A 115,343-nucleotide genomic window follows, 5' to 3' on the forward strand; every position below is an offset into this window, starting at 1 on the left:
ACACCGATCGAACAGCTTCAAGCTATGAAAAGCTTCTTAAAACAAACAGGAAGCAGTTTAGGAAAGCCGGCAGAGCAAATTCGTTCTGAAATGGCCGAAGCTGCCAAGCAATTGCCGGCGCTTCCGGGTGATGTTCAAGTGAAGAGAGTAACGATCCGGCAGTTCGCTGCTGAATGGGTCATCGCTCCTTGCATTGAAACGGAAGGAAGAAAACGAGCAATCCTATATTTTCACGGAGGAGGGTTTATCTCCGGGAACTGTGAGATCTATCGTGATCTGGCAGCAAGATTATCTGCAGCCTGCAGTGTTCCTGTACTTACAGTGGAATATCGGCTTGCCCCGGAGCATCGTTATCCGGCCGCAAATGAAGATTGCCTCAATGCATACCGCTGGATGCTGGCGGAGGGATATTCGCCGGATGACATTATCCTTGGCGGCGATTCGGTAGGGGCCACTCTGGCTTTGATGACAATGATCAGTGTGCGGGATGCAGGGGAGAAGCTGCCTGCAGGGGCGTTTCTGCTCTCGCCGCATAGTGATCTCGTACATTTGGACGGATATTCTTATGATAGTTTGGCTGATTCAGATCCTACGGGGAGCCGGGAGGGCAATCAGAGAATTCTGGAGGATTACTTAGGAGGTTCTTCCGGGGAGAAGCCAGCGATACTCTCTCCGTTACGGCTCAATCTGCACGGTTTGCCCCATCTGTACATTCAGGTTGGCGATCAAGAAGTGCTGCTCAGTGATGCGGAACGTTTGGCCGATCGCGCACGTGCTGATGGAGTAGAGGTTACACTGGAAGTATGGAAGAACATGTGGAGTGTATTTCAATTCATGGCCGCCCTGCTGCCCGAAGCGCAGCAGGCGATCATGAACATCGGCAGCCATACAGGGAGAATCTGGGGAAAAAACAGCTAACTTGCCTGATAACAGCAATCACGAGGAGTTACAGTAACAAGCGCAGAAGCATGAGTGAGAGAACCCCGGTAAGCACGGTTCCCAGCAAACTGCGCGTCTTTATGGCCACCCAGAAGGTGGGCAAGGCGGCGATCAGTTCCACATTCGATGACAGTGAAGTGAATTTGCCTTCCTTAATGAACAGCTCCTGGGCGACGAGCGCTGACATAATCGCAATGGGTACATAACTCAACCAGCGCATCCCCCATTCGGGAATGGTGATCCGGCTTAGCAGCATCATCGGAAGTACCCGCGGAATGAACGTAACCAATGCGGCTCCGAAGATAATCAAGAAGATATCCAGTCTTATTTCCATTTTTGCATTACCAACCCTATCGTAGGTGCAATTAGAGCTGCAGCGATCACACCGAAATTAGGCGACCACAGGATGGAGACACCGACCGTAACCACTACGGCAATAGCTCCTACAATAAGATCCAGTGCATATTTGTTTCTACTAAGTATGGTCAGTACCAGTAGTCCGATGAACATAGCCGGAAGCGCGAAATCCAGTCCCCACTGCTCCGGGCTTGAGATCCACTGTCCCAGAACAGCACCTGCGAGGTTCGCGAACAACCAATTCAGGTAGGCGGTGACATTAAGTCCATGCATCCATTTCTCGCTGATGTGTTTTTTTCTCGCACTCTCCTGAATGGCGACACCAAAGGTTTCATCGGTTAAGAGTGCGCCTATCAGCAGGTTTCTCATGGGTGTGAGGTGGCGGAAATAAGGGGACAACGCAGCACTTAACAGCAGGTGGCGCAGATTCACAAGCAGGATCGTAATGATGATGCTGGCCCCCGTGCTTCCTGCGGCTATCATTCCCGCCGCGATGAATTGGGCGGAACCGGCGTAGAGAATGATGGAAATCATAGCTATTTCAGCGATGGAAAGACCGGCCGTTTTCTCGACAACCCCGGCGGCAAAGCCGATACTTAAATATCCGAGCAAAGTGGGGATACAATCCTTAACTCCCTGCAGGAAGCTTTCCTCCTTGCCCTGTACGTCAATAGTTTCTGACGCCTGTACAGGCTCCAGTTTCATGGTTGCTCCTCCTTTTTATCAATGGAATCATCAAGATGAAATAAAAACAGATTATATTAATATCTAACAATTAACGGTGGTTTGCAAGGGTATTATTTCTGTAATACCTGATAATGAATCGGCTTGAGGCATGCATGAGGCATTGGGGAACAAGAAAGTCAGCGAAGAAGTGATTGATGGAGAGATCATCTGTTTGCTTCAAGTAATGTAATCTGTGCACTAACTTCACGAAAAAGTCCCGCTGCAAAACTATCTGCAGCGGGACTTTCTACTTGAATTAATCCTCTTATTTGAGCACCAGCACACCGAACCCTTCCATACTGTAGGTTCCCGAAATGTTTTCTCCTGTTAGTAAATCTGTTCTCTGTTCTTTGAGTGAGATCACTGCAGGCTCTTCGCTGTAGTTCAGCAGGAAGGTGAGGCTGGCGGATTCGCCTTGACGGATTTGCAGCTCGACCTCACTTGGCAGCTCCAGCCAATGTTCAGCCGGTGAACGTAGATTTAGAGCACCAATGATTCTTGTCGCAGCTTCTTCATTGAATACAGCTCCGTAATACCACACCTCACCTTTACCGCGGAGATTTCGGGTAACGGCCGGTTTTCCTTTATAATAATCGGAAGCGTACGTCGCCATGACTTCCACGCTGTCTTCTTCCACGTGAAGGATATCGTTAAAAGCGTCGGCTCCCGTCAGTGCTTCAGGTTCTTCAGTCCAACTGATAAAGGTGGGACGCCGTGTACCTTTAACAACAGTGAATTCTTCCACTGTTACCCCGCAGAGCTGTCTTGCCGCCCCGGGAAAAGGCCGCATATAGCAATGTCCGCGCTTATCCTTGTATCCGGTCCGGCAACCGAAGATCAGTTTCCCGCCTTGCTGCACATATTCATCCAACAATGCCGCTGTTTCATCTGTCATGATGGCCGGATGCGGGTAGACCAGCACTTGATAACGGGCTAGTTCCTCTACGGTTGTAGTGCGGCCCAAGTAGATTATATCACTGGGAATATGCTGCCGCTGCAGAGCTTTGAACCATTCCTTGTTGCTCTGCCACATGAAAGGACCGTGCCAGACATCATATTCACCGTCCCATTCATTGTCATAATCCCGCAGAATGGCTACTGTGGCCTCAGCATGTGTCCCGATGATCTCTTTGCCGGATGCCGCCAGCTCCTGGCCGATGCGCGCCGCTTCCCGGACTCTCCGGTTGGGCTGATTATGGTAATCATTGAGGCCATGCCAATAGATCTCATTGCCCATGGTTGCCGTTCTCCAGCGGAAGTACAGCACCATATCTGCGCCATGGGCGATGGATTGGTATGTCCAAAGCCGCATCTGCCCCGGTTTAGGTGAGGGCATGTCCATGCGGTTCACCCAGCCGCCTGGACCGGATTGTTGTTCCATGATGCAGAAGTTGGGGCTGATGGAACGCACAACACTGAGGGACAGGCTCCAGCTCCGGTCACCCAGAGGATTTCGTTCAGCAGGATCAGTATGAATGCTGGAGAACTGAGGGTATGAATCATAGCTAAAAAAGTCCAGCAGCTCATTACTCATTTGATGACTGTCCAAATGGCCGAATAACCCGTTCGTCGTAACCCATTGATCCGGCGCAGCTGCACGGATAATGTCGGCCTGATTCTTGGCAAACGAAATCGTATTATCAGAGATAAACCGCTTCTCGTCCAGCGCCTGATGCGGATTAGGCTGTCTTGGGACCGGGGTAGGGCGTGGTAAAAAGACCTGAGACCAGTTAGTGTAGCTCTGATTCCAGAAGACTGAACCCCATGCCTCATTCAGTTTTTCCAAGGAGCCATATTTATCTTGCAGCCACTTCCGGAAAGACTTGTGATCACTTTCGGAATAGAATTCACTGATCTCGCAGTTCAGCTCGTTGTCGATCTGCCAGCCGGTTACTCCAGGGTGATTGCCATAATGTGCTGCAAGCTGAGCTACAATCCGGGCGCATAACTCGCGGTATTTGGGGCTGCTGTAATTGTAATGCCGGCGCATGCCATGCTGGAGCGTAACACCTTCATAAGTCACATTAAGTACTTCCGGGTATCGTTCGGTAAGCCAGGCAGGAGGCGTAGCCGTCGGTGTACCCAATACCACCTTGAGTCCATGGCGGTAAGCCAGATCAATGGCGCGGTCGAACAGTTCAAACTGATACACGCCTTCTTCCGGTTCAAAAATGGACCAGGCGAATTCACCCATACGGACAATCGTGAAGCCTGTTTCCACCATCCGGCGGTAATCATCTTCCCACATCTCTTCCGGCCAATGCTCGGGGTAATAACATACGCCCAGCTCGAACCGATCTGCTGCTACTGGTTTCTTCATAGGTTCCTCCAAGTGTAAAATTATGCTTTGAATATTCTACAAATCCATTGTATTATCAGGTACATGAAAACTGATATAACATAATATTGCTATTATATGACTATATTGCGTGTTTGCTTTCCAAGTATAGAATAGAGGGGGGACGAAATGAAAAAGCAATGGGTCTTGCCCGCCCCGGCTTACGCCCACTATGTATGCTATCCGGAATTTCTCGGGCATTACAATCATTTTCCGCAGCATGCGGAACGGAGAAGCGAGGGAGTACTGAACAGCTACAATCTCCATCTGGTATTTGAAGGGACGGGTTATGTTTTTCAGGAGGGAGAACGGATTCCCATGGGAAGGGGAAGCGGCTTTCTGTTCCCTAGAGGGGCATATCAGCAATATGGCTCTGATCCCCGCAGACCCTGGGAAGTGCGCTGGGTTCACTTCAATACAGCCATTTCCTTGCCGCTACTGGAGGAAGCAGATCAGTCGCGGGGTTATTTCTTTACATTCGATCCAGATGCCGGGCTGGAGTCTATTTTTGATGAGCTGTTCGAGCTTAGCGCAGTCCATGAAACCCGGAGTGAACCTCGTTTCTCGGCTTTACTTTATGAAATTCTGGTTACACTGTTGCAAAATTCCGAGCCGCTTCATGGATCGGTGCCCCTGGAGATCCGACATTCCATTAGGCGTACAGCCGACATGATTCATAAGGATTGCCAGCGTCCCTGGACACTGGAGAGCATGTCTAGGCTTGCGGGTTACAGCAGCTATCACTTTTTGCGGCTCTTCCGGTCCATCATGGGTAAGACACCGAACCGTTATTTGAGTGACTGCCGTCTGGCCAGGGCTAAGCTTCTGCTGGTGTCTTCCGATTTGTCTGTTGCGCAGATTGCAGATCAGACCGGATTTCATCAATCCAGCTACTTCATCAAAATGTTCAAGCTGGCAGAAGGTATGCCTCCGAGCCAGTACCGCCGGACTTTCGGCTCTTAGTGACGCAAACGATTAGGGTATATTAACGGTCACCGTTCTGAAAACAGCGCATGTTGCGCTGTTTTTTTGCAACATTGGCACAAAAAGGTTACAAATTCGCATCATAGAGTTACAACTTGGTTACATTTACCTTCCAGCCAACAACTATAATAATTCTAGTTAATAGACTTGGGAGGGGAAAGAAAGTGAGAAAGCATAAAAATACATACGTTGCTCTGCTCTTAAGCACCATCGTTCTCGGTCAAGTGGCCGGAGGGATAGCGGCTCCTTCTTCGGAAGCAGCAGGCACAACACCAGCAGCAGCAACAACAGCAACCGTCAAAGTCAATCCGATTCAATTAGGCCAAGGAGTCACTGCCGCATTGGAGGATGTTAATATTTGGCCGCAAACCGGTGGCAATATTCTGGCCTATACGCTTAAGCTCTCTAACAACGGCAGTTCTAGTGCCAATATGACGCATTATTTTCCGCGTGTAGTCACTCCGGGAGGTTCAGCCATTCCCGCTAATCCAGTAACTGCTGATGCGCTTAAGAAAAAGGTCGGAGCCAAGGACAGCCTGCGCGTGACCTACTATGTCAATGTCGGTCAAACGACTTCGCTGCAGGGAATGAAGATTGCCATGTACGTATGGGACGCCAAAGCCAAGGGGTATCTAAAGAATGCGGGTTCTCTGGCGATTCCGGCGGGCTATTCCACAGCCGCTGAACGCGGCAAGATCCTGAGCACCACTATGAATGACATTCCAGTTACAGCAAGTGCGGATTCCCTGCAGCTCTATAAATTTAGCGGAAAAGTGTACGCCAAGGTAGGACTGAGCATTACCAATAAGGGCAGTAAGGTTCTGAATGAAGCCGGATACACGCCATATCTCCAAACGGCAAGCGGCACCTCTTTCGAGCTGACAGTGAACAGCGCACAGGCAGGTTACAAGATTCAGCCGCAGGAGAAAAAGAGCATTTACTATTTGGCGGAAATTCCCGCAGCCCTGAATACCAACAACATGAAGCTGCAGTTTACACAAAAGGATGAGACCCTGAAGCTTGAGCTTCCCAAAATGTCTTTCAAGCTTCCAGTTGCGTCTACTCCTAATTTTGTTGTGAATCCAAGTGCTGTCAAAAAAGTCGGTATTAACAGCAATACCGTGGAAATGCAGCTGGTGAATGCTTCGGTTTATTCAGAAGACGCCCACGGAGTATGGTCCTTTCAGTTACGTCTGAAGAACGCCGGCAACAAGGCGGTGACCCTGCCGAGTTACGAGCTTGCCGTGAAGTCGACCAAAGGTACAGCATTTCCGGTGAACGCCAAGGCACTCAGCGGGCTCACGCTAAAACCGTTGGAAACAAAGGTTGTTCCGCTTACGGTGCAGGTCCCCCTTGAGGTCGAACAAGCCGGGCTGCAGCTGCAGATGATTGAAGCTGTCAGTGCCACAGAAACGGCCGGCCCAACCACCGGCCCAACCACTGGCGAACCCGCTGGTACACCTGGGACGGTAGCGGCGGCGTCTCCCAAACTAATTTTTCCGGTAGCCTACTTTACCATTCCTTATGCGCTTCGTGCTGATGTACAAAAGGGGGAGGTCTATAATCGCACGAATCAATTTGGCTCCTTCTCTTACAACCTGACGTCTTTACAACGTTATCCTTGGAAGGATGATGATATCGTCATGGCCAAGCTGAACATCACCAACACCCAGTCCGTAACCCTTACGCTTCCCGAACTTACGGGAGCGATTAAGCTGGGTACTAACGATTTAGCGGCGACCACGGATCTGCTGATCGATAAAGAGGCGGCAACACTGGCTCCGGGCAAGTCCGCTGAGATTGTAGTCTTGTCCAAGGTTCCGTATACAGAGGAATTCGAAAATGTACGAATCAATTTATTCAGTACCGTCAATACCGAGAAGGTGCCGTTCCTGGACCTCAGCATGAGTAATTCACTGAATGCAATAGATAATATTGACCGCGGAGGCACCTACAAAATCAGCGGCAAAGGTAAAAATGCCAATGTTCAGGAGAGCCGTACGACGGTTTACGAGGGGACCAACTCCAAAATTGTGTACACGGAACTGCTCATAAGCAGCCAGGAGAAAAGACAAAGCAAGATGGCCCGTCTGCAGGCGTATTACAGAACGAAGGACGGGCAGTTCTTTGATGCGAAACCTAATCAACCCGACAATGCTGCAACACCTGGGGGTATGCAGCTGGTTTCATTCTGGGCGAAGCTGCCGAAGGCGGTAAGTGCCGAGGACATCTCACTGGTATTAGGCTCCGGGGTGACAGGAAACAAATTAAGTGAGAGCGGACAAGAGGCTACCGGCTTTATTAATGCAAGCGCCCTGCTGCTCACACCTAAAACCACTGCGCCGGCAAGCAATTTAACGAAGATCACTTTCTTCCCCTATAATTTATCGGTCATCAACTCAGAAGGCAGACTTTTGGAACTAAACGACACCATCAACATCACAATGACCTATGATCTAACCCGGGATAACAGCATCGACAGTGGCGATTTAGGACATAAGCTTGTGCTTAGAATGACGGATCCCTTTGGCGTAACACAGGATAAAGTGCTGACTATAGGTACAGATCTGACAGAAGGAAAGAGCAATACCTTCTCGATGTCCTTCAGCAAAAGTCTGTACATGAAGCTCAAGGGCGGCACTTACAAATTAACTTTATTTGATGAATTCCAAGGCGAGCGGCAGGAGCTTGGGGGCCAGGTGTTCAACCTGTTCATCGACCGCCAGCTGATAACTGAGAAAGATACCAACGCTAAATGACAATGGAAGAAGGAGCAGCTTCTATGTTGCGAGTAGAAAATATCAAGCACTCTTTTAAGACCGGCAACGAATGGACCGCCGTGCTTCACGATATCAGCTTCAATGTAAAGCAGGGTGAAATGGTTGCCCTGCTGGGCAGTTCCGGTTCCGGGAAATCTACAATGCTGAACCTGATGGCCGGTCTTATGAAACCGACTGAAGGCCATATCTTCATTGCGGATCATGATATTGTTAAGATGGGAGAAAACAAGCTTTCCGTGTTTCGCCGCAAGCATATCGGATTTATCTTTCAAGCCTATGAGCTCATTACCAGTCTTACCGTGCGCGAGAATGTGGAGTTGCCGCTTGTGTTCCAGTCCGTCTCGCCATCAATCCGTAAGCAAAAGGCGCTTGCGCTGCTGGAGCAGGTCGGCATACCGGACAAAGCTGATTTATTTCCTTCCCAGCTGTCCGGTGGCCAGCAGCAGCGGGTAAGTATTGCCCGCTCGCTGATTACGGAGCCATCGGTTATCTTCGCGGATGAGCCGACAGGGAATCTGGACTCCAAGACTGAGGAAGAAATCATCGACATCCTGCTCAAGCTCAACCGGACGATGAACACTACTTTTATTGTTGTCACGCATGAACATGAGGTAGCAGAGCAAATGCAGCGCATCTTTTCCCTGCGGGACGGTTATTTAATTACCGAAGAGCAAAAGGCAGCAGAAGCGGAACCTCAAGAGGAGGAGACGCAGTGAAGATCAGAGATATAACCCGTATGGCCTGGGATCAGGTCAAACGGCGCAAGGTGGTTACCGGGCTGTGTATGACCGGACTTTCCATCGGTTGTGCAGCAATCATTGTTGCGCTTAGTGTTGGACAATCCGCACAGAACTATATGACCGAGGAGGTCAATCGCAGTTTTAAAATGGATGAAATTATGGTCTCTCCAGGCGGCGGTATCCCCTCGCATGGCGGCGGAGACAGCAGTAAGGCTCCTGCCGAAACAAACGAGAACCTGAATCCAGGTAAGCTGACGGAGCAGAAGCTTGAGATTATCCGCGGTCTGGATCATGTAGTCGCAGCCGCACCGTTTCAAGATGTCGGCTACATGCAGATTGTCACGGTCGACAACAAAATAGGCGATGCCAGAGTCATTGCAACAGACTTAGAGATGCTGAATAAGTACGGCCATACCTTCAAACAGGGAGGAGGCTCAAATCTCCCGGGTATGACTGTGCTGAATTATGGGGCAACACTTGGCCTGATTGACAATGAAACCCGTATGAAGCTCTATGAGCGTCTTTCGGCAGATCCTTTTAACCAGGAATTAAATGCTCAATACACCAGTATGAGCCTGCTCCCTTCAGAAATGTATAGGCAGCAGCTTCAGATACAGGCGCAGGACTATAGCAGCGCTTCAGGAGCCATCAAGCTCAGCTCACCGCTGCAAGTAGGGGGGATCCTGGCTAAACCGACGGGAACTAGTGATGAACGTGCTTCTTATGACAAGATTATGTATATCTCTCAGGATACTGCGGTTCAACTCGGGAAAGAGCTTGCTTTTGACAATATGTCGGTCATTAATGTGCCTGAGGAAGGTAATTACACCTCAGTGACGGTTAAGGTGGACGACGTTGACAACATTAAGCAGGTAGAACAGATGATTCAGAAGCTGTCTTTAACCACCAGCAACAATCTATATCAGATGGATCAGCTTAAAGAGCAATTTGATACAATCAAAATGGCAGCGCTTGGAATAGGTGTTTTTATTCTAGTCATTGCTTCCATTTCCATTATTGTTGCCATGACCATGTCCACCCATCAGCGTAGACGGCAGATTGGGATTATGAAGGTGCTGGGCGCGAATATGGGGCAGATCCGCAATATGTTTATCACGGAAGCTGCACTGCTCGGGCTTTTGGGCGGACTATTGGGTGTCCTCTTTTCTTACTTGATCGTATACGGTCTCAACAGGCTTGTGGGTACAGCTGGTGATGGTATACATTTCATTATTCCGGAAACGAACCTTCCTATCGGACTTGTATTTGCTATTATGACAGGTGTGCTGTCGGGGATCTATCCGGCGATCAGCGCTTCAAGAACAGATGCGCTTACTGCTATTAAGCGGGACTAGCTATTTTTAAATTGAAAGGACGCCGAACAATGAAGAGGATAATTAAAAAGACTCTGAAATGGGTCATTATTGCGGCCATCGTGGGTGTAGGGGGATATTTACTGTTCACCAAAGTGATCAAAAAAGAAGAACCTCAGATGGTTATGGAGCCTACGCAAGCGATCAGCTTTCCGGTTACTCAGGAGACCATAACGAGTACTGTTCAGGTGAAGGGGAAATCACAGTATCAAGAGGAGACTCTGGTCTACGCTCCTTACGCTTCAAAGGTTACAGCGTGGAAGGTGGAGAACGCCGGCCAGGTGAAAAAGGGAGATGTGCTATTCACTCTGGACCAAAGCACATTGCAAAACGAAATTGCCACCACAGAGGCTGCCATTCGCAAAGCGCAGCTGGAGGGGGAACTGAATTCATTCGTCAGCCAACAGGACGCGGAAACTGCAGCTCCAATCGGAACTGAAGCAGAGCGGCTCAAAGCGCTGGCAGCCCAGGAAACGGCCCGAATGAATGAGGAATTGAATAAGGTCAACGCAGGCATTCAAGAGCGGGAGCTGGCGGACAAAAGGAATAAGCTCAAATCGGCGGTCTATCATGCGCCTGCAACTGGCATTTTCCTGTATGACAGCAGTAAAGAACGGCCGCAGATGGTGACGGACAATCAGTACATCGGCAAGATTGTTGATCTCAGCAAGCTTGAATTTATTGCACAGGTCGGGGAACAGGACATCTTCCGCATCAAGAAGGGCATGAAGGTTAAAGTCAAGATGACTGCAATGAAGAATCTTACGCTTAAAGGTGAAGTGACAGAGGTATCGAAATTCGCCACTACAACCAGCGGGCAGAACTCAGCAGCAAGCCAGTTGCCGCAATTTGAGGTGGTTATTTCTCTCCAGCCGGATGAACATTTAATCGGCGGCCTCAGCCTTAGCGGCGAAATTGAGACGTTGCGTAAAGAGAAAGCCACGGTAGTCTCCAGCATCGCTGTTATGCATGAAGGAGATCTGGCATATGTAATGCTGGATAAAGGAAACGAACAGTATGTACGGCAGGAAATCAAGGTCGGATTGGAAACTACGGACAAGACGGAAGTTATTTCTGGTCTAAAGCCCGGGGATAAAGTAGTTATTCAGTAGTACAAATAACGGGCAGTCTGTTGATATAACAACAGGCTGCCCGTTTAGCTTGTTGAAGGCTGTTGAGAGTGTCTCAACAGCCTTTTTGTTACTTGTTAAGCGAACTTCGCCAGCTTGTGATATTCTGGTTGAGCTTCATCAGATCGGGTACGGCTGTCCGCTGGTCGGTCAGACGGTATTTATCCTTCAGTGCAAGAATGCGGTAGACACTCTCATCAATTCGTGACTCCTCGAGGATGCCGCTTTTAACACTGTCCAGCAGCGCTTTCCGAACCGCTTGCTCATTCCCGTATTCATGGGCGACAAGAAGGATATCACTGCCCGCCTGTACGGTATCGACAGCTGCGGCAGCCAGCGTGTAGTGCCCGGTGATGGCGCCCATGGTGAGGTCATCGGTAATAACCACTCCCTGAAAGCCCATCTCTTCACGCAGCAAGTCTCCGATAATGGCCCTGGACAAAGAAGCAGGCTTATCAGCATCAAGCTCTGGAAAAAGAATGTGCGCAACCATTACCGCATCCGCATTCTCCTGAATGGCTGCCTCGAACGGCTGCCATTCCAGTTTGGCCAGCTCCGCAGCAGTTTTGTTCACGACCGGCAGTTCCAGATGGGAGTCGACGGATGTGTCGCCATGCCCGGGGAAATGTTTAACAACCGGCACAACGCCTTCACTGGCGATTCCTTTCATCTCAGCAATTCCTAATCTGCTGACGAGGTCCGCAGTGTTTCCGAAGGAACGGTCGCCGATTACAGGATTATCGGGATTGCTGTTTATATCCAGCACAGGGGCAAAATCCATATTAAACCCGGCTGACAGCAGCTCTCTGGCGAGCAGCTTGCCCATCGTTCCGGCAGCACTGGAATTGTTGGCTGCGCCAACGCTCCCGTTTGACGGAATTGCGGCATATTCATCAGGCATGCGGCTGACCTTGCCGCCCTCCTGATCTACGCTCATGAACAGCGGAACCGGATTCTCCGCGTTGCTCTTCTTCAGGTCATTGATCAGGCTGACCATGCCCTTCAGGTTACTGATGTTGTCTTTATACAGGATAATTCCGCCGACCTTGTCTTCGGCAATCATCCTTTTTGCCTGGGTATCTAGCTCGGTGCCGTCAATGCCGACCAGGAGCATTTGCCCGATTTTCTCCTCCAGTGTCATATTTGCCAATTTGCCATCAATTGTATCGCTGCCGCTGGCCGCTGATTGCATTGGTGTCGCTGTTGCTGTTGCTGTTGCAGCCGCTGTTGCGGAAGGTGCTGCGGTTATGTAGTCCGTGGGAGAAATATTTCCTGTCTGCATATTGGCGCTTCCTGCGCATCCGCTGATGGCAAGCAAGACGGTAAGTACGGCAGTCACAGGAAAGAGTCTGCTCCAGTCTCGCGGGGTGAAGTGCCGGTATTTCAGCCAAATCATTTTCATTCGCAATTAATCTTCCTTTCGTTTGCCGATTCACTGGCATGGATGATAAGATGGAGGAGAATTTACATAAAGCTTGTTTCAAGCAAATTACTCTAAAGGACGAGGTGAGGGACCCATGAAGGAAGAATTAATGAATACATTGAATGAGCAGATGAATTTTGAATTTTATTCTGCTCACGTTTACCTGGCGATGGCTGCTTATTGTTCAGGTGAAAGTCTGGACGGTTTCGCCAACTTTTTTCTGGTACAGGCCGAAGAAGAGCGGTTTCATGCCATGAAAATTTACAAATTCCTTAATGACCGCGACTATCGCGCTACGCTAGCTGCCTTACCGGAGCCGAAGAACGAATATACATCCATGCTGGATGCCTTTGAGCATGCCTATGCCCATGAACAGCAGAATACACGGAAATTCTACCATCTGGCCGACCTGGCACTGGATGCACGTGAGCACGCGACCATCTACTTCCTCAAGTGGTTCATTGATGAGCAGGTGGAGGAAGAGGCGTTGTTCAGCAATATTATCGCCAAGCTAAAACGGATTGAATCCGATAGTAACGCTTTCTACATGCTGGACGCCGAGTTTGCGGCGCGTTCATTTACTCCGCCGGCAGAATAAATGCTTATTGTAAGAGTAGCAGCTCTACCATAGTTTAGCAGAAAAGGGATCTGTCTTATAGGACAGGTCCTTTTTTGTGTTTACCCTGTGAGGTGTGAGAGCCCGCAAAGCCTTTCTGTATAAGAGAATAAATCCGCTTCCCGACACCAATCACTGTCAGATGTTGAACTAGGGCAAACAATGTTGCGCATTGCAAAACACTTCCTGCTTCCCAACTATATTTGGCAGGGTTAACTAATGCGCCGCCCGGCAACACTGTTTCTCTAGACCCACCCGGATGTCAGCGTGTAGTATAGAACAATACTATTGTTTGGAGGTTCTTTTTTTTGGAAAACTACAGCGACATTAAACAAAGTGAAAAAGGGGCCTGGCTCAGTTTATTTGCCTACATTCTTTTATCCGCCGTCAAATTGTTCATCGCAAGTGTCTCGGGTTCCCAAGCTCTGCTTGCAGACGGATTGAACAATAGTACGGACATCATTGCGTCACTCGCCATCCTGACAGGTCTTAAGATTTCCCGGAGACCTCCTGATTCCAATCACAGCTACGGGCATTTCAGAGCGGAGACGGTAGCCGCATTGATTGCTTCATTCATTATGATTGCTGTAGGGTTGCAGGTTCTGTATCAGGGTGTTAACAAATTTGTCCAACCGGTGCTGGAAACGCCAGATCTTATCGCTGCCTGGACGGCTGCGGGTTGTGCGTTGGTGATGCTGGCCGTTTACGCGTACAATATCAAGCTTGCCCGTGAACTCAAAAGCAATGCCATGCAAGCGGTAGCTCAGGATAACCGTTCGGATGCGCTCGTAAGCATAGGCGCTTTTATAGGGATTATCGGTTCTCAGTTTGGAATTCCCTGGCTGGATCCGCTGACTGCGACGATTGTCGGGCTTCTGATCTGCAAGACAGCCTGGGATATTTTCCGCAAGGCTAGCCATGATTTAACGGACGGCTTTGACGCAAGCGAACTGGAGCTGATGAAGCAAACCGTTGCCCAAATCGATGGCGTAGAGTCTATAAAAGATATTAAAGCACGTATTCATGGCAACAATGTGCTGGTGGATACAACAGTGTTGGTGAACTCGAAGCTGAACGTGGTGCAGAGTCATGATATTACGGAAGAAATTGAAGACCAATTGAAGGACCGCCACCAGGTTTCCAATGTGCTTGTACATATAGAGCCGCTGTAAATATAGAATGGATACCAAAGTCTGATATGCCCGGCGAAAGCCTGTGCAGTCAGGCTTTTTTTGCAATATAGCCTACGGGCAGGATCCTCATTCTAGCGTATTGCAATTTTCTGCATCAACTCTCTAATGCTTGACTAATACGTCTTGTATATGTATATAATAACATTATGATATTAACAAAAAGATAATAATTAAATCCGCAGCTGCAAAGGAGTTTGGCGATGTCAAAACAACCGGTCACTGACCGCAACGGTATAACCGAGGAACAATTCCTAAAAACATATGATGCCGGAATGTATGAACGTCCATCCGTGACGGTCGACATGCTGATTTTTACCGTGATGGAACGGGAACAGGATAATTACCGGAAGCTTTCTGAGAAATCACTGCAGCTGCTGCTGATTCAACGGGGCGAACATCCTTATTTGGGAAAATGGGCGTTGCCTGGCGGTTTTGTCGGTATAGATGAAAGCCTGGATGAAGCAGCACGCCGGGAATTGTTCACAGAAACGAATATAGACAATATCTATATGGAACAGCTGTATACCTGGGGCGAGGTGCAGCGCGATCCGCGGATGCGGGTCATCAGCTGTTCCTATATGGCTTTGGTTGATCGGACTGCGCTGAATGTGCAGGCGGGGGATGATGCGGCGGATGCTGCCTGGTTCGAGCTAGCACATGAGATCCTCCAAGTCAGCCGGAGAGAGCTGGAACAAGGATATGAGCTGGACCAATTTATCAAGATCACTCTGCAAAGTGATAAGGCGACTTTATCAGGAGTGGTCAAAATTACCGAATCCGTTCAAGGCCATGTCAGCAAAATCCAACGTGAGATCGTGGAGAGTGAAGGCTTAGCTTTTGACCATTTGATGATGGTTCAATATGCGATCGAACGCCTGCGCGGCAAGGTTGAATATACGGATATTATTTTTAATCTGATGCCGCCCCTGTTCACTTTGTCGGAGCTTCAGCGTGTCTATGAGATCATTCTGGGCAAAGAGCTGCTGGCCGCCGCCTTCCGCCGGAAGATTGCTGACCGTGTGATGGAAACTGAGGATTTCACCAGAGATGCCGGACACCGGCCCTCTAAGCTGTACCGATATAACATGAACCGGGGTTCCAATCAATGAGATGAGGAGAGAGCAAGATGGAGAAATTCACCTATTTTTACCGCAGCGGCTCACCATTCTCACAATGGTATCCCTGCCGTTTCACGGTGGGAGAGCTTCACTTTAATAGCACTGAGCAGTACATGATGTACAGTAAGGCACAATTATTTAAGGATGAAGAGCTGGGATTGAGAATCTTGCGGGCCACAACTCCCCGAGAGCAGAAGGCATTGGGGCGTCAGGTGAGAGGTTTCGACAAAACCATTTGGGAACAACACTGCAAAGAGATTGTCTATCAAGGAAACTGGGAGAAGTTTATTCAGAACGAGGACCTGCTGCAAGCGCTGCTGGATACTAAAGGAACCACGCTGGTAGAGGCCAGTCCGACGGACCGGATCTGGGGTGTGGGTTTAACGGAAGAGGATCCGAGGATACGAAGAAGAACTACCTGGCGCGGCACCAACTGGCTGGGGGAAATCCTGACGAATCTTCGCGAGGAGTTTACCCGTTCTACTATGTAATCGTTAAATAGATTACCAGTACAAGCAGACCAAAAGTTGCCATCCAGGACAGCGGGTGATTGGGATTTAACCCCCAGCCGAGCCCTGATGATTTCGGAACAAATTTACCTGTAAATGCTGAGATAAGTATTGATCATATGTTGAGAAATTGCAATAACTTCTGTGCGGCATTTTGGCAATGAGAGCAGTTGATGTCAGGAGGCAGACCCTCTCATTTATTACAATGCTCCGGCACAGTTTATACTCGGCTAATACTTTATGATATGATTTGAGTTAGAACGTATAGATATGAGCTGTACGCTAAAGGAGTGGTTGAATGAAAATACTGCGCATGCTGTTTTCCGGAGCTGGAGTGCTGCTAGTATTGGGATTGGTTAATTTCTACATCGGTCTTCATCTCTGGGTTCTGCTGGAGAATTGGCTGCCGGGTATTCCAGCAGGTGCCTACTGGACGGTGTTTATGGTTATTGCTTTTGCCTATATGATCGGAATGGTGCCATGGCCAAAGGCTGTGAAACCGGCAGCCAGATTCTTCAAAGTGATCGGGTCCTATTATTTGGCCTGCATGGAGTTTGCAGTAATTGTGCTGCCGTTGACAGATCTGCTCTACTGGGTGCTGGGACTGATGGGGGTTAACCGTTCGGCATTTACTTATGAAGCAGGAGCGACGCTGGTTCTGTTGCTGGCCATCTTCCTCATCTGGGGTTCACGGAATGCCTGGAGCACTATTGTACGCACTCATCCGATCAAAATTGAAAAATCCATTGGAACAAGTACACCCCTTACGGTAGCCGTTGCTTCGGATTTGCATCTGGGGAATATTGTAGGCAACCGTCATTTGCGCAAAATGGTCTCCGAGATCAACAACATGAAGCCGGATATCATTCTGCTGGCTGGAGATGTGCTGGATGACAGTATCGAGCCGTTTATCCGCAATGGAATGAGTGAACAGTTAAAGCTGCTTAAAGCCCGTCATGGCGTATATGCCGTATTGGGAAATCATGAATATTACGGCGGCTCGATCAAAGAGTATACTGAGCTGATGGATAGCATAGGTATCAAAGTTCTGCAGGACGAAGTCGTGGAAACTGCGGGCGTCTATATTGTCGGCCGGAAAGATAAAACCGCGGAAGCTATGGAGGCTGGCGGCAGACTTAGTGTCTCTTCGTTGCTGGAAGGTCTGGATCTCTCCCGTCCTGTAATCATGATGGACCATCAGCCTACCGGTTTTGATCTTGCTGCAAAGGCAGGGGTGGATATCCTCTTATCCGGACATACACACCGCGGACAGATTGCGCCTAATCACTGGATTACCAAACGCCTCTTTGAGCTGGATTGGGGCTATCTGCTTAAGGAGAAAATGCATGTAATCGTCTCCTCCGGCTATGGCACCTGGGGGCCGCCGATCCGTCTGGCCAGCCGCTCCGAGCTGATCAAGCTGGAAGTTTTACTGGAGGGCAGCAAACAGTACAGTGAGGAACCGCTGTCTTCACAGACAGTGCTCATTTAAGCTGTACATGATTTTAATGCGGGACGGTAAAGCTAAAGCTCAACATATATAGAATAACCCCTGTGGCTTCAATGGATTAGCTGCGGGGGTTAATCATATCCAAGGAGTGTTAGTCTTGAAATACATAGAATTTGGAATCGGCAACCGGTGGATAGTCAGAACGGAAACAGAATTTGAGGATGGAACGGAGACGGAGCAGCAGGGGATTATCCGGCCGATCCATTTCCATTCGCTGTACCTGAGGATATGGATAGGGAAGACTGTATTCGTTGCCGATCTTAAAGAAGGCTGCAAAAAAGCAAGGAAGAGCAGAAGCAAAATCAAAATAGTTATCGGAATCAGCAGCTATTAGAACTGTTATAGGATTGACAGATGCGGTAAATTCACGTAGATTGAAGTAGTTAAGTTATTAACTATATGGAGCTGAGCGGAATTTATGGACGATCTACAAAGATATGTAATAGAGCAGCCGCTATATACGGAGGCATTCTTCACATTGGTTGAAGTAACTTCAAATGTCGTAGCGGTATCCGAGAAATACTGGCAGAATCAGGGTTTGAACGGAGCGCGTATCCGTGTTCTGGTGGAAATCGCCAAGCATGGCGGAATTATACTGCCTTCGGTGCTTGCCGAGAAAATCGGCGTGACCAAAGCCAATATCAGCCTGCTGCTTTTGCCGCTGGAGAAGGACGGATTGATCAGCCGGGCAAGCCATGCTACGGACGGCCGGAAATCGGTCATTTCTATCACAGGTAGCGGACGTGCACTGCTGAAGGAGCATCTTCCGGAGAACCGTCAGGCGGTTGCCGAAGTCATGAAGCGGCTGGATGAAGAGGAACTGCTGGAGTTGATGTCATTGCTGCACAAACTGAACCGCTCTATATAAATTTGGAGGTATAAAGCACCGGTGAAACTCTCATCTTAACATTCAATCCGATAGGAGAAGTAAGTAACAGCTTTTTTTGCTTATATAGTTAATAGCTTAACCAAATTCCATGAACCATAGAGAGGGTGCAAACCGATGAAGACTATGATAACGGGAGCAACTGGCCAATTAGGACGCCTGATTATTGAAAATCTGCTGCAACGAATGCCACGGGAGCTGATTGTTGCAGGTGGCCGCCATCCGGACAAAGTTATAGAAATACAACGTCAAGGAATAGAAATACGTTATGCCGATTATGATGTCCCTGAAGGGCTGGAAGCTGCATTCCATGATATATCCCAACTGCTGCTAATTTCAAGCTCACACACGGATGACGGCATTCGCCTTGCCCAGCACAAACGGGTTATTGAAGCAGCAGTCAAAGCAGGAGTTTCGCATATCCTCTATACCGGCTTTGCCTTCCCGCAGCAACGGGGTAATGTTGCTTCCGGCAATGTCCATACGCTTACAGAGCGGGTGATTCTGGATTCCGGGCTAGAGTACACCTTTCTCCGCAATGCATTATATATTGATTTCGTGAATGTGCTTGGTTTAAAAGAAGCTATCCGCAGCGGTGAGCTGATTACACATCCGGGGGACTTTCGGTTCAACTCCGTTTCACGCGATGATTTGGCCCTGGCTACAGCCGCTGTTCTTGCCGGCTCCGGGCACAGCAATCGGATTTATGAGCTGGCTGCACCACATACGTGGAGCTTCAATGATCTCGCAGCAACGCTGACATCGCTGGCAGGCAAGCCGGTAACACATCGGGAGGATGCCAGCGTTCAGCACTGGATTTATTCTTTTCTGAAGAAGATTGATACTGTCTCGACCTCGAATGACCTGGAGCAATTAATGGGGCGGAGCATCACTTCGCTGGAGGACAGTCTAGTGCCTTTTGTTTAGTCTATATTATTTTTCCAATGGATATATCTCATAATGCTTCCCGTCACTGGGAGCCATGGCTCCTGGAACTCCCCATACACTCTGGTGGATATTGTCTGCATCTACTACGGAATAGATATATATCCAGTCTTTTTCGTTGCTGAAGCGAACCTCCAGGTGATAAGGGTTGTATTGTCTTCCTGCTTGCCGGCTAATTTCCCACACTTCACTAGGGTATTTCACCTCTAAATATTGGTTAAGTTGTTCTGTTTTTTTTGATACCTGATAATCAAGCCAATAGGGACGAACTGCAAAAAACACAAGCAATAGTACAGTTATCGAACCTGCAGTAATTAAACTGATCTTCCTAATCTTATCTGGTAAAAGCAATGCTATAACAAATATAACAATGACAAAAATAATTGAGGCTGTGATTTCCATTGCTGTTATTGGATGCAAGAAAAGCCCTCCTCTTATGATCAAGCTAAATATTCATGTAGCCCCTAAAGTTTTAATAGTGCCTTAATATTAACATGCGGTGTGACGATTTTCAGTAATTTAGAACATAATGAAAGCCAGCTTGCCGGACTCCCGGTTGTCTTAACGGAGCAATGTTGCTACTATGGTGACAGCTAAGAAGGGATATGGGAGAGGTGTTCAGATGAAAAAAATATTGGTTGCCGATGATGATCTAAATATCCGTACACTGCTGCGGCATGTATTGACCCGGGAAGGGTATCTGGTCGTTGAAGCAGGCGATGGCCGGGAAGCAGTAGGGCTGATGAAGGAGAGCACGGTGGATCTTGCCGTCGTGGATGTAATGATGCCGCAGATGGACGGGCTGGAGCTGTGCCAATACATACGCGAAACGTACGACATTCCGATTATTCTCCTGACGGCGCGGCAGCAGCTCAGCGATAAGGAGCAGGGCTATTTGCGGGGGACAGATGATTATGTGACCAAGCCGTTTGAGCCAGAGGAGCTGCTATTCCGCATCAAAGCGCTGTTCCGCCGCTATTCGATAGCCTCCGATGACAAGATCCGCCTCAACTCGCTCGTGATCGACCGCAAAAATTATGAAATCAGTAGCGGGAACGATGTGCTGCTGCTGCCAGTGAAGGAATTTGAGCTGCTGGCGCAGCTAGCGCAGTATCCGGGGCGTCTGTTCTCGCGCAGCGAGCTGATTGAGCTGGTATGGGGAGCGGATTACGAGGGCGACGAACGGACAGTGGATGTGCATATCAAACGTCTGCGCCAGCGGTTTGCTGACTATCAAGAGGATTTTGTGATCCGCACGGTGCGCGGAATCGGTTATAAAGTGGAGATGGTGAACGCATGAAGTCGCTTTATGTACGGATGAGTGTGCTGTTTTGCTCAATTATATTGATAAGCAGTTTTATGGGGTTTTTCGCATCCAACTTCTATTATCAGGTCAAGATCAAACCACAGAACGATGCCAAACTCACGAAAATGGCGATAGGTTTGCAGCAGTTTGTCCAGGACCATCCCGATGCGGTCGGAGAATATCTGCTAAGTACGGCATCCCTGGGGTATAAATTATACTTGTCCAATGGTCAGGGCGACGAGAGGTTTTATGGCTTGCCTTTCCGCAAAAATGATCTAGGCGAGGATGTGCTGCAAAACGTGCTTGCCGGAGAGGTCTACCATGGAGTGGCGGAGTTTCCGAGCCAGGCGTTTGTAACCGGTTTTTTTGATAATCAGCTCAGCAACTCGATAGGATTGCCGGTGCATATCAACGGCCAGACCTATGCCCTGTTTATGCGTCCGGATGCCGAGGTGCAGTTTGGGGAGCTGCGGATCTTTTTTGCCGTGTTGCTTGGGGTTAGTATTCTGTTCAGCCTGTGGTTTGTCCTCGTTACCGTGCTGCATGTGGTTAAACCGATTACGAGGCTGACTGCCGCAACGAAAAGGATTTCCAAAGGGAGGTACGACATCCGGCTCAATACCCGGCGGCGGGATGAAATCGGCCAGCTGGCCTCCCATTTTATGATCATGAGCCAGGAGCTGGAGCGGACGAACCGGGCGCGTCAGGAGTTTGTCGCCAATGTCTCGCATGAGATCGAATCGCCGCTGACCTCCATTCAGGGCTTTGCCCATGCGCTTAAAGATTCTGCATTGCCGGAGAACCAGCGACTGGAGTACCTCTCCATTATTGACGGGGAGAGCCGCCGCCTCTCGATGCTCAGCAAACAGCTGCTCACCCTGTCTTCTCTGGATTATGACGAGAATGCACTGCAGAAGAAGAGCTTCGATCTTCGTGCGCAGCTGCGCCAGGTCGTGCAGATTATGGAGTGGAGACTTACGGAGAAGGAGCTGGCGGTTCGTCTGCATTTGGAGGATATAACACTTCAGGGGGATACGAATCTGCTCTATCAGGTGTGGATGAACCTGCTGTCCAACGCGATCAAATATACACCCTCAGGTGGAACCATCACCCTATCCGCGGAAGCCACCGGGGGCAGCTGTAAAGTTACAGTGGCGGATACCGGGGAAGGAATATCAGCCGCAGAGCTGCCGATGATCTTCGACCGTTTCTACAAAGTGGACAAGGCGCGTACCCGTGACAGCAACAGCAGCGGGCTTGGACTGTCTATCGCGAAGAAAATCATCGAAACGCACGGCGGCACGATTGAAGCATCAAGCACGGTCGGTACAGGCACTGCCTTCACCGTGAAACTGCCGCTTCTGTAATTGTTTATTCATACTCCGTTCATTTTCATCCTCTACACTGTGTTTATACAGAGCAGAGGGAGTGGTTTTATGTTTTTAGCTTTAAGGGAAATGAGGCATTCCAAAGCACGTTACAGCCTTATCATGGTCATCATGCTGCTGGTCTCCTTTCTTGTCCTGTTCGTTACCGGGCTGGCCAGAGGACTTGCCTATGCCAATATTTCAGCAGTGGAGAATATGCCGGCTAACTATTTTGTCGTCCAGGGCGACGCCGATCATGCCTTCAGACGTTCTCAATTAAGTGATGCCGAGCTAATTGCGGCACGTTCAGTTGTGGGCGAAGATAAAGCAACACCGCTTGCGGTCCAGACGAGCACGGTTACATCGGACAATGGGGAAGCGAAGGCGGACATTACTTTTTTTGCCGTAGATATGAATGGTATGCTTGCTCCTAAGGTGGTGCAGGGAACCGGGATATCGAATGAAGCCGGGGGCAGCGCAGTTGTGGACTCCCAGCTTGCACAGTCGGGAATTACCCTAGGAAGCACCATCGTTGATCAGGCTTCAGGGATGTCCTGGAAAGTATCCGGAATTGTGGACGATAGTTCGTACAGTCATACCCCGGTTGTCTATATCAATAATCTGGACTGGCAGGAAATGAAGCAAGGGGCACGGCAGGAGAAGGCTGATTCACAGTCTATGCCTTACAATGTGGTAGCACTCAGCGCATCTTCTGCACAAGCTGATGAAATTACTGCCAAACTGGACAATGTGGAGGTCATCACGCAAAAACAGGCGATCTCTAGCGTACCCGGATATTCGGCAGAGCAGAATTCTCTCATGATGATGATTGTATTCCTGTTTGTCATCGCAGGCGTTGTACTTGCCGTGTTCTTCTATGTGATCACGATTCAGAAGACTAGCCAGTTCGGTATCCTGAAGGCCATGGGCACCAAAATGTCCTATCTTGCCTGGAGTGTGGTAGGGCAGGTAATGATACTGTCCGTGGCCAGTCTGGTAATAAGCCTGCTGCTGACCTTTGGTATAAATAAGGGGCTGCCGGACTCGATGCCGTTTCAGTTGGAGAGCTCGACGATTATTTTAACCAGCGTGTTGTTTATCGGCATGTCTCTGCTGGGATCACTTATTTCTGTAGCAAGAGTTGCTAAGGTAGATGCATTGGAAGCGATAGGGAGGGCTGGAGCATGAGTGCCAAATTAATCATGAAGCAAGTGACCAAAACGTATGGGGACGGAGACAGCACGATGTCGGTCTTGAAGAATCTTGATCTGACGGTCAATGATGGTGAATTTGTAGCGGTTCTGGGTCCTTCGGGCTCCGGAAAAAGCACCTTTCTCTCGGCGGCCGGTGCATTGCTGACACCAACAAGCGGGGAAATCCTTATCGACGGGGAGCCCCTGGGCAATAAGGGCAAGAGCGAACTAACCGAGCTGCGGCTGCAAAAAATCGGCTTTATGTTTCAAAGCGCACAGCTGTTGCCTTATTTAAAGGTTGAGGAACAGCTGCTCTATGTAGCCAAGTTGGCAAAGCTCAGCACCAAAGAGGCCAAAGTGCGGGCTGCGTATTTACTCAAACGGTTAGGCATTTGGGAGCGCCGCAACCACTATCCCGAGCAGCTGTCCGGCGGAGAGAAGCAGCGGGTGGCGATTGCCAGGGCCTGGATGAACAAGCCGGCGATTCTGTTCGCAGATGAGCCTACTGCAAGCCTTGATTATGAGCGCGGCAAGGAAGTGGTGCGGATGATTGCTGATGAAGTGAAGAGTGAGGGGAAAGCGGCAGTCATGGTAACCCACGATGAACGGATGCTGGAATGGTGTGACCGCGTGCTGCATCTGGAGGATGGAGTACTGGTTGAGTCTTAAGTTTCTATGAGAATTAGACTGGCGGTTTACGGTCTGGATTAACCGGTGCAAGCAGCTTCTCGATAAAGACGGTTATGGCCATGGTAGCAGCGTTTTCTTTGCGGCTGATGATTGAGAAATTTCTCTCCAGCAGCTGATGCCTGATCCGCAGCTCGCTGATTTCGCCCCGGGCGAGCTCTTTGCGCACAATCCATCTCGAGAGCATGGCGATTCCTAATCCAGCAGAAACGGCTTCCTTAATCCCCTGGCTGCTGTTGAATATATAAGACCGCTTATGGGAGATTTGGGCATGCTGCAGAAAATGATCGCTGAAGGCACGGGTGCCGGAGCCAGGCTCCCGCAGCACCCATACCTGATTCTGGAGCATGTCTTTATCTACGGCATTTGCGGCCGAGAGGGGATGGCTACATGGAGCTACAATGATCATTTCATCCTTCATATAGGGAATCACGGACAGCTCATGGTCCGACGTTTCGCCTTCAATGAACCCGATATCAAGGATGTTCGATTTAATGGCGGCAATAATCTCCTCGGTATTGTGAATCGTGACCTGCAGATTCACCTGCGGGTATTGATTGGCGAACCCGGCAATTCTGCCAGGCAGGATGTACTCTCCAATCGTAAAGCTGGCCCCGATATGAATACTCCCCGTGACTTCATCGCGCAGCAGTTGGATTTCCCTGCCTGCTTCTTCATAATGCGAGAGGATCTGCTTCACATGTTTATAGAGAATAGCTCCTGCTTCTGTCAGCCGGACTTCCTTCGGGGAACGGTGAAGCAGCTTGGTTCCCAGTTCATTTTCCAGGTTGCGGATATGCAGACTCACACCGGGCTGGGAGAGGTTCAACAGCTCCCCTGCACGGGAGAAATGGCGCTGCTCAGCTACGGTTGCAAATACACGCAATGCATCTACGATCATAATTATACCTCATTATTAGCCTTGGAATTCTTTGCGTATGGCCGTTTGTTATCCATTTTAACATATTTATTATCATCAATCATAAGTTTTTGTAATGATAGAAATAGCAAAGACGTATTTCACTTCCCTGCTGGCTGCCCTTATAGTGAGATTACAAGGTAGCAACGTAATTGAACACAAACAGGGAGTGGTTTGAGATGAATCATGCACATCAGCTTCAGCGCTTGAACGATAAATACAGCGGATTTTTTCTAGGAATCCTGCTTACAGGACTACTGGCCATAGCGGCCAGATATTTGGCGCTGCTGCCTTACCTGGGCATCATGGGCCAGCTGGTAATTGCCATTCTGTTAGGAGTTCTGCTTCGTACAGCAGGATGGGTACCGCAGCAGGCGGTGCCGGGCATCAGCTTTTCCAGCAAGAGATTGCTCAGAGCAGGGATCATCCTGCTCGGGATGAGATTGAACCTGTTTCAACTTGTGCAGGCCGGTCCCAAGGTGTTGGCGATTGCCGTGATTAACATTGTATTTACTTTATTCACCGTTTATGGACTCTGCAAATGGATGAAAATTGATAGGACACTTGGACTGCTGACCGCTTGCGGAACTGCCATATGCGGAGCGGCAGCCGTTGCGGCAATCTCTCCTGAGCTTAAGGCCTCGGACAATGAGACCGCAATAAGTGCGGCAATTGTAGCTGTGCTGGGGACGATATTTACGCTGGTGTATACGTTGATTTACCCGGTGTTGTCCCTTAGTCCAGAAGGATATGGGATATTTGCCGGAGCCACTCTTCATGAAGTAGCGCATGTGATCGCCGCTGCCGCTCCCATCGGTGAAAAGGCAGCAGACCTTGCGGTGATCGTGAAGCTGACCCGGGTAGCGATGCTTGTTCCGGTTGCACTGGCTATCGGAGTCTGGGAAGCCTATAGACAGCGTAAAACAGAGAGGGAATTTAGGGGGCAAATGGCGGCTGTACAGCCTGCACATTCCAAAATTCAGTGGAGGAAACTTCCGGTTCCCTGGTTTATCGGCGGTTTTTTGCTGATGAGCGGCGTAAATACGCTGGGAATCATCCCTGAGCAATGGGCGGCTGATCTGATTATCCTGGCTTATATGCTGTTGGCCATGGCGATGGCGGGACTCGGGCTTGGTGTGGATATCAAGACCTTTGCCCTAATGGGTCAAAAGCCGCTGCTGGCTGGCTTAATCGGCTCGTTACTGCTCTCGGGACTTGGATTTCTGCTGGTTCATGTCCTTGGACTCGCATAGTCCGGTTCTCCCCTCTACCTAGTGCTGTTCCGGTAAGCAGAGGGAGATACTCCGGTAGATTTCTTGAAATATTTCGAGAAATGGGCCAGCTCCATACCCACCTGCGCAGCGATATCGGAAATGCTGGAAGTGGAGTAAGAAAGCTGTCGTTTGGCCAGCTCCATCCGCTTGAGCTGCACATAATGCATGGGCGGAACCCCCATGTATTTCTTGAAATAGGGGATGAAATAGTTCGGATGCAGATGAACCAGCTCGGCCAGCTCCTCTACCTCCATAGGCTGCGTTAGGCGCTGTTCAATGTATTGCAGGACGTTCGCTAGCTGTCTTTGACCATTGGTATGAGCCAGCTCACCCATGAAATCGGAATATCCGCCGTCCTCCAGGCAGAGTGCCAGCAGATGAAGTAGTGCGGCTTGATTCCGCATGGTGGAGAGCAGGTTCTCTTCCGGAAACCGTGTTATCATCTCTGTGAAAATCTCTCGAATGGCATCCGGCTCCGCAACATCGCATATGTACAGCTTGTTGCCTGTATGAAACAAGGGCCATTCTCCGATATGGGCATCAAAATGACAAAAATACCGCTTATAGGGATTGTCAGGGGAGGTTTCTGTAGTTTGCGTCGAGCCTGCCGGCATGATCATCAATTGGCCGGGGCGCGGATAATGGGCTTGCCCGTTCAGGATCACCTTACCCTCGCCGCCATCAATGAAATAAAGCCTGTTAAAGGATGGCGTCTCATTCAAGCGGTTCCATCCGGGGTATCTGCTGCTTAAGTGGGCATGGGTAACGGTGACGGTCAGATTCTGCAGTAACGCTCCTGTAAGGTTGCCGGATTGATTCATCATATAACTCCTTTAATGTGTAATAAATCCAGTATACCGCTTTCATTTAACTAAAACATCTTAATTATGTACAAAAAAACCTTAATTCCGGTCATGTTCACTGTCTGGAAATAGGGTTATTCTCATATCATAACTCACATAGGAGTGATTCATAGGATGAAGAAGGTTCGTTATGGAATTATTGGAGTTGGAAATATGGGCCGGGCCCATGCGCTCGATCTGATTCATCAAGTAAAAGGAGCTGAGCTGGCGGCTGTCTGTGATACAAGCCCCGAACGCCTGGAGTGGGCAGCAGAGCACTTGCCTGATACGGTGCTCAGGTTCAGCACACCTGCTCAATTATTTGCCTCCAAAAGTATTGATGCCATATTAATCTCCACTCCGCATTATGATCATCCGCCGCTTGCGATCGAGGCGCTGAAGCACGGCTATCATGTATTAATTGAAAAACCCGCCGGTGTATATACGAAAGCCGTGCAGGAGATGAACGAAGCCGCTGTGCAAAGTGACCGCAAATTCGGCATTATGTACAACCAGCGGACCAACCCGCTCTATCAAAAGCTGAGAGAGCTGATTCAGTCCGGTGAGCTGGGTGAGATTCGCCGCACCAACTGGATCATTACTGACTGGTATCGTTCGCAGAGCTATTACAACTCCGGGGGCTGGCGGGCTACATGGGCTGGAGAAGGCGGCGGTGTGCTGCTGAACCAGGACCCGCATCAGCTGGATCTTTGGCAATGGACAACCGGAATGATGCCGAAGCGTGTGCGTGCATTCTGCCAGTTTGGCAAGTACCGCAATATTGAGGTAGAAGATGATGTAACCGCTTATGTCGAGTATGAGAACGGAGCAACAGGCCTGTTCATCACCACTACCGGGGAGGCGCCGGGAACCAACCGCTTTGAAATCAATGGGGATAACGGAAAAATCGTCGTGGAGAACGGCAAGTTGACCTTCTGGCGTCTGCGCATCCCAGAACCGAAGTTTAATGCCGAATTTGCCGAAGGCTTCGGAAGACCCGAATGCTGGAAATGTGAGATTCCGGTTCCAGAGGGCGGAGGAGAACAGCACAAGGGAATCTTGCGCAACTTCACCAATGCCATTCTGCATGACGAACCGCTGCTTGCTCCCGGGGAAGAGGGGATTCACGGCCTGACACTTTCGAATGCAATGTACTTGTCCGCTTGGACTGACAATTGGGTCGATCTTCCAATTGATAGTGATTTGTTTCATGAGAAGGTCATGGAACGGGTGGAGAGCTCTACCTTCCGGAAGGAAGCCGCAGAGCAGCGGGCGTTTGACGTAAAAGGCACTCATTAATGTAATTATAGGATAGACAAACTTAATAAGGGGTGAATTGCTCACATGCAACGTTCAACAATAGCCGCACAAATGTACACGCTACGTGATTTTACCAAGACCGCAGAGGATTTAAGGGCAGCTTTCCAGAAGCTGAAAGTGATGGGTTATCAAGCTGTGCAGATTTCCGGAATTGGTCCGATTGATCCGCAGCTGGTCAAACAATACGCGGATGAAGCTGGGCTGACCATCTGCGCGACCCATGTGCCGTGGAACCGGCTGGTGAATGACCTGGACGCATTGGCTGCAGAACATAAGCTGTGGAATTGCAAATACATCGGCCTTGGCGGACTGCCGGGAGAATATCAGAGCAGCCAGGAGGGCTATCGGACATTTGCCAAACTTGCCTCCGGGATTGCGCGGACCCTGAAGGAGGAGCATGGCCTGCAATTCGTTTATCATAATCATGATTTTGAGTTCGAACGGGTTGACGGGGTTACGGGTATGGAAGTGCTGCTGCAGGAATCCGATCCCGAGGTGTTCGGCTTTGAACTGGATATGTATTGGGTTCAGGCCGGGGGAGCCAATCCTGTGGACTGGGTTCACAAGGTAAAGGGCCGGATGCAGGTCATGCATCTAAAGGATATGGCTATCATCTCCAGGGGACAGGTTTTTGCTGAGATCGGTGAAGGAAACATGAATTATGAAGCTATTATTGAGGCCGGCCGTGAAACAGGTGTGGAATGGTTTGTTGTTGAGCAGGATGTCTGCCGCCGCGATCCTTTCGAGAGTCTGGAAATCAGCCTCAAATACCTGATTTCGAAGCTGTGACCGGGAGGGTTGAAGATGAGCAGAAAAGATGGAATGATGTATGCACCTACTCATGAAGCTAGACCGGTTGTAATACCGGGTGAATTTATGATCGCTGCGATGGCGCTGGATCACGGTCATATCTATGGGATGTGTAATGGTCTGGTCGAAGCAGGCGCCCGGTTGAAATGGGTCTTTGATCCCGATCCGGAGAAGGTAAAAACCTTTGTCAGCACTTATCCTGGTGTTCAAGCCGCACGCACCGCCGAAGAAATTCTTGAGGATCCCGAGGTCCGGCTCATTGCAGCGGCCGCGGTTCCTTCCGAGAGAGGGGCGCTCGGACTCAAGGTGATGGCACACGGGAAGGATTATTTCACTGACAAAACGCCATTTACCGCAATGGAACAGCTGGAAGCAGCACGGACTCAGACTGCATTCACGCGGCAGAAGTATATGACTTATTTCAGCGAAAGATTGCATGTGGAGAGTGCGGTGTATGCCGGACAGCTGATTCGGCAGGGAGTGATCGGCCGTGTGCTTCAGATCATCGGAATGGGCCCTCACCGCTTGAGCGCATCAAGCCGTCCGGATTGGTTCTTCCAGCGGGACAAATATGGCGGTATCCTCTGCGACATCGGCAGTCACCAGATTGAACAATTCCTGTATTATGCGGATTGCCGCGATGCCAAGGTACTGCACAGCAAGGTTGCCAACTACAACAATTCTGCTTACCCTGAGCTGGAGGATTTCGGCGATGCAACACTTGTCGGCGACAACGGAGCGACGCAATATTTCCGTGTCGACTGGTTCACACCGGACGGACTGGGCACCTGGGGTGACGGCCGAACGATCATTATGGGAACGGAAGGGTATATCGAGCTGCGCAAATACAGCGATATTGCCCGCTCCAACACAACGGATCATGTCTATTGGGCAGACCGTCAAGGAGAGCATTATGAGCATGTTGCCGGCAAAATCGGCTTTCCGTTCTTTGGTGAGCTGATACTGGATTGCTTGCAACGGACGGAATTCGCTATGACCCAGCAGCATGTCTTCAAAGCGGCGGAGCTATGCCTGGAAGCTCAGGCCCAAGCGGTAAATCTTACGCCCGAGACACTCATAAAGGCTTGATAGGAACGGAAATAAAATTGGAAGGTGCACAAGATGACAATACTTGGAGCAGCCATAATCGGCTGCGGGGCAATAGCTCCCTTGCACGCCAAGGCGATCGCGGCACAATCAGGGGGACAACTGCTGGCGGCCGTAGATATTGATGGGGCCAAAGCGGCAGCATTTGGAGAAGAATATGGCTGCGGTGCGCTAACGGATTATAATGAGCTTTTGAACAGATCTGATATTGATATCGTCCACCTGTGTACACCGCATGATCTGCATGCGCAGATGGCGGTCGATCTGCTGCAGGCAGGCAAACATGTCTTAACGGAAAAACCGATGGCGGTTGACCTGCCTTCTGCCCAGCGCATGCTGAAAGCTGCGGAGCACAGCAAAGGCCAACTCGGCATCGTATTTCAGAACCGCTACAATGAACCCTCTATCAAAATTAAAGAGACCATTGAATCCGGTGTGCTTGGGCCGCTTGTATGTCTGAAGGGGATTGTCACCTGGCATAGGTCACCTGAGTACTACAAGGAGAGCAACTGGAGGGGGAAATGGACCTCAGAGGGCGGTGGGGTGCTGATCAATCAGACGATCCACACGCTGGATCTGCTGCAATGGTTCGGCGGTGAGATCACATCCGTGCAGGGAAGTGTAAGCACAGATGTCTTGGACGGAGTTATTGAAGTGGAGGATACGGCACATGCATGCATAACCTTCAGGAATAAGGTCAGAGGACTTTTTTACGGCAGCAATGCCTACCTGGTTAACTCACCTGTCGAGCTGGAAATAGTGTTCGAACAAGGGACGATGCTGCTGCGGAGGGATTGCCTGTATCTGTGGAAGGACGGCCGGGAAACGCTGCTCAGTGAGCCGGGGGTGTCAGGTATTCAAGGCAAGTCGTATTGGGGAACGGGGCATCAAAGACTGATTCATGACTTTTATGACCATGTCCGCGAAGGGAGACAATTCTGGATTGACGGATCAGAAGGACTCAAAACACTGGAACTGATCGCAGGCATATACAGCTCCTCCGGGAATGAAAAAAAGACTCATCCTTGGCAGACCGCTCCCTCAAATTGACTTTAGACAGATTTAGCCTTATCTTCTTAACATACGTTATAGTATGTAGAGATTTATAGATAGGGAGAGGGATTACAGGTATGGAACAGGCAATGTTTGCTGGAGGCTGCTTCTGGTGCATGGTTACACCCTTTGAGGAATTGCCCGGTATACACGGAATTGTATCAGGCTACGCCGGGGGTTCAGTCGAGAATCCAAGCTATGAACAGGTCAAGACAGGCACTACAGGACACTATGAGGTAGTGCAGATCAGTTTTGATCCGGCACTTTTCCCGTACGAGAAGCTGCTTGAGTTGTTCTGGCCGCAGATTGACCCGACTGATGACGGAGGACAATTCCAGGACCGGGGAACGCAGTACCGGACTGCGGTATTTTATTATAATGAAGAGCAAAGACTGGCAGCTTTGGCTTCCAAAGAGCAGGTAGCGGCCAGCGGGCGTTTCGAGGGACCTGTCGTTACGGAGATCCTGCCCGCACCGGTCTTTTACCCGGCAGAAGACTATCATCAGGATTATCACAAGAAGAACCCGAAGCATTATAAGGAAGACCGGGAACAGTCCGGCCGGGATACTTTTATCGCGAAGCACTGGTAAGTACAGAAGAAGACTGATCAGGATCAGCTGGACGGAGCACTTTCCGTTCAGCTTTTTTAATTATAAGAACTTATATGCTTCACGCTATAAATTATCCTTCTAATTCTCGCTGAAACGGATACCGTCCTTTTGAGGACGGCGAATCCGTTTCCACTTGCATTCACTTTCAGGCTGCTCCAATTCCTACTTAATACTCATTCTTAAATTGTTGGAATTCCACATTCTTTCTACACATTTGATGGGTAAACTTCTAAGTATCCGTGATAGCTATGAATGGAGGGATACACATGAAGAAAATCATACAATTAAGCGCTGTGACCTTGCTGCTTGGTACGGTGCTGACCGCCTGTCAATCGGATAAGGAATCAGCAGCTCCGCAAAGTGAACAGAATTCTTCTGCTGCAATTTCTATGCCCTGGATTGCGACCAAAAACACGACCCGGATCAATACCTCGGACCCGGTTCAGGCAGCAGTACTGGTGTCCCGGTCTTTATGGACGGCAGAAACCAAGGCCAACCGTCCTGCAAGCGTAGTCCTAACCAATGCGGATAACTGGCAAATTGCTGCAGTGAGTACTGACTTAATCCACCATCCGAGCAACGGACCGGTCTTGTTCTTGAGTAAAGACGGCATTCCGGAGGTTACCTTAGAAGAGCTTAAGAGGCTGAATCCGCTGGGTGCCGAGAGCAATGCGGGCATCCAGGTCGTTCTGGTAGGATCCGTCGCGGACGGTGTGGAAGAGCAGCTTAAGGCACTGGATTTAAAGGTGGACAAGATAGAAGGCGAAGATCCTGCTGCTGTAGCTCAGGCGATTGATGCTTATTATGCCAAAGTATCCGGCGAACTGCCGCAGAGTGTAATTATCGGCTCAATGAACAGCCCCGAATATACGCTGCCTGCAGTCAACTGGATTGCGCATATGCCTGAGCCTTTGTTATACGTAGCGAAGGATGATATCCCGGCCTCCACGGCAGAGGCGCTCAAAAAGCGCGGAGGCAATGCTGCCATTTACCTTCTAGGCCCAGCTTCTGTTGTCTCGGGAAAAGTAGAGGAGCAGCTGGGAGCATATGGTACGGTAACCCGCATCTCTGGTGATGATCCTTATGCGAATGCGATTGCTTTTGCCAAATTCAAGGATGAGGTAAGCGGCTTCGGCTGGGGTATCACGACTCCGGGCCATAACCTATCCTTATTGACGAAGGATTCCACCATGCTGGCCATCTCCGCTGCGCCATTCTCCCATTTGGGAAAACATGCACCGTTAATCTTTACGGAACAAGACGGACTACCGGATTCGGTCATGAATTATATGATGGAGCTTCAGCCCAAGTTCAAGGATTCACCGGCAGAAGGTCCCTATAATCATGCCTGGCTAACCGGCGATACCGGCACAATAACCAGCAGTACACAGAGCGAAATAGATGACATGCTCGAAATAACCTCCGCCTCTGGAGACAATCCCCATTCGGGGCATTAAAGCAAGCTGGCTGGCTGCGGGACATCCGTGGTCGGCTTGTTCTTTGTTTTTAGGTATAATTGAAAAAAGAATAAAGAAACTTGGCCACGAAAAGGGTGAACAGCTTGTCCAAAGCACAGGTTCTCATCGTTGACGATGAATGGAACATGCGTAATTTGCTGCGCATTTATTTGCTGCAGGAGGGTTTTTCTACTAAGGAAGCCTCCACCGGGCACGAAGCCCTGACCATGATAGAGAAACATAACTTCGACCTGATCCTGCTGGATGTAATGATGCCTGACATGGATGGCTGGCAGGTCTGCCAGGCGGTAAGGGAGAGCAGTCAGACGCCCATTCTGATGCTTACCGCACGGTCTGAAACGAAAGATAAAGTACATGGCCTGGGCATCGGTGCGGATGACTATTTAACCAAACCGTTTGAACCGGAAGAATTGCTTGCGCGAATCCATTCTCTCCTGCGGCGTTCGAATATGTTCCGGGTTTCCGCGTCACAGGAGCAGGCGCTGGAGCACCCGGAGTTAAGGATTTATCCGCAGGCACGAGAAGTACAGGTTCAAGGTGAGAGAATCCTCTTTACCCAGAAGGAATTTGATCTGCTGTATTTGCTGGCGCGCAGCGGGCAACGCGTGTTTACCCGGGAAGAATTGGTGGAACAGCTCTGGGGCAATGACTACGGCGGCGAGACGCGGGTTATTGATACGCATGTTAAGAATATCCGCGAGAAGCTGCTGAAGGCAGGTCTTTCCTATGTTCCGGTGCAAACCGTCTGGGGGCTCGGCTATAAATTCCAGATTCCCGGTAATGTCGAATGAAAAACAACATCATCGGCTTTAAGCTGGGTGTCGTGATTATGTCGGTGTTTCTGATTGTTCTGCTCTCACTCGGGATAGTGATAGACCGGATGTTTACAAGCTTTTATTACCAGGAAATGCAGACGGAAGCTGAGGAACTGGCCTCCCATTTCACAGCGATGGCCGAATCCAAAGATACCACGAACGGTCAAATGATGATGTCCTTTGCAGAGTTTTCCAATGTCAGTATCTTTAACATCTCTTTGGATGGCAACGTAATGCTGCACTCCGGTTTTCACGATTCTACAGATCGCTCCTTTATCCGGGCTCAGGATATGCAAGCTATTTTCACCGGACAAAGGGTAAGTTTCTTGTACAAAGACCCGTCCGGCTACCGTTATTTTGTTACTGGACAACCCATCTCAAGCGTTGACATTATTACCTCGGCACTTTATGTGATGTCTTCCACGGAGAATATGGAACATTCCCTGTCTACGGTGAGAGATATACTGCTGCTGTCTGGTCTGGGCGCCTTTGTGCTTGCTTTAGCCATCACTTGGTTTATCGCCCGCATATTATCGCGACCGCTTGTCCAAATGCAGAAGGCTACGCGCAAGATTGCGGCTGGTGAACTGGAAACGCGGCTCACGATCAGCAGCAACGATGAGATTGGCTTTCTTGCTGTTGCCATCAACGATTTGGCTATGGATCTGCAGCACTACAGGGATACACGTCAGGAGTTTCTCGCTAATATTTCCCATGAGCTGCGGACGCCGATCACCTATCTGCAGGGGTATGCCAAGGTGGTCAAGGGAGGGCTGTATGAGACGGAAGAAGAAAAAACACTCTACTTGGACATCATCGACCAAGAGGCGCACCGGATTCAACATCTGGTAGACGATTTGTTCGAATTGGCCAAAATGGAAGAAGGGAAAATACCGCTGAATCTGGAGGAGGTCGATTTGGCGCTGCTCGTCGATCAGGCGGTCCGCAAAGTCGAATTGACTGCTAAAGAAAAAGGGTTGCAGCTAAATTCCAGCTGTACCGGTGAATCGTTCGGTTTGCAAGGGGATGGCAAACGGATGGAGCAAATCGTAATGAATCTGCTGGAAAACGCTATCCGTTATACCGATGCAGGAGAGGTCAGCGTCCAGCTGGATTTTCGCGTAGACTCAGCTATATTTATCGTCGAGGACACTGGGATTGGCATTCCTGAGGAGGAGCTTCCGTATATCTTTGACCGGTTCTACAGAGTAGAGAAATCACGTTCACGGCAGTACGGAGGCACCGGTCTGGGGTTGTCCATTGTGAACAAATTGGTGGAATTGCTCGGGGGCGAGATTGAGATTACCAGCAGGGCCGAAGCCGGAACACGGTGTAGGGTTGTTTTTTATAAATAGCCGGATTTCATGGCCGTCTCATTATATGGTCACGGACCCGAACCCGGTCCATAAACAAGACCGGGTCCGGGCACGTGAGCATAATGTGAATTATTGAGGGGATGGTGACTGTAGTTGTGTCAGCAAGCTGCGGATCGTCTGAATGACGAGATCAGGTTCGTCGTGAATAATCATATGTCCGCTATGGGTTGCGACAGTCTGCTTGCTGTCTGTGGAAAGGTCCAACATTTTGCGCTGACCTTTTTGCCAGATATCTTCCAGCTTTTTACCGGCAGCTTCGGAGAAGCCAAAGCCTGCATAATCCTGAGGAATTCCTCGTGACAGGATTCTTACCGGAAGAGACCCGAGGTTCTGGCCCCGAATAGCGTCCTCTGTGGTATGTGCCAGATTTCCTTCTTGTTCTTTAGCTTTGAAGTAACTAGGCTTTGAAATGACATTTATGAACTGCCCTCTATCTTCTTTTGCAACCAGGCCATCCAGTAACACATCCTGGAATATACGCATAGCGCCTGATAATTTCAAGACTTGCAAGACTGATGCCGGGGGATTGCCTGCGAATTTTTCCGCAGTCAGAATAGGTTTGGTCTCGCGCTCGTCATCTTCCGGTCTGGCATCAATCAGTACCATTCCAGCAACCTCATCCCGGTAAGTATCAGCAAATAGCCGGGCATACATCCCACCCAAAGAATGCCCAACTAGCAGGTAAGGCCCGTCGATTCCCTCCCGTTCTAATGCCGTATGCAGCTCACGAACGATATTTTCTCCCGTGCGTGCTGTAGGTGCCTTCTCACTCCAAGCATATCCGGCTCGGTCGTAGCTCACAACAGTTGCGAATTCGGACAGCTTCTCAGGAATATCCCTCCAGGACAAACTGGTTTCACCGCTTCCGGATTCAAGAATAATGGTTGGGGAGCCCTGTCCTAATTTGTTAATGTGCAGCTTGTATCCGCCTGCATCAACCAGCTTGCCGGGAGGCTGGTATTTCTGTTCTGCATTTTTGGATGCCAGCCATTCATAAGCAAATCCCGACCCGAGCAGTAAAATTATGCAGGTGAGCAGGGTGAAAGTTACTTTTCTCCAGATCTTTTTTTTGGATCGTTTCTCCGGTTGTTGTGGTTGAATAGTCATAAAATAATGCTCCTCTTTCGATGTTTTATTTAATACAAACGTATTATATAAAACATTATAGCACATTGTATTATAAAAAGATAAGCAGGTATAATAGAGATATGCCAAAAAAAGTTGATCATGAGAAACAAAGAAAACGGCTTGCCGACGCCGCTCTGAGAATTATACATAACTCGGGTCTTGAACAAGCCACTGTCCGTAATATCGCAAAGGAATCCGGTTTATCGGTAGGGTCGATGCGTCATTATTTCTCTACCCAAGCGGAATTGTTCGCATTTTGCATGAATCTTTTTCTTGCGAGAATTGAACAGCGGGTGGAGGGATTCCAGCCGGAGGGCAACTTGCTGCAGGATATGAAACGTCTGCTGCTGCAACTGATTCCGCTGGATGAAGAGAGAATTATGGAAAGCGAGGTTTGGTTTTCTTTTAATGCCAAGGTGTTGATCTATCCGGAGTTATCGAAACTGAACGACCGGATGCAGGAAGAGGTGTACAAGGTTTCCAGGTTTGTCATTACAACATTAGTGGAACAGAAGGCGGCGAAGCCGGAGCTCGATATTGATCTGGAAGCGGAGAAATTGTATGCGCTGATTGACGGGTTGGCCATGCATCAGCTGATGCAGCCCGGGCGGTTGTCCGATGAGCGCCTTGAGCAAATGCTTGAGCAGCACTTACTTATACTGTGTGATCTTAAATAGGGGCCAATCCAATATCGGAGAGGCCCCTTCGAAGATTGATTAATGATTCATCCCGGCCATGCTGCCCATAATTTCCGGGTTGATCATGCCAAAGATCATGGCGATATGCGCCACCACCAGGAAGCCGCTGATCAGCATGAAATGCAGCTTCAGCTTGCTCTCTTCCGGATATTTGCGTCCTATCAGGCCGAGGTCAAGCAAGGCCAGCGGCAGCAGGAAGAACACGCCGCTCAGATAGAAGCCTACCGCTACTACGTCCACCCAAGTATGCCACTCGCCATTTACGGTGAGCGGGACAAACGCGGTAGGGAATAAATAGAGAAAAACGCCGGTAAAATAAAGTCCGGCAAGAATGCTGCAGATCCGGTTAAACGCTCTGAGCGGTCCGTTCAGCTTCTTGGTAAACAGGATGATAAATTCTGTAACGGTGATCGTCTCTGCAAAAATGACCGGAATCGCCATGAAAAGAATTAAGTTCCAAGGCTGGTTGTCCGCAAGCAGGGACATGTAATGCGTCATATTCATGTTAAGTCCTCCAGGAATTAAAATCACTTCACCTGTAATGTTAAAAGATAAGTATGTGGAAAGTATGGGGAAAGGCAGGTATGATTGAAAAAGCTGCAACGGATGAGGGGAATGAGTCTGCAGAAATTGAATTTGGAGGGAGCAAGGCGTACGTCAATGGGAGAACTGAAGAGTATTTTATTTGATTTGGACGGTACGTTAACCGACCCCAAAGAGGGGATTACCAAAAGCGTGGAGTACGCGCTGAACAAGTTCGAAATAGAGGTAGAGCATCTCGATTTGCTTATTCCTTATATAGGGCCGCCGTTATATGATTCTTTTATCCAGATCCAGGGTTTTACCGCGGATAATGCCTTAAAGGCTGTTGAATTTTACCGGGAGCGTTACCGTACATTGGGGATGTTTGAAAACAGTGTGATTTCCGGTATTCCGCAATTGCTGGAAGAGCTCCGGCTGAAAGGATACAAGCTTTATGTAGCCACCTCCAAACCAACAGTATTTGCTGAGGAAATCCTCCGGCATTACGGCTTGGATGGCTACTTTATGCACACTGTTGGCAGCAATTTGGATGGCACACGTTCCAAGAAGCAGGAGGTAATCCGGTATGTGCTGGATCAAAGCGAGATTGCCGCGGACCAGGCACTGATGATTGGAGACCGGGAGCATGATATTATTGGGGCAAAAGGCTGCGGTGTGGCCTCGCTTGGGGTAACCTTTGGCTATGGTTCGGAGGAGGAGCTTGTGAACGCAGGGGCCGATTATATCGCACATCAAGTAAAAGAGGTTGGTGAGATTATCTCACGTCTCTAGCTCAATACAAGGGGCAGCAGACGTTAATCTGTCGCTCAAAGCGTCTTTTACCCGTTTGGTTAGCTTACAAGGACAAAAAAACTATTTTTCACCTGTGTATTGACTTTTCCGTGTTTGATTGAGTAATATGTAACCAGCAACACCATAAACACCATAAACACCATAAACACCATAACCAAGGCAATGACCAAAGACATGAGTTCCTTCACGGACTGACCAGAGAGAGAAGTGCAAGGTGAGAGCTTCTTACAGAACCGGCCGGAATTTACCCCTTTGCAGCCGTGGCACTGAACCCCTCCTGCTGTTAGGAAGGCTGTAAATGTCACCGTCTTATCCCCGATATCGGATACCAATAAGGATCTTGCCGCTTTACTTCCGCCGAACAGCAGGGGGTTGCTATCGCGCAGATCAAATTAGGGTGGAACCACGAGCTAAACGCACTCGTCCCTTTCTGGGATGAGATGCGTTTTTTTGCGTTCAAACATACAAAAAAACTTGAAGAAATGGAGGCTGAATCATGGAGATCAAAGCAACACTGCCGGATGGAACAATTAGGAGGTATTCGCGTAACACCACGATTGCACAAGTCGCAGAATCCATAAGTCCTACACTGAAGAAAAATGCAGTAGCCGGTAAACTTGACGGCAGACTTGTTGACTTTCATCAACCGATTATACAGGACAGCCTCGTTGAAATCGTAGTGCTGGACAGTGAAGATGGCCTGATGATCCACAGACATAGCACAGCGCATCTGTTGGCTCAAGCCATTAAACGTATATACGGTGATAAGAACGTCAAGCTGGGCATTGGCCCGGTCATCGAAGACGGATTCTATTATGATGTGGACATCGAGAAGCCTTTGTCTATAGACGATCTGGCTGCGATAGAGGCGGAAATGGGCAACATTATCAAAGAGAACCTGCCCATAGTCCGCCGGGAGATCAGCCGCAGCGAGGCGCTGAAGACTTTTGAGGCGTTTGAAGAGCCGCTGAAGCTGGAACTGATCCGGGATCTGCCGGAGGAGGCAGTAATCAGCATTTATGATCAAGGCGAATTTTCGGATCTGTGCCGGGGGCCGCATCTGGCCTCGACAGGTGCGATCAAAGCCTTCAAGCTGCTGAGTGTAGCAGGTGCATATTGGCGGGGAGATTCCAGTAATAAGATGCTGCAGCGGATTTACGGGACTTCTTTCCCGAAGAAAGCGCAGCTGGAAGAGCATCTGTATATGCTGGAGGAAGCGAAGAAACGCGATCACCGCAAGCTGGGCAAGGAACTGGAGCTGTTTATGTTCTCCGAGGAAGCGCCGGGAATGCCATTCTATCTGCCGAAGGGCATGATCGTCCGTACTACATTGGAGGAATTCTCCCGGGGGCTTCAGCGGGAAAGGGAGTACAGTGAAGTCCGTACACCGCTGATGATGAACAACCGGCTGTGGGAGCAATCCGGACATTATGATCATTTCAAAGATGAAATGTACTTTACAGATGTAGATGAGAACAAGTTCGCGCTTAAGCCGATGAACTGCCCGGGTCATATGCTGATTTATAAAAACAGCCTGCATTCCTACCGGGAGCTGCCGATCCGCATTGCGGAATACGGCCAGGTTCACCGCCATGAATTCTCCGGCGCGCTGAACGGAATGATGAGGGTCCGTACCTTTTGTCAGGATGATGCCCACTTGTTCGTTCTGCCAGAACAAATTGAGGAAGAGATCGGCCGGGTACTCGCCTTGATTGACCATATCTATAAAGTATTCGGCTTTGAGTACAAGGTAGAGCTGTCCACACGGCCGGCAGATTATATGGGAGCCGAGTCACTGTGGGATCAGGCCGAGTCGGCGCTGCAAAAGGTGCTGGAGAAACGCGGCATCCCTTATCGGGTGAATGCGGGAGACGGAGCTTTTTACGGGCCGAAGATCGACTTTCACATTCTGGACGCGCTCAAGAGAAGCTGGCAATGCGGAACTATCCAGCTGGATTTCCAGATGCCGGAGAAGTTCGACCTGTCTTATATCGGAGAAGATGGCCAGAAGCACCGGCCTGTCGTTATTCACCGTGCGGTCTACGGCTCCATTGACCGGTTCATGGGTATTCTCATTGAGCATTACAGCGGGGCATTTCCGGTATGGCTGGCCCCTGTGCAGGCCAAACTGCTGCCCGTCTCCGAGCATTTTGCCGATTACGCTTATGAGGTGAAGCAAGCGCTGGAAGCGGCAGGAATCCGGGTCGAGCTTGATCAACGCAAGGAAAAGCTGGGCCTGAAGATCCGCGAAGCTCAGCTGGAAAAGGTGCCATACATGCTCGTCCTTGGAGAAAATGAGCAGAATTCCGCTACTGTCTCCGTAAGACAACGCGCAGTAGGCGATCTCGGCACTGTAAGTGTTCAGGAGATTATTCAGCGTATCCTTAGCGAGATTGCCGCCCGGCAATAGGTGTTTCTACATTATAATGTAACTCCAGTGACTGCTCCGTTTTCATAGACGGGGCAGTCATTTTACGTAAATAGGCAGACAAGGATGTTTCGGGTATTTTATAATAATCTCGGGCTTGATGAATAGACAATACTGGAGGCGTCCTTTGTGATTACAAACAACATCAAACAACTAAACGGCAAGTTTATCAAGCTTATTCCTATGGAAGCCGATCATAGGGCGGAGCTGCTCAAGCTCCTGCACAATCCGCAAATCTGGGAATACACCTGGCGGAAAATAACAACAATCGAACAAGTGCGACAACTAATAGAAACTGCGCTGCGCAATAAGGAGAATGGGGCCGACCTTCCTTATGTCATGATTGAACAAGCTTCTGGAAAAGTCGTCGGCACCTCGCGGATTATGTATTTGGACCGGATTCACCGTAATGCGGAGATTGGCTGTACGTGGATTTCACCGGAGTATTGGAGAACGCCAGTCAATACCGAATCCAAGTCACTTTTGCTGCATTACTGCTTCGAAGAACTGGGGCTGATCCGGGTCAATTTTACGATAGTCGGATACAATCTGAGATCACAGAAAGCCATTGAACGTATTGGCGCTGTAAAAGAAGGCGTTCTGCGCAAGCACAGAATTACGTCGGAGGGCACCGTTCTTGATAACGTACTCTATAGCATTATTGACGAGGAATGGCCTGCGGTCAAAGAGAATCTGCATTACCTGCTGAATGTTAAATATTCGTAGAACTATCCTCAATTCATTGGTATAATAGAAACATATATTCCCCAATAAACGTAAGTTATCAGTGGTACCCAGCCCATATTTCTCCCTTCATGGGGCAGATATGGGTTTATGTTATTTTGTGAGGGCTATGCAAAAATGCTCCTAAACTACGAAGTGATGGCGAGGTTGGCGCAAGGATGAACTGGTCTGATTTTGGTGAACGGAACAAACGCCTTAACCCCCTGTGGACGCTGGGGGCGGGCATGAATCTTGGAGAGCTGCAGCCTTATAAGGAAATGATTGCGCTGAGTGTGTTGCTGCAGGTCTATTATCTCGAGCTGGAATCCAATGAAAGAAGAGCCAAAGAGGATATTATTGAGCTGGCCTGGAGCTCATTGGAGCGGTTTAATATTGCCAGGTTTGGCACCATCGAATCTGTGGAACGGCTGGTAGACGGGCTGTTGTGGAGCGGGGGCGGCGGGGATTTCGAAGCCTATTATTATGAAGATTCAACCCGGCAGATGACTCTGCAAAAGTACAAATACTTTACGGTAGACGAGGATGCGACCCGCACCAGTTGGGAAGAGAGCGGCAAGACAGTTTACCGCCTTTCCGAATATGCGATGGAGCTTATCTTCATGAGCCATGAGATTATAGAAGAGTTCCAGATTAGCATTAAACTGCTGGAGATCCAAATGCATATTAAGCATGGACGCGTCACCCGGGCGATGCAGGATGTGGGTGAACTGATCTCGCGGGTTCGGAAGATGACCCAGCAACAGCAGGAATACCGCAATGCGCTGCGGCGCAACCCGAAGCATATGTTCAGCGAATACGGGGTTATGCGGCATCAGCGGCTGGAGGAAATTCACCAGCAGTTTGATGAAGAACGCAAGCATTTTGATAATATCCACCGTTCCCTGGCCCGGTTGGCGAATGACGAGAAGGATGTTATCGACTTTAACGAGCTGCGCCTGTTATCCGAACGGGTGGAGCTGTCAAGAAAAGTACATGACGAGCTCGCGGAGGTTGTGCTTAGCATTTTTGAAGCCGAAACCAATTTAAGACTGAACTTTCCAGAGCTGTTCTGGGGAGCAGCCGGTTTTAATTTCCGCACGAATGTATGGGAGGAATGGGTGAAAGCCGAAGGCCTGCCGAGCGGGGACAGTCTGGAAACCTTGATTAGCGGACTGTTCACACCGAGCCAGGACTTTATCTACCCCCTCGCCTGGGCTTGGGAAGAACAGGATGTCGGTTTTCTGCCCGAAGAATATCTGGATGAGCCCGATGAAGAAGGGGAGGAGCAGCTTGCAGCTTATACGCCTAAGTCTATACCTTGGACTGAGGTTGCGGAGCTGTGGAAACCGATTTTTACCGAGCTTGCCGGCAAAGGACGTTTTACGTTCAAAGCGGATGCTTTCTCTCCTGAGGAACAGTCCCGATGGGCGCGGCTCCCGGATGCCATTGACCTGTGGGTACAATTCTTTCATACAGAGGTCATCATACAGGAGTATAACGAAGACAACCCGGGCGGAAGTGACGAGTGCCAGAAGCTGATTCAGCGGCTGCTTACGGATTGTCCCGAGCTGGAAATGCTGCGGGGTAAAGTGCTGCGGACAACCATACTTGAACCGGATCAGGGGACAAGCGTGAGTTGGCCCGGTCTGGAAATGAGCCCTTATACCATTACTATAGTAGAGAGGTGAGAGAATACAGCATGAGCTATTCATTGGAACAATTGCAGCAGGCTTCGCGGCTGTTTTTTGATCTGCTTCGGCGGAAGGTCATATCCCTGGATGATCCGGCCGCAGTGGAATGCCTGCAGGATACGGGGGCCTATGACGCCTTGCAGTATATGGCCAAAGAGGGAGGCTGCCGGATTATGAATTCCGGTCACCGCCTTCACCTGCTGGTCAATCCGCTGGGATCGGGGTTTGCGTCTAACTTCACACAGCTGCGGAATAAATACTCACGGATTGAACGTAAAACCCATTTACATATTATCAACGTCATTATCCTGGTTTTTCTGGCGGAAATGGATCAGGATGAGCAGCACTTTAAGCCCGGTCAGGACAGCATGTCCTATATCCAAATCTCCGATCAGGTGTCCTCGCTTCTACAAGCATGGATCGAGCTGGATGAGGAAGGCAGCTTCAGCAAGCAGTGGCGTCTGGATATTCAGGCAATGCATAAAGTATGGGCAAGCCTTTATATGCAGACCAAAAGCCAGGAGGAAGGCGATTCTCTGTCGAGAGGCTCCGGTTCACGGATTGGACTGATTCATGAAGGGATGAAGCTGCTGGAGGAGGAACATCTGGTGTTTATTTCCGAGAACGAGAAGCGGATTTTCCCCCGGGAAGAGTTATATGAAAGAATGCGGTATCTGTACCACGATGTAGACCGTTACAAGGACTTGAAAGCTCTGATCGGCCGGACCTTGACGGAGAAGGAGGGGGAAGGTTATGCCGCGCATTGAACGAATCCGTATCGCCGGACTGAAATACGAGAAGATGCTTAAGAAGTATGATGATATGATTCTTGATCTTTGCAATGAGGAAGGCCCGGCCAATACCCTGATTACCCTAATGAACGGCGGCGGGAAAGGAGTGCTGCTGCAGTCCATCTTCCAACTGCTCCTGCCTAAGGCGGCTTGGGGGAAAGACAACGAGAACCAGGTCGAGGCTTTTTTCCATAATCATAAAAAACAGCTCAAGCCCTATACCTTCCACGTAGCGATTGAGTGGCGGCTGGACAACAGTGAGCGTAACGAATATATGACGACCGGAATTGCCATGACTGCCCACAGCTCGATAGATCAGCTGGAGATTAAGGTTGACTATCTGCTCTACGCGCTGATGGATTATGAAGAGCAGGCTGAGCTGACCCTTTCAACGCTGCCGCTGTATGATCATGCGGAAGGCGGTCCTGTAAGTTTTGAGACGATTCAGCAATTTGTACGGGAACGGCGGAATGAAATTGTTGCCTTCGGCAGCCACAGCTCCGATCTGAAGAAGTACTACAGCTTCCTTGCTGAACGCGATATTCATATCGGTGAATGGCGTAACATGAAACGGATCAATGGTGAAGAGGGCGGGATCAAGGGCTATTTTCAAAAAAATGAGGCCTTTACCAACCACAATCTGTTCGAGAAGCTGATTATTCCGGAGATTGGCTCCAGTCTGAACGAGGGTGTCAAAGAAGAGGATGGGTCGCTTCAGCGGATGTTTATCGATACCGCAACCATTGCCCAGAGACTTCCGATGCTGGAGCAGAGGGAAAAGGCTTTTGCCGAATTCACTACGCTGGCTGCACCGCTGTATGAGCTGGTCGAACAGGGAACGGAAGCCGAGCGGAGCTTCAGAGAGACTGAACTGCTGGGCCGGCAGATGTCCACGGTCATTCACGAGGAGCTTAAGAACGCAGAGGCGGAACGCAGCAAAACTGCCGATGCATTGGTTCAGCATCACCAGGAGGCGCGCCAGCTGCGTTTTGAGGGCGATAATCTGAAATATCTGCGCAGCAAAGAAGAACAGGATCTTAAGCAGGATGAATTCACGAGGATTTCAGACAACCAGACACGGGCCAAGTTGCGGCTGGATGAGTCGAAGCTGAAAGAGAAAAAGCTTGAAGTAGCTTATTATCTGGCCAAACGCAGCGCGCAGCTCCGCCAGATCGAGCAATGGCAGAAGGAAATTGAAGCTATCGAAGGCTCGCTGGAAATGAAGGAACGCCAAGAGGTTATTCAGGGAGCGAAGGAGGAGCTGCGGCTGCAGTGGGACAAAGTTTTTCAGCTCTGGCAGGGACAGCTCTCGTCGTTCGTAACCCGCCAGCATTCTCTGACAGCTGAAGAAAATGGCTTACGCAAAGAAAGAGAAAGCTTGCTGCTGGAACTGGGCGGTCTGGATAACCGGATCAATGAACTTACAGGGGCTATCCGCCAATACACCGAGGAATTGGGCGTTTTTGCCTCACGCCATGGGCATGAAGCAGCCGGGGCGCCAGGAGCTGCGCTGCAGCGCACGTTAATAGCAGCTAAGACTATCGCAGACAATATCAGCGGCTTTAACGAGCAGCGCAAAACTGCTGAAGAGCGTAAGCTCAATCTGCACCAAACGCAGACTGAGCTGAAGGTGAAGCTGAATGCCGGGCAGAGCCAAAGCGAAGAGCTTCAGAATCTGCTGGAGTCACAGATGAACAGGGAGTCTCAGCTCTGGTCACACCTGGTCGTGCTGCTGGAAATGTATGAAGAGCATCACCAACTGGGAGTTACGGCGCTATTTGAAGCAAAACCGGCCATTCAGGAGCGGTTCATCCGCAGGCTGGATGAAGCTGAGCAGCAGGCGAAACGGCTGAGAAGGGATTATTACAACCAGCTGATCGATGTAGAGCTGCAGCAGGAGTCCTTCTGGCTGCCGAATGCGGATATCCTGAGAGTGAAGGACACACTGGATTCACTCAAAATCAGTTCCATGATCGGCAGCTCCTACCTGAATGACCTGCCTTACCTGAGCCGTGAAGAGGAAATGGAACGGCATCCGCTTCTTCCTTACGGAATTATTGTGACGCAGCGCGAAGCTGCCAAGCTCCAGCCGGATACGCTGAAAGAAGTCCTGCTCAAGTCAGCGGTGCCGGTTTTCATCCGGGAAGAGATGGCGGAAGCCGCATCCGGTCCTTTCCTGCTGCTAGCCAATCAAGGCCCGCAGATGGTTCTGCAGCCGGATCATTTCCAGGAATGGAAACGCGGAATATCCTCCAGTCTTAAGCAACAGGAGGAGGAGCTTAAGGATGCGGAAGCCTATCTGTCCAAGCTGAAATCGGCGCGGCAGGAATTCGAGCGCTTGTTCCAGAGTGAACATACCTTGGCCCTGAAAGCCAAACTGAATACACTTGAATTACTGCAGAATGAGCTGAATCTAAAGCTCGGAGATTTAAACACGGAGATCAGCAGGAATGAAGACAGCCTTGCGGTTATTCAGAGAGAGCTGGTACAATCTGAAGCCGATCGGACCGAGCATGAAGAAAGAGCACAGGCGCTGCGCCAGTGGGATGAACGGACAAAGAAGCAGGAACAGGATTATAAGGATAAGCAAAAAGCGGTAGAACGCAAAAAAGAATTGAGCAAAGAAATCGCCAGCAAGGATCAGGGGCTGGTTCAGGTAAAGGCCGAGCTGGGCAGTACCGCGCAGGAGCGGGAGAAGTGGATTGGAGATACCCGCTATGCGCTTTTTCCAAGGCTGCAGAACTGGTTTCCCGAAATTGCCTTCCCCGGCGAATATCCGGCTGCTCCTGCTCTGGAAGAAGAGCCCGTACTTGATCCTGCTGCTCAAGATACGCTAATGCAGCTGCTCAGCACGGTGGAAAGCCTCCAGCAGTCCTTAACCCAGAATGAACTGGAGATCCGTACGAGAGCGGGGAATATCAAACGGGCCGGTGAACAGCTGGCGGAGATCGAAGCTGCAGTGGTCCAGGTGGATCAGGATTGGCGGAATGCTCCTCTTCCAACGGATACAGCCGAGGTGATTTTGACGGCCAGAGCGAGACAGAAGAACGAGACCGTATATCTGGATGAGGACTACCAGCTTGTCCACGATTCGTTTATCCGCGCCCAGACCATTCTTGAGAATCTGCAGAAGGATCTCCGGAAATCCGAAAAAGCGATTAAGGAAAAACATGAACGTGCTGTAGAAATATGGCATGATCCGCTGGATCAGAAGGAAGAAGAAATCAGCAGGCGTTTCCGGGAGAATGAACAGCTGCTGAACAGCTGCAAACAAGCCTTGAGCGTTATGGATCAATGGATTCAAACATTGGTAAGCCAAAGCAAAATCATGGATACCCATGTTGAGGGTCGGGTCCAACTGCGGGATGTTCCTGAAGAGCTGCAGCAGCAGGTAAAAGATAATTGTGAGCCGCTGGTATCTGACTGGCTGCTGCGCAGCAAGGAAAGCCGCAGCGAGCGGTCGGAAATCTCCCGTAAGGTGAAGGAAGAGAAGGCGTCTTTAAGCAGCAAATTGGCGAAAAGCGGCTGGAATGCTGAGCTGGAGACCAAAATCCAGGAACGGCTCAACACCGTACATTGGGATGACTTCTCGATAGCCCGTCAGGTGCTTGATTCCATGCTCCAAAGCTCGCGCGATCAGATTGAGAGCATCCGCAGCGACAAGGAAGGGATGGAGCTGTCCCGCAAGCTGTGGGTTGGCCGCGCCGCCAAACGTGTCGTGCAGATTGTCGATATCCTGAAGCGTATGGAACGCCGGATGATCATTCTTAATGAGAATGGCCATGCTTTTCCATTGGTCCGCCTGAATTACAAGAACATTACGGTGCCGAAGACGAGCGATGATATCGAGCCGCTGGTCAGTGATTATTTCAACCGCTGCATTAGCGGGCTGTTGGAGAAATATGCCAAGATTGAGCAGGTGCCGGCAGCCGCTGTCAAAGAGATGATCAATGACGGAAAGATCGTATATGCCGCGATGCAGAACCGTTTCCCGGTGCTTCAGGTCTACAAGCCGGTGACCGAGAACTATTTCCTGTATGCGGCTCCCGAAGAGTACCACTACTCCGACTGGGAAGTTATTAACCGCGGAGCACTGGATGAGGCTGTTGGCAGCGGCGGGCAACGCCAGTCTGTGCAGCTGCTGGTTGCTATGATGATCATGACCCATAAGCGGGTCAACCGTGAGAACAAGGGCTGGACGGTTTTCCTGTACGATAATCCATTTGGTGAGATGGTTTCGAACAACGTACTTGATCCGGTATTTGAAATATCCAAAGCACTCAAATTCCAGTGGCTGATCGTTACGCCGCCCGAGCTGGTGAAGAATGATGTCAGCATCCGTTTCGGCGTGTACTGGCAGCTGTATTTTGGGGGAGATAAAGGAGAAATGCTGGAATCCACGCTCATTAAGGGTGGCCGAAAGCTGATCCCTGCTTCCTTGTTCTGACCCTATCATAAGTCAATCGCGCTATCTAACGGCAACTATAGAAATAAAGTAAGAGACCCGGCATCACGCTGAGTCTCTTTTTGTTCTATCAGGCTATGTTTTGAATATACTATTTTCGTATGGAAGGAGAGATGAAGGTTATGGAAATTCGGATGAGACAAAAGACGTTTATTATAGCTTTAATTGTACTGCTGCTGAGTATGCTGCTGCCCGCTTTTAGCTTGGCCCAAACTGCCGTGCCTGAGCACACGGACTCTTTTTACGTAAATGATTTCGCTGGTGTGATTGATGTGAAAACCGAAAATTACATCGTCAACTATGGAATTCGTTTGCATCAGCAGAGCGGATCACAGGTTGTGCTGGTGACAGTGGACTCTACAAATGGAGCTGCGATAGAGGAGTATGCAACCTCGCTGTTCAACGCCTGGGAAGTAGGCTCAGCTGACAACAACAAGGGTGTGCTGCTGCTCTTCTCGATCAAAGATAACGAGTACTGGGCGGTTAGGGGCAGAGGCATGGAGGACGAGCTTAATGACGCTGTTTTATCGCAAATTCTTTCCCAGTCGCTTGCGCCGGACTTTGCCAGGAAGGAGTACAGCTTCGGGGCACGCAAAACTTACGGGTCACTGATCCAAAAGCTGGGCGGAGTCTGGAAGGAGCAGGTCGGTTCCAAAACCTATGTGTCCGATAATGCCGGAGTTCTCAAAAAGGTCAGCAAGCTTTATCTCAACCAATCCAGCAACCGTTTCAAGACAACGACCGGAAGCGGCATTTATGTGGTTACGGTTAAAAATTCCGCAGACAAAAACCTGCAGGAATATACGTATTCGAAATTCGCCTCCATTGGTGCGGGATCCAAGGATGTAATGCTGGTGCTGGACATCGGCGGGGACAATTACCATATACTGCAAGGTAAGGACATCGACGGTATGCTGACCAATGAGGCGATGCAAAATATTCTGGATACGGTGCTTGAACCGGAATTTGCCCGAAAAAATTACGCAGGTGGTTCGGTAGCAACAGTCAATGCTTTGCACAAATTCTTGTTGGCCAGAGCAGATATTCCCCAGAGTTCCATAGTATCAAGTTCAGAGACTATTGCCGTTTCCAGTACGGCTGCATTACCGGCTGACAAAGCAATGGTGGTGGAAAACCAGTCTGGTTCTCTATCCAAAGGTATAATAGTCAGCGGTCTGTTTCTTGTGTTTATCCTGTTGTTTAGCCTTGCGATAGTATGGCGGAACAGAAATATCGCACTATACGGTTATGGCAGCCGCTGGTATAACCGCAGTCATCGTCGGCGTCGCAGAACTACAAATCAGTTGCAGAGCAGCTTGTGGCAACCGGGCTATTTAAGTTCCGCGTTGACGAATCACGGAGACGGCAGTTCAAGCAGCGGCAGCCGCAAGGAAAGACACGGATGAAATGATGGCGGAAGAGGCCATATCCAATGCCTGATTGACCCTATAAGGTCAACGGGCATTGTTTTTTTATGTGAAATTTAATATTACTTTGTTAGTCTAACTCTTTGATCATCTTGAAATTATGCAGGATAACACCTTTCCGCTCCACCGCCTGCATCTGAACGGACCTGTAGCCGTGATGTTCGAAAAAAGGCTTTGCCGTGAGGCTTGCATCGACAGTTACCTGGAGCAGTCTCAAGCTTCTGGCCTCGGATTCAAGTGCTTTTAACAATTCCGAAGCAATGCCTTTTCCCTGAAAGTCTTTATGCGTAAATACTCTGTCCAGATATCCCTCAGGTGACATATCCGCAAAACCGATGATGCTGTCATTGAACTGGACTATATAAGATATGTGGCTGCTCAACGATTCTTTCCAGGCATTCTGCCGGGTTTCCCGGTCAGCGCTATCTGCCCAGGCATCAAGCTGCAGCTGAGAATAATCCTTTTTATTTACAGAATGAACCGTCTCGTAGAACAATGTAACAATTTGTTCAATATCTGAAAGCCGAAACTTTCTAATCTCAAAATTTTTAAAAATCATTGAAACTCCCCCTCCAAACGACAATTATCCTCATTATAGTACATCTGTTTCCTAACCTTCAGCAGCATAATTGAAAAAAATGAAACTTTTAATCTTTCATTATCGTCTATGATGAAAATATGTGGTTTCATGCTTATTACCATTAATAGAAGTATTAGGGAGGCTTTACGAAGTGAGCGTATCATCATTACCACAGCGCAATGCTGTAAGCAAGAAGAAGAAAAAACCGGTCCGCAAGCGCAAGAAAAAAAGCTTTTTACGCACACTCTCCAGACTTTTTTTAATCTTGATCCTATTACTAATCGCCGGCGGGAGCTGGCTGTATTTTGCGCCTTCCGCGCATAATCTTCGCTACTTGATCGCAGATACGCTAATTACGACTCAGCACCGCTATATGGCGAAATATATCATTGGTGAAGAAGAACTGAAAGACCGGGTTAAGGAGTACAATGAACGCTTTGTGCATATGGGAGATGAGAAGGACACCCATACCATTGTTCAGCCGCCGGTAGAGGTAGAGAAACCTCTGGTCGAGATTGAGGAAGTGTCCGGCACGGGGTATTCCGGTTATGTCATGACCGTTAATGATCCGACCAAGGTACGGCTGGGTGTTCCCGGCAAAATTGGGTCGGGCGAGAAAGTGTCCAGTATGGTGTCACGAACCGGAGCGATTGCCGGTGTGAACGGTGGCGGCTTCGCTGACCCGAACTGGAAAGGCAACGGATTTAAGCCGATAGGTCTCGTGATTTCGCAAGGGAAATTGTTTTACAATGGCTTGGGCGGAAAAAAATCAACACAAATCGTCGGCCTCGATAAGCATGGCAAAATGATCGCCGGCAATTATTCGCTGAATGAGCTCAGTGATCTTGGTGTACAGGAGGCAGTGTCCTTTCAACCGAGATTGATCGTCAATGGCAAGGGCCTTATTAAGAATGCGGCCGAAGGCTGGGGGATTGCCCCAAGAACGGCGATGGGTCAACGTGATGACGGTGCCCTTCTATTTGTGGTGATCGACGGACGACAGCCCGGATACAGCATCGGCGCCAATCTATATGATGTGCAGCAAATCATGCTGAAGCACGGAGCGGTGATCGCTGCCAATCTGGACGGAGGTTCATCCACTGTACTTGTTAAGGACAACGAGATCGTTAACAAACCTTCTTCGCAACACGGAGAACGTTATTTGCCTACGGCTTTTCTGGTGTTTGAACACCCGGAGCAGGCGGATATTACGAACATCTGGGAAGGCCTGGACCCTGCCAAAATTGATGCTGGAAAGAAGCGGACACATTAACTGCCGGTACGCAAGACAGAACAGACGTGGAACGTTAGAAGGTTCTATGCTACGATATCTTCTGTGATGCTGAATTATCGCTTAAGGACCGGAGGGGGAACAGGGTTGACATTGCAGCAGCTCCGCTACGCAATTGAAATTGCCAACAGCGGCTCGATGAATGAAGCGGCCAAAAGGCTTTTTGTGTCGCAGCCCAGTCTCTCCAACGCCATTAAGGAACTGGAGAGCGAACTGGGAATTACTATATTTGAACGAAACAACAGAGGGATCAGCATCTCTGCTGAAGGGATGGAATTTCTGGGCTATGCCCGGCAGATCATTGAACAAACCGAGTTTATGGAGAACCGGTATACCGGCAAGAAACGCAGCCCGATTTATTTTTCCGTATCGACCCAGCATTATGCTTTTGTCGTCGATGCGTTTGTCAGGTTGATGAACGAGCGCAATGTGGCGGAATATAATTTCAGCCTGAGAGAAACGCAGACCTATGAAATTATCGAAGATGTCCGCACATTGCGCAGCGATCTCGGTATTCTGTATATCAACGAGAGCAACTATAAAGTGATGAACAAGCTGTTCAGTGACGGGAACCTGAAATTCACCCCGCTGTTTAATACGAACCCGCATGTTTATGTCAGAACGGGCCACGCACTTACCGCCAAGGAACGGGTTACACAGGACGAGATTCTTCCGTTCCCCTATATTACCTTTGAGCAAGGGGATAACAATTCGCTGCATTTTTCCGAAGAGATGCTGAGCTTCACGCAGATTCAGAAAAATGTTAAAGTGACCGACCGGGCCACGTTGACCCACTTGTTGCTGGGGAGTGACTCCTATACGATAGGCACGGGCATTATGGCCTCTGAGCTGAACGGCGAAGGGCTCGTAACGGTTCCTTTTGACAGCAATGAGGTGTTCACGGTTGGCTGGATTGCCCACAAGGACCGCAAGCCAAGCGAAATCATGTCCGGGTTCATTGAAATTCTGAATGATCTGGTGTCTGAACAATATTTCGACTTCAATCAATCCTTACTATAACAGCAGGAGGGACGTATGATCAGTCCAGTTATCGGCTCCAAAAGAAATGCTCCTCCCTTTCGTTACGACATCGTCGGCAGCTTCCTGCGAACAGATGAGATTAAGACCGGCCGTAATCTGTTTGAACAGGGTGAAATCACGGCAGAGCAGCTTTATGAGATAGAGAACCAAGAGATTTCCAAGCTGCTGGAACAGCAAAAGGTGCTGGGACTTAAGGCGGTCACAGATGGTGAATTCCGGCGTTCCTGGTGGCATCTTGATTTCTTCTTCGGGATCCACGGCACACAGAAAATCAGCCTGAACCAAGGCGGCAGCTCGAAAGAAACTGCCCAGCGGGCGGAGAGCTTCAAGATTGCCGGTAAAATCGCCTTTACGGATCATCCTATGATCGGGCAATTTATCAAGACGCAGCAGTTAGCCGGAGATACGCCGGTAAAAATGACGATTCCTTCGCCTGCCTTGTTTCATTTCGTGCAGGATTATAACGGGAATGAAATTTATCCGGAGCGTGAAATGCTGTACGCAGATATTATTGCAGTGTACCGGGCAGCGATTCAGGCTTTCTATGATGCAGGCTGCCGCTATCTGCAGCTGGACGATACGACTTGGGGAACTCTATGTAGCGGCAAACACCGGGCGCATCTGCGCAGCCGGGGAATTGACCCGGACCAGCTGGCGCAGGACTATGTGCGGCTGATTAACGAGAGCATTTCTCTACGTCCGGCGGATATGACGATTGCCCTGCATGTATGCCGGGGCAACTTCCGCTCCACCTGGTTCGCCGCTGGGGGATATGAGCCGATTGCCGAAGTGTTGTTCGCTCAGGCAGAGGTCGATGCCTTTTTCCTTGAATACGATAATGAACGGTCCGGTGATTTCGCTCCGCTACGGTTTATCCGTGAACAATTTGTAGTACTGGGGTTGGTGACTACCAAACATGGAGGCCTTGAGAGTAAAGAGCAGCTTAAGCTCCGAATTGAAGAAGCCGCCCAATATGTAAATATGGAGCAGCTGTGTCTGAGTCCGCAATGCGGATTTGCTTCCACGGAGGAAGGCAATATGCTGACCGAGGAAGAGCAGTGGGATAAGCTGCGACTGGTTATTGAAACCGCTAATGAAGTCTGGATCTGAATAGAATACAAGTTACCCCCTGAGAGACCGCTCCTGAAATTAGGAGCGGTCTCTCATTACTGATTCGTTAGTTAGCAAGGAGACGGGAATCTGGCAGCTTCGAAAGAAGTGGTGACAACAAATGAAAATTGATCTATAAAGCCTGGAGTTGTGGTGGTGGCAAAGATTACAACCCGATCGCCGCGTTCAGTTTCAAGATCGTAGAAACACTTGTGGCGTTGCTTCTGTTTACATTGGTGCCGCAATCATGCTGTAGGAAGGTTGTTCAGGATAAAATACATCAGCGGAAGAGTAGGACAGTGTTCGCAACCAACTGCTGAAGATCCTTTATCCGGTTGGGAGTTTCTCTTGAAGAATGATTCAATAGTTCACATAGGGCAATGAGATCCTCCAGCTTGGAGAGAAGCCGCCAGTTCTTATCCAGAACCGTACCGTGCTCCTGATAGGCTGCAATAAAATGCTTCTCAAAGACAGAATCAGCCGCTTCATAACGCAGGATGTTGCCAATATCAACGTATCTGTTCCAGGAAAAAGCGAACTCCCAATCCAGTACAGCTGACACTGAGCAGTCTGCAGCATCCCGCTGCATCAGAATGTTCAATCCGTTAAAATCAGAATGGACGAGGACGGGGCTGGCATGGCTCCGGCTTTCCTTCAAGGCTGTAAGATTTGACTGGCAGAAGGACCAAACTGCTTGTGTCAGCTCATTACCAAGCCAGCTCCCGCAAGGTTTATGGAAGAGGCTGTCCTCAACGAAGGCGAGAAAACCTTCGGCATCAGTATTGAACGGCTCGGAGATCCGCAGGTCTTTGCCGAAGAAACCAAACTCCGGGAATGTGTAGTTATGTATGCCGTTTAGAACTCTGCCGGTTGAAGCAGCAGCTGATGCAACAGCTGTTCCGGTTTTTAATACATCACGTAAGTGAATTCCTTGTTTCCATTCCTGCACAGCCCACGGCTGATTAAAAATGGTGCAGCTCGTATCAACATGAATGAAATTCGCTACAGGGACAGTCGGACTTATAAGTCCGGCAATGGCCAGTTCTTTGTAAGCGATCCTCCCATCCTCTCTGTACAGGCGAAGCACAAAGGGGTCAGCCATTCCCTCCACAGTGATCTTATAGTTGGAATTTCGAAATCCAGTAGACATTGCTTCAGCATAAGTTACTCGTTTCCCGGAGAATACAGGCCCGACAATCTCCTTAATGTGCTTAAGCTCCAGTGAAACAGGTCGCTCTGTCCGTTCCCAGCTCTCTTTCATCTCATCAGCCTCCTTAATGCTATCGTAACATACGTATCCGAGCTTCATACAGTATTGAGTCGTAGTATCAGTCGAGCCGCTACAATCCGGCCATCCTTCAAGCGCTGCGCCGCAGAGGGGAGAATGAACAAGAGCTGATGACGGAAATTTACGCAATTTGTCACGATAAGGACAAAAAAATAATGAAATACAATCAAAAACGTTTGTTTAAAATCTCTATCAATTCACTCTCAATCAACAGGAGGGACCGCGGATTCCCGTGTTAATTCAAGGGCTGGGAGCGGAACAAATACTGGCTTTGTTAGACTTTTTCTAGCAAATGGGCTGCCCTTTACGTGATCGTTCGATCAGAGGTATAATAGAAGTCGACTGTTTATAATTAATGTTGGAAAGTGAGCGGAAACTATATGGGTCGTAAATGGAATAATATTAAAGAAAAGAAAGCATCGAAGGATGCCAATACAAGTAAGGTCTACGCCAAGTTTGGGGTAGAAATTTATGTAGCCGCGAAGAAGGGCGAACCTGATCCGGAATCAAACCGGGCGTTGAAGGTTGTTCTGGAACGAGCCAAAACGTACAATGTGCCGAAAGCCATTATCGACCGTGCTTTGGAAAAAGCTAAAGGCAGCGGTGATGAGAATTATGTTGAACTTCGTTATGAAGGCTTCGGACCAAGCGGCTCAATGATCATTATTGATGCGCTCACGAATAACGTTAACCGTACAGCCCCCCTGGTGCGTTCCGCGTTCAGTAAGAATGGCGGCAACATGGGTGTAAGTGGTTCGGTAACGTATATGTTCGATCAAACAGCCGTTATCGGTCTGGAAGGCAAATCTGCCGATGAAGTGATGGAAATGCTGATCGAAGCGGACCTGGACGTTCGCGATGTACTGGAAGAGGACGAGGCTGTCATTGTCTATGCCGCGCCTGACCAGTTCCATGCGGTACAGGAAGTGTTCCGCAATGCAGGCATAACCGATTTCACCGTGGCAGAACTAACCATGCTTCCACAGAATTATGTCGCGCTTGCCGAAGATGCCGAGGCTCAATTTGAGAAGCTGATTGATGCTCTGGAAGAACTGGATGATGTACAGCAGGTATATCATAATGTAGATTCCGAAGAATAGCAGCACTGATTTCATCCGAAGACGGCCAGCAGATGTTTTATCTGCATTGGCCGTTTTTTTATGAGACAGCAATTATGCCTTTAGGGACTCAATGCTGGAAAGAATAATCTGGCTGTGGAAATGCCAAAATAAGCTGGAACACTAATAAGTATCCAACTTAAAGGAGGCAACAAAGTGCCGCATGAAACAACGCCGGATAAAAACCTGATCAATACGGTGGAAGAACTGGAGAATGCACCCGTCAACAGCCAGGAAGCCCAGCAAAGGGAACAGAAAAAACTCGACAACCGCAAAGAGTCGCTCCGGGATGATAGGACGACTTATAAGAAAAATGAACAAAACACGTATAAGTGATCCTTCCACTTGAGTAGCACCAAGAAAAGTGGCAGAAGATATCCTGCCGCTTTTTTTGTCATTTATACACCATTTGATCTAGCGGATCTTAATAATCCAGAAGGCGTCCATTATCATGCCATTGACCGTACATTTTATTTTCTTTAGTGTTTATTATAAATTTGTCTAATCTACTCTCAAATAAATCAGGCTGCTTAATATTGCTTTGTATCGTGTCGATCCGTACTCGTTGATAAAGAGCTGGAAATGCCAAAAAATTCTCATACACTTGCAGCCAACCCCTCAACGCTTCTCTCGATATTGCTGTAATTAGATTTTCAATTTGCATAGATGAAAAATATTCTCCTTTCCTGGTATTCATACCTCCATCATAGCAAAGGCGGCTTATTTTTAGTATAAGTTTACGACCATGATACATAATCTTACTGCCTTCCGGGCTTCGGTAAAAGACGCACACCATTTCATCTATTTACATTATATTAGTAACATTTGTAACTGACTTGCTGGACAAAAATTGATAAATATAGAATGTAAGCGTTTTTATAACATGACTGGGGGAATGGTTGTGAAAAAGGTAACAAAGTTATTGCTGGTAGCCGGTATTTCATTGGCAGTTGTAGGAGTAGGCAACAGCAACGTGCTGAATGATGTATCTTCAGCCGCCAGTGCACCGCTCAAGGTAGGCCGGGTAGAAGCGGCAGCACATGGCACGAAATGCTTCACAGTAGCTGTTGCCGTTGTTCAAAACGGTGTAATCGTGGCTGCCTCGCTGGATGATTATCAATTCCTTAGCACAGAGGTGGCCAAGGGAGTCCCTAACTCCGATGCCGATTTCGGACAAAATTATAAAGATCCTGCAATGGTTCTGGCCTCCAAGAAGGCCAATAACAAATATTACAGTGATCATATGAAAGAAGAAGCCAAATCCACAGTTGCTTATGACAAAAACTTAGCTGCTGTTGAGAAATTTGCGACCGGCAAGACGATTAAATCGCTTGAAGCTACGCTCGCTAAGAAGAGCAAAGAAGAAATGGTGGATGCTGTCAGCGGGGCTACGCTGGTGGATACCAAGGGCTACTTAACGGCTATTCTGAACGCAGCCAAAGCTGCTAAATAACTCACTCGCTTGTATAGATGGAATGCTTAGACTCCTTCACGGCTGCTGCTGTGAAGGAGTTTTTAATTCTAAATAAAGTTGAACTAAAGAACTACCTAGAGGCTAAGAACACTACCCTTATCAACGGGCAAGCCGTATCTAAGTTATAGATGAAGTAGATAAGTGGGATTTTTTATGCTATATTTTTCACATGGCTTTTAACAAACGTACGTTCCTATAATATAACTAAAGAGAGAAGGTGCACCTCAGAATGTCTGAATTCCGCCTCTTAAGTGTTGTGCATGTCATTATGATTAGAAACCAGCAGCTGCTGCTCCTCAGGCGCTTTAATACGGGACATGATGATGGATATTACGCGCTCCCGGCGGGACGTCTGGAACGTGGTGAAGGGGTAATGGCCGCCGCAATTCGTGAGGTTCAGGAAGAATGCGGCGCTCTAATTGCTCCCGGGGATTTAGAAATGACAGGAGTAATGCATATTAAAACTTCCCATGACGAACGGGTTGATTTTTTCTTTATCGCCAAGCAGTGGTCAGGTGAAATAAGCAACGCTGAACCCCACAAATGTGATGATCTTCGCTGGTTTCCATTAGACCGCCTGCCAGCTAATCTTCTGCCTGTTGCCGGTCAGGCGCTGGACCAATACAGGCAGGGAGTATGGTTCTCGGAGCATGGGTGGAACCAGCAATGAGAGAGGAGTAAAAATTATGCTGACTATGATTAAAGGGCCTTATTTGCAGTGGCCGACCGAAGAGTCGATGACCTTTATGTGGGAGACCTCTAAGCTATCTACATCCAGAGTGGAAGTGATGAGGGCAGAACGTATACATAGCGGTTATCAAGGAAACTACAAGCAGCCGGAACAGATCCTTACCAGCGCTGAAAATTCAGGATTTACCCAAATCCATAAGCTTACGGTCAGCGGACTGGAGCCTGGAACGATTTATTTCTACAAGGTGTATTCTCAGAATGAGCAGGAGGCGGCAGAAGCAGGGCCATTTCCCTTTAAGACAGCTATGTTGCCGGGTGAGCCTTTTTCATTTACGGTAACCAGTGAAACTGGCGGTTAGAGCGGTTTTGATATCACAGGCGGAGAGATCAACAACAGCATTTTTGCCCAGATGAAAAGATATCGTCCGGACTTCAGCCTGTTTATCGGTGATATCGTTAACGATGGAACAAATTATGCCGATTGGAATCAGTATTTTTTTAGTCCCGGAAAAGAGCTGCTGCAAGACACTCCCAGCTTTAGCTGCTTAGGCAATCATGAGAACGGAGGCTCATGGTATTATGACTTTTTTGCTTTTGCCGCCCCAAAGAATTATTATTCCTTCGATTATGGAGACGCTCATTTTATTGCACTGGACAGCACGGATTTCATAAATAATGATACTTATCCTGACAGCTCGGGCAAATTTCAGGCAGGAAATGCGCAATATGACTTTCTGGTTCAAGATCTGCAAGATACTTCTGCCAAATGGAAAATTGTCTACTTTCAATATTCTCCTTATGTGTCCGGCGGGTATCAGGTTGAAGCACTGCGGGCGCTTTGTCCATTGCTGGAGCAGCATAGTGTGGATCTTGTACTCAGTTCCCATACGATTGTGTATGAACGAAGCTATCCGCTGCGCTCCGGCAAGCTGGATTTCAAGGACGGGATCGTATATGTCGTAGCTGGGGGAGCCGGTGCAATGCCAGAATGGCTGCTGCCCAAGCGGGAATGGTTCACATCACAATCGCTGGCAGTGCCGCATTTTCTGCAAGTAGCCGTAACACCGCAACAATTGGAAATTCGCGCGATCGATCATCAAGGGGCGCTATTCGATAAATTTAGTATTTTCAAGGAAACGGATGGGTCGAAGAAGTTCATCTGAGTTCTGGTAAAGGATGCGGTGATAAGAAAATAAGCCGGTTGTCTCAGTAGGTAGCAGACTTAAACAGGGAAATAAATCTATGGTGCACTCATCCAAAATTGTGTATGCTGGAGTTTGTTTGGAGGGCAGTCTCTGAAATACATAGCAGGAGGATTTGCGCAGTATGGAGCATGCAAGCATAAGTATGATAGCTATTCTGGTCATTTGCGGATTTCTGGCCGGACTGATTGATTCTGTAGTTGGAGGCGGCGGGCTGATTGCAATTCCGGCACTGCTGTCTGCGGGTATCCCATTACCCTTACTGCTCGGGAGCAACAAATTAGCCGGGACGTTGTGCTCCTTCACAAGTACCGCCTCCTTTATGCGTTCGGGGAAGATCAATTTTCAACTGGTCAAAGTACTTATTCCTTTTTCCATTATTGGTGCAGTGGCAGGTTCACTTACAGTCAGGCAGGTGCCCTCGGAGTTTCTGAAGCCGCTGGTTATTGTCATGCTGGTCGTGATCACAATTTATACTTTGTTCAAAAAAGCTTGGGGAGATGTATCCACATTTGCCGGCAGCAGCAAAAAATCACGTCTAATCGGTATTGCAGTCGCTCTGCTTATCGGTTTCTATGACGGATTTTTTGGTCCGGGAACCGGTTCCTTTCTGATCTTTGCCTTCCTGATGATGGGGTTCGAGTTCGTGACAGCCGCAGGAAATGCTAAAGTGCTCAATTTCGCCAGCAATATTTCAAGCTTATTAACCTTTGTAGCGTTAGGGTCGGTCAGTTATTCCTACGGACTGATTATGGGAATCCCGATGGTGATCGGGGCCATTGTCGGGTCCAGAATTGCCATCCGCAAGGGTGCCGCATATATCCGTCCGTTATTTATTGCGGTGACGGTCATCTTGATCAGCAAGCAAATCTGGGATACGATGCATTAACAAGAAGAAATGGCGGAGAAGAGGGGCAATTCCGCAAATTTAGCTGATTTTTACCGCAAGTTCGGTCAAAGAATACATCGTAATGGAACGGTTCTTCGATACAAACGGAAATGGAGTGGTACACAGTTATGACTAATAAGCTTTACTACGAATCTGCCTTTTTAAAGGAATGGCAAACCAAAATCAGCCGTGTGGTTGAGAAAGAAGAGGGCTTGTATTTAATTTTGGAAGAGACGGCCTTTTATCCTAACGGTGGAGGGCAGCCCTGTGATACGGGGTTTATCGATGAACTTCCAGTCCTTGATGTTATTCTGGAGGACGATGAAGTACTGCACAAGGTAGAACGTTTGCCTGCAAACAACCAGCTCAGCTGCCGGATTGATTGGGACAAGCGGTTCGACCATATGCAGCAGCACAGTGGCCAGCACCTGCTCTCAGCCGTATTCCTCGATCTCTGCCGGGCCATGACATTAAGCTTTCACCTTGGCAGTGAATATGCCTCGATCGACATTGAACTGCCGGAGCTGGCTCCCGCTCAGCTGGCACTTGTGGAACGGGAGGTCAACCGGCATATATACCTGAATCACAGCATTACAAGCTATTTCGTAAATGAAGCAGAATTGGCGCGTCTGCCTCTTGTGAAGCAGCCCAAAGTGACGGAGAACATCCGGATTGTCGAAATTGATGGTGTAGAATATAACGCCTGCGGAGGGACGCATGTCTCTTCTACAGGAGCCATCGGCATAATCAAGCTGTTGAAAGCAGAGAAGCAGAAGGGGAATATCCGAATTACTTTCAAATGCGGAACCCGCGCACTGGAGGAATTTAATGAGAGTCTGCAAATACTCAGCGTACTGTCCGCCAAATACAATACGGGCAAGGATGAAATAATTGACCGGATTGAAAAGTGGGAGCAGGAGTATAAGGACCTGCAGCTGGAACTCACGGCATTGAAGGACCAGAATGACAGCTTCACCGCCCGGGAGCTGTTGTCAGCTCTGGAACCGGACAGTCATGTGATCTCAGAGATCTTCGAGCAAAGATCTTTCAAGGATTTGCAGAGCCTGGCCCTTAAGCTGACTGCACAGACGGAGCTTCCGGTCTTGCTGCTCTCGGCTGCGGAGAACAAGGTGGTACTTGCAAGCAGCGGGAATGCCGGCCTCTCTTGTGGAGCCTTCTTCAAAGCCAGCCTGGGAGAATTCCAGGGTAAAGGCGGGGGCAGTGATAAGATGGCGCAGGCCGGTTTTCCGGGATGGGAGAATGCACTTGCCTTTTATGAATTTGCCAAAAAAGAATTTGTCTAGACGAGATCCCCTGATGCCATAGAATTCACGAAGCCGTACTTTGAATCACTGACAGAAGTATTTCTCGAAAATAAACTTCTTAATAAAAAATGGCCGTATCGCTAAAAAGCGAATACGGCTTATTGGCGTTGGGGGTTGCTTGTTTTGCAATTAATATTTTCCCAGCCACTTAAGGATTATTTAATAACTGCCCCTTTATAATCGCAATAGAGCTTGTAAGAAAGGGGTTCAAATCGTGTTTCTAACCATACTCAAGAAGGACCTGAAGCGCAAAAAAGCAATGAATATCGTACTCTTCGTGCTTATCACCTTAGCCTCCACTCTGGTGGCAAGCAGCAGCAGCCTGATGTATTCCACATCAACGGCGATTAACAGTTTTATCGAACACAGCAAGGTAGCGGATTTCAACATTACGCTGGCCAACAGTCCGGAATACAATCATGACATTGAGGTTTGGGCCAAAAGCGACAAGAACATCAGCAAATCTTACTCTGATCTGCAGATTGGACTGTTGTCCAAGGAAATCAGAATGCCGGAAGGCCGAAAAAGCATAGCCGGGAATATTGGTCTGGTGCTGTCCAAGGTACCCGCTGAGGTAAACCTGGTGTTCGGAGCTGATGATGAGCGATTTACCCTGCAGAAAGGGGAAATTGCCTTGCCCATGAGTATACAGAATGCAACCGGTTTAAAACCGGGGGATAAGGTTGCTATTGAGCTAAAGGGCATAACCAAGACCTTTACAGTTACCGTGTTCTTCAAGGATGCATTTATGGGTTCGGATCTGCTAAGTCTCAAGCGTATGATGATAGCGGCTGAAGATTTCGCAGATATCCAAAAAGTGCTTCCGGGAGAATCATTGTCCAGACAGTGGAGCTTTACAGCTGTACCTGGAACGAACTCCGCCATGCTGTCAGCGGATTTTTCGAAGGAGGATTTGCCGATAAATTTCGAAATTGAAAAAGCGCTGGTGAAAACCTCTTTTCTGACAGATCAGATTATTTCCGCCATGTTATTTGTAATCAGTGTGTTTTTAATCTTCATTGCCTTTTTGACTTTGCGGTTTACGATTATCTCCACCTTGCAGGATGATTATAAGGAGATCGGGGTGATGAAGGCGATCGGCTTCAAAAGCTCGGGAATCAGGGGACTTTATCTGGCGAAGTATTCAGGGCTGGCTGTTGCCGGTGGTACTGCAGGGTTCTGCATCAGCCTTCCGCTGACAGAACTGATGTCCCGAAAAATATCGCAATATATCATCGTGCCTGGCGGCATCGCCGGAATGCTGGTTTCTATAGCTAGTGCAGTTGTTATTGTTGCCGTAACACTTCTGTTCTGCTCCATGTGCATGCGCAAGATCAATAAGGCGTCACCGATTGATGCGATCCGGCAGGGCCATACTGGAGAACGGTTCAATGCTTCCCGGAAGATATATCTGCACAAAAGCAAAGCCTTGCCTACAGCCATGTTCCTTGCCCTCAGTGACGTACTGAACCGGTTGAAGAGCTACACTGCCTTGATTCTTACCTTCATATTAAGTACAGCAATCATCATCATCCCGATTAACCTCACGAATACCATCGTAACGCCAAAGTTTATTGGTTATTTCGGTACTACCGTAGCAGACTTTTATACGAAAAGTGAAATCATAGAGAAACCCGTAACAGAGGTTCAATCAGAGCTGGCTCAGCTAACCGCGGACTTCCGTGACAAAGGGATTCCCGTATCGCTGAGCGCTGATTATACGATAAACACCAAGTATATTTCTGATGATGGTCTGAGCAACCGGCGGATCAGCGGAACTAAAACGGAGCCATCCACAGATAGTCCGTACCTAAAAGGCGTTGCACCGAAGCTGAAAAATGAAATTGCCATAACTAGTATTATGTCCAAGAACTTCCAGAAGGGTCTCGGTGAGAACATAGAGATGGAGATTGACGGCATCCGAAATACGTTTCTGATTACCGGCATATTTCAGACAATTACAAATGAAGGATATATGGTGCGGCTGGCGGATGATTTCACACCTTTGCAAGTGGCAGCCTATCAGTATGCAGGTAATATAAAGCTTCCGGAAGATCAAAAAGCAGCGGTGATCCATGAGGTGAAGCAGCAGTTCAGCGGACTTGAAATCATGAGCGCTTCAGATTTGCTTAGCGTAACTACGGGCGGTTTCATGGGACAGCTGAAAAATATTAATACGTTGCTTACTGTCGTTGTGTGTCTTATTACATTCTTTATTACCAGTCTCTTTGTGAGACTGCTGATTACTAAGGAAGTGCAAGGAATTGCGTTGATGAAAAGCCTTGGGTTCACGAACGGAGAGATTCGTGTATGGCAGGTGCTGCGCATTCTTATCCTGATGTTAGGTTCTGTTATTCTGGGTGTTCTGCTGGCTAATCATTTGGGTGAAGTGCTGATTGGCCTCATCTTTAGTATGTTTGGGCTGACTGAAATAAACTTCAACATTGTGCCCTTGCAGGTCTATGGGTTATATCCTCTGCTGATTCTGGTTGTAGTGGTGCTTGCCGTGTATAGCAGCTGTGGACAGATTAGGAAAATACAGGTTTGGAACATGAACCAGGAATAAACAATAACAGATTCATACGAAATCTATAACTGGAGGAAAATCATATGGCTGCTGTATTGGAAGTTAAAAATTTATGCAAAACCTATATCGTGAACAAAGGACAGAATAACGTACTGAGAAATATTGACTTAACGCTGCACGAAGGTGATTTTGTTTCGGTGATGGGCCCGTCCGGCTCTGGAAAATCAACGCTGCTCTATACAGCGAGCGGGATGGACCGTTTGACCGCAGGGGAGGTTCTATTCGACGGGCAGAGTCTTTCACAGTTGAGCGAGAAGAGAATGGCTGAGCTGAGGCTGCATAAAATGGGATTTATCTTTCAACAAATGCATATGCTGAGCAACTTGTCTATTTATGATAATATCATTCTATCAGGCTATCAGGCGCTTAAGAACAGACAGGAAACACGAAGCCGGAGTGATGTGAATCTTTATGCCGATAAGCTGATGAAGCAACTGGGCATTATAGAAACTGCCAGCCATGATATTACTGAAGTATCAGGTGGCCAGCTGCAGCGGGCCTGCATCTGCCGGGCGCTGATTAACGAGCCGAAGATGCTGTTCGCCGATGAGCCTACCGGGGCTTTGAATTCGAAGGCAGCCAAGGAAGTGATGGAGGAGCTGTGCAGGATCAACCGGGAGGGAACCACAATCATGATCGTCACGCATGATGTGAAGGTGGCGGCACAGACCGATAAAGTATTGTACATGGTAGATGGTAATATACAGGGGGAGCTTCGTCTGGGCTCTTATTCCGAAGACCAGAGATTAAGAGAACGGGAACGCAAGCTGAATGAATGGCTTATGGGCATGGGCTGGTAAATCGCTCTCGATTGAGCTGGCCAAGCGGAAGAACAGCAGGGAGGCGATGCCGGTGGCGGAGATTCTGATCATCGAGGATAATAAAGAACTGGCGGACATTATTAAGGATTTTTTGCAGGGTGAAGGGTATTCGGTAATAGTGACAGCAAGCGGCGAGGAAGGGCTGGCTTATCTTGCTGGGCATACGGTGAAGCTGCTGCTGCTCGATGTAATGCTGCCGGAGCTTGACGGGTTTGCCATATGCAGAATGGTCAGAGAGCAGCATAATCTGCCCATCCTGATTATGAGCGCCCGGCATGGTGACGACAATAAGATTATTGGACTGGACCTCGGGGCGGATGATTATCTGGAGAAACCCTTCACCGTCCAGTTATTAATTGCCAAGGTAAGAGCGCACCTGCGCCGCAGTTATGATATGAAGGACGACAAGCAGTTGCTGGCCGATGGTGAAATTGTGATCAACCGGACATCCATGACAGTCTTCAGGGGCGAACAACCTCTGCCGATGACCTCTAAAGAATACGAATTGCTAGTGCTTCTGATGAACAATAAAGGGAAAGCCTTGCGGAAAGACTGGCTGTTTCAACAGGTATGGGGAGCGGACAGCTTCAGTGAGCCGTCGACCCTGACCGTACATATCAATAAATTGCGCGACAAAATTGAGCAGAAACCCAAAGAGCCGAAACGGATTATTACCGTTTGGGGGGTAGGCTATAAGTATGAAGCGGTTTAACCGTTTGATTCTATGGGTCGTTCTGTCCGGACTCGCGGGAATTGCCGCCTTCGCAGGCTATGCGCTGTCTCCTCTCCGTACGGAACACAGCAAGGCATACCGGATTGAAGTGAACCGTATCTTGCATCAGGCAAGTCAGCAGGAAGGGCCAGCGTTTCCGCTTATGTTCAACGCTTCGGACTATTCCTATATCCGCAGTATGAGCTGGATGGACAAGGATGCGGAGCCGCTTGCGATTCAGCGTTTTTTTGACGGATCGGGGGTTAAGGACAGTGAAGAATATATTGTGAAGCCTATCTATCTTGATGAGAGATTGTCCGGATTCCTGCGTTTCTCTTATGAAGATGGCAGCAGCTACATCCGGGGGACTGTTGTACTCATTGTCATACTGCTCCTGATATTGGCTGCGGTTACCGGTCTGCTCCTCTATGTGAGAGCCCAGATTATCCGGCCGTTTCACAAGATCGAGAAACTGCCCTATGAGCTGGCCAAGGGGCATCTGAATCCTGGAATGAAGGAGAGTAAGAGCCGCTTCTTTGGAAAGTTCATCTGGGGACTCGATCTGCTTAGACAAACGCTGGATACCCAGAGACAAACCAATCATCGCCTTGAAAAAGACAGGCAAACGCTTGTTGCTTCGCTTTCGCATGAGCTCAAAACACCAGTAGCTGCGATCAAACTGTATTCCAGCGCCCTTAGCGATGGACTGTATGAGAGCGAAGCTAAACAGCGGGATTGCGCCCGGTTGATCGGGCAGAAAGCGGAGCAGATTGAACATTTAATAGCCAGCATTATTACGACCTCAGTATCATCACTGCAGGAAGTAGAGATTCAGAGCTCTGAGTTTTACATCCGTGATTGGCTCCAGAGGGCAGTACATAACCATAAAGAACGGCTTGATTTATTGAAGATTCGCCTGGAAATAGGGGGCTATCAGAATAAGCTTCTGTTGGGCGACCCGGATAAATTGCTGGAAGTGCTGGACAACATTATAGAGAATGCGATTAAATATGGCGATGGTACCCGTATAGGGATCACGTTTGAGGAAGAGGATTTCCGCCAGCTTATCCGGATTGAGAATTCAGGTGTTCCCATAATGGCTAACGAGCTACCCTACATATTCACAAGCTTCTGGCGCGGCTCGAATGCCGGGGATAAGCAAGGAAACGGCCTAGGCTTATTTATCTGCAAGCAGCTATTGCAAAAAATGGGTGGCGATATTTTCGTTGAGGCAAGCGGACGGGGTATGTGCTTCGTACTGGTACTTAGATACTAAATGTCGGACTTCAGGAGAACTGGGATGAAAGAGCTGAACTATAAAGAGTATGAAATACTCGAATCTTTGTTTAACCAGAAAAAGCAGCATATTCCGGCGTTATCTGTGCTGCGGGGGAATTATCCGGGGCGGGTATTTGCAGATGTAACGGAGAGACCGACCCTTGCAATAGTGTGGGCGACCGGCAGATGGATGTATGCCGCAGGTGACATCAACCCGGAGCAGAATAAAGAGGCAATGAAGCTGTTTTTGCAGGATGTGGTACTTCCCGATTGCAAAGCTCAGAACCGCAGCTGGTTTGAAATTTATACGGATGATTCCAGGGAGTGGGAGAAGTTGTTTCTGGGCGGAATGGACAAATTGAACAAATGGAACGTGGATAAACATCTCGAGTCAGTGTATGTGTTCCATCCTGAGCAATTTAATCGGAGACAACAATACACGAAACCGGATATAACCAGTAACCTGCGGATCGAACTCTCTGAGTATCCTGTTTTGCCTGATGCTTATCATCACTTGCCTTATGTACATTCAAAGTTTGCGGAGCAGACAACCTGCGGTGCGGCGGTAAAGCTTGGAGAACGTACCCTTTCGATCTGCAAAAATAACGGGTTCACAGCCGGACGTGAATATTTTATTGACGTGGATACTTTCGAAGCAGCTGAGCGGAACAATGGCTATGCAGAACAAGCTGCAACTGCTTTAATCGACTATTATCTGACAAGAGGGATGGTTCCGCTTTGGGAAACGACGCACGACAACCACCCTTCTCACAGACTAGCTTCCAAACTGGGATTTGCCCCTGTTGAGCACTACCCGGTTTTTTCTTTTGTGAGGGAGTAAGGTGCTACTTGTGTCTTGCACAGCGAACCGTTCATAATAGAAATGGATGGTTTGCTGTGCAAGTGTCGTTAACAATCTAATATTCCGGGAGGATATCATATGAATTACCGTAAGCTTGGAAATACCGGACTATCGATCAGCGAAGTCAGCTTTGGCACTTGGGCTATTGGCGGCGACTGGGGAACAAGCCGGGATGAGGACGGACTGAAGGGTCTGGCGCTGGCTATTGAGCAAGGCGTGAATTTCTTCGACACCGCTGATGTCTACGGTTCCGGACATGCCGAAGAGCTGCTTGCCAAAGCCACCAAAGGCAAAGAAGATCAAATACATATTGCCACGAAATTTTGCCGTGCCGGTGACATTCATGATCCTGAGAATTATTCAGCACGGAGAGTAAGCGAATACGCGGAACAAAGCCTGCGCCGCCTACAGCGTGAAGCCATTGATCTGTATCAGATCCATTGTCCGCCAATTGAGATTTTGCGTGACGGTAGTGTATTTGCCGTTCTGGATCAATTAAAAGCTGAGGGTAAAATCCGCCATTACGGAGTCAGCGTGGAAACGATTGAAGAGGGACTTCTATGTCTCGAGTATCCTGGCGTGCAAGCGCTTCAGGTCATCTTCAATCTGTTCCGTCAGCAGCCGGCTCTGGAACTGCTGCCGCGTGCCGAAGCGCAAGGTGCGGGAATCCTGGTGCGGCTGCCGCTTGCCAGCGGTCTGCTCACAGGGAAGTTCAAGGAGGACAGCACCTTCCAGCCTGACGATCACCGCAGCTTCAATGCCAACGGTGAGCAGTTTAATGTGGGCGAGACTTTTGCCGGTCTGCCTTTTGTCAAAGGTGTAGAGCTGGCCCGCAAGCTGGATTGGATCAGCGAAGGCCGGGGGAACATGGCAAGAGCAGCGATGCGCTGGATTCTGGATCATCCTGCCGTCAGCTGCATCATTCCAGGATTTAAGAATGAAGCGCAGGTAGCTGATAACCTCGCGTCACGAGAAGTTCCTTCCTTTACGGCAGAAGAGATGCAGCGGTTAAGCCAGTTTTACAGCAACGAGGTTGCTCCGCACATCCGTGGGGGTGTATAAGCCGACTCTATGACAAGGAACACAACCATCGGTTTGCTCGCCCATGTCGATGCCGGGAAAACGACCTTCGCCGAGCAGCTGCTCTATCATACGGAGGCAATCCGCAACCGGGGCCGAGTGGATCATAAGGATACGTTTTTAGATACACATGAGATTGAAAAAACGCGTGGAATCACGGTATTTGCCGACCAGGCGGAATTTAACATCGGAGATTCGCGCTACTTTCTGCTGGACACGCCCGGGCATGTCGATTTCTCGCCGGAGATGGAGCGCGCGCTGCAGATTCTCGACTACGCGGTAGTCATTGTAAGTGCTGTTGAAGGTGTGGAAGGCCACACAGAGACCGTATGGCAGCTGCTGCGCCGGCATGGAATTCCGGCCTTTTTCTTCATCAATAAAACCGACCGTGCGGGCGCTGACCCGCAGCGTGTATTGAAAGAAATCCGCCTACAGCTCAGCAGGGATGCTTTCATGCTGCCGGAACTTCAGGAAACCGGAGTAGACGAAGAACTCAAGTCATTTATGGCCGAACGCGATGATCGGCTGTTTGAGGCTTATCTGGACGGAAGTCTAAACGATTCTGACTGGCACGAAGCGCTCATCGCTTTAGTCAAGCGCGGCAATATCTTTCCGTGTATGTCTGGTTCTGCCTTGCTGGATGAGGGCATCGACAGCTTTCTCCGCAACCTGGATGCTTTGGTACATACTGAATATGATTACCAGCAGCCTTTTTCAGGAAGAGTATATAAGATCCGCCATGATGAAAAGGGAACACGGATCACCTACATTAAAGCACTGCAAGGCGTGCTTAAATCAAGAGAGGAACTGGCTTACGGTCCTGCCCAGGAACGGATAGAGGAACGGATTACCAGTATCCGCAAAATTTACGGGGCTAAGACAACAGCGGCGGAATGGGGCGCTGCAGGTGAGCTGTTTGCGGTCACGGGGTTAACATCCGCTAAGCCTGGAGAAGGTGTGGGGTTGTTGCAGGATCACCTCAGCAGCGAGCTTGTCCCGACATTGAAATCAAAGGTGCGGTTTGAACCGCCCGTGCACCTTAAGGAAGTGCATAATGCCTTCCAGCAGCTGGGTGCGGAAGACCCGTCGCTGAATGTGAGCTGGGATGAGGAATTGCAGGAACTGCATATCAGGTGATGGGGCAAATTCAGTTGGAAATTCTGGAGCAGATTATGCGCGAACGCTTCAGTATCCCGGTGACATTTGGCGATCCGGAGATTCTGTACATGGAGACAATCCATAACACAGTCTACGGCTGCGGCCATTTTGAACCGCTCGGCCATTACGCCGAGGTGCATCTGAAGCTTGAGCCCGGCGCTCGCGGCAGCGGTATCTCTGTTCAGAATGAGTGCCACCCCGACGATTTAGCTGCCGGCTACCAGCACCAGATTGAGCAATATTTACTGGAAAGCGGGCATCGCGGCCTGCTTACCGGCTCACCGCTGACGGATCTGCGTATCACCTTGCTAAGTGGAAGAGCGCATAATAAGCACACCCACGGCGGGGATTTCCGGGAAGCCGCATTTCGGGCTTTGCGTCAAGGACTGGAGCAGGCGGAGAATATTTTGCTGGAGCCGGTGTATGCGCTCAAGATCAGGATAAATATCGATCATGTAGGCAAAGTAATGGCGGATATCCAGCAGGCTAGCGGGAGCTTTGCTGCACCCGAGATGACGGATCAAGTGGCAGTCGTCACGGGTACGGTGCCTGTCGACACCTTTATGAACTATTCCGTCAGACTGGCCTCAATGACGCAAGGCAAAGGCTCATTGTCGCTAAGGGTTGCCGGTTATCAGGATTGCCATGAACCGGAAACCGTTATCCTAAGTAAACAATACAATAAAAATGCCGATCCGGCTTACACCTCCATTTCGATTTTTTGCGCGAAAGGGCAAGCTTTCTCCGTTCCTTGGGATGAAGCGGAGGAATATATGCATGTGAAGCGTCAATGGTAAGAACCCTCTGGCCGGATTGCAACAAGGACATATGTCCTTTCCGTAGCAAGAAATTCCGCTTTTAATTAAAAGAACATAGGCCAAGATTTTGAGGGGGATTTACATGACAGTAACGATAGACAAGATCGCTTGGATTCACATCGTGGGAGGTAAAGTATTGGCTGCCCGTTCCCACGGAAAGGATACCTATTATTTTCCCGGCGGGAAACGGGAACCGGGTGAAACCGACAATGAGACATTAATCCGGGAGATCGAAGAGGAATTAACGGTCCGGATTGAGCCGGACAGCATCCAGTCTTTTGGCACTTATGAAGCAGCAGCCCATGGCAAAGAGGAAGGCGTGCTTGTCCAGATGACCTGTCTCACCGCAGCTTACACAGGGCAGCTTGCTCCGGCAGCGGAAATAGCAGAATTGGCATGGCTTAGCTATAAAGACAGGGAACGTGTTTCCGCTGTCAGCCAGATCATTTTTGATCAATTACAAGAAATGAAGCTACTCTCCTAATATTTTTCTTCAGGCCCGTTTCAGCCAATGCCATGGCTTGAAACGGGCCTTCGAATTATTGGCCTGTTTCTCCAAATCAACTCTTTCTTCCACTTAGGACATATGTCCTTCACGGATAACGCCAGATGTCATTTAATTAAAGCAGAGATCACATAGAGGAGAGAGAAGCAATGAGAGGAATTATTTTTGCATTCTTGGCCGGGGCCTGCATTACGCTGCAAGGGGTAGCCAACGCCCGCATCAGCCAGGATATAGGCACGTGGCAGGCAGCGACCATTACCCAATTAACGGGCTTTATTATGGCCTTTATCATCCTGCTGTTCGTTCGAGACGGAAAGAAACAAGGCTTCAAGCTGGTCAAACCTTTGTATTTAACAGGAGGTGCCTTCGCCGCTTTTGTTATTTTCAGCGAAGTGACCGCAATTCAGAATATCGGTGTTACCTTTACCATATCGGCACTGCTGATCGCACAACTGTTCCTTACATTTCTGATAGATAGCAACGGATGGTTCGGCGTGGTGAAGCAGAAGATGCGGCTGCCGCAATTTATTGGAATCGGCATGATGATCTTAGGTGTAGTCATTCTTAAGTTCTAGCCTTGGAGGGAAGCCGGCCATGAAGGAAATTCAAGATCAAGGTCTGCTGCAGACCTATTTGCAGAAACATCAGCTTGAGCATATTTTCATTGAACCGCTGAAGGCGCATCTGTCGTTGTACAGCTTTACGCAGGGGGAAACGATTTGCTTCAAAGGAGATCCTTCCGAGTCGCTGTACGTGCTGGTTAAAGGCAAACTCAAGATTTATACGACGACGGCCGAGGGCAGGACGCTGATTATCTGCTTCAAGACACCGCTTGAGCTAATCGGGGATGTTGAATACATTCAGGGAACAGAATTGCTGAACACGGTTGAAGCCGTATCGCAGGTTCATATGATTTGCATACCGTACAGATGGCTGAAAAAATACGGGCGGAATCATCCGCCCTTGCTGCAATTTTTGCTGGAGATCATTACTCGGAAATTCTACAGAAAATCCGATTTCCTCAGTTTGAACCTGATGCACCCCGTTGAGGTACGGCTGGCGAGTTATCTTTTATCCATCACCTATGATGAATCCGATCCTAAATTTACAGGGCAGTTAAGCACGATTAATCTGGTGGATACGGCGAATTTTATTAGCACCAGCTACAGGCATTTGAACAGGGTAATCCAGAAGTTCTGCCAGCAGGGGCTGACCGAGCGCAGCAAAGGCTACATTCTGGTGAAGGACCGGGAAGGGCTTAGCAGGCTGGCACACCGTAATATTTACGAGGCAACTACACCATACTGATGAACATAAAGAAGACGAAAAGGGAGTAATAGATAATGATACTGGGACTACTACTGGCCATGTTTGCCGGGGCGCTTGTGAGCCTGCAGAACATATTCAACAGCAAAGTAAATGAACATACTGGATCATGGTCCACAACAACATTGGTACTAGGGATGGGCTTTATTGCTTCACTGGTAATGGGACTCATCGTTGAAGGCAAAAATATGTTTACTCTTCAGCATATGCAGCCCTGGTATTGGATCAGCGGAATGATCGGGGTCGGTGTTGTCATCTGTCTGGTGCAGGCCACAAGGCTGCTTGGAGCGACTTATGCGATTTCGATTGTACTGACGTCTCAGCTTGGCTTCGCCCTGTTGTGGGATTCACTGGGCTGGCTTGGTCTGGCCAAGGTTCCGTTCACATTGAATCAGCTCATAGGGGTTCTGGTGATTGTAGGCGGGATTCTGGTCTTCAAATTAGGAGGGGGCCGCGAGCCGCAAAAGTCTGCCGAATCCCGCAAGCAGCGGCAAGCATTGCATACCGATTAATAGCAGTTATTCTTAGTCTTAGGTCTTTTTTGCAGCAAAAAGCGTGCACCGTATTGTTACGGTTGCGCGCTTTTTTTGTTACAGCTCTAGTGGAGTGCTTTACTGCCGAGCAGTGCGTTTTTCCACTTGCTGTAGACAGTCCAGGCGTCTCCATTGTCCAGTAAATGCTTGCAAGTATACACGCCTTCTTCTATGGAATTGACCTTTCCGGCCACGTGAAGCCGGGCTGCGCCGTTCAACAGCGTCTGATTGTAAAAGGCCATATGCCCGCCTCCCTGAAGCACAGCTTCAGCTGTAAGCAGCTGCCGCTGGGGAGTCCAGTCCATTTCAGGCACTACGGTTTCAAGTCCCAGCGCATCAGGATCAATGATATCCAGCTGTGCTATGCCGTTCGCAATGGAGTATATGCGGTTCGGCCGGTCGATATAGAGATCCTCAGAGCCTTCCACCCCTTGAACAACCAATCCCTTTTGATAGCCGAGCTTCACGATAAGTCTGGAAATCCGGTCGAATACAGTATTATGATAGATCCCGAATACGATGTAAGGAGAACAAGAATAGTCGATCAATTTCTCGGCTGTATTCAGGATCGTTCTCATGCCAATGTCTTCCCGGAGGCTGCGGATGGCCCCAAGCGGAGGACACCACTGCTCAGCCTTAGCGAAGAGGACGCCGCTTTCTTGTGCAGCTTCGATCGCGTCTGTCCGGGACAGCCTGGCAATCTCGATACCGGAGGCTTGAATGATGTCCTGTAGCGTAACCCCCCACTTGGGCGGCAAGGAAGGGGAACCATGCAGTGTGACCGGCACTCCCGCAGCAGACAGCAAGAAGGCGGTAGGAAAGGTGGCGACAAAAGAATTCGTTCTCCCGTCATAAGGCCCGGCACAATCCATGCCCTGCTGAACCGGCTCCCGGAGGGCAACCTTGCGGCAGACCGTTACGAAGGCTTCCAGCTCCTCGATGCTTTCCAGCTTGATACGCTCCGCAATTAGAAAGGCGCCAATCTGCACGGGAGAGGCCGTCTGGCCCAGAATGGATTCCGCAGCATAATAAGCTTCATCATAGCTTAAATCCCGGGCACCCCGTTTGCCTCTGGCAACTTCTTTTAGAATATTGATCATATGGGATTCTCCTTAAGTTTGATCCTGCAGCAGCTGATATACTTTAACTATCGACGTGGCGACATCAACTATACGCTTGCGTTCATTCATCGCCTGCTTGCGAAGAAGGTCATAGGCTTCGGATTCACTGATGTTCTTCGCCTTGGAGAGGATGCCTTTAGCCATATCAATCCATTTGCGCTCTTCGATCCGGGACAGCAGCTGCTCCCGCTCCTTTAGCCATTGATGGCGTTCGAAGCACTGCTTGGCGCTGAAATGAAGAATCCAGTGAATTTCCTGCGGGTGCATGAAGGGGGATAATATCCCGTCGACCCTGATATTGTCTTCACAGGCCGAGACAGATAATGTCGCGGTCAGGGAGGTGCACCACCAGACTATTGGTGCAATTTTGTGCTGGATCAGCGGGGTGCTCCATTCATTGATTTCGGTGATAGGTAAATGAAGAATGGAGGCATCGGCATCGCTGATCAGGGCCAAGGCCTGTTCCAGAGTATCAGCTACCTCGACCACATAACCGCAGGAGCGAAGAATGACGTCCGGGCTCCGGGACGAGAGCGCTTCTGTATCGTTCTCTGTTGTACCATTATGAATGACGAGCAGGGAATGCATAGTTTGACGCTCCTTTTACATCGTAATGATCGACGTCATGGATCTGCTATTGAACGTACAATATAAGTTATAATGTTATATTATATAACACACATTGAGCGTTGTTGTCGATAAATTAAATATATAAAAATTTATATGTCATAATTGTTGACGTATTACGAATTCATGTAGTATAGTCATTTTAACAAATTCATCAAATCTACGAATACAACGATGTATTCGGTCGAAGCGGCAATGGCGCCTGCTCTCACATCTGTTACCTGGAAACGTAATTTTCCGGCCGGAGTGAAGCGGGCTATTTCTGTTGTCTACATGGAGAGGAGAGAGACATATGTCAGCAATACGCAAAAAACTGATACTGGTCGGTAACGGGATGGCGGGGGTACGGGCGATCGAACATTTGCTCAAATTGGCTCCTGAGGCTTACGAGATTACGATTTTTGGTTCCGAGCCGCATCCGAACTATAACCGGATTATGTTATCTTCTGTCCTCGCAGGCGGAGCCAGCATGGATGAGATTATTATCAATGACCTTGAATGGTACCGCAGTTTTAATATTACGCTGTATACGGGCCACACTGTCACTTCCATAGATACTGTGGAGCGTAAAGTATATACGGATAAAGGGATAGAAGCCCGTTATGATGAACTGATTCTAGCCACCGGCTCTAACCCGTTCATGTTGCCGCTGCCCGGAGCAGAGAAGGAAGGGGTCATCGCATTCCGCGATATTAAGGACACCCGGATTATGCAGGAAACCTCGCAGAAGTATAAAAAAGCGCTGGTCATCGGCGGAGGACTGCTTGGTCTGGAGGCGGCAAGAGGACTGCTGCACCTGGGGATGGAGGTTTCGGTTGTACACATCCATGATTATATTATGGAACGCCAACTGGATGAAGCGGCTTCGGTGATGCTCCGCAAAGAGCTGGAAGAACAGGGCATGAAGTTCCTGCTGAAGAAGCAGTCAGAGGCGATTCTCGGTAAAAAAAGAGTTAAAGGTCTGCTGTTCACAGACGGTGAAGTGGCTGAAACCGATCTGATCGTGATGGCAGTCGGCATCAAGCCGAATATTGAGCTGGCACGCAAGAGCTCTATTAAGATTAACCGCGGCATCATTGTGAATGATTATCTGGAGACCAATATTCCCGGAATCTATGCGGTCGGAGAATGTGCAGAGCACCGGGGTATTGCTTACGGACTGGTAGCTCCGTTATATGAGCAGGGGGCTGTGCTCGCCAAGAGACTGGCGGGTGTGCCGACCGAAGGCTACACAGGCTCCATTACCTCGACCAAGCTGAAAGTATCCGGGGTCGATGTATTCTCCGCAGGCCAGTTCACGGAGCAGCCGGGGTCTAGAGCTTTACGCTATCAGGATGAGATTGACGGAGTCTACAAAAAGCTGGTCATTCAGGACGACAAGCTGATCGGTGCCGTATTGTTCGGCGATACAAATGACGGGGCACAGCTATTCTCCATGATTAAGAAAGGCGAGAATATTAAGGGGAAGGAAAAAGAACTGCTGCTTGGGATTTCCGGCGATGCACTTGCCTCGCCCAAAGGAAACCGGCTGGAGGGCATGGCTGATGACGAGATCATCTGCGGCTGCAACGGTGTGTCCAAAGGGGCGATAGCCGAGGCTATTCAATCCGGGGGCTGCACCAGTGTAGGCCAGATCAAAGCCTGCACGAAAGCTTCCGCCTCTTGCGGCGGCTGCAAACCGCTGGTAGAGGGACTGCTGCAGCTCTATGCCGGTGATGATGTGGTCACGGTCAAGGAAGGCATCTGCGGCTGCACTACACTTGGACGCGACGAAATTGTCGCCGAGATCAAGCGGATGGAACTGAAGACAGTCAAGGAAGTCATCAATGTACTGGATTGGAATAATGAAGAGGGCTGTGCCAAATGCCGTCCTTCATTGAATTACTATCTGGGGATGCTCTGGCCTGAAGAATATGTGGATGAGAAGGAGTCCCGGTACACGAATGAACGCTACCATGCCAATATCCAGAAAGATGGCACGTACTCGGTGGTACCGCGAATTTATGGAGGCGTGACCTCACCGGCTGAGCTGATCAAGATCGCAGAGGTTGCCGCGAAGTTCGAGGTTCCACTGGTGAAGTTCACCGGCGGGCAAAGACTTGATTTGCTCGGCGTCAAGAAGGAGGATCTGCCGAAGATGTGGGAAGAGCTGGATATGGCTTCCGGGCATGCCTACGGCAAGACACTCCGGACGGTTAAAACCTGTGTCGGCTCCACCTACTGCCGGTTCGGTACGCAAGATGCCCTTGGTATGGGCATTCGCTTAGAGAAAGCTTTCGAACGGCTGAATACGCCGGGCAAAGTGAAGCTTGCAGTCTCCGGCTGTCCGCGAAACTGTGCGGAAGCGACGATTAAGGATTTCGGCGTTGTCGCCATTGATGGCGGCTGGGAGCTGCATATCGGGGGCAACGGCGGTGTGCATGTACGGGCAACAGATCTCCTCTGTGTAGTGAAGACCGATGATGAAGTGCTGGAATGGGCTAGTGCATTTCTGCAATATTACCGGGAGAATGCCGGCTGGAACGAACGGACAGCCCAGTGGGTCGAACGTGTAGGTCTGGACAGCATTAAGCAGGCCTTAGAGCTTAAGGAAGAACGGCTGGCGCTCCAGGAAAGAATTCAGAAGACACTCAGTCTCACCACCGATCCGTGGAAACAAATTGTTAATGAGCCGGAGCTGCGCAAGAATTTCGAAGAACTCTCACAACCCGAGACGGTATAAGGAGGCCACTGCTATGACTATGACCAAAATGCTTGTTGGCAATTTGACGGATATCGACATCAGAGGCTCACGCAAGTTCAAGGTGGGAGACAAGGAAATAGCCTTATTCCGTCTTACTGGGGGTGAGGTGCTGGCCGTTGAGAATAAATGCCCGCACAAAGGCGGCGTCTTATCAGAAGGTATGGTCTGCGGTTCAAAGGTGCATTGTCCGCTCCACGACTGGCGGATTGACCTCCATAGCGGTGCTGTGCAGGCACCCGATTCCGGTCATGTGACAACCTATGAGGTAGAGGTAGATCACAGCAGCGGGCACATCTATCTGACTATCTAGTACAACTAGTGATTACAGGGGGAATAGTCATGGATTACGTGAAGCCTAGTGAAGTGTTATCCGCAATGATCGAAGCCGGCAAGGCCAAAGCGGAGCTGAGCATCACGCAGCTTATTGTACGCGGCAGCCTCGGGGGAGCGATACTGGCGTGTGCGACTACCTTAGCTTTTACAGCAACAGCTCAAACTAAGATACCTATGATCGGAGCACTTTTATTCCCTGTCGGCTTTGTAATGATTATACTGCTTGGACTGGAGCTCGTTACCGGCAGCTTTGCTTTGATTCCGCTGGCGGTGCTGGAGAAAAAGACGTCTCCCGGCCGGATGCTGAACAATTTCTTCTGGGTAATTATCGGGCACTTAATTGGCTGTGCAGTATATGCAGCCTTATATGGCCTCACTATTACAAAAATGGGGACCGATATGTCAAATCCGCTAATTCAGACGTTAATCACAACAAGTGAAGGCAAAACAACTGCTTATAAGAGTATGGGGGCAGAGGGGATGACGCTCGCCTTAATCAAGGCGATGCTCTGCAACTGGATGGTTACGCTCGGGGCAGTGATGGCAATGACCTCTAAATCCACAGCCGGAAAAATACTGGCGATGTGGCTGCCGATCCTAACGTTCTTCGGTCAAGGCTTTGAGCATACGGTGGTCAATATGTTCGTGATTCCTGCTGGAATGCTGCTAGGGGCAAAAGTCAGCTTTGGAGACTGGTGGCTCTGGAACGGTATCCCCGTTCTGCTCGGGAATTTTCTCGGCGGGGTGCTGTTTACGGGCCTGCTGTTCTATCTTTCGCAAAAAAGCTTTAAGTCCGGAGCTTCTTCCACAGCGGAGCAGCCGTCCGGACGGAGAGATGCTGTTATCTCAAGCACGGCAGCATTGGAGAAAAGCCTATGAAACAGGGAAGCATAAGTATTGTTGGAGCAGGACCGGGGGACCCGGAGCTGATTACAGTCAAAGCGCTGCGGCGCATTCAGACTGCGGATGTTATTCTCTATGACCGGCTGGTGAATGAAGAATTGCTCGCTTATGGCAGGAAGGAGGCACTGCGCATCTATTGCGGTAAAGCGCCGGGCCAGCATTCTATGCCCCAGGAAGGCATTGAAAGGCTGATGATTAAACATGCTTCCGCCGGCAGCCATGTTGTCCGCTTAAAGGGCGGTGATCCCTTCGTCTTCGGACGGGGCGGGGAAGAAGCGCTTGCCTCTGCTGCTGCGGGAATTCCCTACGAGGTCATTCCCGGCATTACTTCGGCCATCGGTGCAGCGGCTTCCGCTGGAATTCCTTTGACTCATCGCGGCCTCGCCGCTTCATTTGCCATCGTAACCGGCAGCCGCTGTCACGATCATGCTGCTCCTGTCCGCTGGGATGCGCTTGCTCACAGCGTGGATACCCTTGTCATTTACATGGGGGTAAGCCATTTGAGCGGGATCTGCGAACAGCTGCTGAAGCATGGGAAGGATGCTGCAACTCCTGTAGCGCTGATCGAGAATGGGACTACAGACCGTGAGCGGACGGTGACCGGTACGCTTGGCAACATCGACAAGCTGGCCGCGGTTATGAAGATCAGCAATCCGGCACTTATTATCATCGGTGAAGCAGTGAAAATAAGGGAACAGCTGCTGGCTCTGGAGAATGCCGCACGTTCGCAAATTGGATAAAAGTGAGTGCAGTCACAGGCCTTGGTTGAATATAAAATCTATACTTATTCCATAATCTATTTAGGAGCAACCTGCTCTAAAGGAGAGTGGAGGATATGCAAATTCAACTGGATCCCTTAACTTCCGGACGTCTTGGAGAAAGTCTTAATGATAAACCCGGATCCTTCAAATTGTTCTATGACACGGAAGATTGCGGCTGCAACGGTGTTTTGGTCTTGTTGATCGTAATTGAACCTAATATTACGGATATCGTCTTCCAGCAGCAACCGTTCGTCTTTCTCTGCGACCGCCAGCAGGAATCATTATTTGATGAGGTGATGCGGCTGGAGGCCGACGAACATTATCCATCCTATAAGCTGACAAGTGATTCCTCTTTATTCGGAAGCAATATCAGAGTTAGGGATGGCCGGCAATAAATTTGTCAGAAGACAAGACAAGAACATAATCCTTTGAGAATCCGCGCTCTGCGCGGTTTTTCATTGTAAGGGGCTCGGTTATTATCCTTCCCTTCGGACAAGAACGGGTCCCTTTGCCGGTGATGTACTCCTGAAATTTCTGTAAAAAGTGTGTTCCTTATGATGCCAGGAAGGACTTGATCTCTCAGAGTCCAGTTGTTTCCAGTTTCTTCATATAATTTTGACTGTGTACAATAAACTCTGCGGTCACCGGAGAAACGTACTGAAAGTCACGTACGGCAAGTACGACCTCGCGTATTATAGCTGGTCGAAGGGGAACAGCCGTCACTTTTGGCAATACCTCGGGCATATACAGTTCGGGCAGGATAGTGACCCCGACCCTTTCCTGCACCATGGAGAGGATTGTGGCCGGATCCCTCACCTCGAAGGTGACATTCGGTACATTGCCATGCTCCTGTAACAGTTTTTGGATGCCGTAGTCTTTAACCATAATAAAGCATTTGCCCCTCAGTTGATCGAAAGTGAGAAACGGTTCGTCTTTCAGCGGACTATCGTTTGAAACAAACACCTTCATTTGATCCTGAAGCAACGGAAACGTCTGTAGCTCTTTGTCAGGCGTGGTGGTAAAGCCGACATCTACTACGGAGCCGGAGATCCAGCTGTGAATCTCTTCGTAACTCCCCTCAAACAAGACAATATCAATCTGAGGAAACAACTCCCGGAACGAACCGATTATACCGGGAAGCACCTTAGCGGATACGCTGGGAATGACGCCGATGCGAAGCGTTCCCGCTTCCAATCCCAGGGAAGCAGAGGATTCCTCTCTCATACATGATGTAATACGCAAAATTTCCCGGGCATGCTGAATCATCCGTTCACCGATGTAGCTCGTGGAGATGCCGCGCCGGTTGCGGTGAAACAACAAGATTCCCAATTCCTTTTCCAGACTATTGATCATTTGCGATACCGCCGACTGCGTAAACCCCAAGGCATCAGCCGCTCTGGTAAAATTTTTGTGCTCCGATACTGCAATTAGAACTTGTAGCTGCGTAAGTGTCATGTTTTCTCCTTTGACATTAGTAAATACTTATTAAATATATAATAAAGCATAATTTCACTAATGGTATACTGCGTCGTATAATCTACCTTGTGAGCAGTGAATTAACTGTAAAAAGGGAGGAATATTCATGCATCCTGAGTGGAAAAGCATCTGTAATGATTTTATCCAGGCAACCTCTTACGCTGTCGGTGATTTGGAAAAAGGTTGGGCGGCGAAGTATGACTTTTCTAAAGCTCCGCCTACGTATTTGCGGTATGAAGACGCTATTGTGCATATCCCATTGGGAAATCCGGATTTTCCGGACGCTCCAGCCCTGTGGGAACTGCTGAACAACCGCCGTACCAAGCGTAATTTCACCAACGTGCCACTTTCATTGAACGAATTAAACCTATTGCTCTGGGGAACACAGGGAATTACTGCAAATATGGAGGGGTATCAACTTCGGACAACGCCTTCCGCAGGAGCACTTTATCCGATTGAAACTTATTTGCTGGTGAATAACGTGGTAGGGTTGGAAAAAGGACTGTATCACCTGGATGTAGAGCGCTGGACCTTGGAAGGGTTAAAACTGGAGGATGTAGCGCAGGTTGCCTATCTGTTTACGGAGGAGCAGGAGATGACCCGCCGGGCTGCCGTTAACTTTGTTTGGACCGCTATGGTTGGACGCACGGAAGACAAGTACAACGAACGGGCATATCGGTACATATGGTGGGATGCAGGCCATGTCTCACAGAATCTTCATACTGTCGGGAACGGGTTGGGGTTGGGGGTAGCCACCATAGGCCACTGGTTTGACAAAAACATGAATGAATATCTGGGTATCGACGGGAGCAGTCATCTCTCTGTTCTGATGGCATCCGTAGGCAAAACAACAGGAAAAGGCTGGAAGCATGATAGACGGCCTACTTAAGTAGCGTAAAGAGAAGGAGATGAAAATAATGAGTAATTTTGCTAAAACACCACAACCGCCGTATTATGCGGTTATCTTCTCAAGTCAACGTACCGAAGGAGATCATGGATACGATAGCATGGCAGAGAATATGGTAACATTGGTGTCCAAACAACCAGGTTTTTTGGGTGCGGAAAGTGTCCGGGATTCGCTTGGTTTCGGGGTAACGATCTCTTACTGGGAATCCTTGGATGCCATTAAAAATTGGAAAGCAAACGAAGCACATGGATTGGCACAGGAAAAAGGAAAAACGGATTGGTACAAAAATTACATCACAAGAATCTGTAAAGTAGAAAGAGAATACTCCTTGAATGAATTGTGAAAAGATCTTTTCCTAAATCTAAACCTTCGAGCGGATGCTAAGTGAGATGGAGTAAAATATCATCTGTATGCCAAAAACCCACCTATCTCAGCATTTCAGCATAGGTGGGTTTTTGGCATGTCTATTCGCGATGTTTAATAAGCCGTCCAGCCGCCATCTGCTACGATGACGGTTCCGTTCACGAAACTGGATTCATCGGAAGCAAGAAACAGTGCCACTTGAGCAATTTCTTCCGGTTTGCCGACCCGCGGGTTCAGGGCCAGTCCCGGCTGGGTACGCCCCATACCAAATTGATTAATGTTTGTCATTGTAGAGCCAATATTAGTCTCAACTGCGCCCGGTGCAATGGCATTGCAGCGGATTCCCTGCTGGGCATACATGAAGCCTGTATTCTTGGTGAAACCAACAACGGCATGTTTAGAAGCAGTATAGGTAGCACCGGCCCGGGCACCGTTTAATCCGCCGGCCGAGGCGACGTTGATGATTACCCCTTTTTGTTTCTCAAGAAAGAAGGGGAGAGCTTTGCGCGTTGAGAGCATCACGGAGTGCGTATTGATAGCGAAGACACGGTCCCATTTGTCATCTTCAATATCTCCGGCCGGTTCGAAATTATCCATAATTCCGGCATTGTTCACCAGAATATCCAATGTGCCATAGGTATTCACTGTAGTATCTATCAAATTCTGAAGATCTGCTTCGGACGCTACATTCGCCTTTACTGCAATAGCCTGGCCTCCGGCTGACTTGATTTCGTCCACAGTTCCTTGGGCAGTTTCTTCGTGAATGTCTGAAACCACGACCTTTGCACCTTCTTTTGCATAAAGAATGGCGATTGCCTTACCCATTCCTGAAGCTGCACCCGTAACCACAGCTACTTTGTCCTGAAGTCTCATCTGAATTCCTCCAGTGTCGCGAATATCTTCCAACCGCTAGTATCTTTTAAAGGTATCCAGTTTATGCAGAATCACTGTGCTGTACCTGTGGATCACTTCCTTAGGTTTATCTTCAAAAGCCGAAAAGACTCCGACCTCTATAGGCGGAGATGAATCGGCGGTTTTCAATTATTCAGCGAACATATGTGCTATACTGTAAAAAAACACTACAAAAGGGGGTGTCGCACATGATCGTTCATCAAGCGTATAAATACCGCATCTACCCAAATACCGAGCAACAGCAACTCATTCGTCGAATGTTTGGCTGCTGCTGCTTTGTGTTCAATCATTTCCTGGAAGAGTGGAACCAAACCTATGCCGGGACAGGCAAAGGGTTGTCCTATCAGACCTGTGCGACACAGCTCCCCGTCCTAAAAACACAATATGGCTGGCTCAAAGAAGTCGATAGTATTGCTTTACAGTCCGCCGTTCGGCATGTGGCAGATAGCTTTGACCGCTTTTTCAAAAAGCAAAATCAAGCGCCTCGCTTCAAAAGCCGGAAGCATCCAGTACAAAGCTACACCACGAAATTCACGAACGGAAATATCGCCATTGAAGGCAACCGGTTGAAGCTTCCCAAGCTCGGCTGGATGCGTTTCGCCAACTCTCGGAAGCTGGAGGGTCGTATACTGTCCGCTACGGTACGGCAAAACGCCAGCGATAAGTATTTTGTCTCCCTGGTTTGTGAGGTCGAAAAGACCCCACTCCCACAAGCAGATGCACATATCGGCATTGACTTGGGGCTTAAGGAATACGCTGTGTGCTCCAACGGCGAGCATTTTGCCAACCCCAGGTTTTACCGTCAATACGAGAAAAAGCTTGCGCTGTGGCAGCGGCGTTTGGCGAGACGCACACCAGGGGGCTCCAACTGGAAGAAAGCCAAGCAACACATTGCTCGTATTCACGAACACATTGCAAATTCCCGGAACGATTTTCTCCACAAGATGACAACGAAGCTGATCCGTGAGTGCCAAACGATCAGCATCGAACATCTGCGTGTGGCGAATATGATTCAAAATCCCAAACTCTCCAAGTCCATCGCTGATGCGTCCTGGGGCGAATGGGTGCGTCAACTGACGTATAAAGCATCCTGGTATGGACGAACCCTCCGGGTTGCCGACACCTTCGAGCCGACCAGTCAGCAGTGCCACGTATGCGGCATGATCCATCCCGAAGTGAAGAACCTCTCGATTCGAGAATGGACATGTGTAGCTTGCGGAACACACCATGATCGGGATGAAAATTCGGCTCATAATATCAAAGAGGTAGCGGTATAGCTATTACCTATAAAAATAAAACGTAGAACTGCGGGAACGCAGGGATCGCTTGCCCATAAAAGGAGGCTGCTCCTCTGTTCGCAAGAATCCACCCCTTCAAGCGTCAGCTAAGTGGTGGAGATTCAAGTTATTCTGGAAATAATTATGATAGTCTACGTGGAAGGAAGAGAGCGATTGTGAAGTATATCGGGCTGGATATTGGAACGACATCAATTTCTGGATTGGTGTATGATCTGGAGCAAAGAACTGTGCTTCATACCATTTCGGATGAGGGAGGAAATCCCCCTACGGGCACGGCAGAATGGGAAAGGCTGCAGGACCCTGAAAAAATTCTCCTGCAAGTGGAAGAGATTCTGGAGCAGCTGATATCTTGGGAACCGGAGGTGTGCGGGATAGGTTTGACCGGACAAATGCACGGCATCCTATATATAAATAGAAGCGGGCAACATGTAAGTCCGCTCTATACTTGGCAAGATGGCAGAGGGGGGCTTCCTTGCGAGGCTTCGCTTTCTTATGCGCAGAAGCTGAGTGAATCGACCGGCTACCCGGTCGCTCCAGGCTACGGGCTGGCAACACACTATTATAACCTGTTGCATGATCTTGTTCCGAATGATACCTCCAGCTTCTGTACGATTGCCGATTATGTGGCATTAAGGTTAGCAGGGTATAATGTGCCAAGAATCGACGCAACACAAGCTGCTGCGATTGGCTGCTACAGCTTACTTCTAAATGATTTTGACCGGACAGCCCTTGCTGAGGCAGGAATTGATCCGAAGGTGCTGCCACCGGTTGTACCCTCAGGAACGATAGTAGGACTCACGTCTCACGGAATTCCTGTATACACCTCGCTCGGAGATAATCAGGCAAGCTTTCTTGGAAGTGTCCCGGCTCCTGACCAATCGCTGCTGCTGAACATGGGTACAGGCAGCCAGTTGTCGGTGCTGCTGCCGGAGGGTATGGAGCAAGTTGACGGAATGGAAATGCGGCCTTATCCCGGAGGTGGGGTACTCATGGTAGGTGCTGCACTCAGTGGAGGTGAATCGTACGCTCTTTTAGAGCATTTTTACCGGCAAATCATCGAAGCTTATTCCGGAGAACCAGCGGAAGAGGTTTACAGTATAATGGATCGGCTGTTGCAGGATAATCCGGCGGGTAGCCAGGGGCTTACGGTACACTCGCAGTTTCTCGGAACCCGAACGAATCCTGAGACACGCGGCAGCATAGAAGGTATTTCTCTGGACAATTTCGCACCCGGCAATCTTGCCCATGCCTTTCTGGAGGGGATGGTTGACGAGCTGCATGCATTCTACACAGCTCTTGGAATGAAAACCGGCAAAACCTTCGATTATATAGTTGGCTCCGGTAATGCACTGCGTGCCAACACAGTATTATGTGACAAAGTCCGGTCGGCGTTCAGGATTCCTTTTAGTCTGAGTGACTCACAGGAAGAAGCGGCAGTGGGTGCGGCATTATGCGCAGCGGTAGGGTCAGGTTACCTAAGCAGCTTCAGAGAAGCCGCAGAATACATAACGCTGGAACAAAGCAATCAAACCTGCGAGGTAGAGATAAGCAGCAAGGATAAACTTCGCCTGATGGACAAATACGGTTTGTCTGCTCCAGAGCCACAGGAATCTGTTATACCGCTAATTAGTGATGCTGAGCAAGCAGAGCATACAGTACTTCCTTACACGCAGAGTGCAGGTTCAATGGAGTCCGGTTCCCGGCTAATCCCTGTACTGCCAGGGCAATCCATTGGCCCGCTGCAACTTGGAATGACCGAGACGGAGATCGCGAAAGCCGCAGCGGAATTTCCGTTATTTTATAAAGTTGAATATAACGACGCAGGATCGGCGGTATTCATCGAAATCGCCAATCCTGGGGAAGAGTGGACCTGCAGTTTTGCCGGGATTGATCTATTTGCTACCATGGCTGAGAAGCTGGCAGTTATTGTGGATCAATTATCTCCCTATGAACGGAATCCTGCGGAAACCGGATGCACCTATACTTTTCCGCAGCTGGGTCTGACGTTATGGCGGTCCGATGCCCTTAGCGAAGCGGATCTGCTTACTGAAGAGTATTTGTCGCTTCCTCCCGATATTTATGAGGATGAGAAACGGCTGCTGTATTTTGAATCGGTGTCAGTGTTTGTTCTATAAAAAAAGGAGGCTAACGATGAAACGGATGCCCTTTGAACGTCCAACTGAACATTATGATACACGGATCATGGATATTGACGAGAAAATCTGTGAGCTAATCAAGCAGCGGAAAGATATCTCCGGCAATAATCCGGGGTTTCCGCCCTTAGAGCAAATTTCTAAATGGGCGGCGGACTTCGAACTCTACGAGGATTTTTTAAAAGCGATATTCGGATCCTTGTTAAGTGAAGAGCATTTTAAACCGTTGATTGAGCCTTCCGGATTCAGACAACATATTCCCGTGCTTCAGTCTATTGAGCAGGGTGAGTATTTCTACACACTCACTTCCATGCGGCAATATAGCAATGCCAGCGTAATTACCTTCAATATAGATTGGGATGTTACTGTAGATGATCTGATCAGACATTCCTATAAGCACCACAAACATTTTGAGCTTGAGTTGGGTGAAGCTTATGACTGCCGAATGTCAGATGGCGGTAGCTCAACGGGGCGTGCCGCTTATAATTATGTGATCTCCCCGCCATTACCCGACAATATTTCGGGTGTGGAACTAAAATTTAAGGAATACATCGGACCCTTCAAGAACAAAGAGACAGGTACTGAAATTGTTTTTTGCGTGAAATGATGCTGATTTATCCCTTTACCGCCCCGCGATGTTTCCATAATGGGCTAAACAGACAACCTGCGAATATAAGCATATTTATGCCTGTTGTAATCAGGAACACCGTGCGTGGACCCGAAAGCTCAGAGATCCAGCCCGACGCTATAATGGCGAAGGGCATCCCCAGCTTGAAGATTGATCCCGTAATTCCGCTGACCCGGCCAATTAGCTGATAAGGGGTTGTCTCCTGGCGGAACGTCCAGATGCTTACCGTGCTTATCGTCTCAAACAAACCGTATAGAAACAGACCGAAGGCAAGTACATAAGCAGAATGCGACCAATAAAAGATGGTACTCGTCAACCCGACGCATAAACTGGATAACGTAATCAGCTGACCAACTGTGAAATACCCCCGCAATTTACCGATCAGCAGGCTTCCTGCCAGTCCTCCGATTCCAGCGGCCGAGAAAACGAGGCCAAGTAGCGCATTCCCGAGCTTCAGTTCATCCTTTGCGAAAAAAATAATTGTCGTATCCACCATCCCGGAAGTGCTGTTCAGAAATATAACGGCGATCGTCATCGTCCATAATAACCGGTTGGTGCGTAATTCAATCCAGCCTGCATACAGCTCTTTCCAGAAGCCGTCTCGCTTCGAAGAAGGCGATGCGGTCTCTTCATGGGTTCGAATACAGGAAAGTGTAATGAAGGCCATGGTGAAAGCAACCGCCGTAATCAGCAGAGATACATGGAGATTGGGTAGGATGAGCAATAAGCCGCTTAATACGGGTCCGGCGATCCCGACAAAGGTCGTCACGAAATTGTAGGAAGCATTTGCCGGGGTGAGCATGGACTTGGGAAGCGACTGCTTCACCATGGCAACCCGGGCGTTGGAATAGGCATACCCAAAGGTCATCAGCAGAAAACCCGCAATGTACAACAGCCAAAGAGAATGAATCCCCAGTTCGATAGCCGCGTATAACCCCGCAAGAATTACGATCTGCAGCAGAATAGCCGTTAAAGACCACCTTTTCTTATTTACCCTGTCTACCAGGACGCCAATGAACATCGCGAGCAGCAAATTCGGCAGGAATTCAATGCCCCTCATCGTCGACATAACCACGGAGGACTTCGTGAGATCATACAAAATGAGCGGTAGGGCAAGCTCATAGATCTTGTTCCCCAGCGCCATGATCGCACCTGTCCCAAGTAAAATCATAAAAGCCGGACTGCGCCAAATGGATATCTCCGGCTGTGCTTGCGTTATGTTGGATGACATTAGTTCATACACGCTCCTCTTTACGGATGGAATGACTCAAATTATACTTTTACAAAAGTGGCAGTAAAATAGAAAAGTGAATTTATTGATTTCGCCTTTTAGAGGAGTGACGATGATGGATATTGAAGATCATTACTTAACGCTGCATAAACAATATGAGTTAAAGCCGGATAAGACCTGGTTTCCCGTGTCGATGGATGAGCTTTCGGTTATCTTTGACTGCACGCGCCGCAATACGCAATTTCTCGTCCAGAAGCTGAAGGAGCATGGTTATATTGACTGGAAATCGGGACTGGGCAGGGGGAATACTTCACAGCTTGTACTTCTCCGGGACAAAGAAGAGCTGATACTTGAAAAAGCGCGCAGACGGGCGCAGCAAGGCCGGATTCGTGAAGCCTTCGAATGTCTGCAGGCTAGTAGTGACGAATCTCTGCATACGCAGTTCCACAGCTGGCTTGGTGACCAGTTTGGCATGCATAAACAGCGGAGTGATGAGGATGTGCTGCGGTTTCCCTTTTACAGGCCCGTGCCTGATCTTGATCCGCTGACAGTTGTCCGGAGAACGGAAGCACATATGATCCGCCAGTTGTTTGATACATTGGTGGAATACGATCCGCAGCAGCAGACCTTGAAGCCTGGACTTGCCCATCACTGGGAGTGTGACGAAACGAAAAGCCGCTGGACCTTTTATTTGCGCAAGGGCGTGATGTTCCATCATGGTAAAAGGCTGACAGCGGAGGATGTGCGGTTTACCTTCGAGCGTATCAGGAACTGGAGTACCGGCGATTTCCTGGCACAAAGTGTGCTGCAGGTGGAGATGAGGGGTACGTATAGTGTTTGTTTCCAGCTGGCTGAGCCGAATGCGCTGTTTGCGCATTTTATAGCCACCGAAAGGTTTTCGATCATCCCGAATGATTTGGAGCAGATAGCTGCGAGACATAACTTCGCCAGGCTGCCTGTGGGCACTGGGCCTTTTCAAATGACTGAGAATAATGAATCTATCCTGGTGCTGGAGGCCAATGAACGTTATTTTAATGGACGGCCTTTCTTGGACCGGATTGAAATGTGGGTATGGCCTAATTACGAAGAACAGCTGCGTAGCAGGGAGAGGTCTTCAGATCAAACACAGCTGCTGTATTTTGAAGCGCTTAGCAAGGGGGATTCTGACCGGACATTGAACCAATATGAGCTGGGCAGTACATTGCTAACGTTCATTTTGTCTAAAGACGGAGTAGTGCAGGACAGGCGGTTACGGGAGGCTATTCATCTTGCGCTGGACCGGAAGCAAATGATTCGGGAGCTGCAGGGGAGAAGAGCCGTGACTTCTTCAGGCTTTGATCCCGGGTGGAATGACTCCGCATATGGGAATGGCTCTGATTTGGATGCAGCCAAAGAACTGCTGCGATCCTCTACTTATGCCGGTGAAGTCTTGCAGCTATACACCTATGAGTACTTCAGCAATGAAGAGGATGTGCGCTGGATCCGGCAGGAGTGCGGCAAGCTGGGCGTTAAGGTGGAAATAAATGTGCTGCCTATTCTGGAACTGTCGCAAGCGGGGGTGCTCGTGCAGGCAGATATGATCTTCGTTGGCGAAGTGCTGGGCGGACAGCCCCCGATTGCATTAATTGAGATGTACCGGTCTCCTAACGGTTATATCCGCAACCATTTAGATGCTGCCACGTTGGCAAAAGTCGATGGACGAATCCGGGATGCTCTGGAAACTGCCGAGCCGGAGCAGAGAATGCAGATTTTGCGGGGGATCGAGGCGGAGCTGAAGCGGCAGTTCAGTGTGCTTTTTATGTATCATAGTGTGCAGACAGTCGGGCATGAGAAGTCGCTGTACGGGATCGAGATGAATGCCTGGGGCAAAATCAACTACAAGGAAATATGGATGAAGTAAGAATATATAATAGCTTCAAGAAAGCTTGTTCTATCATAAAACAATCAAAATATATTGTAAAACGATAAATTATATGTTAAATTCAAAACGGTCATTAATAAAGAAAGGCTAAAAGCTGCCCGGCGAGGAGATAACATCATTGAAACCAATAACACAACTTCTGCATTTTGGCTACCATCAGGCGATGAGCTGCATTTTTCCGATTGCGATCTTTGGGACCTTAGCTCTTTCCGGTTTAATAGATGTGCCTTTCGTTTACCGTTATGATGCCATTCTTTTCATACTGCTTACTGTGCAGTACCTCATGTACCGCAGTGGATTAGAAACATGGGATGAGATTAAAGTGATCTGTATATTTCACTGTATTGGACTGTTGCTGGAAATATATAAGGTGAGTATGGGATCTTGGTCATACCCGGAGCCCGGGCTTACGAAGGTATTCGGTGTACCGCTCTATAGCGGTTTTATGTATGCAAGTGTTGCAAGTTTTATGTGCCAGGTATGGCGTAGACTGAAGATGGACATGACCGGCTGGCCGGGGCTTACTTCTGCGGGATTACTGGGAGGAGCGATCTATCTGAACTTTTTCACACACCATTTCATTCCTGATTTTCGCTGGTGGCTAACGGCGCTTGTGCTCATTGTTTTTTGGAAAACTTGGATCATCTACCGGGTACGGACTGTTACATATCGAATGCCCTTGACACTGGCTTTTTTCATCGTAGGTTTTTTTATCTGGTTAGCCGAAAATATAGCTACATTCTTTAATGCCTGGAAATATCCTGACCAGTACCAAGCCTGGCAAGTGGTTAGCTTCAGTAAAATCAGCTCGTGGTTCCTGCTGGTCATCATCAGCGTTATTATTGTGGCCCAACTAAAACATGTTAAAGCTAACCGTATTACAAAAGGGTAAGGGTCTGGCTAAGATTAAGCAGACGGGACAGGATATCACAATAAAACAGTGGCAGTCCAGGACAATATCTCGTCCCTGGCAGCCGCTGTTTTTTGTTGTGTTCAGGTAACGCAGCGCATGAGTACAGGGTGGATTATTATTACATAAATCTTTCCCTAGTAAAAATTAGTTTGACAGTAGAAACAAATACCTTTATTTTTATATATATAAATAAGTTTCATCAGGGAAACATATTTTCCTTAATGCACATTATGAATCTTAACTATTCTTTGAACCAGGAGGAGAAACAAATGAGGAACCTGTGGGTGGAGAGAACGAGAAAATTAGGTGTGGGTGCATTGCTGTCCGTGGTACTTGTAATCACGGCCTGTAATGAGAAGGAGAGCGGGAACGCAGCAGAAGGGACAGGCAAAGACACCATTGCTGTGGTTACGACCATTTCACAGATTGCAGAGCCTATAACGATTATTGGCGGAGATAAAGTACAGGTACAGAGTCTTATGGGACCAGGTGTGGATCCCCATCTGTATAATGCCACTCAAGGAGATATAGCCAAGCTGGGCGGTGCGGATCTGGTCCTGTACAGTGGCTTGCATCTGGAGGGCCAAATGCATGAGGTGTTCCAAGAGATCGGCAAAACGAGGCCGACTGTTGCGATATCTGAGAGTATCCCGGAAGACCAGCTGCTCAAAAATGAACTGGGAGACACGGACCCCCATGTGTGGTTTGATATTGACCTCTGGAAGCAGGCACTTGGCAATGCAGCAGAGGAGCTCAAGAAGCTGGCTCCGGAGCATGCAGAATATTTTGAGAGCAATAAAGCGAAATACTTCGCAGAGCTGGACACGCTGAATACGGATTCAAAAGCCAAATTGGCACAGATTCCGGAAGCCCAGCGGACACTGGTTACCGCGCATGATGCATTCAGTTATTTTGGCCGGGCAAATGGTATTGAGGTAATAGGCTTGCAGGGACTGAGTACAGAGGATGAATTTGGCGTCTCTGACATTAACGATACCATTGACTTGCTGATTCAGAACAAAATTCCTGCCGTATTCGTAGAAAGCAGTATTAACCCGAAATCCATAGAGGCTGTGATTGAAGGAGCCAAGAGCAAGGGGCTGGAGGTCAAGCTCGGCGGCGAGCTGTTCTCCGATGCCATGGGCAATGCAGATACCGCTGAGGGTACTTATCTGGGAATGTATAAACATAATGTGGAAACGATCTATACTGCACTCAGCGGGGGAGGGAACTAAGATGAGCGATGTTCTAGTAGAAGGCTTAAATGCCTCTTACCGGCAAAATAAAGTACTGCACGATGTTTCCTTCAAGGTGCAGCCCGGCACGCTTACGGCGATCATCGGCCCAAATGGCGCCGGGAAATCGACCCTGCTCAAAGTGATGCTGGGCCTGCATCCCAAGCTGTCGGGCACCGTATCTTTTTACGGCTCCGCCTTCTCCAAGGTGAAATCACGTATCGGTTATGTGCCGCAGCGGGGCTCCGTGGATTGGGATTTCCCGACGGATGCGCTGGATGTAGTCATGATGGGGCTGTATGGCAAAGTCGGGTGGTTGAAATGGCCGAAAGCCAGCCACCGGCAGCAGGCATTACACGCTCTGGACCAGATGGGGATGGCCGATTATGCGCACCGCCAGATCAGCCAGCTGTCCGGCGGGCAGCAGCAGCGGGTGTTTCTGGCCAGGGCGCTGGTACAGGATTCTGACCTTTATTTTCTGGATGAGCCCTTGGCCGGGGTAGATGCCGCGACGGAGAAGGCGATTATGACGACACTCCAGCTATTGAAGGAGCAGGGCAAAACAGTGATGGTCGTACATCATGATCTACATACGGTAGAGGAGTATTTCGACCACGTGCTGCTGCTGAACCGTACGATTGTGGCCCACGGAAGTACCCGTGAGGCGTTTACCCAAGAGCAAGTGTACCGTGCCTATGGAGGTTCGCTTCGCTGGATCGGAGGCACCTAATGGATATAACCGGCATCTCACCCAACACACTCTGGGTATTATTCAGTACTTTAATTCTTGGGATCGCCTCAGGTTTGATCGGTTGTCTGGCGTACTGGAAACGCCAAAGCCTGATGAGCGACGCACTTTCCCATGCGGCTTTGCCGGGAATTGTGATTGCTTTTACGATCGTTGGTGTCAAAAGCGTTCCGGCAATGATCGCCGGAGCGGCGCTAAGCGCAGTGCTCGGTTTTCTCTTTATCCAGTGGATTCAATCGTCCACCAAAATTAAAGAGGATACGGCGATGGGAATCGTGCTGTCGATCTTTTTCGGACTTGGGATCATGCTGTTGTCCATTGTGAACCGGACGGCAGGCGGGGGTCAGAGCGGGCTGGATTCCTTCATATTTGGCCAGGCAGCTTCCATGACCGGTAAAGATGTTAAGATCATGCTGGTGCTGGCATTGATTGTGATCGCGTTCATATGGATCGGTTTCAAGGAGTGGAAGCTGTTTCTGTTCGATGCGGATTTTGCCAAGGGGCTGGGCTTGTCCGGGCGGGTGATGAACGGGATGTATATGAGCATGCTGATTCTTGTTATTGTCATCGGGATTCAGGCGGTTGGCGTCATCCTGATGTCGGCTCTCCTGATTATTCCCCCGGTAAGTGCGCGATACTGGACCCAGTCCTTCAAGCGGATGCTTATCATTTCCGCTGTATTCGGCGGGGGTGCCGGGGCCGTGGGAACATGGGTCAGCACACTGGGGAAAGGCTGGCCGACAGGTCCCTTTATCGTTCTGGTTTCGTCTTCTCTGTTCCTTGTGTCGCTTGTCTTTGGCTTTCAGAAAGGCTGGCTGGCGAAGCTTCTTCACCTGCGGGCGCAAAAGAAAAAATCGGCGGAATCAGCATATCTGCATACGCCTGAGGAGGGGAAAGCGGTATGAGCTACACAGCCTGGATCTTGCTTACAGCTTCACTTGTCGGCCTTACCTGCGGAATAATTGGAACGTTCCTCATCCTTAGACGAATGGCAATGATGGCGGATGCCATCAGCCATAGTGTGCTGCTGGGGATCGTCGTTGCCTTCCTGATCACCAAGCAGCTGAGCGGCGGTCATATGCTGATCGGCTCCATCGTCGCCGGATTGCTGACAGCCATGCTGGTCCAATTCCTGCACTCCCGCGGCGTAGCCCAGGATGCTTCCATTGGTGTAGTCTTCACCACATTGTTCGCAGTCGGTGTAGTTCTGATTGCAACAAAGGTAGGGAATGCGCATCTGGATGTAAAACACGCATTGATGGGTGAAATTACATTTGTTCCGTGGAATACAGTGGAGCTGCCTTGGATAGGTGCCGTTCCTCAAGCAACGCTAATGCTGTTCATCGTACTCATTATTGTGCTTGCTGTTATTCTTGCATTGTATAAAGAATGGAAGATTACATCGTTTGACCCGGCGCTTGCGGCCAGTCTTGGACTTCCGGTCGTATTGATACACTATCTATTCATGACGCTTGTATCGGTAACAACGGTGGCCTCATTTGATGCCGTCGGCGCAATTATGGTCGTGGCCATGCTGATTACTCCGGCTGCGTCTGCTTATCTGTGGACAGACCGTCTTTCAGTCATGCTGATGCTCAGCGCCGGTTTTGGCGTCCTCTCTGCAGTCGCCGGTTACTATATTGCAGTGTGGCTGGACACCTCGATTTCAGGCTCTATGGCCTTTGCTACAGGACTTGTATTTATAGCAAGCTTCCTGGGTTCTCCTTCAAGCGGCGTGTTGTCCCGGTTTTTCCGGGCTCCAGCAGTGATCGAGGAATAGCTTAAGCCAGCGTTGCGAGCTTGTGTCCTACGAATATGAAGATCCCCATTTTATTGCTCAAGGGCGATAGAACGGGGATTTTTAGGTTGAAGCAACCAAATCTACCGAGTCCACAAGGCTCTCACAGAATTATAACTATCAAAAATGATTGTCAAGCATTACACTAATATATGGATTTAGGCCACAATTTTCTCATTATATCAATTAAATTGGAAGGTGGATTATGCATAAACGGCTATGGAAGCTCTATACATTCACGTTTATCAAAACGCCAATTGCGGCACTCTTCATTATTGTCGGATTGGCTATGGGGATGTATCTTCTGATGAACAGCATTCGTATCCAGAGCTATTGGGCGGTTACTGGTGCTCATGTGGAGAAGGGGGAGTCAACGTTAATTACTGTGCAGGGGAACAATAATTATACTCAGCTGCATATGCAAGACAAGATTACCTGGTACATAAAGGAAAGTGGAGATCGTTACGAAGGAACCGTTCTAAATGTTGATTCATCAACAGATGCAGACAGGCTTGATATTGAAGTGACTGCTTCAGATTGGACACGGGCCAAGAAGGAGTCCGATACGGAGTCTGCTGAACCGCCCGTTTATGTTGAGCTTCCCCAGGGCCAAAAAACTGTATTCGCCAAGCTGTTTAAGAAAGGAGCGGTGGAATGAACCGTTCGATGCGCAGCCAGCTGCAGACTCTCTGGCCGATTATCCGCATTTATAAATGGAGTTTTATCAATCTGTTTATTTGTATCCTGGTAACCTCCGTAATCGGTATGTTATATCCCTTTATCTTTGGATTGCTGGTGGATGAGGTTTTCTATCACCGGAATCTTCAATTCTTAATCTTTATTGTCATCGGTTATGGGATGATCTTTTTGTCCGAGCAGCTGCTGCATACCGTTCTAAACAGTGTGTGGTCGTATCTGGTTACTAGATTTTCATTCGATATCCGGAAGAAGCTGTATGACAAGCTGATGTCGTTGCGGCCTGCCTTTTTCACCCGGAGTAAATCCGGTGAACTTATGGCAGTCATCAACCGCGATGCTGACGAAGTCATGAATCTGATTCATTGGAATATTTTTTACCTGACGGCCAACAGCATCCGGATGGTGACGGCAATTGCTTTTGTAATGGTTGCCAATGTGTATTTGGGTTTATTGATGCTTGTTGTAATTCCGGTCGTTGTGTTTACCATCATGAGCTTCAGCCGGGCAATGAAATCCCGGCTCACCAATCAGCGTGAACAGTACGGCCAGTTCATGAGCTGGTGTGTCGAGATGCTGGCGGGGCTGCGCGATGTGCGGCTGCTTGGTGCCGGGAAATACAGCACGCGAGTTTTTGTGAGTCATTTAATTAAATATATGCGTCTCAAGAATCAATCCAGCCGGATCGATTTCATTTCGGAACGAGCCGTCAGTCTAATCACCCTGGGCTCTGATCTGACCTTATACATAACTGCCAGCTTCATGATCGTAAACGGCCACTTAACGATTGGCGCATTTATTGCCATTATTGAATATTTCTCCAAGGGCAGCGGGCTGCTGAAAAATATGAGCGGAGCCAACAGCCGGATCCAGCAGAACAAGGTTTCGATTGAGCGCGTGTTCCAGCTGCTGCAAGAGGAGGAAGAGGATCAGAATCCGGGCGGACCGAAGATTGTGGTAACGAAGGGCTTGATTGAATTTAAGGATGTTTTGTTTGGTTACCGCCCGGAAACACCTGTGCTGCAAAATGTGAATCTGCGGATAGAAGGCGGGCAAACGGTAGCCATTGTAGGAAAAAGCGGCGGGGGCAAAAGCACGCTTATTTCACTGCTGCTCGGATTATACAAGCCTTCCGGGGGAGACATCCTCATTGACGGCACCTCCATTCTTGACTGTGATTTGAAATCGCTGCGCAAGGCTGTCAGCGTTTCTTTTCAAGAGCCCTTTCTCTTTGAAGGGACCGTTCGGGAGAATCTGCTATGGGGAAGCTCATTCCGGACTGACAATGAATTATGGGATGCTTGTGAGCAAGCATTTATTGCCGAATATGTGCGTGAGCTTCCGCAGGGACTGCATACAACCATAGGGGGAAGTTCAGGTATCTTCATGTCCGGAGGACAAAAACAGCGGATTGCACTCGCCCGGACGTTTCTGAAGCAGCAGCCCATCTTTGTTTTTGACGAGGCCACTTCTGCACTGGACGGGGAAGCGGAGAAGGTCATCAAATCCAGCTGGGGAAATCTTGGTGAACACACAACTACGATAATTATTGCGCATCGGCTTTCAACAATTATCACCGCAGATAAGGTGGCGGTCCTCGATCATGGACACATCGTCGGCTTCGATCATCACCGCAAGCTGCTTGCGGAGAGTGCCGTGTATCGTCAGCTTTTTTATGAGCAATATTCGGAAAGCGGGGCGGGGACAGCGGATGAACAAGTCTTTTCATAATATCAGAATCAGGTTGCAGTGGGTCCTTGCGTTTAAAGCTCAATGGGTGGACCAACGTAAGGAATGGCTGTCCCTTATCGTCTTTAAGGTGCTGCTGCTTGCTCTGGGGATGATCACGCCATTGTTGTTCAAGCTGCTCGTGGATGAGGTAATGGTCGGCCAGCACCTTAGTAAGCTATGGTATGTCTGCGGGGGCTACGCCGCAATTTATATTGCGGAAACAGTTGTTCTTGGGAGACAAACGGCAATCGGGAACAAGCTTTCCAACAGGCTGACCTTCGCCGTACGTCTTGAGGTATGGAGCAGTTATATGCGTTTGCCGTTCAGGAAATATGAACAGATGAATACGGGAGATCTGAAAGCCCGAATGGATCAGGATGTAGAGTCCGTAAATCGTTTGTTCAAGGTTCAGGCGCTGGAATACGCTTATAGCTGTGCAATGATACTGGTCGGTGCAGGGCTGATGATCTGGTTCAGCTGGAAGCTTGCTTTATTCGGTCTGCTGATGGTTCCGGTCTCCTTCTGGATCACCAGGAAACTTGGCAAAGGTGCCCGGAAAGCTGCTGAAACCAACCGGAATATCTATGGGCAGTATGAAGGCTGGCTGCAGACCGCCATTCAGGGCTGGCGTGAGATCAAAGCCAATCATATGGAGAAGCGGATGTCGCTGAAATTTACCGAGTATTGGCATGCCATCAGTAAATCATTTTTCCAGCAGCATATGTATTGGTTCGGAAACCGCGCGCTTCAAGCCTTCAAGGATTTTTTCATTACGCGGATGAACCTGTATTTCATCGGAGGGCTGCTCATCCTGCACGGCGAGATGACGATCGGAAGCCTGTTAGTGTTCATGAAGTATTATGAGCAAATGTTCACGCAGCTCGGCATCATCAATGATCTTGATATGAAATTTACTGCCGAACTGCCGGGTCTGGAGAAAGTGCAGGCTATTCTGGAAGAAGCGCCTGTCAAGCGCAGTAGAACCAGCACAACCAGTTCAAAGGAAGCTAATCAAGCTAAATCGGATATCCTAAGCTTCAACAATGTATCTTTCAAATACAGTGATATGACGAAGATGGTTCTGCGAGAGGTATCCTTTGATATCGAAGCCGGAGCAAAAGTAGCAATCGTAGGCAGAAGCGGTTCGGGGAAAAGTACTATTGTGAAGCTATTGTTAGGGATGTACGAACCTGAGCAGGGGAACATCCAAATCTCAGGCAAAGAGCTTCGTGATGTGGATGAAACGGTGCTGCACCGGACCCTTGGCGTAGTGATGCAGGACCCGGCCATATTCAATATGTCGATACAGGACAATGTAAGGCTTGCCCGGCCGAAGGCAACAGTAGAAGAGATACGGACTGCCTGCCGTCTGGCAAATATGGACGAATTCATCACGAAGCTGCCGCAGAATTATGACACGGTTATCGGTGAAAAAGGTGTCCAGCTCTCCGGCGGACAGAAGCAGCGGTTGGCTATGGCACGAGTTCTACTATCGAAAGCAGAGATCATCCTATTGGATGAAGCGACCTCTATGCTGGACCATGAATCCGAGACCGAGATTAACCGCACGCTTGATAATCTATCTGGCGAGCGGACGATGATTATCGTCGCACACCGCCTTTCCTCTGTGATACGGGCAGACCAGATTATTCTGCTTGAAGACGGATGTATTGCGGACCGTGGAAGCCACAGCGAATTATGGAGCCGCAACGTGCTGTATCGGACTCTTTTTCAGTATAATATGCAAGAGTCTGTATAACCAAGAAGCCCTCTGGTTTCCGCTTTGAAGCGAGCATTGAGGGCTTTTGTTAGGCTTAAAAAGCTATAATCCGGTTTATACCATCTGCGGGAATTGGATGAGTATAGCATTGCTTATCATATCCGCCATCATCAACGCTTCACGCTCGATACGGTCATACAGCTGGACACTCATCTTGTAGTCCTTGTTCAACATCGATACTGCTTCTGCTTTAACCAAAGCCAGGTGCGAATAGAACATTTGCCTGAACGCCTCTTTTGGAAAATATGGATTAATACGGGCAAGGAATTCAACAATTTGATCCGCATTGGCAAACCATTTTTTCTCTGCGGCGGCAACTGCGTTAGTATCACCTGCTTTCGCAGCCTTGACAAGATCAGCGGCGATTAACAAGTGTTCCTTGATAAGATTGGCATAAGCATTAGCTATACTCTCCCCGTAAAAGGGCTTAAGCGCGTTCCCCATATCCGTCGGATTCTGCAGAAGGCGCGCCAGTACCACATCGGTATCGGGCAATCCGAAAACAAGGCTAGTGATAGCCATTCGTGTCCAAGCCACATGCTGCTCCCATAATAAGCGCATATGGTTTTTGAATTCAATCTGAGCTTTGGTCAAGCAGATCACCTGTCCTGCATTTGCAGGAGCCATATTGGGCCATGCGTAAGACGTTCTATTTGCGGAGGGGCCAAAGCCCCCATAAGAATACATACAATCTAACCTCCCCTGAATACTTATATCCCCATAGTATGGGGATTCCGCCCATGTGTTCACAAACGGCTGCAAGAGAAGGTGGTTTTTACGTTTTTCCTAAACCAACAAACGAGATTCCGCTAAGCGGATATCTCGTTTGTTGGTGCAACAGTAGATTAAATTCGAGCGAGCGTGAAGCGGAAGCTGTACGGCCGGTTTGCAGGCAGAGTGAACTGTTCATGCGTCGGTGCACCCCAGCTGTCGTCCCCGCCGACACCCATTTGCCTGTAATTGACCCTCAGCACGGTTTTATCCGAAGCCGGCAATTTATAGACGTGATCGCTGGCTTCCAGTTCTTCTGGTTTCCAAGGGAGTACGTTGATTTCCAGCGATGTTGCATTTTCAATATGGATCCCTGATCCATTGTTGCCTTCTGTAACTGAAGCATATCTGACACCTGTCTTGTTCCCGCATTCCTGCGGCTTGAGGTAAGGAGTGAACTGTTCACTGACTTTGCCGCTAAAGCGTCCCAGACGGGCTCCAGTTTGCCGGTCCCAATAGTTCTCATGTGGTCCGCGTCCGTACCATGACACAGTGTCCAGGCTTCCATCCAGCACAAACAGCATTCCGAACTCTGGGATTTCCGGCAGCGAGCTGCTGCCCGGGTTCAGTTCCTGCGAAATCTCCACAGATCCGTCAGGACGGATTTCATAGGTGACCAGTAGAGTGGACACTGGATTTGTGGGCAGCAAGTAGGTTGCCGATACGAAACAAAGATTCTCTTGAGTCCGGGTAGTAAATTGAACAAGGCTACGTTCATAGGAAGCCTTTCTCCAGACTGCGGAACGTTCCTGCAGATGGTTGCCAAGATCATTATCGGTGACGGCTCTCCAGAAATTCGGTCTTGCAGGCTCAATTAGGCGTTCTTTGCCCAAGACTTGATAAGAGAACAAATCTCCGGTTGCCGTATTGAAAGAAAATGAAAAGTCAGCTCCTGCAATGATCAATGCTTCCTCTTGCTGAGTGATGCGAAGGGGATCTCCTGCTGGAGCGGGAAGACTTCCTGCAACTCTTGGAACTAGAATGAACTGTTCCCATGCAACCTCATGGTTGGCACCTGCCCATGCTGCTGCAGCAGGTTGAATGAAGGACAAGGTCAGCACTGCTTCTTTATCATTGGTTATGGAACTAAGCTCATACGGAATGATACAATCGACAGTCTCCCCCGGTGCAGCGGCAATCCGCAGAGAGCCCTCTTGCGAAGTTACGCCTTCCAATTCAATCTTCCAATGTAAATCATATTCTTCGATATCCGTAAATAAGAAGTTATTGCGGATTTGATAAAGACCTTTCTGAAGATCCTGGGCGGTGACTTTTATATTCTGATAGCATTTTTTGACCTCAAGCAGCTTAGGAGTTACAGTCCGGTCCGCAAACAGCAGGCCGTTGCCGCTAAAGTTCCCGTCATGTGGGGATTCACCGAAATCGCCGCCGTACGCCAGATATTCAATCCCCTCTGGAGTTGTAGTACGGATGGCCTGATCCACCCAGTCCCAGATGAATGCGCCTTGGAACACATCATATTTGTCGAACATATCGGTGTAGAGATGCAGTCCGCCGCAGGAATTGCCCATAGCATGGCTGTATTCACAGAGGATATAAGGCTTCTGCGGATTGTTTGTCGCATATTGTTCAACGCCGGCAGGCTTAATGTACATCGTAGACTCGATATCGCTCGCCGCTTCCGAAGGTCTGTAATGAAAAATACCTTCATAATGAACAGGACGGGTAGGATCGGCTGCCCGCAGATAGTCATGCATGGCAATAAAATTATCGCCGCCAAAGGACTCATTACCGAGTGACCAGATGATAACGGATGGATGATTTTTGTCCCGTTGCATCATGGAATTACAGCGGTCGATGACATTGGCGCGCCATTCCGGCTTGCTCGCGGGAACATTCCCCTCATGCAGCTCTTGTTGTCCATATTGCCAGCTGCCGTGTGTCTCCAGATTGGTTTCGTCGATTACATAGAGACCGTATTCGTCACACAACTCATACCAAACTGACTGATTGGGATAATGAGAGGTCCGTACCGCATTAATGTTATGGGATTTCATCAGATGAATATCGCGGATCATATCCTCTACAGACAATGCGCGCCCAGTGTCACAAGAGAACTCATGCCGGTTAGTGCCTTTCAGTACGATCCGTTTCCCGTTAATCTTCATTAAGCCGTCTCTAATCTCGAAGGAGCGGAAGCCAACCTTTGTGCTGACCGCCTCTTGAACGATCTCCTGACCATCCACTAGCGAGATCACCAAGGTGTAAAGGTATGGCTTCTCCGCACTCCATTTATGAGGCTGAGCTACAGGTGCCGACAGTTTAAGCTGCTGCAAATCTCCTTCCTGAAAAGATACTGCAGCAGCAACCGGAGCTGCCCAGACCTTTTGGCCATTGTTGTCATAAAGCTGCATTTGCAGCGAGTAATCTCCAGCTTTGCGGCTAAAGTAATCTTCCACTTTGATGTCCACGTTCAGCTCCGCATGCACAAACTCGTTGTCCAGATCGGTCCGGGCCCAAAAGTCGGCAACACGTACGGGAGGTGCGGTATACAAATAAACGTCGCGGAAAATGCCGCTAAGCCGCCAGAAATCCTGATCTTCCAGCCAGCTCGCATCACACCAGCGGTACACCTCAACGGCCAGCTTATTCTCTCCTGCTTGCAGATAAGCTGTAATATCGAAGTCCGACGGGGTAAAGGTATCTTCACCATAGCCGACCAGTTCTCCGTTCACCCATACATAAAAAGCAGACTCCACACCCTGGAAGCTGAGGAATACAGGCTGGCCGTCCCAAGCTTGCGGTACATCAAATGTACGTACATAGGAACCTACAGGATTATATAAAGTAGGGGCAAAAGGGGGCTTCAAATCCGGTTCTGACTCTGCCCAAGGATACCGCACATTGGTATATTGAGGGTAATCATAGCCCTGAAATTGCCAATGGGAAGGAACAGGAATATCCGCCCAACTGCTGTTGTCATAATCTGATTTATAGAAATCCTTGCTGCGTTTCTCAGGAGTTTCGGCAAAGGCGAATTTCCAAGTGCCGTTCAACGATTGATAACGGGAGGAGGATTGTTTATTTCCTTGGAGTGCTTGCTCAGCAGTCGGGAAAGACATCATCGAAGCATGCGCTTCCATTCGGTTCAATTGAAAAATCTCCGGATTGTTATTCCATTCGGGATATCCGTTGGCAGGTGGCTGATAGACTAGCTTCTTACGCACTTTAACATCTCCTTATATTGTTATATTCATATTATAGAATGAGAAAGGCTCAAGGTATATATAATGATATTCTTATCAAATAACACAATATGAAACTAAATTGGGCTTTCTTTCGCTAGAAATGAAGGCTAATATAGAAGCAACAATTAGGAAAGGAGAATCCTCGTGAAAAGCAAAATGATTTTTTGCCAGACTGATGAGACGATGCTGCTGCCCTTATATGCCACAACCATCGGATATTGGGAGCATCAGGCCGAAACTTTGCGTCCGGCTGGTTTTCCGGATTATCAGATGCATCAGGTGCTTGAAGGCAAAGGTGAACTGAATATTAATGACAAAAGTTACATCGTAGGCCCCGGGGATGTGTTTTTTCTATATCCTGAAATTCCGCATTTCTATACTCCGGTTAGCAGAGAATGGAAGCTGGCGTGGATTTCATTTAGCGGCAGAGAAGCTGCCCAGATGCTGATGTACGCGGGAATACGCGAGTCTGGACCCGGGAGATTAAGGGACGAAGCACTTTTGGAGCCTTTGCGGGAGATGCTTCTTTTGTCTAATGAACATCCGCTTGAAGATGATCTGGAATGCTCCAAGCTGCTGTACGCATTGCTGCTGGATCTGAAACGCAAGCTGCTGCCTTCTTCCAATGAGGAAGATGAAATGGAACGGATTAAGCCCGTCCTGCGGCATATAGAACTCCATCTGCACCGGCCGCTGCAGTTAAAAGAACTGGCAGAAGTAGCAGCGGTATCGCCGCAGTATTTGTGCCGGCTGTTTCAGCACACGGTTCATGAGCGGCCGGTAACGTACATTAATAAACAGCGGATTAACCGGAGCAAGCAATTAATGTTTAACGTTCGCGGTAAAAAAATCTACGAAATTGCCCGGGATGTCGGTTTTGAGAATGCCAGCTACTTTTGTGCAGTGTTTAAACGGATGACAGGGATGAAGCCTGAGGATTTTAAACGATTGCATGGTTTGGATTAAAGGTGAATACAGGGGGGGATATAAGCGGACCTTTCATGAATACTACATTACAAAAAAAAGGCAGCCCACGGCTGCCTTTCGTCTGCTCATTGTGCTGCATAAATAAAATGCTCAACTGTCCTTACTGTATCTTCGATCTCCGGATTTGAGTTGTCGATCATTGCGACATTCGACGCGGGCAGCGGCCACGCGACAGTGCGGCTGCCAAGCGAAGAGCGGAATTCCTGCCAATGCTGAAATTTCCAGTCATCCAAAGACGAGTGCCTGCCTTGAATACGTTCCCGGTACAAATCCTCGTTGGCCAGTCCGACCAGGACAACCTTGACCTCAACCTCGGGCAACGTAAGACCGATCTGGGACAGCTCATTGCTAATCCAGTCTGGGTCGGCGGCTTCCTTAGTAAAGGGTCCAACCACGAATACATCGCTATTCAGGCCGATATTATCAAGCGCGGCGTCCATCGTAATGCGGTAACCGAGGTCTCGGCAAAGTCTTTTATATTCTGCCGAATCTCTGTCTGTCGGGTCCAGTCCATGCATGGTCATAATGGCGTCTGCCGCCGGCCGCAGCAGAATGTCCATATCGAAGAAGGCGGCTTTGCGGCGCGAGGCTACAGCTTTGGCCAGCGTCGTTTTGCCCGCACCTGCCGGTCCCAGAAAAAACACCAGTTTATTCATCCATCTGCTCTCCTCAAATCCCGATTCAGTTCACACCTTAACCAGTATATCCTATCATTTTTTGCAATCCAAAAAAAGGTTGAACAGAGCCAAAGAGGGCGCTCAAGTTCAACCTTTTTTATACCCGGTAGTGTTCACCTTATTTGACAACTTTCTTGCCAGAATTCAATAATTTATGCCACTTTTTAAGGTAGATCACTCTGCGGAACATCGTTTTATCCTTCAATTGATTAAAGATATAAGCATCCGGCCGGGTATTTACCTCAATAATCCATGGCTTCAAAGCAGAATCCAATCCAATATCCAGGCCTATTTCCTTAAATCCGCTATGGTTTTTATGGAATTCTTTTGCCACCTGATCTCCTAAAGCTTTTAATCCTTTGATATAGTCTTTTTTCTTGTCTCCTTGCAGGTAAGGGCTAAGCAGCGTTTCCAGAGGAAGCGGTTTTCCGCTATTGTGGAAATTCGTAACGATTTTCTTGGGATGTGCCATTCGCCCGATATATCCGGTACATTCCCAATGGTTCGTGCTGTTCATTTGCGTCATAATGCGCACATCAAAGATACGATTTTGATAAGTAAGCAGATTTATTCCTTGCTGAACCAAATATTCACGCTTTAATTTACTGCTGCCGAGCGAAGTGAACAGAGCGCCGTAAGTTTTAAAATAACGGGGAGTCTCGCCTACGTGATAGGCATATTTATGTTCACTATACTTAATTACTTTGATTACACCATTTCCTCCGGTTCCTTTGACAGGCTTTACATATACCATCTTATGCTTGTTAAGCATGGACTGCAGGGCTTCATACGAATAGATCCGGCTATCGGGCACGAATTGGCGGAGCCGTGAATGATTAAGCAGCATTTTTGTTTTGGACCATTTGCTTGCAATGGTAATTGGTTTTTTGGTGGTCGCGGCTTTCTTGGACAGCATCAGCAGGTCACCTCGTTCTAATAGTGGAAGTATAGCTTTACACGCTTATTGCCTGTCTTACGGGAATGGATCATTCCGCAGCCTTCAGCACATAGGATATCGTATGTAAGTCATCGGTCATCAACCACAGGCAAAAGGACGGGGGGATGCGCGGAAGTTTCATGTATAATTAAGTTTAATAAAAGGAGGATTGCGACTTGGAGTTATCATTGAAATCTCTGGGTTTAAAAGTAGCGGAAGTTGGCAACAAAGCCTTGAATTTGTCCAAGCTAATAAACGAACAATTCAGCGTGCCCGATGGTGTAGTGCTTTCCCAAACTTATTTCGCATGTTCGGAAGCTGAACTGCAGCAGAAGTTGAATCGACTGTCTGAGCGTCTGGAGAGAATGCTTCCTTCCGCTGACGGCTGGGCCGTCCGATCCACGGCAATCGACGAAGACGGCGGAACGAAGTCCATGGCTGGTCAATACAAGACCGTAATTATTCAATATTCCACTCAGCTGCCGGCTGCAGTTGCTGAAGTGCATGAGGGGTCAATTCCTGTAATCATTCAGACATTTATTGAACCGGATTATTCTGGTGTTCTGTTTTCCTGCAACCCGCTTACGGGAGAATCCGAAATAATCATTGAACTTGTAGAAGGAAGAGGAGAAGCACTAGTGGGCGGGGACGCCAATCCAATGGTCCATTACCGGGAAGGCAGATGGAGCGATTCCAGCCCACTGTTTGAACAGCTCCTGCTGCATATGGAACCATGGATTATGAAAGCAAAAGAGCTAATGCGGCAGCAGGTGGATATGGAGTTTTGCATCAAGAACAAATCGCTTTACTGGCTTCAGGTTCGTCCTGTAACAACCGGAGTCCATACCGATTCGTGGGACTACGATTTTGCACATATCCCTGACTCCTTCCTTGAAGAGGACTGGTTTCTTCTTGATCAGTGCACGGAACCCGTTACTCCGTTAGTAAAGAAGTTGGATCCGGGCAATTATTTTCAAATGCCTTATTGGGATATACGGTTCGTTCAGCATTACCCTTACATCAGTATGAAAAAGAACGTTGGTGCCGCTGCGCCTTCACAACCGGACGACGGGACAAGCATGCTGCTTACATGGCAGGCGCTTAGAAACAGATACGAGCCGATCTTCGATCAACAGCTGAACGAAAATATTACGCATGCCTCACTTGAGGACTTATGGGAGAAGACAGCTGTTCGGGTAGAGATTAACCGGTCTTATGTGAGTGAGTATTTGAACCGGGACTGGTTCATGGCACGACGCATCATAGGGAAGGAGCTGGAACAGCTCGTCAGCCGCTATGCTGGAGAGAATGCAGACGTACCGCTTTTATTGTCCTCGCTGATTGGAGAAGTGAACACGATCACGTATCAAAAAACGTTGCAGCTTAACCAGTTGGTAAACTCTGCGCGGAAATATCCTGACTTTGGAGAACTGTGCAACAAGGTTAGTAGCAGTGAACCTCATCCATGGGCAGACCAATTCGCTGCTTTCATTTCCCAGTACGGCTACGAGCTTCCGCATCCCTTGGGACTGCACCTGAAGACCCTGGCCGAGAGTCCGGAAACGTTGTTGTCCAGAATCACTGCTGAACTCCATACCCGTAAGGTATCTCATGAGGAGAAAGGTCCGGAGAGCTGGGAAGAGGCTGCTGCCAGGATTGGGCAACGGATGGAGCATGACGAGAAAACGGAATTTCATAGGCTGTTAACAGAGTATAGAGCCTACGTGATCCGAACAGAAGATGACGATTATTTGCTCCAGAAAGGTGCATCCTCTATTAGAAGAATCTTGCTCGAAATCGCTCAGCGATTAGTAGACTGCGGCAAAATAGAAAGCAGGGAGTCTATATTTTTCCTCTATCCCGATGAAATATATGAACTGATCTCCGGTTCCCGCCAAAGTGTGGAAGAAACGGAACTCCTTCAACGGGAAAAAAGCTTTGCCGCCGCAGCAGCAATTAACCCTCCATTACTTCTGAAGCCCGGAAATGCGCGGAAGGTGTCCGAAGACCAAAAGCTGCAGGGGGTAGCTGTGGCGCAAGGATGCAGAAGTGGAAAGGTCTTTAAATTAATGAATCCGCTGGACCGGGAAAGCTACAATCTGATTCCGGAAAATGCGGTCATCGTAGCTCCAATCCTGACGCCCAATCTGACTTATGCGATCTTGGCCTGTGCAGCTATCGTAACTGAAGTGGGCGGTTTCTTATCGCACGGAGCTATTTTTGCCCGGGAGATGGGCATTCCGGCGATTGTTCAGGTAGAGGCTGCGACAAGTCTTCTCCAGAATGGTGATGAAGTACAGGTAGATGCAAAACGGGGAGTAATTGAAATACTGAAGCGAAACTCAAATCCATCATAGGAAGTGATCTTTCATGAAGCTGCCAGTCTTGAACCAAGGTCTTGCTGAACAAATCCAGCAGTCAGAAATTGCCTATTTAACCTCAAGAATTAACTCCATCCGCGAACGCGAAGGTAACCCGGAGGGTGTTGAGATTGTCCGTTTCGGCCACACCACTGGTTTCTATATCAGAACCATGCCATGGAGCCTGTTTAATTCCGTTAAGGGGATCTCTGATCAGGACGTGGACAAGCTGGAGGAGATCATCCGATTTTATGCTGCCAAAGACAGAGCTTTCCAGATCGATGTGGATCCTGTTCATTGCAGCCCCATACTTTTTAAAGGGTTAGCCGATCATGGACTTTACCAGAGTGGGTTTCATGCTGTACTGTATGGGCTGCCGTGTCAAACGCCGTCTGAACTTCCATCCAAGATAACAATTGTCGAAATTGATAACGTAAATTCCTTTGACACTTATGCAGAAATCCATTGCCTGGCTTCCGGCATGGCGTTGTCCGATAAGTTTCATTTCGTGAATAATAACATAGGATTGCTGAATAGGCCGGGGTGGAAGCTTTTCGCAGGTTATTGGGAGGGGCTTCCGGCAGGAGTGGCTGCGATGCATATAAACGGCGATATCGCCTCCTGCACACTCGCCGCAACAATTCCGGAATACAGAAACAGGGGGATCCAGACTGCATTATTGCACAAGAGGATGCATGAGGCCCACTTGGCAGGTTGTCGGCTCATAACGGCTCAGGCGGGTTTTGGTTCTACAAGCCAGAACAATATGGAACGGGCCGGGTTTCAACTGGCTTGGACAAGAGCAGTTTGGATACGCATGGCATAGCTACCATTAAAATTAACTGCATTTCTCAACAGGAAAACAGCCAGTCTCCGGTTTATGGAGAGCTGGCTGTTTCTATGATCTCATATGATTATGCTTGAAGCGCCTCCACAACATCCTCCTTATGCATTGAGCAAAAGGCTGCAAATCCGCCACCGCGTGCTCGAAGCTCCTGGAAGCTGCCAACCTCGGCGATTCGTCCGTTCTCCATATAGATAATTTCATCATACAATCCCAACAATTCCTCATTCATATTATGGGTTATCGTAATTAAGGTCAGCTCTTTAAGCGTGAGCAGTCTGCTTTCGATTTCATAAGCGGTCTGCATATCAATTGCGGAAGTTCCCTCATCCAGAATAAGGATCGGTTTGCTGCGGATCAGCGCCCGGGCAACGGCAATCCGCTGCCGCTGGCCGCCGGAGAGCTGTGAGCCGTTCTCACCAACGGTGGTCAGCAGTCCACTGGGCATCTTCTCCACAAACTTATGGACTCCGCTGGTATGAAGGGCAGTTTCCATAACTACCTCGGAGAATTCCTCATGCAAGCAAATATTCTGCTTAATGTCTGTATCGAACATATAGACATTCTGATGGATGGTCGCTGTCATTTGCTGCAGCCGCTCTGGGTTAAGCTGTTTGAGGTTGATACCATCCAGGGTGATGGAGCCTTCATACCTGTCATAATACCCGCTAAGCAGTTTAACAAGTGTAGATTTACCGCAGCCGCTTCGCCCAACCAGTGCATATTTTTTTCCTTTTTGCAGGGAAAGATTGATGTTCGAAAGCACCTGATTTCCTTGCTGATAGGCAAAGTGTAAGCGGCTGATCTCCAGATTCTCGTTGAACACAGGTTCGAGCAAACCTGACTTCGGCTGTGCCTCTTCGCTTGCCAGATCATTGATCCGTTGCACTACAGGTTTGACACCTTGAATTTTGGGCAGATTCTGCATCACGACCAGTACAGGTCCTACAAAACCGCCGCTCAGCTGGACAAGGGCAACCAGGCTCCCCGCTGAGAAGTCTCCGGAAATAATCAGATAAGCGGCAATAAAGACTACTGAAAACTGGGTGAGAATGGCCAGCGTTTCGGAGAGGCTCTCATTGGCGGCAAACAGCCGGTCAGCGGCAAAACGGGTGTTTGCGGCCGCGCTGTTCTCCTGTTGAAATTTCTGCTCCGTGTGTTTGCCCATGGCATAGGATTTGATCACTTCATAACCCGATAATAAATCCTTAACGCTAGTGGTGAAAATGGACATCCGGGCAGATACGGCGCTTTGTTTGTCCTGCAGAGCTTTGCCGAAGAGAGAAGGGACGGCAAACATCAGAATCATGCATACCACCAGAATCAAGGTAACCAGCGGGCTCAGGTAGAGGAGTGCAATGAGGGAGGCTGCAAAAACCACAACATTCTGCAGGGTAAGCAGCAGGGGTTGGATATAGTTATCCTCCAGCAGTTTGATGTCATTGGTGAGTGCCGACAAATAATCAGCCGTATTGGACGAAGTGAATTCTTCTGCATTTCTGCGGAATACTCCACGGAATACCCGCTCCCTCAGTGAAAGGGTCAGATTGCGGATCAAGGCTTTGCTGCAAATGGCATATATGAAACCGAACAAGCTTAGCAGCAGCAAATAAGCAACCGACAGGAACAGAATCCTTTTGAAAAGCAGCATGTCACCCTGCATGGCGGCATTGATTACCTTTTGCAGAATGATCGCAACCAGTACGCCTGCTGCCGAGGTAATGATGCTGAACAACAGGGTAACCGCGAGCAGCATTTTGTTTTGGCGGATGGAATGTTTCATCAAATAGCCAACTCCTAGAATTAGATTATCATTAAATTTATAAGATGACAGTATCATATATATAATAAACAAGTCAAACATATTAGATGATAATCTTATTCGTGTGCAAAAAAACTTCCCGCTAAAACCTCTCGGGAAGTCTGTCAATGCTAAAGCAGAAAATGCTCCAGGTCAGCAATTAATTGCCGCAAGTTTTCTGAGTCCAGGTGATAATACACCTTGCCGTTTTTTTTCTCAATTCCGACCATACCGCAGGCCAGCAGCACATTCATATGATGAGACATGGTGGCAGCTGATAAGCCCATCTGATCTGCAATTTCCAGATTGTATTTCGGACTGACCTTGAGCGACCCCAGGATTTGCAGTTTGCTGTTATCCCCGAGTGCCTTCATCCGAAGCAGCAGAAAATCTTTAGAATCGGCATGGCCCTTGCTGGCTACCGGAAGCAGATCGACGAACAGGCCATAGTAGCAATGCTTGGCGAACATCACCTGTCCAAGCGGAACAATTAAGGATGGATGGACAGAGGGTGCATCGCTGAACATCTCCACCAGTTTAATAAATTGTACATCGTCCTGCCTTTGCACGGATTGAACATACTTGGAAATCAGCTTATTCAGCGGCTTCTCCAGTTCCCGGCTCACCTGCTCAAATGCAGACAAGTTATTGTTGATGATCCGGGCAAGCGCCAGGATTTGTGTACGCGGCTGCTGCAGCAGCCTCAACATCTTCCATTTCATCCCTTCTTCAAGAGGACTGTCGCTCAGGAAGGTGATAATATCAGCCAAAGATAGAATTCCGGATGGTGAGGTTTTCTGGAGTTGGTAATTTTGCATGACTTCCATGCCGAGCAGGGTCTTCCATATTTCTTCATGGAGCACCTCATCCGGCACTTCTGCAAGTGAGTTTAGCCAAGCCTTATTTTCACTGAGCAGCAGATGGAGAACAGAGAAGAAGGAGTCATTTTCATCCCCGAAAAAAAAGTCCGCATCCTTATCAAGCACACGATATTTAAGAAAGGTATGTATGTACTTGTCTACTATTTTCAAATGTTTGCTGTAGAAGGCTTCTCCGTCCAGCCCGAATTTGTTCAGGTCTTCAATCGTCCCTTTCTTGTAAGTCTCCACATGGTAACTGACGTAGAGCAATCCCAAGGTCTCAAAGACGGGATCCAGCCGTTCATGAATGTTGAGGTTCATAGGTCCTCCATAGGTTTATTAGTTTGGTGCTTATCAAATTCATTATATTTTCATTAAATAGGATTATCAAGTTTCAACTTGACAGTCGCAAATATAAAGATATTATAGATATAATAAGTCTTTAATAACCATTAAGGAGGATGAGATTTATGATTTACGATTGCGCGATTATTGGTGGGGGACCTGGCGGGCTGAATGCAGCCCTAGTGCTTGGTAGAGCAAGAAGAAGTGTGGCTCTGATCGACAACAACCGGCCTAGAAATGCTGTTACACATGCGTCTCACGGTTTTATTACAAGGGATGGAGTAACACCGGCTGAGTTCAGGCGCGTGGCGCATGAGGAACTGCAGCGTTATCCGTCTGTAGACCATTTGCCGTTCGAAGTGGTCTCGGTCTCTCAAGCGCAAGGTGGATTTGAGATAGAGGATTTGGGAGGAGTCCGTGTTCAAGCCCGGAGGCTGATCCTGGCTACGGGTCTAAAGGAGATCTTTCCGGAGATCGAAGGCTTAAGTCCTTTATACGGTAAAAGCCTGTTTAACTGCCCTTATTGTGACGGATGGGAGCTGAGGGATCAACCATTGGCCATTGTCTCTGAATATCCGACCGTATTCCATATGGCTAAACTGCTCCTCAATTGGAGCAAGGATTTGCTTGTGTGTACACATGGCCAGGCGTCCTTGACCGAGGAGCAAAAAATGCAGCTTGAATCTAAAGGAATCGTCGTGATTGAACAACCGGTTGCGGCTTTCCACGGCCAGAACGGCCGGCTTGAGCACATTCGTTTTGCAGATGGAACTATTGTGGCCAGAACTGGCGGCTTTGTAGCTCCGAAACTTGTGCAAAGCTCAACGTTAGGAGAGCAATTAGGCTGTGAAATAACGGAGCTTGGAGGGATTCGGACAGATGACAAGGGACAAGCTTCTGTCTCCGGTGTATATGCCGCAGGTGATGCTTCGTATTTCGCGCCTTCCCAATTGATTTTTGCCGCAGCCGACGGCAGCCGAATGGGCATAAACGTAAATATGGATCTGACAGAGGAAGATTTCAACAATTGAAATCCTCTTTCCGGTCAGTTACCGAAACAAAACAAGCAATTTTTCGTCTATAGGTAAGTAATGGAAACGGAGGGTTTACCATGTCACTGCCTATTCAGAATTCACAGCAGCAAGTCCGCACTTTCAGACTTACCGCTGTATGCGTGTTATTGAGTATGTGTCTTGCCACACCTGCCCGGGTATCTGCCGATGTCGGAGCAGTTTCCCGAATGAGTGGCGTGGAAGCAGCTAAGGCAAATTCAGGTTCTGCAATCAAACCTCAGGTTGCCGCTACCGTCTCACCTTATGCACCGGTTCTCACAACGTTCAACATTGAGGGTAAACAGCTGAAAGCACTGGCGTACAGTGCGGATGGAACCCTGTTGGTCCAGCTGATGCCGATTGCCCGGGCCATGGGATATACGGTGGAAGATCAGGCCGGGACAGGTGATCTAACGCTCAGCAAACCGCGGCGCGTGATCAAACTTACTCTTTACAATAGTTCTTATAGTGTCAACGGCCTAACTTCTTCAGCCAAAACACCGTTTGTCAGAGAGGGTTCCACGTATGTGCCGCTCCGCCAGCTGGCTACAATGTCAGGTTATGATATTGTGCTGAAGGGCAAAAACAGCTATCTCCTCGATTCACGTCCGGAAAATGAGCTGACGATTTCCGCTTCCGGTGAGCTGGCGGTAACTACAGAGCCTTATTCATTTTCTATCCGTTATCCCGTTCTTTCCGGTTCTGCGCACAAAGAGGGTATTGATAAGATCAATCACTTCCTCCAGAACAAGGCAGAAGGCTGGAAAACACAGGCCGAACAAGAGCTTGCACAAGCTTGGGCAGCATATCCCAACAAGGACAAAATTATAGACTACGCGCATATCTTACCCTACGGGCTCCAAGTGGAATGGACGATCGCTTACAATGAAAAGGGCCTGCTCAGTCTGTACGCGGATACTTATCAATATATGGGCGAATCCAAGCAGGACAAAAGCATCCGGTACAGCTGGACTTTCGATCTCGCAACAGGAGAGGAGCTGTCACTACAGCAGGTTGCCGGGAATAATCCGAATTACCAGACACAGATTAATCAGTATATTAACCTGAAGATTGCTTCCGGGGAAGCAGGCCCTTTCGCACCACTTCAGTTTCCGGGAATCGA

Annotated in this window: 102 protein-coding genes and 2 pseudogenes (2 of these 104 only partly in view); 81 read left to right on the plus strand and 23 right to left on the minus strand. The window is 48.9% G+C overall.

The genetic code is table 11. The features are described from left to right. On the plus strand, positions 1 to 918 hold the 3' portion of the coding sequence (locus NST07_RS15605; protein ID WP_341092894.1) for an alpha/beta hydrolase. The gene continues 6 nt to the left of window position 1, outside the view; only the last 918 of its 924 coding nucleotides appear in the window; its start codon lies off the left edge, out of view; the stop codon is at positions 916 to 918. Between the two features lie 28 nt (positions 919 to 946). Here NST07_RS15605 and NST07_RS15610 read toward each other — a convergent pair whose 3' ends face one another. The 3 genes from NST07_RS15610 to NST07_RS15620 form a co-directional block, all read right to left on the minus strand. Next, on the minus strand, positions 947 to 1,273 hold the full coding sequence (locus NST07_RS15610; protein WP_341092896.1) for an AzlD domain-containing protein: 327 nt from the start codon (positions 1,271 to 1,273) through the stop codon (positions 947 to 949). Further along, a complete protein-coding gene (locus tag NST07_RS15615) occupies positions 1,264 to 2,001 on the minus strand; it encodes an AzlC family ABC transporter permease (protein ID WP_341092898.1) in 738 nt (245 codons plus the stop codon). The genes NST07_RS15610 and NST07_RS15615 overlap by 10 nt, the downstream gene beginning before the upstream one ends. Before the next feature lie 286 nt (positions 2,002 to 2,287). Further along, complete coding sequence (locus NST07_RS15620) at positions 2,288 to 4,342, minus strand: beta-galactosidase (RefSeq protein ID WP_341092899.1); 2,055 nt, start codon at positions 4,340 to 4,342, stop codon at positions 2,288 to 2,290. A 147-nt stretch (positions 4,343 to 4,489) separates the two neighbouring features. Here NST07_RS15620 and NST07_RS15625 point away from each other — a divergent pair, with 147 nt between their 5' ends. From NST07_RS15625 to NST07_RS15645, 5 genes are all read left to right on the plus strand, one after another. After that, entirely contained in the window at positions 4,490 to 5,323 is an 834-nt protein-coding gene (locus NST07_RS15625) for an AraC family transcriptional regulator (protein ID WP_341092900.1), read from the plus strand. A gap of 185 nt (positions 5,324 to 5,508) precedes the next feature. After that, positions 5,509 to 8,103 (plus strand): hypothetical protein, encoded by a 2,595-nt coding sequence (locus tag NST07_RS15630; RefSeq protein WP_341092901.1) that lies wholly within the window; start codon positions 5,509 to 5,511, stop codon positions 8,101 to 8,103. Positions 8,104 to 8,126: 23 nt separating this feature from the next. Beyond that, a complete protein-coding gene (locus NST07_RS15635; RefSeq protein ID WP_341092903.1) occupies positions 8,127 to 8,840 on the plus strand; it encodes an ABC transporter ATP-binding protein in 714 nt (237 codons plus the stop codon). Further along, positions 8,837 to 10,219 (plus strand): ABC transporter permease, encoded by a 1,383-nt coding sequence (locus tag NST07_RS15640; protein WP_341092905.1) that lies wholly within the window; start codon positions 8,837 to 8,839, stop codon positions 10,217 to 10,219. Before NST07_RS15635 ends, NST07_RS15640 begins: the two co-directional genes overlap by 4 nt. A gap of 29 nt (positions 10,220 to 10,248) precedes the next feature. Beyond that, positions 10,249 to 11,349 (plus strand): efflux RND transporter periplasmic adaptor subunit, encoded by a 1,101-nt coding sequence (locus tag NST07_RS15645; RefSeq protein WP_341092907.1) that lies wholly within the window; start codon positions 10,249 to 10,251, stop codon positions 11,347 to 11,349. 88 nt (positions 11,350 to 11,437) lie between these two features. Here the strand turns inward: NST07_RS15645 and nagZ are convergent, their stop codons facing one another. Further along, positions 11,438 to 12,769 carry a beta-N-acetylhexosaminidase gene (nagZ, locus tag NST07_RS15650; protein ID WP_341092908.1) on the minus strand — a complete coding sequence of 444 codons (1,332 nt, stop codon included), beginning with the start codon at positions 12,767 to 12,769 and terminating at the stop codon, positions 11,438 to 11,440. A gap of 115 nt (positions 12,770 to 12,884) precedes the next feature. On the opposite strand from nagZ, the gene NST07_RS15655 reads away from it, so the two are divergent. The 8 genes from NST07_RS15655 (at position 12,885) to NST07_RS15690 (ending at position 19,549) form a co-directional block, all read left to right on the plus strand. Further along, positions 12,885 to 13,388, plus strand: a complete 504-nt coding sequence (locus tag NST07_RS15655) for a ferritin (protein WP_038591439.1) — start codon at positions 12,885 to 12,887, stop codon at positions 13,386 to 13,388. 326 nt (positions 13,389 to 13,714) lie between these two features. Continuing rightward, positions 13,715 to 14,578, plus strand: a complete 864-nt coding sequence (locus NST07_RS15660) for a cation diffusion facilitator family transporter (RefSeq protein WP_038591441.1) — start codon at positions 13,715 to 13,717, stop codon at positions 14,576 to 14,578. Positions 14,579 to 14,799: 221 nt separating this feature from the next. After that, positions 14,800 to 15,708: an NUDIX domain-containing protein gene (locus NST07_RS15665; protein ID WP_341092910.1), complete on the plus strand. Its 909-nt coding sequence runs from the start codon at positions 14,800 to 14,802 to the stop codon at positions 15,706 to 15,708. 17 nt (positions 15,709 to 15,725) lie between these two features. Then, positions 15,726 to 16,208, plus strand: a complete 483-nt coding sequence (locus NST07_RS15670; protein ID WP_341092911.1) for an NADAR family protein — start codon at positions 15,726 to 15,728, stop codon at positions 16,206 to 16,208. Between the two features lie 316 nt (positions 16,209 to 16,524). After that, the gene (locus NST07_RS15675; RefSeq protein ID WP_341092913.1) at positions 16,525 to 17,718 is read left to right on the plus strand and encodes a metallophosphoesterase; all 1,194 of its coding nucleotides are present in this window, start codon (positions 16,525 to 16,527) and stop codon (positions 17,716 to 17,718) included. Between the two features lie 115 nt (positions 17,719 to 17,833). After that, positions 17,834 to 18,070: a DUF3977 family protein gene (locus NST07_RS15680; RefSeq protein WP_341092915.1), complete on the plus strand. Its 237-nt coding sequence runs from the start codon at positions 17,834 to 17,836 to the stop codon at positions 18,068 to 18,070. A gap of 84 nt (positions 18,071 to 18,154) precedes the next feature. Further along, positions 18,155 to 18,604 carry a MarR family transcriptional regulator gene (locus NST07_RS15685; RefSeq protein WP_341092916.1) on the plus strand — a complete coding sequence of 150 codons (450 nt, stop codon included), beginning with the start codon at positions 18,155 to 18,157 and terminating at the stop codon, positions 18,602 to 18,604. 135 nt (positions 18,605 to 18,739) lie between these two features. Next, on the plus strand, positions 18,740 to 19,549 hold the full coding sequence (locus NST07_RS15690) for an NAD(P)H-binding protein (RefSeq protein ID WP_341092918.1): 810 nt from the start codon (positions 18,740 to 18,742) through the stop codon (positions 19,547 to 19,549). A gap of 6 nt (positions 19,550 to 19,555) precedes the next feature. On the opposite strand, the gene NST07_RS15695 is transcribed toward NST07_RS15690, so the two are convergent. Then, on the minus strand, positions 19,556 to 19,987 hold the full coding sequence (locus tag NST07_RS15695) for a hypothetical protein (protein WP_341092919.1): 432 nt from the start codon (positions 19,985 to 19,987) through the stop codon (positions 19,556 to 19,558). Between the two features lie 202 nt (positions 19,988 to 20,189). Here NST07_RS15695 and NST07_RS15700 point away from each other — a divergent pair, with 202 nt between their 5' ends. The 4 genes from NST07_RS15700 to NST07_RS15715 all read left to right on the plus strand — a co-directional run bounded on the left by NST07_RS15700 (position 20,190) and on the right by NST07_RS15715 (position 24,102). Beyond that, positions 20,190 to 20,867 (plus strand): response regulator transcription factor, encoded by a 678-nt coding sequence (locus tag NST07_RS15700; RefSeq protein WP_341092920.1) that lies wholly within the window; start codon positions 20,190 to 20,192, stop codon positions 20,865 to 20,867. A gap of 59 nt (positions 20,868 to 20,926) precedes the next feature. Beyond that, positions 20,927 to 22,240: a HAMP domain-containing sensor histidine kinase gene (locus tag NST07_RS15705; RefSeq protein WP_341092922.1), complete on the plus strand. Its 1,314-nt coding sequence runs from the start codon at positions 20,927 to 20,929 to the stop codon at positions 22,238 to 22,240. A gap of 90 nt (positions 22,241 to 22,330) precedes the next feature. Continuing rightward, the gene (locus tag NST07_RS15710) at positions 22,331 to 23,428 is read left to right on the plus strand and encodes an ABC transporter permease (protein ID WP_341092924.1); all 1,098 of its coding nucleotides are present in this window, start codon (positions 22,331 to 22,333) and stop codon (positions 23,426 to 23,428) included. Then, a complete protein-coding gene (locus NST07_RS15715; protein WP_341092925.1) occupies positions 23,425 to 24,102 on the plus strand; it encodes an ABC transporter ATP-binding protein in 678 nt (225 codons plus the stop codon). The genes NST07_RS15710 and NST07_RS15715 overlap by 4 nt, the downstream gene beginning before the upstream one ends. Positions 24,103 to 24,115: 13 nt before the next feature. Here NST07_RS15715 and NST07_RS15720 read toward each other — a convergent pair whose 3' ends face one another. Then, on the minus strand, positions 24,116 to 25,021 hold the full coding sequence (locus NST07_RS15720; protein ID WP_341092927.1) for a LysR family transcriptional regulator: 906 nt from the start codon (positions 25,019 to 25,021) through the stop codon (positions 24,116 to 24,118). Between the two features lie 197 nt (positions 25,022 to 25,218). Between NST07_RS15720 and NST07_RS15725 the strand changes: the two genes are divergently transcribed. Beyond that, entirely contained in the window at positions 25,219 to 26,292 is a 1,074-nt protein-coding gene (locus NST07_RS15725) for a YeiH family protein (protein WP_341092929.1), read from the plus strand. 14 nt (positions 26,293 to 26,306) lie between these two features. Here NST07_RS15725 and NST07_RS15730 read toward each other — a convergent pair whose 3' ends face one another. Next, positions 26,307 to 27,134: an AraC family transcriptional regulator gene (locus NST07_RS15730; protein ID WP_341092931.1), complete on the minus strand. Its 828-nt coding sequence runs from the start codon at positions 27,132 to 27,134 to the stop codon at positions 26,307 to 26,309. A 156-nt stretch (positions 27,135 to 27,290) separates the two neighbouring features. Between NST07_RS15730 and NST07_RS15735 the strand changes: the two genes are divergently transcribed. The 8 genes from NST07_RS15735 to NST07_RS15770 all read left to right on the plus strand — a co-directional run bounded on the left by NST07_RS15735 (position 27,291) and on the right by NST07_RS15770 (position 35,704). Further along, on the plus strand, positions 27,291 to 28,454 hold the full coding sequence (locus NST07_RS15735) for a Gfo/Idh/MocA family oxidoreductase (protein ID WP_342481847.1): 1,164 nt from the start codon (positions 27,291 to 27,293) through the stop codon (positions 28,452 to 28,454). 45 nt (positions 28,455 to 28,499) lie between these two features. Continuing rightward, positions 28,500 to 29,264, plus strand: coding sequence for a sugar phosphate isomerase/epimerase (locus NST07_RS15740; protein ID WP_341092935.1), 765 nt, complete (start codon positions 28,500 to 28,502; stop codon positions 29,262 to 29,264). Between the two features lie 15 nt (positions 29,265 to 29,279). Further along, entirely contained in the window at positions 29,280 to 30,374 is a 1,095-nt protein-coding gene (locus tag NST07_RS15745) for a Gfo/Idh/MocA family oxidoreductase (protein ID WP_341092937.1), read from the plus strand. Positions 30,375 to 30,407: 33 nt separating this feature from the next. Further along, positions 30,408 to 31,442: a Gfo/Idh/MocA family oxidoreductase gene (locus NST07_RS15750; protein WP_341092938.1), complete on the plus strand. Its 1,035-nt coding sequence runs from the start codon at positions 30,408 to 30,410 to the stop codon at positions 31,440 to 31,442. A gap of 80 nt (positions 31,443 to 31,522) precedes the next feature. Beyond that, on the plus strand, positions 31,523 to 32,035 hold the full coding sequence (gene msrA, locus NST07_RS15755) for a peptide-methionine (S)-S-oxide reductase MsrA (protein ID WP_341092940.1): 513 nt from the start codon (positions 31,523 to 31,525) through the stop codon (positions 32,033 to 32,035). Positions 32,036 to 32,322: 287 nt separating this feature from the next. After that, positions 32,323 to 33,513 carry a cell wall-binding repeat-containing protein gene (locus tag NST07_RS15760; protein WP_341092942.1) on the plus strand — a complete coding sequence of 397 codons (1,191 nt, stop codon included), beginning with the start codon at positions 32,323 to 32,325 and terminating at the stop codon, positions 33,511 to 33,513. Positions 33,514 to 33,593: 80 nt separating this feature from the next. Then, a complete protein-coding gene (locus NST07_RS15765) occupies positions 33,594 to 34,325 on the plus strand; it encodes a response regulator transcription factor (RefSeq protein WP_341378500.1) in 732 nt (243 codons plus the stop codon). Then, positions 34,322 to 35,704, plus strand: a complete 1,383-nt coding sequence (locus NST07_RS15770) for a HAMP domain-containing sensor histidine kinase (protein WP_341092946.1) — start codon at positions 34,322 to 34,324, stop codon at positions 35,702 to 35,704. Before NST07_RS15765 ends, NST07_RS15770 begins: the two co-directional genes overlap by 4 nt. A gap of 90 nt (positions 35,705 to 35,794) precedes the next feature. On the opposite strand, the gene NST07_RS15775 is transcribed toward NST07_RS15770, so the two are convergent. Then, positions 35,795 to 36,832: an alpha/beta hydrolase gene (locus NST07_RS15775; protein ID WP_341092947.1), complete on the minus strand. Its 1,038-nt coding sequence runs from the start codon at positions 36,830 to 36,832 to the stop codon at positions 35,795 to 35,797. A 101-nt stretch (positions 36,833 to 36,933) separates the two neighbouring features. Here NST07_RS15775 and NST07_RS15780 point away from each other — a divergent pair, with 101 nt between their 5' ends. Beyond that, positions 36,934 to 37,530 (plus strand): TetR/AcrR family transcriptional regulator, encoded by a 597-nt coding sequence (locus tag NST07_RS15780; RefSeq protein WP_341092948.1) that lies wholly within the window; start codon positions 36,934 to 36,936, stop codon positions 37,528 to 37,530. A 39-nt stretch (positions 37,531 to 37,569) separates the two neighbouring features. Here the strand turns inward: NST07_RS15780 and NST07_RS15785 are convergent, their stop codons facing one another. Further along, complete coding sequence (locus NST07_RS15785) at positions 37,570 to 38,055, minus strand: DUF6803 family protein (protein ID WP_341092949.1); 486 nt, start codon at positions 38,053 to 38,055, stop codon at positions 37,570 to 37,572. 111 nt (positions 38,056 to 38,166) lie between these two features. On the opposite strand from NST07_RS15785, the gene NST07_RS15790 reads away from it, so the two are divergent. The 7 genes from NST07_RS15790 (at position 38,167) to NST07_RS15820 (ending at position 50,390) form a co-directional block, all read left to right on the plus strand. Then, positions 38,167 to 38,865 carry an HAD family hydrolase gene (locus NST07_RS15790; RefSeq protein ID WP_341092951.1) on the plus strand — a complete coding sequence of 233 codons (699 nt, stop codon included), beginning with the start codon at positions 38,167 to 38,169 and terminating at the stop codon, positions 38,863 to 38,865. Positions 38,866 to 39,382: 517 nt separating this feature from the next. Next, positions 39,383 to 41,296: a threonine--tRNA ligase gene (gene thrS, locus NST07_RS15795; protein ID WP_341092952.1), complete on the plus strand. Its 1,914-nt coding sequence runs from the start codon at positions 39,383 to 39,385 to the stop codon at positions 41,294 to 41,296. Between the two features lie 147 nt (positions 41,297 to 41,443). Beyond that, positions 41,444 to 42,040 (plus strand): GNAT family protein, encoded by a 597-nt coding sequence (locus NST07_RS15800; RefSeq protein WP_341092954.1) that lies wholly within the window; start codon positions 41,444 to 41,446, stop codon positions 42,038 to 42,040. 176 nt (positions 42,041 to 42,216) lie between these two features. After that, a complete protein-coding gene (locus tag NST07_RS15805) occupies positions 42,217 to 43,725 on the plus strand; it encodes a hypothetical protein (RefSeq protein ID WP_341092956.1) in 1,509 nt (502 codons plus the stop codon). Between the two features lie 11 nt (positions 43,726 to 43,736). Next, a complete protein-coding gene (locus NST07_RS15810; protein WP_341092958.1) occupies positions 43,737 to 44,495 on the plus strand; it encodes a DUF6063 family protein in 759 nt (252 codons plus the stop codon). Then, positions 44,482 to 48,966 (plus strand): hypothetical protein, encoded by a 4,485-nt coding sequence (locus tag NST07_RS15815; protein WP_341092960.1) that lies wholly within the window; start codon positions 44,482 to 44,484, stop codon positions 48,964 to 48,966. The genes NST07_RS15810 and NST07_RS15815 overlap by 14 nt, the downstream gene beginning before the upstream one ends. 140 nt (positions 48,967 to 49,106) lie before the next feature. Next, complete coding sequence (locus tag NST07_RS15820; protein WP_341378506.1) at positions 49,107 to 50,390, plus strand: TPM domain-containing protein; 1,284 nt, start codon at positions 49,107 to 49,109, stop codon at positions 50,388 to 50,390. Positions 50,391 to 50,481: 91 nt separating this feature from the next. On the opposite strand, the gene NST07_RS15825 is transcribed toward NST07_RS15820, so the two are convergent. After that, positions 50,482 to 50,970 carry a GNAT family N-acetyltransferase gene (locus NST07_RS15825; RefSeq protein WP_341092963.1) on the minus strand — a complete coding sequence of 163 codons (489 nt, stop codon included), beginning with the start codon at positions 50,968 to 50,970 and terminating at the stop codon, positions 50,482 to 50,484. A gap of 172 nt (positions 50,971 to 51,142) precedes the next feature. On the opposite strand from NST07_RS15825, the gene NST07_RS15830 reads away from it, so the two are divergent. From NST07_RS15830 to NST07_RS15840, 3 genes are all read left to right on the plus strand, one after another. Continuing rightward, a complete protein-coding gene (locus NST07_RS15830; protein ID WP_341092965.1) occupies positions 51,143 to 52,264 on the plus strand; it encodes a phosphodiester glycosidase family protein in 1,122 nt (373 codons plus the stop codon). Positions 52,265 to 52,369: 105 nt separating this feature from the next. Continuing rightward, on the plus strand, positions 52,370 to 53,302 hold the full coding sequence (locus NST07_RS15835) for a LysR family transcriptional regulator (protein ID WP_341092967.1): 933 nt from the start codon (positions 52,370 to 52,372) through the stop codon (positions 53,300 to 53,302). A gap of 15 nt (positions 53,303 to 53,317) precedes the next feature. Beyond that, on the plus strand, positions 53,318 to 54,433 hold the full coding sequence (locus NST07_RS15840; RefSeq protein WP_341092968.1) for a 5-methyltetrahydropteroyltriglutamate--homocysteine S-methyltransferase: 1,116 nt from the start codon (positions 53,318 to 53,320) through the stop codon (positions 54,431 to 54,433). A 280-nt stretch (positions 54,434 to 54,713) separates the two neighbouring features. Here NST07_RS15840 and NST07_RS15845 read toward each other — a convergent pair whose 3' ends face one another. Then, positions 54,714 to 55,694, minus strand: a complete 981-nt coding sequence (locus NST07_RS15845; RefSeq protein WP_341092969.1) for an aminoglycoside phosphotransferase family protein — start codon at positions 55,692 to 55,694, stop codon at positions 54,714 to 54,716. A gap of 407 nt (positions 55,695 to 56,101) precedes the next feature. On the opposite strand from NST07_RS15845, the gene NST07_RS15850 reads away from it, so the two are divergent. Together NST07_RS15850 and NST07_RS15855 are read left to right on the plus strand one after the other, a co-directional pair. Further along, positions 56,102 to 56,821 carry a YebC/PmpR family DNA-binding transcriptional regulator gene (locus tag NST07_RS15850; RefSeq protein WP_038591545.1) on the plus strand — a complete coding sequence of 240 codons (720 nt, stop codon included), beginning with the start codon at positions 56,102 to 56,104 and terminating at the stop codon, positions 56,819 to 56,821. A 174-nt stretch (positions 56,822 to 56,995) separates the two neighbouring features. Then, positions 56,996 to 57,175 (plus strand): hypothetical protein, encoded by a 180-nt coding sequence (locus NST07_RS15855; RefSeq protein WP_038591548.1) that lies wholly within the window; start codon positions 56,996 to 56,998, stop codon positions 57,173 to 57,175. Between the two features lie 88 nt (positions 57,176 to 57,263). Here NST07_RS15855 and NST07_RS15860 read toward each other — a convergent pair. After that, a pseudogene (locus tag NST07_RS15860) lies at positions 57,264 to 57,512 on the minus strand (YdeI/OmpD-associated family protein); the annotation flags it as partial. A gap of 228 nt (positions 57,513 to 57,740) precedes the next feature. Between NST07_RS15860 and NST07_RS15865 the strand changes: the two are divergent. The 17 genes and pseudogenes from NST07_RS15865 (at position 57,741) to NST07_RS15945 (ending at position 74,078) form a co-directional block, all read left to right on the plus strand. Next, positions 57,741 to 58,292, plus strand: coding sequence for an FMN-binding protein (locus NST07_RS15865; protein ID WP_342481848.1), 552 nt, complete (start codon positions 57,741 to 57,743; stop codon positions 58,290 to 58,292). Between the two features lie 250 nt (positions 58,293 to 58,542). Beyond that, positions 58,543 to 58,983, plus strand: a complete 441-nt coding sequence (locus NST07_RS15870) for an NUDIX domain-containing protein (protein ID WP_342481849.1) — start codon at positions 58,543 to 58,545, stop codon at positions 58,981 to 58,983. Positions 58,984 to 58,999: 16 nt separating this feature from the next. Further along, positions 59,000 to 59,362 carry a fibronectin type III domain-containing protein gene (locus NST07_RS15875; protein WP_341092975.1) on the plus strand — a complete coding sequence of 121 codons (363 nt, stop codon included), beginning with the start codon at positions 59,000 to 59,002 and terminating at the stop codon, positions 59,360 to 59,362. 51 nt (positions 59,363 to 59,413) lie between these two features. Then, entirely contained in the window at positions 59,414 to 60,166 is a 753-nt protein-coding gene (locus tag NST07_RS15880; RefSeq protein WP_342481850.1) for a metallophosphoesterase, read from the plus strand. Between the two features lie 163 nt (positions 60,167 to 60,329). Further along, positions 60,330 to 61,094, plus strand: a complete 765-nt coding sequence (locus NST07_RS15885) for a TSUP family transporter (RefSeq protein ID WP_076109344.1) — start codon at positions 60,330 to 60,332, stop codon at positions 61,092 to 61,094. A gap of 128 nt (positions 61,095 to 61,222) precedes the next feature. After that, complete coding sequence (locus NST07_RS15890; RefSeq protein WP_342481851.1) at positions 61,223 to 62,398, plus strand: DHHA1 domain-containing protein; 1,176 nt, start codon at positions 61,223 to 61,225, stop codon at positions 62,396 to 62,398. A gap of 235 nt (positions 62,399 to 62,633) precedes the next feature. Next, the gene (locus NST07_RS15895; protein WP_342481852.1) at positions 62,634 to 64,985 is read left to right on the plus strand and encodes an ABC transporter permease; all 2,352 of its coding nucleotides are present in this window, start codon (positions 62,634 to 62,636) and stop codon (positions 64,983 to 64,985) included. A 44-nt stretch (positions 64,986 to 65,029) separates the two neighbouring features. Then, complete coding sequence (locus NST07_RS15900) at positions 65,030 to 65,806, plus strand: ABC transporter ATP-binding protein (RefSeq protein ID WP_341092983.1); 777 nt, start codon at positions 65,030 to 65,032, stop codon at positions 65,804 to 65,806. Beyond that, positions 65,778 to 66,539, plus strand: a complete 762-nt coding sequence (locus NST07_RS15905; protein ID WP_341092984.1) for a response regulator transcription factor — start codon at positions 65,778 to 65,780, stop codon at positions 66,537 to 66,539. The genes NST07_RS15900 and NST07_RS15905 overlap by 29 nt, the downstream gene beginning before the upstream one ends. Continuing rightward, positions 66,526 to 67,815 carry a HAMP domain-containing sensor histidine kinase gene (locus NST07_RS15910; protein ID WP_342481853.1) on the plus strand — a complete coding sequence of 430 codons (1,290 nt, stop codon included), beginning with the start codon at positions 66,526 to 66,528 and terminating at the stop codon, positions 67,813 to 67,815. Before NST07_RS15905 ends, NST07_RS15910 begins: the two co-directional genes overlap by 14 nt. A gap of 24 nt (positions 67,816 to 67,839) precedes the next feature. Then, positions 67,840 to 68,658 carry a GNAT family N-acetyltransferase gene (locus NST07_RS15915; protein WP_342481854.1) on the plus strand — a complete coding sequence of 273 codons (819 nt, stop codon included), beginning with the start codon at positions 67,840 to 67,842 and terminating at the stop codon, positions 68,656 to 68,658. Between the two features lie 99 nt (positions 68,659 to 68,757). Continuing rightward, entirely contained in the window at positions 68,758 to 69,741 is a 984-nt protein-coding gene (locus NST07_RS15920; RefSeq protein WP_342481855.1) for an aldo/keto reductase, read from the plus strand. Positions 69,742 to 69,750: 9 nt separating this feature from the next. After that, positions 69,751 to 71,714: pseudogene (locus NST07_RS15925) on the plus strand (translation factor GTPase family protein). Positions 71,715 to 71,817: 103 nt separating this feature from the next. After that, complete coding sequence (locus tag NST07_RS15930; protein ID WP_341092991.1) at positions 71,818 to 72,219, plus strand: NUDIX domain-containing protein; 402 nt, start codon at positions 71,818 to 71,820, stop codon at positions 72,217 to 72,219. Between the two features lie 170 nt (positions 72,220 to 72,389). Further along, entirely contained in the window at positions 72,390 to 72,815 is a 426-nt protein-coding gene (locus NST07_RS15935; RefSeq protein ID WP_341092992.1) for a DMT family transporter, read from the plus strand. Positions 72,816 to 72,834: 19 nt separating this feature from the next. Beyond that, entirely contained in the window at positions 72,835 to 73,548 is a 714-nt protein-coding gene (locus NST07_RS15940; RefSeq protein WP_341092993.1) for a cyclic nucleotide-binding domain-containing protein, read from the plus strand. 35 nt (positions 73,549 to 73,583) lie between these two features. Continuing rightward, on the plus strand, positions 73,584 to 74,078 hold the full coding sequence (locus NST07_RS15945) for a DMT family transporter (RefSeq protein ID WP_341092995.1): 495 nt from the start codon (positions 73,584 to 73,586) through the stop codon (positions 74,076 to 74,078). Positions 74,079 to 74,164: 86 nt separating this feature from the next. On the opposite strand, the gene NST07_RS15950 is transcribed toward NST07_RS15945, so the two are convergent. Both NST07_RS15950 and NST07_RS15955 read right to left on the minus strand, forming a co-directional pair. Then, positions 74,165 to 75,199, minus strand: a complete 1,035-nt coding sequence (locus NST07_RS15950; protein WP_341092996.1) for an anthranilate phosphoribosyltransferase — start codon at positions 75,197 to 75,199, stop codon at positions 74,165 to 74,167. 12 nt (positions 75,200 to 75,211) lie between these two features. Next, the gene (locus tag NST07_RS15955) at positions 75,212 to 75,808 is read right to left on the minus strand and encodes an ANTAR domain-containing protein (RefSeq protein ID WP_341092999.1); all 597 of its coding nucleotides are present in this window, start codon (positions 75,806 to 75,808) and stop codon (positions 75,212 to 75,214) included. A gap of 331 nt (positions 75,809 to 76,139) precedes the next feature. Here NST07_RS15955 and nirB point away from each other — a divergent pair, with 331 nt between their 5' ends. The 5 genes from nirB to NST07_RS15980 all read left to right on the plus strand — a co-directional run bounded on the left by nirB (position 76,140) and on the right by NST07_RS15980 (position 80,982). Then, positions 76,140 to 78,569, plus strand: coding sequence for a nitrite reductase large subunit NirB (gene nirB / locus NST07_RS15960; protein ID WP_341093001.1), 2,430 nt, complete (start codon positions 76,140 to 76,142; stop codon positions 78,567 to 78,569). A 19-nt stretch (positions 78,570 to 78,588) separates the two neighbouring features. Continuing rightward, positions 78,589 to 78,900: a nitrite reductase small subunit NirD gene (nirD, locus tag NST07_RS15965; RefSeq protein WP_341097662.1), complete on the plus strand. Its 312-nt coding sequence runs from the start codon at positions 78,589 to 78,591 to the stop codon at positions 78,898 to 78,900. A gap of 29 nt (positions 78,901 to 78,929) precedes the next feature. After that, entirely contained in the window at positions 78,930 to 79,802 is an 873-nt protein-coding gene (locus tag NST07_RS15970) for a formate/nitrite transporter family protein (RefSeq protein ID WP_341093003.1), read from the plus strand. Continuing rightward, positions 79,799 to 80,566 (plus strand): uroporphyrinogen-III C-methyltransferase, encoded by a 768-nt coding sequence (cobA, locus tag NST07_RS15975; protein ID WP_341093006.1) that lies wholly within the window; start codon positions 79,799 to 79,801, stop codon positions 80,564 to 80,566. The genes NST07_RS15970 and cobA overlap by 4 nt, the downstream gene beginning before the upstream one ends. Positions 80,567 to 80,661: 95 nt before the next feature. Next, a complete protein-coding gene (locus NST07_RS15980) occupies positions 80,662 to 80,982 on the plus strand; it encodes an iron-sulfur cluster biosynthesis family protein (protein WP_341093007.1) in 321 nt (106 codons plus the stop codon). Positions 80,983 to 81,166: 184 nt separating this feature from the next. Here the strand turns inward: NST07_RS15980 and NST07_RS15985 are convergent, their stop codons facing one another. After that, a complete protein-coding gene (locus tag NST07_RS15985) occupies positions 81,167 to 82,042 on the minus strand; it encodes a LysR family transcriptional regulator (RefSeq protein WP_341093009.1) in 876 nt (291 codons plus the stop codon). A 127-nt stretch (positions 82,043 to 82,169) separates the two neighbouring features. On the opposite strand from NST07_RS15985, the gene NST07_RS15990 reads away from it, so the two are divergent. Further along, positions 82,170 to 82,952, plus strand: a complete 783-nt coding sequence (locus tag NST07_RS15990) for a SagB/ThcOx family dehydrogenase (RefSeq protein WP_341093012.1) — start codon at positions 82,170 to 82,172, stop codon at positions 82,950 to 82,952. A 28-nt stretch (positions 82,953 to 82,980) separates the two neighbouring features. Then, complete coding sequence (locus NST07_RS15995) at positions 82,981 to 83,313, plus strand: antibiotic biosynthesis monooxygenase (RefSeq protein ID WP_341093014.1); 333 nt, start codon at positions 82,981 to 82,983, stop codon at positions 83,311 to 83,313. A 134-nt stretch (positions 83,314 to 83,447) separates the two neighbouring features. On the opposite strand, the gene NST07_RS16000 is transcribed toward NST07_RS15995, so the two are convergent. Next, positions 83,448 to 84,206: an SDR family oxidoreductase gene (locus tag NST07_RS16000; RefSeq protein WP_341093016.1), complete on the minus strand. Its 759-nt coding sequence runs from the start codon at positions 84,204 to 84,206 to the stop codon at positions 83,448 to 83,450. Positions 84,207 to 84,433: 227 nt separating this feature from the next. Here NST07_RS16000 and tnpB point away from each other — a divergent pair, with 227 nt between their 5' ends. The 3 genes from tnpB (at position 84,434) to NST07_RS16015 (ending at position 88,303) form a co-directional block, all read left to right on the plus strand. Then, positions 84,434 to 85,522, plus strand: a complete 1,089-nt coding sequence (tnpB, locus tag NST07_RS16005; RefSeq protein WP_341093018.1) for an IS200/IS605 family element RNA-guided endonuclease TnpB — start codon at positions 84,434 to 84,436, stop codon at positions 85,520 to 85,522. Between the two features lie 176 nt (positions 85,523 to 85,698). Continuing rightward, positions 85,699 to 87,678, plus strand: a complete 1,980-nt coding sequence (locus NST07_RS16010; protein WP_341093020.1) for an FGGY family carbohydrate kinase — start codon at positions 85,699 to 85,701, stop codon at positions 87,676 to 87,678. Positions 87,679 to 87,745: 67 nt separating this feature from the next. Then, positions 87,746 to 88,303: a hypothetical protein gene (locus tag NST07_RS16015; protein ID WP_342481856.1), complete on the plus strand. Its 558-nt coding sequence runs from the start codon at positions 87,746 to 87,748 to the stop codon at positions 88,301 to 88,303. Positions 88,304 to 88,310: 7 nt separating this feature from the next. Here NST07_RS16015 and NST07_RS16020 read toward each other — a convergent pair whose 3' ends face one another. After that, positions 88,311 to 89,555: an MFS transporter gene (locus tag NST07_RS16020; protein ID WP_341093023.1), complete on the minus strand. Its 1,245-nt coding sequence runs from the start codon at positions 89,553 to 89,555 to the stop codon at positions 88,311 to 88,313. A gap of 115 nt (positions 89,556 to 89,670) precedes the next feature. On the opposite strand from NST07_RS16020, the gene NST07_RS16025 reads away from it, so the two are divergent. The 9 genes from NST07_RS16025 (at position 89,671) to NST07_RS16065 (ending at position 100,356) form a co-directional block, all read left to right on the plus strand. Beyond that, positions 89,671 to 91,455 carry an ABC transporter substrate-binding protein gene (locus NST07_RS16025; RefSeq protein ID WP_342481857.1) on the plus strand — a complete coding sequence of 595 codons (1,785 nt, stop codon included), beginning with the start codon at positions 89,671 to 89,673 and terminating at the stop codon, positions 91,453 to 91,455. Between the two features lie 139 nt (positions 91,456 to 91,594). Next, positions 91,595 to 92,368, plus strand: coding sequence for a DUF817 domain-containing protein (locus NST07_RS16030; protein WP_341093026.1), 774 nt, complete (start codon positions 91,595 to 91,597; stop codon positions 92,366 to 92,368). Between the two features lie 290 nt (positions 92,369 to 92,658). Then, positions 92,659 to 93,624 carry a zinc ABC transporter substrate-binding protein gene (locus NST07_RS16035; RefSeq protein WP_341093028.1) on the plus strand — a complete coding sequence of 322 codons (966 nt, stop codon included), beginning with the start codon at positions 92,659 to 92,661 and terminating at the stop codon, positions 93,622 to 93,624. A 1-nt stretch (position 93,625) separates the two neighbouring features. Next, positions 93,626 to 94,354 carry a metal ABC transporter ATP-binding protein gene (locus tag NST07_RS16040; protein WP_076109367.1) on the plus strand — a complete coding sequence of 243 codons (729 nt, stop codon included), beginning with the start codon at positions 93,626 to 93,628 and terminating at the stop codon, positions 94,352 to 94,354. Next, a complete protein-coding gene (locus NST07_RS16045; protein WP_341093030.1) occupies positions 94,354 to 95,277 on the plus strand; it encodes a metal ABC transporter permease in 924 nt (307 codons plus the stop codon). The genes NST07_RS16040 and NST07_RS16045 overlap by 1 nt, the downstream gene beginning before the upstream one ends. Next, positions 95,274 to 96,152: a metal ABC transporter permease gene (locus NST07_RS16050; RefSeq protein ID WP_341093032.1), complete on the plus strand. Its 879-nt coding sequence runs from the start codon at positions 95,274 to 95,276 to the stop codon at positions 96,150 to 96,152. Before NST07_RS16045 ends, NST07_RS16050 begins: the two co-directional genes overlap by 4 nt. Positions 96,153 to 96,375: 223 nt before the next feature. After that, the gene (locus tag NST07_RS16055; RefSeq protein ID WP_341093034.1) at positions 96,376 to 96,828 is read left to right on the plus strand and encodes a hypothetical protein; all 453 of its coding nucleotides are present in this window, start codon (positions 96,376 to 96,378) and stop codon (positions 96,826 to 96,828) included. After that, positions 96,825 to 98,597 (plus strand): ABC transporter ATP-binding protein, encoded by a 1,773-nt coding sequence (locus NST07_RS16060; RefSeq protein WP_341093036.1) that lies wholly within the window; start codon positions 96,825 to 96,827, stop codon positions 98,595 to 98,597. The genes NST07_RS16055 and NST07_RS16060 overlap by 4 nt, the downstream gene beginning before the upstream one ends. Before the next feature lie 46 nt (positions 98,598 to 98,643). Continuing rightward, positions 98,644 to 100,356 carry an ABC transporter ATP-binding protein gene (locus NST07_RS16065; RefSeq protein WP_342481858.1) on the plus strand — a complete coding sequence of 571 codons (1,713 nt, stop codon included), beginning with the start codon at positions 98,644 to 98,646 and terminating at the stop codon, positions 100,354 to 100,356. Between the two features lie 75 nt (positions 100,357 to 100,431). On the opposite strand, the gene NST07_RS16070 is transcribed toward NST07_RS16065, so the two are convergent. Continuing rightward, positions 100,432 to 101,004, minus strand: coding sequence for an acetylglutamate kinase (locus NST07_RS16070; protein WP_341097664.1), 573 nt, complete (start codon positions 101,002 to 101,004; stop codon positions 100,432 to 100,434). A 218-nt stretch (positions 101,005 to 101,222) separates the two neighbouring features. After that, positions 101,223 to 104,336 carry a glycoside hydrolase family 2 TIM barrel-domain containing protein gene (locus NST07_RS16075; RefSeq protein WP_341093038.1) on the minus strand — a complete coding sequence of 1,038 codons (3,114 nt, stop codon included), beginning with the start codon at positions 104,334 to 104,336 and terminating at the stop codon, positions 101,223 to 101,225. A 165-nt stretch (positions 104,337 to 104,501) separates the two neighbouring features. On the opposite strand from NST07_RS16075, the gene NST07_RS16080 reads away from it, so the two are divergent. Continuing rightward, the gene (locus NST07_RS16080; RefSeq protein ID WP_341093040.1) at positions 104,502 to 105,323 is read left to right on the plus strand and encodes an AraC family transcriptional regulator; all 822 of its coding nucleotides are present in this window, start codon (positions 104,502 to 104,504) and stop codon (positions 105,321 to 105,323) included. A gap of 86 nt (positions 105,324 to 105,409) precedes the next feature. On the opposite strand, the gene NST07_RS16085 is transcribed toward NST07_RS16080, so the two are convergent. Beyond that, complete coding sequence (locus tag NST07_RS16085) at positions 105,410 to 106,000, minus strand: AAA family ATPase (protein WP_341093041.1); 591 nt, start codon at positions 105,998 to 106,000, stop codon at positions 105,410 to 105,412. Positions 106,001 to 106,139: 139 nt separating this feature from the next. Further along, the gene (locus tag NST07_RS16090) at positions 106,140 to 106,937 is read right to left on the minus strand and encodes a YheC/YheD family protein (protein WP_341093042.1); all 798 of its coding nucleotides are present in this window, start codon (positions 106,935 to 106,937) and stop codon (positions 106,140 to 106,142) included. A gap of 197 nt (positions 106,938 to 107,134) precedes the next feature. Between NST07_RS16090 and NST07_RS16095 the strand changes: the two genes are divergently transcribed. Both NST07_RS16095 and NST07_RS16100 read left to right on the plus strand, forming a co-directional pair. Then, on the plus strand, positions 107,135 to 109,315 hold the full coding sequence (locus tag NST07_RS16095; RefSeq protein ID WP_342481859.1) for a PEP/pyruvate-binding domain-containing protein: 2,181 nt from the start codon (positions 107,135 to 107,137) through the stop codon (positions 109,313 to 109,315). 13 nt (positions 109,316 to 109,328) lie between these two features. Further along, positions 109,329 to 110,144, plus strand: coding sequence for a GNAT family N-acetyltransferase (locus NST07_RS16100; protein WP_342481860.1), 816 nt, complete (start codon positions 109,329 to 109,331; stop codon positions 110,142 to 110,144). Between the two features lie 88 nt (positions 110,145 to 110,232). Here the strand turns inward: NST07_RS16100 and NST07_RS16105 are convergent, their stop codons facing one another. After that, positions 110,233 to 111,945: an ABC transporter ATP-binding protein gene (locus tag NST07_RS16105; RefSeq protein ID WP_342481861.1), complete on the minus strand. Its 1,713-nt coding sequence runs from the start codon at positions 111,943 to 111,945 to the stop codon at positions 110,233 to 110,235. Positions 111,946 to 112,094: 149 nt separating this feature from the next. Further along, on the minus strand, positions 112,095 to 113,144 hold the full coding sequence (locus NST07_RS16110; RefSeq protein ID WP_342481862.1) for a metalloregulator ArsR/SmtB family transcription factor: 1,050 nt from the start codon (positions 113,142 to 113,144) through the stop codon (positions 112,095 to 112,097). A 149-nt stretch (positions 113,145 to 113,293) separates the two neighbouring features. Between NST07_RS16110 and NST07_RS16115 the strand changes: the two genes are divergently transcribed. Together NST07_RS16115 and NST07_RS16120 are read left to right on the plus strand one after the other, a co-directional pair. Beyond that, positions 113,294 to 114,199: an NAD(P)/FAD-dependent oxidoreductase gene (locus NST07_RS16115; RefSeq protein WP_342481863.1), complete on the plus strand. Its 906-nt coding sequence runs from the start codon at positions 113,294 to 113,296 to the stop codon at positions 114,197 to 114,199. An 80-nt stretch (positions 114,200 to 114,279) separates the two neighbouring features. Next, a protein-coding gene (locus NST07_RS16120) for a DUF4163 domain-containing protein (protein WP_342481864.1) crosses the window boundary here: on the plus strand, positions 114,280 to 115,343 show its 5' portion. 136 nt of this gene lie beyond the right edge of the window; the window shows 1,064 of its 1,200 coding nt (coding positions 1–1,064); it begins with the start codon at positions 114,280 to 114,282; the stop codon falls past the right edge of the window.

Origin of the sequence: Paenibacillus sp. FSL L8-0340 (assembly GCF_038593145.1) — a bacterium.
In the GTDB taxonomy this organism is placed as follows: Bacteria; Bacillota; Bacilli; order Paenibacillales; family Paenibacillaceae; genus Paenibacillus_AQ.

What these genes read in the sequence shown, in the direction of transcription:
- NST07_RS15610 (WP_341092896.1), bottom strand. Translation starts at nt 1,273, where the DNA reads ATGGAAATAAGACTGGATATCTTCTTGATTATCTTCGGAGCCGCATTG.
- NST07_RS15615 (WP_341092898.1), bottom strand. Translation starts at nt 2,001, where the DNA reads ATGAAACTGGAGCCTGTACAGGCGTCAGAAACTATTGACGTACAGGGC.
- NST07_RS15620 (WP_341092899.1), bottom strand. Translation starts at nt 4,342, where the DNA reads ATGAAGAAACCAGTAGCAGCAGATCGGTTCGAGCTGGGCGTATGTTAT.
- NST07_RS15625 (WP_341092900.1), top strand. Translation starts at nt 4,490, where the DNA reads ATGAAAAAGCAATGGGTCTTGCCCGCCCCGGCTTACGCCCACTATGTA.
- NST07_RS15635 (WP_341092903.1), top strand. Translation starts at nt 8,127, where the DNA reads ATGTTGCGAGTAGAAAATATCAAGCACTCTTTTAAGACCGGCAACGAA.
- NST07_RS15645 (WP_341092907.1), top strand. Translation starts at nt 10,249, where the DNA reads ATGAAGAGGATAATTAAAAAGACTCTGAAATGGGTCATTATTGCGGCC.
- nagZ (WP_341092908.1), bottom strand. Translation starts at nt 12,769, where the DNA reads ATGAAAATGATTTGGCTGAAATACCGGCACTTCACCCCGCGAGACTGG.
- NST07_RS15655 (WP_038591439.1), top strand. Translation starts at nt 12,885, where the DNA reads ATGAAGGAAGAATTAATGAATACATTGAATGAGCAGATGAATTTTGAA.
- NST07_RS15665 (WP_341092910.1), top strand. Translation starts at nt 14,800, where the DNA reads ATGTCAAAACAACCGGTCACTGACCGCAACGGTATAACCGAGGAACAA.
- NST07_RS15670 (WP_341092911.1), top strand. Translation starts at nt 15,726, where the DNA reads ATGGAGAAATTCACCTATTTTTACCGCAGCGGCTCACCATTCTCACAA.
- NST07_RS15675 (WP_341092913.1), top strand. Translation starts at nt 16,525, where the DNA reads ATGAAAATACTGCGCATGCTGTTTTCCGGAGCTGGAGTGCTGCTAGTA.
- NST07_RS15685 (WP_341092916.1), top strand. Translation starts at nt 18,155, where the DNA reads ATGGACGATCTACAAAGATATGTAATAGAGCAGCCGCTATATACGGAG.
- NST07_RS15690 (WP_341092918.1), top strand. Translation starts at nt 18,740, where the DNA reads ATGAAGACTATGATAACGGGAGCAACTGGCCAATTAGGACGCCTGATT.
- NST07_RS15700 (WP_341092920.1), top strand. Translation starts at nt 20,190, where the DNA reads ATGAAAAAAATATTGGTTGCCGATGATGATCTAAATATCCGTACACTG.
- NST07_RS15705 (WP_341092922.1), top strand. Translation starts at nt 20,927, where the DNA reads ATGGGGTTTTTCGCATCCAACTTCTATTATCAGGTCAAGATCAAACCA.
- NST07_RS15710 (WP_341092924.1), top strand. Translation starts at nt 22,331, where the DNA reads ATGAGGCATTCCAAAGCACGTTACAGCCTTATCATGGTCATCATGCTG.
- NST07_RS15715 (WP_341092925.1), top strand. Translation starts at nt 23,425, where the DNA reads ATGAGTGCCAAATTAATCATGAAGCAAGTGACCAAAACGTATGGGGAC.
- NST07_RS15720 (WP_341092927.1), bottom strand. Translation starts at nt 25,021, where the DNA reads ATGATCGTAGATGCATTGCGTGTATTTGCAACCGTAGCTGAGCAGCGC.
- NST07_RS15725 (WP_341092929.1), top strand. Translation starts at nt 25,219, where the DNA reads ATGAATCATGCACATCAGCTTCAGCGCTTGAACGATAAATACAGCGGA.
- NST07_RS15730 (WP_341092931.1), bottom strand. Translation starts at nt 27,134, where the DNA reads ATGAATCAATCCGGCAACCTTACAGGAGCGTTACTGCAGAATCTGACC.
- NST07_RS15735 (WP_342481847.1), top strand. Translation starts at nt 27,291, where the DNA reads ATGAAGAAGGTTCGTTATGGAATTATTGGAGTTGGAAATATGGGCCGG.
- NST07_RS15740 (WP_341092935.1), top strand. Translation starts at nt 28,500, where the DNA reads ATGCAACGTTCAACAATAGCCGCACAAATGTACACGCTACGTGATTTT.
- NST07_RS15745 (WP_341092937.1), top strand. Translation starts at nt 29,280, where the DNA reads ATGAGCAGAAAAGATGGAATGATGTATGCACCTACTCATGAAGCTAGA.
- NST07_RS15750 (WP_341092938.1), top strand. Translation starts at nt 30,408, where the DNA reads ATGACAATACTTGGAGCAGCCATAATCGGCTGCGGGGCAATAGCTCCC.
- msrA (WP_341092940.1), top strand. Translation starts at nt 31,523, where the DNA reads ATGGAACAGGCAATGTTTGCTGGAGGCTGCTTCTGGTGCATGGTTACA.
- NST07_RS15760 (WP_341092942.1), top strand. Translation starts at nt 32,323, where the DNA reads ATGAAGAAAATCATACAATTAAGCGCTGTGACCTTGCTGCTTGGTACG.
- NST07_RS15770 (WP_341092946.1), top strand. Translation starts at nt 34,322, where the DNA reads ATGAAAAACAACATCATCGGCTTTAAGCTGGGTGTCGTGATTATGTCG.
- NST07_RS15775 (WP_341092947.1), bottom strand. Translation starts at nt 36,832, where the DNA reads ATGACTATTCAACCACAACAACCGGAGAAACGATCCAAAAAAAAGATC.
- NST07_RS15780 (WP_341092948.1), top strand. Translation starts at nt 36,934, where the DNA reads ATGCCAAAAAAAGTTGATCATGAGAAACAAAGAAAACGGCTTGCCGAC.
- NST07_RS15785 (WP_341092949.1), bottom strand. Translation starts at nt 38,055, where the DNA reads ATGAATATGACGCATTACATGTCCCTGCTTGCGGACAACCAGCCTTGG.
- NST07_RS15790 (WP_341092951.1), top strand. Translation starts at nt 38,167, where the DNA reads ATGAGTCTGCAGAAATTGAATTTGGAGGGAGCAAGGCGTACGTCAATG.
- thrS (WP_341092952.1), top strand. Translation starts at nt 39,383, where the DNA reads ATGGAGATCAAAGCAACACTGCCGGATGGAACAATTAGGAGGTATTCG.
- NST07_RS15805 (WP_341092956.1), top strand. Translation starts at nt 42,217, where the DNA reads ATGAACTGGTCTGATTTTGGTGAACGGAACAAACGCCTTAACCCCCTG.
- NST07_RS15810 (WP_341092958.1), top strand. Translation starts at nt 43,737, where the DNA reads ATGAGCTATTCATTGGAACAATTGCAGCAGGCTTCGCGGCTGTTTTTT.
- NST07_RS15815 (WP_341092960.1), top strand. Translation starts at nt 44,482, where the DNA reads ATGCCGCGCATTGAACGAATCCGTATCGCCGGACTGAAATACGAGAAG.
- NST07_RS15820 (WP_341378506.1), top strand. Translation starts at nt 49,107, where the DNA reads ATGGAAATTCGGATGAGACAAAAGACGTTTATTATAGCTTTAATTGTA.
- NST07_RS15825 (WP_341092963.1), bottom strand. Translation starts at nt 50,970, where the DNA reads ATGATTTTTAAAAATTTTGAGATTAGAAAGTTTCGGCTTTCAGATATT.
- NST07_RS15840 (WP_341092968.1), top strand. Translation starts at nt 53,318, where the DNA reads ATGATCAGTCCAGTTATCGGCTCCAAAAGAAATGCTCCTCCCTTTCGT.
- NST07_RS15845 (WP_341092969.1), bottom strand. Translation starts at nt 55,694, where the DNA reads ATGAAAGAGAGCTGGGAACGGACAGAGCGACCTGTTTCACTGGAGCTT.
- NST07_RS15850 (WP_038591545.1), top strand. Translation starts at nt 56,102, where the DNA reads ATGGGTCGTAAATGGAATAATATTAAAGAAAAGAAAGCATCGAAGGAT.
- NST07_RS15870 (WP_342481849.1), top strand. Translation starts at nt 58,543, where the DNA reads ATGTCTGAATTCCGCCTCTTAAGTGTTGTGCATGTCATTATGATTAGA.
- NST07_RS15875 (WP_341092975.1), top strand. Translation starts at nt 59,000, where the DNA reads ATGCTGACTATGATTAAAGGGCCTTATTTGCAGTGGCCGACCGAAGAG.
- NST07_RS15880 (WP_342481850.1), top strand. Translation starts at nt 59,414, where the DNA reads ATGAAAAGATATCGTCCGGACTTCAGCCTGTTTATCGGTGATATCGTT.
- NST07_RS15885 (WP_076109344.1), top strand. Translation starts at nt 60,330, where the DNA reads ATGGAGCATGCAAGCATAAGTATGATAGCTATTCTGGTCATTTGCGGA.
- NST07_RS15890 (WP_342481851.1), top strand. Translation starts at nt 61,223, where the DNA reads ATGACTAATAAGCTTTACTACGAATCTGCCTTTTTAAAGGAATGGCAA.
- NST07_RS15900 (WP_341092983.1), top strand. Translation starts at nt 65,030, where the DNA reads ATGGCTGCTGTATTGGAAGTTAAAAATTTATGCAAAACCTATATCGTG.
- NST07_RS15905 (WP_341092984.1), top strand. Translation starts at nt 65,778, where the DNA reads ATGAATGGCTTATGGGCATGGGCTGGTAAATCGCTCTCGATTGAGCTG.
- NST07_RS15910 (WP_342481853.1), top strand. Translation starts at nt 66,526, where the DNA reads ATGAAGCGGTTTAACCGTTTGATTCTATGGGTCGTTCTGTCCGGACTC.
- NST07_RS15915 (WP_342481854.1), top strand. Translation starts at nt 67,840, where the DNA reads ATGAAAGAGCTGAACTATAAAGAGTATGAAATACTCGAATCTTTGTTT.
- NST07_RS15920 (WP_342481855.1), top strand. Translation starts at nt 68,758, where the DNA reads ATGAATTACCGTAAGCTTGGAAATACCGGACTATCGATCAGCGAAGTC.
- NST07_RS15930 (WP_341092991.1), top strand. Translation starts at nt 71,818, where the DNA reads ATGACAGTAACGATAGACAAGATCGCTTGGATTCACATCGTGGGAGGT.
- NST07_RS15935 (WP_341092992.1), top strand. Translation starts at nt 72,390, where the DNA reads ATGAGAGGAATTATTTTTGCATTCTTGGCCGGGGCCTGCATTACGCTG.
- NST07_RS15940 (WP_341092993.1), top strand. Translation starts at nt 72,835, where the DNA reads ATGAAGGAAATTCAAGATCAAGGTCTGCTGCAGACCTATTTGCAGAAA.
- NST07_RS15945 (WP_341092995.1), top strand. Translation starts at nt 73,584, where the DNA reads ATGATACTGGGACTACTACTGGCCATGTTTGCCGGGGCGCTTGTGAGC.
- NST07_RS15950 (WP_341092996.1), bottom strand. Translation starts at nt 75,199, where the DNA reads ATGATCAATATTCTAAAAGAAGTTGCCAGAGGCAAACGGGGTGCCCGG.
- NST07_RS15955 (WP_341092999.1), bottom strand. Translation starts at nt 75,808, where the DNA reads ATGCATTCCCTGCTCGTCATTCATAATGGTACAACAGAGAACGATACA.
- nirB (WP_341093001.1), top strand. Translation starts at nt 76,140, where the DNA reads ATGTCAGCAATACGCAAAAAACTGATACTGGTCGGTAACGGGATGGCG.
- nirD (WP_341097662.1), top strand. Translation starts at nt 78,589, where the DNA reads ATGACCAAAATGCTTGTTGGCAATTTGACGGATATCGACATCAGAGGC.
- NST07_RS15970 (WP_341093003.1), top strand. Translation starts at nt 78,930, where the DNA reads ATGGATTACGTGAAGCCTAGTGAAGTGTTATCCGCAATGATCGAAGCC.
- cobA (WP_341093006.1), top strand. Translation starts at nt 79,799, where the DNA reads ATGAAACAGGGAAGCATAAGTATTGTTGGAGCAGGACCGGGGGACCCG.
- NST07_RS15980 (WP_341093007.1), top strand. Translation starts at nt 80,662, where the DNA reads ATGCAAATTCAACTGGATCCCTTAACTTCCGGACGTCTTGGAGAAAGT.
- NST07_RS15985 (WP_341093009.1), bottom strand. Translation starts at nt 82,042, where the DNA reads ATGACACTTACGCAGCTACAAGTTCTAATTGCAGTATCGGAGCACAAA.
- NST07_RS15990 (WP_341093012.1), top strand. Translation starts at nt 82,170, where the DNA reads ATGCATCCTGAGTGGAAAAGCATCTGTAATGATTTTATCCAGGCAACC.
- NST07_RS15995 (WP_341093014.1), top strand. Translation starts at nt 82,981, where the DNA reads ATGAGTAATTTTGCTAAAACACCACAACCGCCGTATTATGCGGTTATC.
- NST07_RS16000 (WP_341093016.1), bottom strand. Translation starts at nt 84,206, where the DNA reads ATGAGACTTCAGGACAAAGTAGCTGTGGTTACGGGTGCAGCTTCAGGA.
- tnpB (WP_341093018.1), top strand. Translation starts at nt 84,434, where the DNA reads ATGATCGTTCATCAAGCGTATAAATACCGCATCTACCCAAATACCGAG.
- NST07_RS16015 (WP_342481856.1), top strand. Translation starts at nt 87,746, where the DNA reads ATGGATATTGACGAGAAAATCTGTGAGCTAATCAAGCAGCGGAAAGAT.
- NST07_RS16020 (WP_341093023.1), bottom strand. Translation starts at nt 89,555, where the DNA reads ATGTCATCCAACATAACGCAAGCACAGCCGGAGATATCCATTTGGCGC.
- NST07_RS16025 (WP_342481857.1), top strand. Translation starts at nt 89,671, where the DNA reads ATGGATATTGAAGATCATTACTTAACGCTGCATAAACAATATGAGTTA.
- NST07_RS16035 (WP_341093028.1), top strand. Translation starts at nt 92,659, where the DNA reads ATGAGGAACCTGTGGGTGGAGAGAACGAGAAAATTAGGTGTGGGTGCA.
- NST07_RS16040 (WP_076109367.1), top strand. Translation starts at nt 93,626, where the DNA reads ATGAGCGATGTTCTAGTAGAAGGCTTAAATGCCTCTTACCGGCAAAAT.
- NST07_RS16045 (WP_341093030.1), top strand. Translation starts at nt 94,354, where the DNA reads ATGGATATAACCGGCATCTCACCCAACACACTCTGGGTATTATTCAGT.
- NST07_RS16050 (WP_341093032.1), top strand. Translation starts at nt 95,274, where the DNA reads ATGAGCTACACAGCCTGGATCTTGCTTACAGCTTCACTTGTCGGCCTT.
- NST07_RS16055 (WP_341093034.1), top strand. Translation starts at nt 96,376, where the DNA reads ATGCATAAACGGCTATGGAAGCTCTATACATTCACGTTTATCAAAACG.
- NST07_RS16060 (WP_341093036.1), top strand. Translation starts at nt 96,825, where the DNA reads ATGAACCGTTCGATGCGCAGCCAGCTGCAGACTCTCTGGCCGATTATC.
- NST07_RS16070 (WP_341097664.1), bottom strand. Translation starts at nt 101,004, where the DNA reads ATGGCTCCTGCAAATGCAGGACAGGTGATCTGCTTGACCAAAGCTCAG.
- NST07_RS16085 (WP_341093041.1), bottom strand. Translation starts at nt 106,000, where the DNA reads ATGAATAAACTGGTGTTTTTTCTGGGACCGGCAGGTGCGGGCAAAACG.
- NST07_RS16090 (WP_341093042.1), bottom strand. Translation starts at nt 106,937, where the DNA reads ATGCTGTCCAAGAAAGCCGCGACCACCAAAAAACCAATTACCATTGCA.
- NST07_RS16100 (WP_342481860.1), top strand. Translation starts at nt 109,329, where the DNA reads ATGAAGCTGCCAGTCTTGAACCAAGGTCTTGCTGAACAAATCCAGCAG.
- NST07_RS16105 (WP_342481861.1), bottom strand. Translation starts at nt 111,945, where the DNA reads ATGAAACATTCCATCCGCCAAAACAAAATGCTGCTCGCGGTTACCCTG.
- NST07_RS16110 (WP_342481862.1), bottom strand. Translation starts at nt 113,144, where the DNA reads ATGAACCTCAACATTCATGAACGGCTGGATCCCGTCTTTGAGACCTTG.
- NST07_RS16115 (WP_342481863.1), top strand. Translation starts at nt 113,294, where the DNA reads ATGATTTACGATTGCGCGATTATTGGTGGGGGACCTGGCGGGCTGAAT.